This is a genomic window from Caulobacter sp. CCUG 60055 (assembly GCF_022750545.1).
Lineage (GTDB): Bacteria > Pseudomonadota > Alphaproteobacteria > Caulobacterales > Caulobacteraceae > PUIC01.
The window spans coordinates 56958-169171 of record NZ_PUIC01000016.1; the positions used below are offsets into that span (position 1 = coordinate 56958).

A 112214-nucleotide genomic window follows, 5' to 3' on the forward strand; every position below is an offset into this window, starting at 1 on the left:
AGCCTCACCGCCGCCTACGTCAAGGCCGTCGAGGGGACCCGCGCGCGCATCGTCGACACCCGCAAGACCACGCCGGGCCTGCGGGCCCTGGAGAAGTACGCCGTGCGCTGCGGCGGCGGCGTCAACCACCGCTTCGGCCTGGACGACGCCATCCTCATCAAGGACAACCACGTCGCCGCCTGCGGCGGCGTCGCCGAGGCGGTTCGCCGGGCCAAGGCCGCGGCCGGACACCTGATGAAGGTCGAGGTCGAGGTCGACAGCCTCGCCCAACTGGACGAGGCCCTGCCCTACGCGCCCGACGTGGTGATGCTGGACAATTTCAGCCTGGACGACCTGCGCGAGGCCGTGCGTCGCGTCGGCGGGGCGGTGACGCTGGAGGCGTCAGGCGGCGTCAATCTTCAGACCGTGCGGGCCATCGCCGAGACCGGGGTCGACGTCATCAGCGTCGGCGCGCTCACGCACTCGGCGCCGGCTCTGGACGTGGGGCTCGACGCGCTCTGATCTGGGACTGCAGCCAGGCCTGCACCGGCTGGTCCGCATAGCGGTCGAAGGCGTAGGCCACGGCCAGGGCCAGGGGGAAGCCGGTCGCCCACATCACCCACTGCACGCCCAGAGGGATGGGCGTGACGGTGATCAGGTGGTGCAGGGCGCCGTAGAGAATGGCCCCCGTCAGCGCGTGGGTGAGGAACAGCGAGAACGACAGCTTGGCCCCCCACTCCATGGTCGCCGACGGCCGGGCGACGGGGCGGCTGCCGCAGGCCAGGATGATCGCGGCGATCGCGAAGATGCTGGCGGTGTCGAAACGGCCGAGGATCTGGAGACCGACCAGCAGCGCGCCGGCGCTCCAGCCCAGGACCTTGGCGGCCTTGGCGCTCAGGGGCGAGGCGGTGGTCACCCTGGCGAGCGCCATGCCGACCACGAACAGCGGCACGGCGCGCAGGACGCCCTGGTGGAAGGGGATGTCGTACAGCGGCCGCGCCAGGATCTGGCGATAGAGCTGGTCGGCGCCGACCAGCAGCGCCAGGGCCACGCCCAGCACCAGCCAGGCGCTGCGCACCTTGGCCTGGCCGCGCCAGACCAGCGGGAAGACGGCGTAGCACACCGCCAGGGCCGACAGCGACCAGGTCGGCATGTTCCAGCCGTCGCCGCCCTCGAAACCCCAGGCCGAGATCAACGGAGCCTGCATCAGGAAGGCGGTCCAGCGGTACTGCTCGGGATGGATCGAGGGCAGATCGACCGCCTCGGCCAGCAGCACGAAGACGGCGAAACAGCCGAGCATCATCAGGTGGCCAGGCCAGATCCGCGTCAGCCGGCGGCGCAGGAACTCCGGGCCCGACACCGTCCCGGCGGCGACGCCGCGCCCGTAGGCCCGGCCCAGCACATAGCCCGACAGCATCAGGAAAAAGTCGGTGGCCAGGTATCCGCGCGCGAACACCGGATGGAACAGCCACAGGCGGACCGGCGCCTCGGCGCCGAAGTGATAGAGCACGATCAGGAACGACGCCAGGAAACGCAGGGCGTCCAGGGCCCCGCCGCGAACCATCGCGGACGGGCGGGCGCCCTTGAGCGCGGAACTCGCGGGCGCGGGATAGGAACTCACCACTTCCATCGGGTCTCAGCCGTTGCAGCGACTCTCATAACGTGACTGCTCCTGACCGGTTTCCAAGACGATGCGTCGGCGCAGGCGAGGCTTCTCCTGCGACCAAATCGCGGCGAGGTGATGTCCGGGTCTTCGCCGGCTTGAAACGCCCGCCGGGCGATCCGGCGCCCGCGAGCGGGTTCGACGCTGGGGTCCGGCGATGGGACCGGCTCGGCATATCCATGGGAATCCCCGGAATCAAGACCGGCGACGCGAAGACGTCTCGCCTCCATATACGGCGGAGCGGCGGTCTTCCGGCGCTCCGCCGCGGCGAAAAGTCCGACCGGCCTTGCGATCCGAAGCCCGCGATCTATCTGTAACTACAACTGACACCATTCCTGGTACCGCCGATGCCCGCCAGCCGCATGCCCGCCCTCTTCCTTGGCCACGGTTCGCCGATGAACGCCATCGAGGACAACCCATTTCGTCGCGGCTGGGCGCAGGCGGCGGCTGAACTGCCGCGCCCGCGGGCGATCCTGTGCGTCTCCGCCCACTGGGAGACGCGGGGCCTGGGGGTGACCGGGTCCGAGCAGCCCCCGACCATCCACGACTTCTACGGCTTCCCCCAGGCGCTGTTCGACGTGCGCTACCCAGCGCCGGGAGCGCCCTGGCTGGCCGAACGGGCGGCGGCCCTGCTCGCCCCGCGCGCCGTGGCGGTCGATCCCGAACGCGGCCTCGACCACGGCGCCTGGGCCGTGCTGCGCGCCATGTATCCCAAGGCCGACGTGCCGATCGTGCAGCTGAGCCTCGACCGCAACCGCTCGGCGGCGGAGCACTACGCCCTCGGCCGGGCCCTGCGCCCCCTGCGCGACGAGGGCGTGCTGATCGTCGGGTCGGGCGACATCGTCCACAATCTGCGGGCGGCCGATTTCCGCAAGCCGGACGCGCCCGACTGGGCCGTGCGGTTCAACGACGAGGCCAAGCGCCTGATCGCCGCCCACGACCACCAGCCGCTGATCGACTACGCCACGCTCGGCGACGACGCCCTGTGGTCGATCAACAGCGCCGAGCACTATCTGCCCCTGCTCTACGTGCTGGCCCAGCAGGACGCGGGCGACGCGGTCAGCCTGTTCAACGACGCCGTCGTCGCCGCCATCTCGATGACCTCGATCCGGATCGGCTGAACCGGCGGGGCCCCGGGGCTGGAGGTCCTTCAGCCGTCGGCCCCCGCCCGCAGCGCCGCCGCCGCCGCCATCACCGCCTCCCGGCGCGGCGCGATCATCTTGGCCGTGTGCGCCTCGACCGCCGCCAGGATCTGGGGCGGCGCGGTCTCCGGCCGGCCGGCGTCGAACGGCGGTTCGGGCGAATACTCGAAGCCGAGCTGGAGGGCCTGGGCGACGTCGGGACCGGCGATCTCAGCCGCCAGGGTCAAGGCGAAGTCCAGTCCCGCCGTCACCCCGCCCCCGGTCAGCACGTGGCCGTCGCGCACCACCCGCGCGGCGTCGGGCGTGGCGCCGAACGGGACGAGCAGGTCGCGCCACGCCCAGTGGCAGGCGGCCCGCCGCCCCCGCAGCAGCCCCGCCGCGCCCAGGATCAGCGAACCCGTGCAGACCGAGGTGACGTAACGCGCGCCGAGGCCCAGGCGCCGCACCTCGCCGATGAAGGCCGCATCAAGCATGGCCTCGGCGCAGCCGAACCCCCCGGGCACGCACAGCACGTCGCAGGCCTCGACCTCGGCCAGCCGTTGGGTGGGAAAGGTCAGGCCGTCCTCGGCCGTCACCACGCCGCCGTCGGCCGAGGCGCGGATGACCCGCGCGCCCGGCAGGCGGCTGAGGATCTGATGCGGGCCGGTGAAATCCAGCTGGGTGATCTGCTGGTACAGCGGAAAGACGATGGTCAGGCTCTGTCGGGTCATGGCGCTCTCTCCGGCGTGGGATTGACCCGCCCAGCTTGCCGGCCCTAGGGTCTGGCTGAAATGACATTATTCCCACTTTTTCAGCCATGCCCCTCACGATCGGCGTCCTGATCTTCCCGCAGTTCCAACTGCTCGACGCCGCCGGACCGCTGGCGGCGTTCGAGATGCCGGCGCGCGGCGTCCAGCCCTCTCCCTACGTCCTCAAAGTGCTGTCGGCCGAGGGCGGCCTGACGGCCAGCTCCTGCGGCGCGGCGATGATGTCGGCGCCGCTGTCCGAGGCGCCGCGCCTGGACACCCTGATCGTCGCCGGCGGCGAGGGCACGCGCGCGCCGGCGCTCGATCCTCGCGTGACGGCTTATGTGCGGGCCCAGGCCGAAACCGCCCGCCGGGTGGCCAGCGTCTGCTCGGGGGCCTTCATCCTGGCGGCCGCCGGCCTTCTGGACGGCCGCCGGGCGACCACCCATTGGCGGCGAAGCGCCCAGCTGGCCCGCCGCTTTCCGCGCGTGACCGTCGAGCCCGACCGCATCTTCGTCCGCGACGGCAAGATCTGGACCTCGGCGGGGATCAGCGCCGGCGTCGACCTGGCCCTGGCCTTGATCGCCGAGGACCTCGGCGAGGCGGTCGCCCGCCGCACGGCCCAGGAGCTGGTGGTCTATCACCGCCGTCCCGGCGGACAGTCGCAGTTCTCGGCCCTCCTCGACCTCGACGGCCGAAGCGACCGTTTCGCCCCCCTGCTCGCCTGGGCGCGCGAACGCCTCGCCGAACCGTTGCCGGTCGAACGCCTGGCCTGCGAGGCGGGCATGAGCCCCCGGAATTTCGCCCGCGCCTTCGCCGCCGAGGTCGGCGTCACCCCGGCCAAGGCCGTCGAGCGGCTGCGGCTGGAGGTCGCCCGCGAGCGGGTCGAGGCCGGCGACGCTCCCATCGACGCCGTGGCGCAGGCCGCCGGCTTCGGCGACGCCGAGCGGATGCGGCGCGCCTTCATCCGGGCGTTCGGCCAATCGCCGCAGGCGTTGCGCCGGATCGCCCGGACCGCCGCCGCTTGACCGGCCGCCCCGGCTCGCCTCAGATGATCGTTGATAAGGCTGCAACAGACGGCCTGCCCCGGAGGACATCATGACGGCGACCCCACCCGCGACGGCGAACGGCCGCAAGACCCTGTTCGTCACTGGCGGCGCCAGCGGCATCGGCCTGGCCGCGGCCCGCCATTTCGCGGCGCGAGGCTGGTTCGTCGGCCTGGCCGACATCAACACGGCCGGGCTGCGCGACGCCCTCGCCGCCATCGGCCCCGACAACGGCGTGACCGTCCAGTTGGACGTGCGCGACCGCGCCGCCTGGGACGCGGCGCTGGAGACCTTCGCCACGGCGGCGGGCGACCGGCTCGACGTGCTGCTCAACAACGCCGGCATCGCCAGTTTCGGCTGGTTCGAGGAGGTGGCGGCCAGCGACGCCGACCGGATGATCGACGTCAACATCAAGGGGGTGGTCAACGGCGCCTACGCCGGCCTGCCCCTGCTGGCGCGCACCCCGGGCTCGCGGCTGGTCAACGTGGCTTCCTGCGCCGGCATCTACGGCGCGCCGAAGCTGGCGGTCTATTCAGCCACCAAGTTCGCGGTGCGCGGCCTGTCGGAAGCCCTGGACGTCGAGTTCGCCCGGCACGGCGTGGGGGTGCGCTGCGTCATGCCCTGGTTTGTCGACACTCCGATCCTGCAGGCCGGCTCGCAAGGCTCGAACGAGGTGATGCGCGACCGCATCCGGGAGGGCGGGCTGCCGGTCTACACCACCGACGAAGCGGCCCAGGTGATCTGGGACGCCGCGCATGGGGCGGAGCTGCACTACACGGTGGGCAAACGGGCCAAGCAGCTTCGCTTCGCGGCCCGCTTCTTCCCCGGCGCGGTCAGGAAGCAGATGAAGGCGTCGACTTCGGCGTTTTGACGGCGCCGGCCTCGGCCTTGCCAGCTTCGCCATGGGCGTCCTGGGAGGGCTTGGCCGACTTGGCGGCGTCGGGCGCGGCCTTGGCGGCCGGCTTGCCGTCCGCGGTCGCTTCCGGCGCGACGGGCTTGGCCGCCGGCCCGGAGGCTTCCGGCTTCAGCACCGCCGAGGCCAGGATGACCGGCGCGGCGGCCGGCTGGCGGTCCGGCTGCGGCGTCGCGGCCATCGGCGCGAAGCTGGCGTAGACCGGCTGCAGCGTCCGGTCGGCCTCGATGGACCGCTCGGGGGTGCGCAGGAAGTTGTCCGGCGCGCCGGCGCGGCCGCCGAAGCGATAAAAGACGTGCAGCCCGACCTGGGCCACGCGCATCATGCCGCCCCAGCCTGGCGCGACGCCGACCACATGGAAGTGCGTGGCGTTGCCGACCTCGGAAGCCACCGCCCCGCCGAGGGCGCGGGCGGCGACCTGCTCGGCCCGACGCCAGGCCACCGTCTCGCGCTGGCGGCGCATCGAGCCGTCGCAGGCGAAGCTGAACTGGCAGGAGCCCGCATGGGCGCCTTGGAAGACCACGCCGCAGATGGTTTTCGGGAAGGCCGGATTACGCACCCGGTTCAGCACCACCTGGGCGACCGCGGCCTGGCCGGCCGAGGTCTCGCCCCGGGCCTCGTAATAGACGGCCTGGGCCAGGCATTCGAGGTCGCGCGTCGATTCCAGGGCGTTGACGCCCGGCGCGCTGAACGGCCTGGCCGAGACGGTGAACGGCGCATAGCCGCCGACGGGGGCGAAGTCGCCGGGGATCGCGCCGCGCAGGCCCGCGCGCACCACCAGCGGATCGTTCTGGCCCTTCTGGCGGGCCTTGGCTTCGAGCTGGGCCGCGAACACGGCGGCCTGACGGTCACGCTCGCCGCCGACGCCGAACGGATCGTGCCGCTGGGCCACGGCGAGGGCGCCCGGGTCCATCCCGGCCGCCTGCTGCTGAAGAGCGGTTTCGGAAAATCCCGCGGTCGCTCCCGACGCCAACCGCGTAATCTTTGCATGCGACGCGGCCTGACCGGCCATGCCGCTGCCTAAATAGGCGCCGCCTAGCGCCAGGCCGACCGCTGTTCCGACAGAAGCGGCCACGCCCAGCGCACGCGCATCCGCGCGGGCTTGCGTCTTTACTTTCAATGCTTTCGTGTCCTGTGTGGCGAGGGCGGACGCGCCCCCCAACATCGACGCCGAACTGAACCAGTTAGTCTTCTCAGGGTCCCGTACAGCGGAGGTTCGGCCGGTTCACGATTTGGCCGAGGTCCCTCGTTCTACGCCTTTGTATGGCAGGAATGTGACCGAGTCGCAAGGCCATGCCGCAACGCAACATTGTCAAGTCCGTTAACCTTGCCGATTGTGCGGCGCGCAATTCCCCCTTCCGCAGTTTACAATCATCGCGGCGATCCCAGGAAATCCAAGGCGATTCCGTTACATATCCGAGACCCCCGCCCACTCCCGCGTTAAGGGAGCGGCGCATCCTGGGATTGTGCCACCGAATTTACGCCGCATCGCAACATAGCCGTCCGGACGCGCCTTCGAGGAACCGGGATCGACCCGTCGCCGTTTCTCCGGTCAGGCGATTCTCCCGGAGACCACCATGCGACACCTGATCGGCGCCCTGGCCCTGGCGGCCCTGGCAGGAGCCCTGAGCGGCTGCGGCCACGACATGGAACAGCGCGCCGCCACAGGCGGCGTAGCCGGCGCGGCGGTGGGCGGACCGATCGGCGCGGTCGTCGGGGCCACGGCCGGAGCGGTGGTCGATACCGCCTCCAAGGGGTCGAGCGACCAGAAGACCCCGCCCAAATAAGGGCGCCGAATCCGGCGACGGTCGCCCGAGCCGTCGCCGTGCGCCCCGCACGATCCCATCTGGAGCCCGTATGAGCAAAGTCCTGAAACTCGCGGCGGCCGCCGCGCTGACGGCCGGTCTGGCCGCCTGCGGCCACAACATGGAGCAGCGGGCCGCCACCGGCGCCATCGCCGGCGCGGTCGTCGGCGGTCCCGTCGGCGCGGCGGTGGGGGCCGGCGTGGGCGTCGCCGTCAACGGCGTCTCCAAGTCCGGGCCGAAGTCCCGATAGGCCGCCCGGCCGGGACGTCTATTCCCCGGCCGGATTGCGCGGATCGAGCGGCAGCCCCTCGGCCTGCCGGCGCTTCAACAGCCTCAGCCAGCCATGCAGGGCCTCGCAGTCCAGGCCGTGCATCATCAGCCGGTAGCCGGCGCCGAAGGTGGACATCGGCACCAGCGGGTGGCCGTTCTTGATGAAGCTGAGGTGGTAGTCCGTCCCCAGGATCTTGGCGACGTAGATGGCGATCACCTCGTCGAGCTGCAGCGAATTGACCGCCCGCACGAAGTCGTGGCGCGGCAGCATCAAGGCGTAGAACGGCGTGTAGACCTCGACCGCCGTCTGCACGTCGGCGAAGTTCCACGGCCTGTCGGGGAACGGCTCGAAGTCGAACGGCCCGTCGGTGATCATCGAAAAGTCGGGCCGCGCGACCGGGGCGAGGTCCCGCCCCTGCGCCCGCAGCGACGCGTTCAGCTCGATGACGAAATTGAAGACGTTGAGGTCGTGCTGCAGGAAGACGTTGTCCTCCAGGTCCTTGAGCGAGCGCGGCCGCAGCGGACGGCTGTCGATGGTCACCGGGCCGGCGTTGGCCTTGATGAAGGCCAGCAGTTCGGTGCCGATATGGAAGTGCCGCAGGATCAGCAGGTTGGTCTGCGGCGTGGCGAAGGTCTTCAGGCCCCAGTGGATCAGCCGGTGCAGGGCGCCGTTGAAGTTCGGCCAGTGGACGAACACGCGCCGCAGCAGGTGCACGACCACGAAGAACACGAAGATCAGCGGGCGCAGGGCCGGCAGCAGGAAGCTGCGGGAATAGGAGGCGTTGCCGACGACCAGGGCCCGCTTGGCGTCCTCGTCCACGGGCAGGCTGTGGTCCAGCCACAGGGCGAGCCAGGGATCGGGATCGGCCGGATCGTGGGCGGCGGCGTCGAAGCGCTGACCGAGACGGGGTTTGCGAGCCATGGGACCAGTCCTCCTCAGCGCACGTCTTCGATCTGCATGGCGTAGAGCCGGCCGGTGACCTCGGCGCAGCGGACGATGCGCGCCTCGACCGCCGGATCGGGCAGGACCATGGCCAGCATCGCCTCGAACTCGGTCATGTGATCGCCGTCGTTGGCTCCGTGATAGACGAGGAACCGCACGGCCTCGTCGGACAGGGACAGCTGCCGGGCGATCGCCCGGCCCCACCCGGCCGCCTTGATCGAGCCCAGCCCCTCGATGATGAACATCGCGCCCAGCAGGCCGAAGGGGTTGGGCTTGGACGCCTCGGCGAACATCCAGGCCGACAGCGCCTCGGACCCGACGTTCTTGGCCCCGGAGCGGATGTCCTCGAGCCGCCCGCCGGCGGCGACGTAGTCGGCCTCGATCAGCCGATAGTCGCGGTGCTCGGTGGCGGCGTGGCGCATCAGGGTCGAGCGCAGCTCGAAATGCGCCTCGTCGACATTGGAGGCCGCCCGCGAGATCCAGCACGCGCCGTCGACCACCTGCTGGCGCAGGTTCATCAGCAGCGCGCGGTAGTCGTCGATGGTCAGCAGGCCCCGGTTCAGGCGCCGCACCAGGGGCGTCGAGTCCAGGCGCGCCTCGAAATCGGTCCACGCCACCGCCAGCTTGCGCAGGACCGGCGCCGTCGTCGCCCCGCCCTCCTTCGTCCGCGCGCTCATCGCCCTGCCCCTTCCACCGCCGTCAACATCATGAAGCCGACCGTCGCCCGGCCGCTCTCCGGCACGATGCACAGCACCCGCTCGCCCGCCTTCAGCCGGCCGGAGCGCAGGAAGGCGTCGAGCATGATCCAGATCGAGGCCGAGCCGGTGTTGCCGCAGGTCGCCAGGTTGGTGAACCAGCGCGCCTCCGGGATCATCGCCCCGGTCTGCTCCAGCAGGCGGACGATCTCCTCGCGCAGCGACCGCGCCGAATAGTGGCAGAGCAGGTGATCGACCCCGGCCGGGTCGATGCGGCCGGCGTCGACCTTGTCCAGATAGACGCCCACCCAGGCGCGGATCACCGCCTTGAGCTGGTCGAAGTCCTGCAACAGCGCCATCGCGCCCTGGGCGAAACCCGCCTCCGGCCCGGCGTGGGACCAGGCGCTCTTCATGTCGTGGCGGGCGGCCTTGGTCGAGCCGGCCCACATGCAGGCGTCGAAGCGCCCGGCCAGCGAGGTCATGTCGATCCAGTCGACGCGCAGGCCGAGCCCGCGCCCAGCCGGGCGTGGCTGCATCACCGCCGCACCGGCCCCGTCCGACAGGGTCCAGCGCAGGAAATCCGCCTCGATCGCCAGCCGCCCCTTGGCGTCGACCAGGGCCGTGCCTTCGTAGAAGTGCGGCCGGAACCAGCGCGACGAGAACTCGCCGGCGGTCGCCGCCGCCAGCTCGGCCTCCCCGGCCCGCACCGCCAGCCAGGCCGCCTTGGCCGCCATCAGCGACGAGGCGCAGACCGACTGGAAGCTGGCTGTCTCCAAGGGGCCGCAGCCCAGTTCGCCGTGCACGGCGGCGGCGTGGCCCGGCGCCAGATAGTCGCCCTGGGTGGTGGCCGCCGCCAGCAGGTCGAGGTCGTCGGCCGCATGGCCCGCCGCCTCCAGCGCGGTCCGCACGGCGGCGGCGCACATCGAGGCGTTGGAGTGCAGGGGCCGGCCCTCGGGGGTCAGGGCGTAGTGACGGGTGTCGATGCCGTTCCAGTGCAGGGCCCGCCGCCCCATCGCCGACCGGCGGCCGCAGACGAGGCCGAGATAGTCCTCCATCCGGTCCTGCCCCACCGGCTCGCCCGGCAGGAAAGCTCCCGTCCCGCTGATGAAGACGTCACGCAACATGGTCATGGCTAGGGCTCCGAGGTTGGAACGCCCCGACCCTAGCCGATCGCCGCAAACATGCAAGTGATTACTCACTTACATGTTCGACACCGCGCCGGACCGGCCTCCCGTCAGAATCTGTCAGCAGGGTGACGCAGAGCCGACGCGCTCCCCTAGCCAGCGGCGATGTTCGCCCCTAACTTCCGTTCATGCCCCGTTCCTCCTCCCCGACCGGCGTCGAGGACGCCTCCGCCCGGTTCATCCACGATGTCGCGGTGAGCGATCTGACCGGCGGCGCGGTCGCGACCGCCTGGGCGCCGCACCGGCCGGCGCGGCCCGACAAGGTCGAGGGCGGCCGGCGCTTCAAGCTGGTGTCGGAGTACCAGCCGGCCGGCGACCAGCCCACGGCCATCAGCGACCTGGTGAGCGGGCTGGAGGGCAAGGAGAACGACCAAGTCCTGCTCGGCGTCACCGGCTCGGGCAAGACCTTCACCATGGCCAAGGTGATCGAGGCCACCCAACGCCCGGCGCTGATCCTGGCCCCGAACAAGACCCTGGCCGCCCAGCTCTATTCCGAGTTCAAGAGCTTCTTCCCCGAGAATGCGGTCGAGTTCTTCGTCAGCTACTACGACTACTACCAGCCGGAAGCCTACGTCCCGCGCACCGACACCTATATCGAGAAGGACTCCTCGATAAACGAGCAGATCGACCGCATGCGCCACTCGGCGACCCGGGCGATCCTGGAGCGCGACGACGTCATCGTCGTGGCCTCGGTCAGCTGCATCTACGGCATCGGCTCGGTCGAGACCTACACGGCCATGACCTTCACCCTGGAGGTCGGCCAGACGGTCAACGAGCGCCAGATGCTCGCCGACCTGGTGGCCCAGCAGTACAAGCGCAACGACCAGGCCTTCGAGCGCGGCACGTTCCGCAAGCGCGGCGACGTGCTGGAGATCTTCCCCGCCCACTACGAGGACCGCGCCTGGCGGGTGTCGCTGTTCGGCGACGAGGTCGAGGCGATCATGGAGTTCGACCCGCTGACCGGCAAGAAGACCGCCGACCTGCCGTCGATCCGCATCTACGCCAACAGCCACTACGTCACGCCGCGCCCGACCCTGATCCAGGCGATCAGCTCCATCAAGGCCGAGCTGAAAGAGCGTCTCGACTGGCTGGTCGCCAACGGCAAGCTGCTGGAGGCCCAGCGCCTGGAGCAACGCACCAATTTCGACGTGGAGATGCTGGAGACCACCGGCTCCTGCGCCGGCATCGAGAACTACAGCCGCTACCTGACCGGCCGCAAGGCGGGCGAGCCGCCGCCGACCTTCTTCGAATACATCCCCGACAACGCCCTGCTGTTCACCGACGAGAGCCACCAGACGGTGCCGCAGATCGGGGCGATGTACCGGGGCGACTATCGCCGCAAGTTCACCCTGGCCGAATACGGCTTCCGCCTGCCCTCGGCCATGGACAACCGCCCGCTCAAGTTCGAGGAGTGGGACGCCATGCGGCCGCAGACGGTGCACGTCAGCGCCACCCCCGGCCCCTGGGAGATGGAACGCGCCGGCGGCGTCTTCGCCGAGCAGGTGATCCGCCCCACCGGCCTGATCGACCCGCCGGTGCATGTGCGCCCGGTGAGCAAGGACGGCTTCAGCCAGGTCGACGACGTCATCGCCGAAGCGCGCGACGTGGCCAAGCACGGCTATCGCACCCTGGTCACCGTGCTGACCAAGAAGATGGCCGAGGACCTGACCGAGTACATGCACGAGCAGGGCCTGCGCGTGCGCTACATGCACTCGGACGTCGACACCCTGGAGCGGATCGAGATCATCCGCGACCTGCGCCTGGGCGCGTTCGACATCCTGATCGGCATCAACCTGCTGCGCGAGGGCCTCGACATTCCGGAATGCGGGCTGGTCGCCATCCTCGACGCCGACAAGGAAGGCTTCCTGCGCTCGGAGACCTCGCTGATCCAGACCATCGGCCGGGCGGCGCGCAACGTCGACGGCAAGGTCATCCTCTACGCCGACCAGATCACCGGCTCGATGGAGCGGGCCATGGCGGAGACCAACCGCCGCCGCGAGAAGCAGGAGGCCTACAACCGCGAACACGGCATCACGCCCGAGAGCGTCAAGCGCGGCATCAAGGACATCCTCGACAGCCCCTACGAGAAGGACCGCGTCACCGTGCCGGCCGGACTGGCCGAGGACGGCGGCAAGCCCTTCGTCGGCGACAACTTCAAGGCCACGCTCAGGGACCTGGAGACCCGGATGCGCGAGGCCGCCTCCAACCTCGAGTTCGAGGAGGCCGCCCGCCTGCGCGACGAGGTCAAGCGGCTGAAGATGCTCGACCTGGAGTTCGCCAACGACGCCATCACCGCCGAAGGCGAGACGGCCGACAAGTCGGCCCCGGCGCGGCTCAGGAAAGAAGCGCGGGCGGAAGCAGCTGAGCGGTTCCGGAAAGGCCGGCGCTAGGGCGTTCGCGGCGCGCCGGCGCGTAGCCGCCGCCACACCCGCCAGCCGACGAACAGCAACACCGCCAGCAGCAGCGGCACGAGGACCGGCGCGATGAAGGCCAGCGCCGCCATGCCGGCCGAGGCCAGGTCCTCGAAGACCGACACGAACGGATTGGCGAGGCCGGCCGTCGTCGCCGTGCTGGCCACCCGGGTTCCGGTCTGGGCGGCGTGGAACGCCAGGGCGGTCGGCGCGCCGATGATCAGGCCGGCTATGGCCGCCACGGCCGGGTCGGCGTGGGTGAACACGGCCCCCGCGACCAGGATGGCGGCCAGGGGGCGCGTCACCGTGCCGACGGCGCTGAGCGCGTGGTCGACCAGCGGAATCTTGTCGGCGGCCAGTTCGACGACGGTGGCGACGCCGAGCGCGGCCAGGGCGGCGTTGGAGCCGAGCCAGGCGACGTGCGGGTTCAACCCGACGCCGAACCAGCCGAACCGGGCGACGACGGCCAGCATGAGCAGGGGCAGGAAGGTCCGCAGGCCGGTGGCGGCGGCGAGACCGAGGCCCAGGAGGGCCGGCAGAACCCAGGTTTGCATCCGAGGCCCTCGCGGGGTTGCGCCGGCCAGCAGACCACAACCGCACCGCGCCGGCCACCTGAAACCATCCGGGCGCCACATTGACTCGCCCCATGCGCGAAACCGGACTCGCGCAAAGCGAAAGCGATGCGGCGGCGCCACAGCTCGATCAAAGTTAAGTCGTGACGAACCTTGTTAGGAACTCGATTCCACGCCTTGCGTATCCTCTACAGAGCGCCGAGCGGCGCCGCCTCGGAAGCGGTCCGAGAGACGCCGGCGCGGCGGCTCGCGGGAGATAGAGACCATGGGCGCACGTCTGACGGTTGTACACGGCGTCAACGCCGTCGAAGAGTCGGCGGCGGTTCGTATCCAACGTTTGCAGCTTGAGGCGCACGCGCTGGCGCGTGAGCAGATCGAAGTGCTGGAGGCGGCGATCATCGACCTGGCGGCCCAGGCCGAGGCCGTGGCCTCGGGCGGGGACGCCTATCCGGTAGGCGCCCGCGAACTGGCTCGACGCCTGGCCCTCGAACTGCCGTCCAAAGCCGACACCCTCAAGATCATCCTGGCGCGCGACTGAGCGCCGGCCGCGCCTCTCCTTCCCGCCGTTCAGCGACGGCGGACGGACGAGATGCTGTGGCCAAGGCCGAGCCGGCGCAGGTCGCTGACCGAGGAGGTCACGAACACGCAGCGGCCGCGATAGTTCGCGTCCCGGCATAGCTCCCAGCGGCCGCCGCGGACATGGATCGACAGCGCCCGGTCGTTCATGGGCGTGGCCGCCAGATTGGGAATGCTGTGGGACACGCGCAGCGCCCGGCCGCGCCAACCGAGATCGCTATAGAGCGTCAGGCTGGCAGGACCATGCGGCGGCCGGTGGTGATGTCCCGGCGGATACGGCGGCGGCCGTGGCGCAGGGGGCCTGGGCGGCGGCGGTTTCGGACGCGGCGGTTGCGGCCGGGGCGGTTGAGGTCTCGGGGGCTGAGGCCTGGGCGGCTGAGGCTTGGGCGGCTGGATCTGCGGGCCGCCGGGGCCTTGCGGCGCGGGTTTGGTCTCAGGCGCCTGCGCCCCCGCTCCCGGCGCCCAAGCGGCGAGGACCGCCGCCAACGCCCACGCCGTCACAGAGCCGGCTCGCGCCATTCCGCGTGTCCTTCCCGTCATAGCAACGGCAGGATGCAAAGCCTCCAGGCTCGGCCCGTCAACTCAAAAAAACGCCGTTCTCCGATCAGGCCAGCACGTCGGCGTGCTCCGGATGCCGGCGCAGCCAGGCCGCCGCATAGGCGCACAGCGGGACGATGAACAGTCCCTCGGCGCGGGCGTGGGCGACCACGCCCGCCATCAGCCGCCCGGCCGAACCCTTGCCGCGCAGGGCCGGCGGAGCCTCGACGTGCGGGATGATCAGCCGATGCCCTTCGCGCCGATAGTCGGCGAAGGCGGTCTGCCCCTCCTCGACCAGCTCGTAGCGGCTATGTGCGACATTGTCGGCGACGGGATTGGACTCGGTCATGGAACCTCTTGCGGCGGCGGCCGCTTCCACAGCGCCCGCGTCAGGACTTAAGATGACACAACCAACGCCCGCAGGGAGGAGCGGTTTCATGCGTCCAGCGCTCATCGTCGGAATGGCCTCGATCGCCGCGCTCGCGGTCGCCGGCTGCAACAAGAAGGAGGACGCGCAGAAGCCGGCCGAGCCGCAGGCGGCTGGAGCCGCCTCGCCCGCCGCGACCGCCCCGGCCTCCGCCTCAGCCTCCATCACGCAGCCTATGCGCAAGCCGGGCCTGTGGACCCAGACCATCACCATCAGCGACGGCGGCCTGACCCAGACCAGCAAGCTGTGCCTCGACGAGGACTCCAGCGCCAAGCTGTCGATGTTCGGCCAGCAGATGAGCAAGGACGCCTGCGAGAAGAACGACCTGGCGCGAGGAGCGGACGGCTCGATCACCTTCTCGTCGGTGTGCGACATAGGCACGGGCGGCAAGACCACCACCACCGGCACGATGACCGGAGACTTCGCCAGCAAGTATCACGTGGTCGCCAAGACTTCGACCACCGGGGCCGAGGCGCCGCAGATGAACGGCTCGCGCACCCTCAACATCGACGCGGAATGGACCGGCCCCTGCCCGACCGGCTTCAAGCCCGGCGACATGGAGATCGCCAAGGGCGTCAAGATCAACGTCCTGGCGATGAGCGCCAAGGGGGCGGCGGCCAAAAGCGGGCGCTGACCGCGCCTTCACCTCAAGAGCCCCGCTCACGCCAAATCCCGGAAAGCCCCTGCGGGCTTCCGGGATGACCGTAGGCGATCCTTAGACCAGCTCCACCGCCATGGCGACGGCTTCGCCGCCGCCGATGCACAGCGCGCCGACGCCGCGCTTGCCGCCGCGCGCTTCCAACGCCGACAACAAGGTGGCCAGGATGCGCGCGCCCGAGGCGCCGATCGGGTGGCCGAGGGCGCAGGCGCCGCCGTTGACGTTGATCTTGTCGCGGGGAATGGCCAGTTCCTGCTGAGCGATCATCGCCACCACGGCGAAGGCCTCGTTGATCTCGAACAGATCGACGTCGTCGACGCTCCAGCCGGCCTTCTTCAAGGCCTTCTGGATGGCGGGCACCGGCGCGGTGGTGAACAGGGCCGGCTCATGCGCGTGGGCGGCGTGGCTGACCACCTTGGCGACCACGTTCAGGCCCAGCTTCTCGGCGACCGAGGCCCGGGTCATGACCAGGGCGGCGGCCCCGTCGCTGATCGAGGCGGCGTTGGCGGCGGTGATGCCGCCGTCGCGGGCGAAGGCCGGGTTCAGGGTCGGGATCTTGGCCGGATCGGCCTTGAGCGGCTGCTCGTCGCGAGAGACGGTCTCGACGCCCTTGCGGGTCTTGACCTCGACCGCCGTGATCTCACGGTCGAAGGCGCCGCTCTCCACCGCCTTCCTGGCGCGGTTCAGGGTCTCGATGGCGTAGGCGTCCATCGCCTCGCGCGTGAACTGATACTGCGCCGCCGACTCCTCGGCGAAGGCGCCCATCAGCTTGCCGGGAGTGTAGGCGTCCTCCAGACCGTCCAGGTACATGCTGTCGCTGACCGTGTCGTGGCCGATGCGGGCGCCGCCGCGATGCTTGGCCAGCAGGTACGGCGCGTTGGTCATGCTCTCCATGCCGCCGGCGACGATGACGTCGACGCTGCCGGCCGCCAGGGCGTCGTGCGCCATGATCGCCGCCTGCATGCCCGAGCCGCACATCTTGTTGACCGTGGTGGCCTCGACCGACTTGGGCAAGCCCGCGGCCAGCGCCGCCTGGCGCGCCGGCGCTTGGCCCAGGCCCGCCGGCAACACGCAGCCCATGACGATCTGCTCGACCTGGTCGCCGGAGACGCCGGCCCGTTCGAGGGCGGCCTTCACCGCCGCCGCGCCGAGGTCCGTCGCCTTGACGGGGGACAGCGCGCCCTGGAAGCCGCCCATCGGCGTGCGGGCGTAGGAAGCGATGACGACGGGATCGGCGGCGGACATGACAGGGACTCCTTGGAAAAGCGGGCGGACTAAACAGCAGGCCGTGCGGGTCTGGCAAGCAGCTTGCGCTGCTGGCGGGCCGTGGCCAGCAGACGGCCGTCGCGCGACCACAGCTCGGCGTCGTCGAGCGCCCAGCCCTCGGCCCCCAGGCGCCAGTCTCGGGTCCTGAACACGACCAGCGCGAAATCGTCGCGAGCCTCCAGCCGGTCGAGGGCGGCGGTGAAGTCGACGCGTAGGTCGACGCTGACATTGGGATGCGGCCGGTCGGCCGCCATGAAGAACGAAGGAAATATGCCGTCGAGCAGGAAGCAGGCCGCGCGGGCGTCCAGCGGCTGGCCCTTCACCCGCATCCAGCATTTAAGGACCGGCTCCGCATCGCCGCCGAACGGCGTGGCCCGCGACGCCCAGCGATAGTCGATGGCGCGGGTGAAGTGCGGCTTGAACCCGTCTGGCAATGGAACGTCGCCGCACGCCTCGGGCGGCGGGACGTCGGGCATGGCCTCCAGGAACCCGACCTCGGCGGAGGCCGCCCCGAAACTGGCCTGCCCGGCGATGCGCAGGCGCTCGCCCTGACGCCCCCTGAACGCGGCGAAGGCGGCCGATCGACCGGCGCGCAGCACCTCGACCGTCAAGGCCATGGGGGCGAAGGCCGGCGACGACAGGAACTGGATCGACAGGCCGCGCGGCGGCTGCGGCGCGCCCAGGACCTCGACGGAGGCGGCCAGGGCCAGCGCCGCCAGATAGCCGCCGTTCGGGCCGCCCGCTTCCGGCGCGGCGGCCGAGGCGGCGTTCGAAAGATGCGGCGGGAGGTCGACAAGGACCGTCCCGCCGCGCCCGATCGAAAGGGCCAGTTCACCGGAGCGCAACTGAAGCGCCGTGGCGAAGGACTCCGCCGTCGCGAAAGCCGCCGCATCGTCCATCGTCATAAATCCTCGACTCGTCAGTTGCGATTAGCAACTTACATGGACAGTTCTCAAAAGCAACCCTCTTGCGTTCCGTCGCGGAACCGCGCAGGCTGACCGGATGGGACGCACCGCGAACTATTCTGACCAGGCCTGCTCGGTGGCCGCGACGCTGGAGGTGATCGGCGATCCCTGGACCCTGCTGATCATCCGTGACGCCTTTCGCGGGCTGCGCCGCTTCGAGCAATGGCAAGAGAGCCTCGGCGTCGCCCGCAACGTGCTGGCCGCCCGCCTCAAGAGCCTGGTCGCCCAGGGGGTTCTGGAGGCCCGGCTCTATAACGAACGCCCGCCCCGCCGCGAATACGTCCTGACCGCCAAGGGCCGCGACCTGCAGCCGGTGCTGCTGGCCATGCTGGGCTGGGGCGACAAGCACGTCTACGGCCCCGAGCGCGCGCCGGTGCGGTTCGTCCACAAGGGCTGCGGCCAGCCGTTCGTCGCGCGCACCGCCTGCGCCCATTGCGGGGAAATCGTCGGGCCGCGCGACCTCGCCCCCCTGCCCGCCCCTGCCGACGCCATGACCGTCGGACAGGCCTTCGCGCTGAACGAGGCCGAGAAGGCGACGGCTTGAGCCGCTATCGCTTCCATGTCCACCGCCGTCGCCCGGCCTATCGGCTGGTCACGGCCGCGACCTTTCCGCCCGAGGGCCGGATACTATGCGCGCGGACTAATCTGGGCCGACTACCCCGCGACCTTTCCGCCCGAGGGCCGGATCGAGGACTGGAGCTTCACCCGCGAGCGCGACGCCGCCGACGTCAACGCCGACGTCCGCCGCATGGTCGACGAGACCGGCTACTGCCTGTTCAAGATCGGCTGCCGCTTCGACGAAATCGACGACGGCGCCGCCGGTTGACCGGCGTCAGGCCAGGGCCGCCGTCGTGCCGGCGATGAAGCCGCCGCCAAGCACGCGCTCGCCGTCGGCCGGGTCGTAGAGCACGCAGGCCTGGCCGGGCGAAACGCCCTCCTCCGGCCCGTCGAACGCCACCAGGGGGCCGTCCGCGCCGCCCGGGACCAACCGCGCCGGAGCCGGCTCGCGGGTCGAGCGCACCCGGGCCAGCACCGCCTGGCCGTCCGCCGCCGCCGCGTCGATCGTCGGCTGGTCGCCGAGCCAGTTGATTTCCTTCAGGCTCAGCGAGCGGGTCAGCAGCGCCTCGCGCGGGCCGACGATCACCTCGCGCCTGTCGGCGTCCAGCCGCACCACGAACAGCGGCTCGCCGACGGCGATGTTCAACCCCCGGCGCTGGCCGACCGTGTAGCGGGTCACGCCGTCGTGGCGGCCCAGCACGCGCCCGTCCAGGTGGACGATGTCGCCGGGGATCGCGCCCTGCGGACGCAGGCGGTCGATCAGAGTGACGTACTTGCCTTCCGGCACGAAACAGATGTCCTGGCTGTCGGGCTTGGTCGCGACATTGAGGCCGATTTCACCAGCGACGCGGCGCACTTCGGTCTTGGGCAGGCCGCCGAGCGGGAAGCGCACGAAATCGAGCTGTTCACGGGTGGTGGCGAACAGGAAATAGCTCTGGTCCCGCGTCGGATCGACGGCGCGATGCAACTGCGCCCCCGTCGGCGTGGCGATGCGCCGGACATAGTGCCCGGTCGCCATGGCCTGGGCGCCCAGGTCGCGGGCGGTGTCGAGCAGGTCGCGGAACTTGACGGTCTGATTGCAGCGCACGCAGGGGATCGGCGTCTCGCCGCGCAGGTAGCTGTCGGCGAAATCCTCGATCACCTCCTGGCGAAAGCGGCTTTCATAGTCGAGCACGTAGTGCGGCATGCCGATCATGTCGGCGGCCGTACGGGCGTCGTGGATGTCCTGGCCGGCGCAGCAGGCGCCCTTCTTCTGGATCGCCGCGCCGTGATCGTAGAGCTGCAGGGTCACGCCGACGACGTCGTAGCCCGCCTGTTTGAGCAGGGCCGCAGTGACGGTCGAATCGACGCCGCCCGACATGGCGACCACCACGCGGGTTCCCTTGGGCAGATTGACGGCCCGGTCCGCCGCCTCCACGGCGGCGTCCATCACGGCGATATCGAGCGACATAAGCGGTAACGTCCTGATCAAGGACGCTATTTAGAGCCTCGCCGTCGAAATTGCGAGATCGCCCCGCCCTTTCGGCTCAGCGCAGGAAGTTGAGCAGCGACGAGCCCTGCAGCATCGAGAACACCTGGGCCGAGGCCTGGACCTGGAGCTGGGCCTGCTGGAGCTTGGTGACGGCGTCGGCCATGTTCACGTCGGTGACGTCGCCGATCATGCCGGTCAGCATGGTCTGGCGGGCGACCTGAGTCTTCTGCGAACCGTCGGCGCGGTTCTGGATCAGGCCGTTCTGGGCGGCGGCGTTGGTGAGGCCGGAGCGGACCCCGTCGAACACCGCCAGCTGCCCCTGCAGGAAGGTGCGCTGCGCCGGGGTCAGCTGGCCGCTGAACGGGCCGCCCGGCCCTTGGGCGAAGCTCTGCACCGCCTTGAAGGCGTTGAACAGGTTCGTGCCCAGGCCGTCGGCCAGGAAGCCGGTCTGGATGGTGGTCGACTCGTCCAGCTGGCTGGTCGGCGTCAGGTTGTCGTTCTGGAACAGCGAGGCGACCGAAGGCGCCGCCGTCAGGTCCGACATCTGGGTCGCCGTCACCGGCTGGGTGTTCACCTGGCCGCCGGCGAACAGGTAGCGGCCCTGGAACTTGGAGTTCAAACCGCTGACCGCATTGTTGAACTGGGCCCCGAGGTCACCCATCACCGAGTCGCCCTTGTCGGCGGCCAGGGCGTTGGCGATGGCCTGCCGGGCGGCCTGGGCGGCGTCGGCGATGCTGTTGAGGGCCAGGTCCTGAGACTGAAGCTTGGCCGAGAGAATCTTGCCCTGGTCGATGAAGGTGTCGACCCGGCTCTTGACCGACTGGGCGGCCGCCAGGGTCTCGGCGTCGTTGGCGTAGCCCTTGAGGTCGCTGGCGACCTTGCCGCTCGAGACCTGATTGTTGGCCTGCGACTGATTGAACTGCGCCCGCATCAGATTGGCCAGGATGCTGGAATAGTTGGCGTTGGTGGCTACCCGGTTCATGGCGCTACCTCATCATGCCCAGAAGGGAATCGTAGAGATCCTTGGTGGCCTGGATCATCCGGGCCGAGGCGTTGAACGCCTGCTGGTAGGTCGTCAGCTGGACCAGCTCCTGGTCGAGGCTGACCCCTTCCGAGGACGAGCGGCGAGTGTCGGCCTCGCCCTTCACGGAATCGGCGGACGTCTTGTCGGCGTCGGCGGCCGCGGCCTTGCGCCCGATGCCGCCGCTGAACTCGGCCCCGTACTGCGAGACGGTCATGCTCACCGCGCCGATGGTCCCGGCGGCCGAGAACCGGGTCGCGAGGCCGCCCGAGGCGGCCATGAGGGCGGCGCCGCGGCCGTCGCCGATGGCCAGGGCCGGCTTGCCCGCCGCCGCCGAGGTCAGGTCGAACTTGGCCAGGGCCATCTTCATCGGATCGGCGGTGATGTCCGGACGGATGCTGAACTGCTGGGCCCGGGCGGCGCGGACCGGCGTGCTGATCCCGAACAGCGTGCTCAAGGTCGGGCCGCCAGGCCCGCGGGTGGTGCTGTCGTCGACCACCGAGACCTGCGAGCCGCTGCCGTTGGGCGCGAACGCGAGCTTGCCCTGGGCGTCCAGGTTGAACTGGCCGTAGAAGCCGACGCCGTTGGCGTTGGAGTTCAGCGAGTCCAGCAGGTCCTGCATGGTGCCGCCCACGGGCGGCGTGACGGTGACGTCCCGGACGCGGCCGCCGTCGGCGTCGGCGATGCGCAGGGTGATCGAGCCGCCGGTGAAGCCGTTGGGATCGGTCGCCTTCAGTCCGGTGTCGTAGGTGGCCGGGCCGGTGGACTTGATCAGATCGTTGAGGCCGAAGAAGTGGCTGAAGCCCTTGCCGGTCTTCGACGCCGGCGTGGTCGCGTCGTCCGTTATGGCCACGCCGGAGCCGCCGGCGGCCGACAGGCTCAGCGCGCCGTTGGTGAAGCTGGCCGAGCCGGCCGCGCCCAGGGCCGTGTTCAACGAGGCCAGGAACGTCCCCGGGGTGAAGGCGCTGGCCGGGCCGCCGTTGGTGCTCATCGTGCCGGCGTCGAAATCGATGTCGACGCGGGTCTGCAGATTGCCGCTGGCGTCGACGATGCCGATGGTGGTCTTGCCGGTGAAGCCGCTGACGGCGGTGGGCAGGTCGAGGCCGGTGTTGCGGCCGTTCAGGGTCGAAGGCGCCGGCACCGAGGACGAGGCGTTGTGCGCCCGGTTGATCTGGTCGACGGCCTTGGACACGAACTCGCCGAGCTGGTCCGACAGGCCGGGGATCTCCTTGTCCCGCAGATCGAGCAGCCCCTTGATCTCGCCGCTGGTCATGCGCATCCGCATCGACTGGCTGGTCGAGCCGGCGGGCGTGACCATGATGTCGCCGGTGGCGGTGTCCGACCGCTGGTACGACAGGGTGGCCGCGCCGTCGCCCGCCAACATGATGCCGTCGACGTTGCGGATGTTCACGCCGCCGGTGGCGCGCTGGCTGACCTGGACGTTCATCAGCGAGGCCAGCTGGTTGATCAGGTTGCTCTGGACGTTCTCCGAGCCGGTGGAGTCGGCGCCGACCACCTTGGCGCGGGTGATGTCGCCGTTCAGGGCGTTGATCTGGCTGAGCAGATTGTTGGCCTTGTCCACGTCGGCGGAGATGCGGCTGTCGGCTTCGCCGCTCATGTCCTGGAGCGAGGAGCCGATCCGCTTGGCCTCCGAGAGGAAGTCGGAGATCTGCCCGATGGCCCCGCCGCGGTTGATGGTGGAGGCGGTGTCGGAGCCGGCCTTGGTGAAGGCCGAATAGATCTGGTCCAGGCGGCTGAAGAAGCCGGTGTTGGTGCTGGGATCGCCGAACAGGGCCTGGGCGCGGTCCAGCATGTCGGCCTTGACCCCCGCCGAGCCCGAGTCCGAAGAGGCCGTCAGACTGGCGCGCTGCAGGTAGACGTCGATGGCCCGCGTGACGCTGGCCACGTCGACGCCGGCGCCCATGCCGTTGACCGCCAGGGCCTGCTGGTTGAGGACCTTGCGGACGTAGCCAGGCGTGTTGACGTTGGCGATGTTGTCCGACACCACCCGCAGACCGGTCTGCGAGACCATCAGGCCGGTGGTGGCGCTGGACATGATCGAGTTTAGCGACATGGCCTAGCCCTCTCGCACGGGGTTCAGATGGGCAAAGGTCGACCGCCTCCCGGGCGAAAACTGCCGGGCGCGGCCGCAAGCCGCCGAAAGCGATTCAACTAAGCCTCTGTTTTTCATAGCCTTCCAACTTGGGCGGCGTTTTAGTTCCTCCAACGCAGCGCAAGAGGCGGGCCAGAACGCCTGACGCCGCCTCGAACGCGTCGCGCGCCGCCACCCAGGCGCGGCGACGCTTGCCTAGCGCCCCCAGGCAAAAAACGCCGAGGGCCGCGCCGCGTCGCGCCGAACCCTATAAATTGCCTAATAAATTCAACATATTACTCAGCCACGTCAACTTGGCGCGGGGGTTGCTTACACCCTTCACGACCCGCGCGCGCCCTGCTCGCCCGACCTTGAGATTGTTGACCCGCCACATGACCGCCGCCTCCTCCGCCGCCGGCCCTCAGGCCGCCGCCAAGCCGCAAGGCCTGGCGGCGGTCATGGCCGCGCCCGGCGCGGGCGCGGCCGGCGGGGCGGATGCGCTGTTCGCGGCGCTGCTGTCGGTCCAGGCCGCCAACCTCGCCCAGGGCGAACAGGCCGCCCAGCCGGGAACGCCGGCCTCGCCCACGACGCCGCGCGGCCAGGCCGAACCCGACCAGCCGGCCGGCGACCAGCCCCAGCCGGGCGCCGACGCCGGCCTCGCCGTCGCCCAGGCCCTGGCCGCCGCGCTGGCGGCCCAGGCGCCCGGCGTCGCGCCCCAGCCCGCCGCCCCGACCGCGCCCGGCGATGGTTCGACCGCGACGCCCGCCGCGCCTTCGCGCACCGCCGCGACGATGACGACCGCGGCGATGCAGGCCTCGCCCTTCGCCCCTTCATCGCCATCGCCAGACGTCGGCGCGGCGGGGGTGACGATCGCCCCACCCCAAGCCCAAGCGCAGCCCTCGACGCCGACCGCTCCCGCATCGGCCGGCGGAGTCGCCGCAGCGGCCTGGGCGGCCCTCGCCGAAACGCCGGCGCCCCAGACTTCCGCGCAGCCGCCCTCCGCTCCGGCGACGCAGACGGCCGCGTCGGCCGCCACGCCGTCATCGCCTTCCCCCGCGACGCCCATCGGCGTTGGCGTCGCGCCAAGTCAGGCCGCGGCTGCGCCGGGGCCTGCGCCAGCCGTTGCGGCGCCGATCTCGAACCCCGCCCCAACCTTGGCTTCGAACGCGCCGCCGGCCGGCCCGGCGGCCTTCGGGACCGCGGCCTCAAGCCCCGCGAACGCGCGGGCGAACGGCGGCGAAGCTCCGACCGCAGCCGCGACAGGAACCGCCCCCGTGGTCGCCGGGATCACTGTGGCCGCGCCGAACACGCCCGCCGCGTCGAACACGGGCCCCGTCGCGCCTTCGACGACCGTGGCCGCCGCCTCGGCCCTCGCCGCCGGACAGGACGCCGCCGCCAGGGCGACGGCGCAAACCACTACGGCCGCGCCCGCCGTCGGCCAGGTCCCGGCAGGCCAGGCCATGGCGGGTCAGGCCGCGCCCGCTCAGGCTCCCGGCGCTCAGGCCGTTGTCGCCCAGGCCTCGGACGTCCAGGCGTCCGCCGATGACGGCGCCGTCGCCGAAACGGTCGATCCCGCGGCGGCCTTAGCGCCGAAGCCGGCGACGGCCCCCACGCCAAAGGCGGCCGCGAAGACCGCCGCCGCGTCCAACACGCCCGCCGCGCAGCAGCAGGCCGCGTCCGACCAGTCCTCCATCGCGCCGCAGCCGGCGACGATCGCCGCCAAGGCCGCGCCGGGTGCGGCGACGGATGGAACCGCCCCGTCGGCCGACGGGGCCTCTCCGCGCGCGGCCGACGAGGCGGCGGCCGACGCCGCCAAGCCCCGGCCGGCCGACGCGGACGCCGGCGCCCAGCCCCAGGCCGCAGCCGCCGGGGCCCAGCAACCTCAGGCCCCGGCCGGCGGCGCGCACGCCGGGCCGGAGACCGTCTCGCGTCTCGCCGCCCAGATCACCCGCAAGATCGAAGGCAAGGCGACCCGCTTCGACATCGCCCTCGACCCGGTCGGGCTGGGCCATGTCAACGTCAAGGTCGAAATCAGCGCGCGCGGCGAGCTGACCGCCTCGCTGGCCTTCGACAACCCGCAGGCCGCCGCCGAGCTGAAGAACCGCGCGGGCGAACTGCACCAGGCGCTGGAGCAGGCCGGTTTCGACCTGTCGAAGGGCGGCCTGTCCTTCGGCGCCGACGGCCAGGGCTCCGGCCGCGGCCTCGCCCAGCAACAGCAGCAGAACCAGGACCAGGGCTCCTGGCGCGGCCGCGCCTTCCAGACCGCCGCCGAAGCGGCGGACGACCGCCTCGCCGCCGCCGCCGAGAACGCGCTGCGCCAGCGCCGCAACGACGCCTCGGGCGTCGACATCCGCATCTAGGGACGAACGATGATCTACGATCCTTCCCAGGCCAGCCAGATCACCACCGTGAAGAATCAGGCCGCGGCCGATCCGACCTCGTCCTCGTCGACCTCCGGCACCATCAACGGCGGCGTCTCACGCCTGGCCGACAACGAGCAGACCTTCCTGAAGCTCTTGACCGTGCAGCTCAAGAACCAGGACCCGATGTCGCCGATGGACACCAACGCCTTCACCGCCCAGATCACCCAGATGACCGGGGTGGAGCAGCAGATCGTCTCCAACAAGCTGCTGACCCAGCTGCTCTCGCAGAACCAGAGCGGCCTCGCCTACAGCGCCCTGTCGATGATCGGCAAGAACGTCACGGCCGCCGGAACCGACCGCCCCCTGACCAACGGCCAGGCGACCTGGAAGATCAACCTGGCCTCCAACGCCTCGGCCGCCACGGTGCAGGTGGTGGATTCCGCCGGCAAGGTGGTGTGGAGCGGCAAGCCGACCTCGACCACGGCCGGCATGCAGTCGTTCACCTGGAACGGCAAGGACAACAACGGCGCCCAGCTTCCGGACGGCGGCACCTACACCCTCAAGGTCGCGGCGGCCGACGCCAAGGGCAAGGCGATCACCGCCAGCACCTACATCATGGGCGTGGTCGACGGCATCCAGCAGGTCAACGGCCAGACCGTGCTGACCCTGGGCAAGCAGCAAGTCTCGTTCAATTCGGTGATCGGGGTGACCAACACCTGATCCGCCGCTTTCAAGGGGCGCCCGAACGGCGCCGACGCGGCTTCGTCGCCGCACCCGCAAGATGCGCCTCCCAACCCGTTTTGAGTTTCTGAGAGGACAACGACCATGAGCATCAACAGCGCAATGCTCGCCGGCGTGTCGGGACTGGTGTCGAATTCGTCGGCGCTGGCCGCGATCTCCGACAACATCGCCAACGCCAACACCATCGGCTACAAGCGCAGCCAGGCCAACTTCCAGACGCTGGTGCCCAACCGCGGCGCCACCACGTCCTACACCGCCGGCGGCGTCACCGCCGTCACGCGGCAGTACGTCACCCAGCAGGGCCTGCCCCAGCGCACGACCTCGTCGACCGACCTGGCGATCGCCGGCAACGGCTTCTTCGTCACCACCGAGAAGGCCGAGAACGTCCAGGCGACCGACACGCGCTCGTTCACCCGCGCCGGCTCGTTCCACCTCGACGAACTGGGCTATCTGAAGAACGACGCCAACCTCTATCTGCAGGGCTGGCTGGTCGACAACAACGGCAACATCGCCACCGACCCGTCCGACATGAGCCGCCTGCAGTCGATCAACGTCGCCGCCGTCGGCGGGACGGCGCAGAAGACCACCCGCATCGGCATCAACGCCAACCTGCAGGCCAGCCAGACGCTGTCGCCGACCAGCACGCCGCTGACCAAGAACGGCGTGGTCGATTCCGCCGCCGCCACCCACAACTACAAGGTCGCCTATCACCCGACCGGCCCGGGCCAGTGGAACGTGACCGTCTCCGACGGGACGAACAACTTCACCGGCGCGGTCAATTTCGGCCCTCCCTACTCGACCACCCTGCCGGGCGACGGCTCGACCACCCTGCAGATCGCGCCAGGCGTCACCGTGCCCCTGGCCTCGCTGGGCCTGACCTCCACCACCGACTCCGCGCCGCTGTACAACCCGGCCAACAACTCGATGGCGGCGTACAACGCCTCGACGGGCACGGGTGTGAAGCCGGACTTCTCGATGCAGGTGCCGGTGTCGGACTCCAAGGGCGGCAAGCGCACCCTGCAGTACGACTTCCTGAAGAGCGACACGCCGAACCAGTGGTACGTCGAGGTTCACGCCATTCCGGCCAGCGACGTCCAGACCGGCCCGGGCCTGAACAACGGCCAGGTCAAGGTCGGCAAGATCGCCTTCACCCAGGACGGCCGCCTCGACTGGGCCGCCATGGCGGCCATGCCGGCCGGCCAGGCGCTGTTCAACGATCCGACCAACGTCACCATCAGCTTCGGCGACTCCTCCTCGCCGACCCCGACGGGCACCGGCGTGAAGTGGGCTTCGGGCCTCGGCGTGTCGGGCCAGGACATCCAGTTCGACATCGGCGGCGCCGGCGCCGGCGGCCTGACCCAGTTCGACAGCCAGTCGGTGGTCCAGTCGGTCACCACCAACGGCACCGCCTTCGGCAACCTGACCTCGATCGAGATCGACCAGAGCGGCTTCGTCACCGCCATCTTCGACAACGGCGTGGCCCGCAAGATCGCCCAGGTCGCCGTGGCCACCTTCCCCAATCCGGACGGCCTCAAGCCGGTGAACGGCAACGCCTACCGCGTCACCCTCGACAGCGGCACCTACAACCTCAAGCCCCCGGGCAACGGCGGCGCCGGCTTCCTGTCCCCCTCGACGCTGGAGGCTTCCACAGTAGACCTGTCGTCGGAGTTCACCGGCCTGATCACTACTCAGCGCGCATACTCGGCTTCTTCGAAGATCATTTCGACGGCCGACCAGATGTTGCAGGAACTCCTGGACGTTAAACGCTAGTAACGAACTTTAACTACTAAAAACACTCGTCGTTACTGTTAAAAGGGGATTTCATGTCGTTGGGGCGCAACATGGTTAGTTGTTTTTTTACTATCGCAATTAAGCCGATGTTATGCCCCGACCTCTATGGTCCCCATCAACAGTGATGGTGGGAAAGGCGCAAAGCCATGTTGCAGCAGCAACGCCTGAACAGCAAAGGCGAGAAGTACGTGATCGGACCGACCGGCGCGCCGCTGACTTTGTCGGATCTGCCTCCGGCCAACACCCAGCGCTGGGTGATCCGCCGCAAGGCTGAGGTCGTGGCGGCGGTGCGCGGCGGGCTGCTGTCGCTGGACGACGCCTGCATGCGGTATTCGCTGACCAACGAGGAGTTCCTCGCCTGGCAGAAGTCGATCGACCGCCACGGCATGGCCGGCCTGCGCACCACGCGCATCCAGCAATACCGCTGACGCCAGGCGATCCAAAAAACAGGAACACGGCCGCGCCCTTCCCGGGCGCGGCCGTTTTTCTTTGCGCCCGGCGTCAGGCCGCGGCGGCGGCGGTCGCGGCGACCTCGGCCTGGCCCTCGGCTTCGGGGAAGCGGTCGCGGCGCTCGGCCGGGATCGACTGGTAGATGTCGGGCGTGGCGATGTTCAGGCGCTTGCGGGCGCTTTCCAGCGGCTCGGCGAACAGCGCCTCGTAGTCCAGGGCCGGGAGCCAGGCCGAGCGGCGGCCGTTGCGCCACGCCTGCATCACCGCCCGCTGATAGGGCAGCCCCGTCCTGGCCTTTTCGAACTGGCGCGCGCCCATGGCGGCGATGAAGGCGAAGCCCAGGCTCTTGGTCTGGGCGTAGGAGAAGGCCACCACGCAGGCCTCGCCCAGGGCGTCGGTGCCGTAGCCGGTCAACACGTGCCAGACGTCGTGGACGTCGCGCATGCGCCGGCCGTACCAGGCGAAGGGATGTTCGAGGTCGATGTCCTCGCCGCCGCGCGCCTTGCGGCTCTCTTCGGCCAGGCCGTAGGCCGACAGCCCGCGCGGCGCGATGAAGTCGCGATAGGCGGCGCCGACGGTGCCCGGACCGAACTGGGCCACCCAGTCGCGGTCCTGCAGCTTGTCGGCGAACTCGTCGCGCAGATAGGCCTGCCGTCCGCCCTCGGCGGTGGCGAGCAGCCGGCGATAGCCCTTGGGCACCGCCTTGCCCGACAGGGCGCGCATGATGACGAACACCTGGACGGTGTCCTCCTTGTCCTTGAGCAGGCGGCGCATGGCGCGCCACGCCGTCAGGGGCTGGAGCCGATAGCTGGACAGGCGGGCGTCCACGTCGGAACGGTCGGTGTTGATCGAAGCCGTGGCGGCGGTCATGGTCGCACCTTTCTCAACGCTTCCCCATCAAAGATGACGCATGCGTCACTTTTTAGCAAGACCCTTGTTACCCGACCGAGGCTCGTCCGCCCATGTCCCTGCGCAAACGCTCCCTGCTGCTGTCGGGCCACGCCACCTCGCTGGCGCTCGAACCCGAGTTCTGGGCCGTGCTGGACGCCATGGCCGCGACCCGCGCCGTCAGCCTCGCCGGCCTGATCGGCCAGATCGACGAGACCCGCCAGGGCCGCCCGCTGGCCTCGGCCTGCCGGGTGGCGGCGCTGGCCTACGCCGGCGAGCGTTGACGCCCGCCTAGCCGGGCCGGCCGGGAAGCGGCGACGGCAGGGGCGCGGGTTGCGGCGCGGCTGGCGGCTCCGGCAGGGGCGCGGACAGGGCCAGACGAGCCGGATGCAGACCAAGGCCGCAAGTGGCCCAGACCGCCAGGATCGCCGCCGCCAAGGCCGCGCCGCACCCGAGGATGAGCCACGAGACCCAACCGCGCCGCGCCGGCCCGGCCGATTTTTCTTTCTTCGACATGGTCCGGAAACCGCCGAGCGCGACGACCGGTTCCGGCGCCCCTTAAGGCGGCCGCGGTTTGTGCTACATATGTTCTGAATCAGAAAGCGCTTTTCCGTGTCCGACCTGCCCTCCCCCCGCATCTCCGACCTCGCCCGGCCGCACGCGCCGGCCGCCTATCTCGACGGCCTCAATCCCGAGCAGCGCCAGGCGGTCGAGGCGACCGAGGGCCCTGTCCTGGTGCTGGCCGGCGCCGGCACCGGCAAGACGCGGGTGCTGACCACTCGCCTGGCGCACATCCTGGCCACCGGCCGGGCGCGGCCATGGGAGCTGCTGGCCGTCACCTTCACCAACAAGGCCGCGCGCGAGATGCGCGAGCGGATCACCCACATCATCGGCGCCCAGGCCGAGGGCCTGCGCTGGCTGGGGACCTTCCACTCGATCGCCGCCCAGATCCTGCGCCGCCACGCCGAGCTGGTCGGGCTGAAATCGAACTACACCATCCTCGACACCGACGATCAGGAACGCCTGATCAAGCAGCTGCTCGAGGCCGAGAACATCGACGTCAAACGCTGGACGCCCGGGGCCTTCGCCGGCCTCGTCGACCACTGGAAGAACCGCGGCTGGGCCCCCGCCAAGCTGCCGCCGGCCGAAGGGGCCGGTTTCGCCGACAATCGCGGCGCCAAGCTCTACGCCATGTACCAGGAGCGCCTGCGGGTGCTGAACGCCTGCGACTTCGGCGATCTGCTGTTGCACAACATCACCATCTTCACCCAGCACGCCGACGTGCTGGCCGACTATCACGGCCGCTTCAGATACATGTTGGTCGACGAGTACCAGGACACCAACGTCGCCCAGTACCTGTGGCTGCGGCTGCTGGCGCAGAAGAGCCAGAACGTCTGCTGCGTCGGCGACGACGACCAGTCGATCTACGGCTGGCGCGGGGCCGAGGTCGACAACATCCTGCGCTTCGAGCGCGACTTCCCCGGCGCGACGGTGATCCGCCTGGAGCGCAACTACCGCTCGACCGAGCATATCCTGGCCGCCGCCTCGGGCCTGATCGCCGCCAACAAGGGCCGGCTGGGCAAGACCCTGTGGACCGAGGCCGCCGGCGGCGAGAAGGTCCAGGTGCGGGGCGTCTGGGACGGCGAGGCCGAAAGCCGCCTGATCGCCGACGAGATCGAGCGGGCCAAGCGTTCGGGCCGCAAGTATCGCGACATGGCGATCCTGGTCCGCGCCTCCTTCCAGATGCGGGCCTTCGAAGAACGGTTCGTGCTGCTGCAGATCCCCTACAACGTTGTCGGCGGGCCGCGCTTCTTCGAGCGCGCCGAAATCCGCGACGCCCACGCCTATCTGCGGCTGGTGCAGTCCGAGGACGACGACCTCGCCTTCGAGCGCATCGTCAACACGCCCAAGCGCGGCATCGGCGAGACCAGCGTCTCCAAGCTTTTGCAGATCGCCCGCGCCAATGGCGTCTCGGCCAGCCTGGCCGCCAGGGGCCTGGTCAACACCGACGAACTGCCGGCCCGCACCCGCACGGCGCTGTCCAACTTCCTGCGCGACATGGACCGCTGGCGCCACCTGCGCCAGACCACCGACCACGCCCGCCTGCTGGAGACCATCCTCGAGGAGAGCGGCTACACCGACGCCCTGCGGCTGGACAAGAACCCCACCAGCCAGACCCGGCTGGAGAACCTGAAGGAACTGGTCCAGTCGATGTCGGCGTTCGACACGCTGGAATCCTATCTGGAGCACGTCTCCCTGGTCATGGACCTCGACCGCGGGCCGGACGACGACGCCGTGTGGATCATGACCCTGCACTCGGCCAAGGGACTGGAATTTCCGCTGGTGTTCCTGCCCGGCTGGGAGGAAGGCGTGTTTCCCTCCCAGCGCAGCATGGACGACAAGGGCGAGAAGGGCCTCGAAGAGGAACGCCGGCTGGCCTATGTCGGCATCACCCGCGCCCGCGAGCAGGCCCGCATCAGCTTCGTCGCCAACCGCCAAGTCTATGGCCGCTGGACCAGCCAGCTGCCGTCGCGCTTCGTCGACGAACTGCCCTTGGCCAATGTCGAGGCCGCCAGCGAAACCGGCTATTACGGCGGCGGCCCCGGCATGCAGGAGACCACCCGCAGCCGTTGGGACGAGGCCGCTTCGTTCGGCGGCAGCGGCTATTCCAGCCCTGGCTGGAAACGGGCCCAGGACCGCACCGTCGCGCGCGGCTTCTCCGGCGGCGGCTCCCGTCAGCCGGTCATCGAGGGCGACGGCCGCCTGGTCGCCGTGTCGATCCCGGCCAGCGCCGGCGCCGGCTACGCCCGGGGCGACCGCGTGTTCCACCAGAAGTTCGGCTACGGCTCGGTGCGCGGCGTCGAGGGCAACAAGCTGACGGTCAACTTCGACAAGGCCGGCGAGAAGAAGGTGATCGACACCTTCGTCGAGCGGGGCTGACGTGACGTCCGAGCTCAAGGGCCGACGCGAGGACGCGGACTACAACCGGGGCTGGGGCGCGGCCGCCCTGGGCGCGCGCCTGCGCCGGCTGTCCGAGCGCATCGACCGCGAGGCCGCCGCCGTCTACGCCCGCGACGGCGTCCGCTTCGAGCAGCGGTGGATGAGCGTCCTGCGTCTGCTGTCCGAACGCGACGGCCTGTCGGTCCGCGACATCGCCGAGGCGCTGGTCATCACCCATCCCTCGGTCAGCCAGACCCGCCGTTCGTTGCAGGACGCCGGCCTGGTCGCGGACGCGCCCGACCCCGCGGACGCCCGTCGGCGCATCCTGCGGCTGACCGAGGACGGCGCCGCCTTCGTCGCCCGCGTGCGGCCGGTCTGGCAGGCGCTGATGGAGGCCGCCATTGAACTCGACCACGAGGCCGGCGACGTCATCGGCCCGCTGAACCGCCTCGACGAAGCCCTGGCCCGCCGATCGCTCTACGACCGCGCCGTCGACAGGCTGGCGGGACCGGACGAGCCCTCGACCTGAACCGGAAGCGCGGCGTCTTACGGCGAAGTAATGCGTAGGCGCCTATTAAATTACCGGGATCGCGGCTATGCCGCTGGCCAGACGACGTCGATCGTCGACAGGGGATGGCCATGCTCATCAACAGACGCGCAATTCTCGCCGGCGCCGGCGCGGCGACGCTGACCTCGGCGGCCGTCTACGCGAGCCCGCGCCCCGGGCGCCGCCTGGTCATCAACGGCAACCTCGTGGTTCCGATCCCGACCGGTTCCGATCCGCCGCTCGACAAGGCGACCATCGCCGCCATACGCGCCTCCGGCCTGACCGCACTCAAGATGTCGATCGGCGGCGCCTCGGCCGATTTCGACGAGGCGAACACCGAATTGGACGCCATCGACCGGGGCGTCAGGCGATATCCCACGCTCTTCATGCCGGTGCGGACCCTGGCGGACCTCGCCAAGGCGCGCACGACGCGGCGGATAGGCCTGATCTCGTCGTTCGAGGCCTCGACCCCGCTCGGCCAGGACGTCGAGCGCATCGACCATTTTCATCGTCGCGGCGTGAAGGTCATGCAGCTCAGCTACAACACCCCCTCGCCGTTCGCCTCGGGCGTCCTGTCCAAGCAGCCGTCGGCCGGCCTGACCGATCTCGGCCGCCAGGCCATCGCCCGGATGAACGCGATCGGCGTCACGCTCGACCTCAGCCACGCCGACGAGGCCTCGACCCTGGCCGCGATCGAGGCTTCCAAGCGCCCCCCGCTGATCACCCATGCCGGCTGCGCGGCGATCCACGAGCATCCGCGCAACAAGACCGACAAGGTCATCAAGGCCCTGGCCGACAAGGACGGCGTGATGGGCGTCTACGAGCTGTGCTTCCTGACGGCGGGCCCGGCCCAGCCGAGCCTCGACGACTATCTGGCCCACATGCTCCACGCCCTGAACCTCGCCGGCGAGGACCATGTCGGGATCGGCAGCGACGCCTTCCTGACAGCGTTCGACACCTCGCCCGAGAACATGGCCGATTGGAACAAGCAGATCGAGGCGCGCAAGGCCATGGGCGTCGGCGCTCCCGGCGAGGGCCGTCCGCCCTATGTCAAGGGCCTGAACAGGCCAGACCGCTGCGCCGTCATCGCTTCGGCCCTCGCCAGGCGCGGCTGCAAGAGCCGCGTGATCGACAAGATCATGGGCGGAAACTTCCATCGCGTCTTCGCCGCCACCTGGGCGGCCTGAAACCGGTTCGCCACGCTTGACTCACTCATAGCCGGACGGTTATGAAAAATCATAGCTTCCGAGTTATGATTTTCATGCCCACAGACGCCGACACGGTCTTCTCCGCCCTGGCCGATCCGACCCGCCGGGCGATCTTCCAGCGCCTCTCGCGCGAAGGCGAGCAGACCGTCCACATCCTGACCGGCCACGCCGGCGTATCCCAGCCGGCGGTGTCCAAGCACCTGGCGACCCTCAAGCGCGCCGGCCTGGTGAGCGACCGCCGCGCCGGACGCGAGACCCACTATCGCGTCCGTGTCGAAGGGCTGGCCCCGCTGGTCGACTGGATGAGCCTCTACGGCGCGTTCTGGCGCGACCGGTTCGACGCGCTGGAAGACCTGCTGGCGAGGATGGACGGATGATCGACCCGATCGCGGAGACGCGCTCGCTGGTGGTCGAGCGGCTGATGCCGCATTCGCCCGAAAAGATCTGGCGCGCGCTCACCCAACCCTGGCTCATCGAGGAGTGGCTGATGCAGAACGACTTCTCGCCCGAGGTCGGCCATCGCTTCACCGTTCGGGCCAAGCCGCTGCCCGGCTGGTCCGGCGTCGCCCATTGCGAGGTCGTCGCGGTCGAGCCGCCTCGCCGCCTCGCCTATCGCTGGGGCGACGGAACCGAGTCCGACACCCACGTCCGCACCCTGGTCACCTGGACCCTGACGCCCGAGGCGGAGGGCGTGCTGGTGCGCATGGAGCAATCGGGCTTCCGCCCGCAGGACGTGCTGGCCCACGCCCGGATGGGCGCCGGCTGGCCGCGCGTCCTCCAACGCCTCGACCAGACCGCAGGAGCGCTTCAGTGAACGCGCCGAACGCCCGCATCGCCATCGTCTATCACAGCGGCTACGGCCACACCGAGCGGCAGGCCCAGGCCGTCAAGGCCGGCGTCGAGCAGGTGGCCGGCGCCGAAGTCCTGCTGCTCGACGTCGAGGCGGCCAAGACCCGCTGGGACGACCTGGCCAAGGCCGAGGCGATCATCTTCGGGGCGCCGACCTACGTGGCCAGCGCCTCGGCCTCGTTCAAGGCCTTCCAGGAGGCCAGCTCCAACGCCGTGATGGCGACCGGCTTCGGCTGGAAGGACAAGATCGCCGCCGGCTTCACCAATTCCGGCTCGCGGTCGGGCGACAAGCTGGCGACCCTGACCCAGATCGCCCTCTTCGCCGCGCAACACGGCATGCACTGGGTCAATCTCGGCCTGCCCCCCGCCAACAACGCCTCCACGGGCTCGGAAGACGAGCTGAACCGGCACGGCTACTGGCTGGGCGCCGGCGCCCAGTCCAATGTCGACCAGGGGCCCGACGTCGCGCCGCCGGAAGCCGACCTCGCCACCGCCCGCCACCTGGGCCGGCGCGTCGCCGAGACCACCCTCCAGTTCGTCCGCGGCCGCGCGGCCTGACGCCGCCTAGGACCGTACGCGCGGCACCGCGTCGAGCCAGCGGGCGTAGGCCGCCTCGCGGGCGCGGTCGGGCGCGGCGGGGCGCAGGAGGTCGGACGCCGGCCGTGCGGCGGCGGCGTCCTCGAGCGAGCCGAACAGCCCGACGCCGAGGCCGGCGAACAGCGCCGCGCCCAGCGCCGTGGTCTCCTGATACGACGCGCGGCGGACGGGCAGCCCGGTCAGGTCGGCCAGCCGCTGCGAGAACCACACGCTGTTCGACATGCCGCCGTCGATGCGCAGCTCGACCGAGGCCGCGTTCTCGCCCAGGCCGAACGCCTTGGGCGCGTCGCCGCGCATCGCCTCGATCAGGTCGCGGGTCTGCAGGGCGCAGGCGTCGAAGGTCGCCGCCGCGATCTCGGGCAGGCCGGCGTCGCGCGTCAGGCCGAAGATCGCGCCCCGCGCCTCGGCGTCCCACCAGGGCGCGCCCAGGCCGGTGAACGCCGGCACCACCACCACGCCATGGTCGGGCTTGGCCGAGCGCGCCAGGGCCTCGGCCGTTCGAGGGCCGCCGGTGACGCCCAGCCCCTCACCCAGCCACTGGATCGCGGCGCCGGCGACGAAGATCGACCCTTCCAGCGCGAAGGCCGGCCGACCGCCCAGGCGCGAGGCCACGGTGGTCAGCAGGCGCGAGCGCGAGCGCGGCGCCGTCTGGCCGGTGTGCAGCAGCATGAAGCAACCGGTGCCATAGGTCGCCTTCATCTCGCCGGGCCGGATGCAGCCCTGCCCCATCAGCGCGCCCTGCTGGTCGCCGACCACCGCGCGGATCGGCACGGCGCGGCCCAGCAGGTCGATCTCGGTCTCGCCGTAGTCGCCGGCGGTGTCGCTCACCTGCGGCAGCAGGACCGCCGGCACATCGAACAGCCGCAGCATCTCCGGCGACCAGTCCTGGGTCTCGAGGCCATAGAGCAGCGTGCGCGAGGCGTTGGTGGCGTCGGTGGCGTGCACGCGGCCGCCGGTCAGCCGCCAGACCACCCAGCTGTCGATGGTGCCGCAGAGCAGCTCGCCGGCCTCGGCCCGCGCCCGGGCCCCGGCGACGTTGTCGAGCAGCCAGGCGATCTTGGTCGCCGAGAAATAGGGATCGAGCAGCAGGCCGGTGACCTGGGTGACCGTCTCCTCGGCGCCGGCGGCGCGCAGACGGTCGCAGACGGCCGCCGTGCGGCGGTCCTGCCAGACGATGGCCGGATGGATCGGGCGGCCGGTGGCCCTGTCCCAGACCACCACAGTCTCGCGCTGGTTGGTGACGCCGATGGCGGCCAGGTCGGCGACCGCGCGGCCGGACCGCTCCACCGCCTCGCGCAGCACGGCCACGCAGGCGGCGAAGATCTCCTCGGCGTCGTGCTCGACCCAGCCGTCGGCGGGATAGGATTGCCGCAGCGGACGCGACGCCGTCGACAGGGCCGCCCCGGCCGCGTCGAACAGGATGGCGCGCGTGCTGGTGGTTCCCTGGTCCAGCGCCAGCAGCAAGGGCTCGCCCATGGTCAACCTCTCCCCCGACAGACTCGCCCCGTCGCCGGCGCGAGCTTAAGCTTGTTTTCACGCCGGCGCCGCAGGCTGCAGACTACAGACGATTCCCAGGATCGGGGGGACGCCTTGAGCATCGCCGAACAGGCGCATGAACTGATGGCCCTGGCCAAGAGCCGCGACGCCGCCGATCGCGAGCGGCTGATGCTGGCCCTCGTCGACCTGTGCGACGAGGACGAGGACGTCCGCTCGCCGGCCGTCCAGAGCCTCATCGAATCCATCTTCATGAACTTGGTGGTCGAGGCCGAGCGCGACATCCGCCGCCTGCTGGCCGAAAAGCTGGCCTCGGCGCCTTGGGCCCCGCCCGCCCTGGTCAACGTCCTGGCGCTCGACGAGATCGAGATCGCTCGACCGGTCATCGCCCTCAGTCCCGTCCTGGGCGACCAGGACCTGATCCGGCTGCTGGTCGAGGCCACCATCGAGCATCAGATCGAGGTCGCCCGGCGCCCCAGCCTGGGCCCGCCGGTGGTCGAGGCCATCCTCGGCCAGGACGAACCGGCCGTGCTGACCGCCCTGGCCGGCAACGACACCGCCGAAATCTCCATCGAGGGGATGGCCAAGCTGCTGGAGGCCTCGCGGCGCATCGCCGCCATGCGCTCGCCGCTGGTGCGCCACCCCAAGCTGACCTCGGAAATGGCCCAGAGGCTCTATCTGTGGGTCGGCCAGTCGCTGCGCGCCGCCATCGTCACCCGCTTCCGCGTCGATCCCGCCGCCCTCGACCAGGCCATGGCCGACGCCGTGCGCCACGCCCACGGCCAGGTGCAGCCGGCGGCCCGCGCGGCGGGCGCGGCCTTCGAGGCCGATCCCGACCATGAAGAGATGGAGCACCGGCTGATCGCCAAGCTGCACGCCGCCGGCCAGCTGAAGTCCAGCTATCTGCTGCGGGTGCTGCGCGAGCGCAAGCTGTCGCTGTTCCGTATCGCCTTGGCCACCCTCGGCGGCTATTCCATCGAGGACGTGCGCCGCGCCATGAACAGCGACCGTCCCGAACTGCTGGCCCTGGCCTGCGTCTCGGTCGGCATGGATCGCAGCGTGTTCCCGACCGTGCTGTCCCTGGTCCGCGACCTCAACGGCGGCCGCCCCACCGGCGGGGTGGAGGCCGGTCGCCGCGCCGCCCGGGCGTTCAGCGTCCGCGAACCCGGCCAGGCCTCGACTGCTTTCCGCCACGCGCTGACCGCCGTCGGCTGAGAGCGTTTGACATGGGTTCCAGCGCCGGGCTTGTCTCCACGCGATGATCAGCACCGCGCCCTTCGTCCGACGCCTGGCCTTCGCGGCCAGCGACCGCCCCGAAGCCCAGGAGGCCTGCGAGCGGCTGAACGCGCGCTATGGCGGCGTCTCCGAGGACGAGGCCCAGGTGGTCGTGGCCCTGGGCGGCGACGGCTTCATGCTGGAGACCCTGCATCGCAACCTCGCTTCGCAGAAGCCGATCTACGGCATGAACCGCGGCTCGGTCGGCTTCCTGATGAACGAGTACAGCGAGGACGAATTGCTGGAGCGGATCAACGCCGCCTCCCGCGCCGTCATCCATCCGCTGGTCATGGTGGCCATCGACGAGAAGCGCCGCCAGCATCGCGCCCTGGCGATCAACGAGGTCAGCCTGCTGCGCCAGACCCGGCAGACGGCCAAGCTGCGCATCTCGATCGACGGCAAGGTGCGCATGAGCGAACTGGTCTGCGACGGGGCCCTGGTCTCCACCCCCGCTGGGTCCACGGCGTATAATCTATCCGCACACGGACCGATCATCCCCATCGACGCCCGCGTCCTGGCCTTGACGCCGATCAGCGCCTTCCGGCCGCGCCGCTGGCGCGGGGCGCTGCTGGGGCACACCGCCCGCGTGACCTTCGAGGTGCTGGAGGCCGACAAGCGGCCGGTCAGCGCGGTGGCCGACAATTTCGAGGTCCGCCATGTAGTCGAGGTGCACGTCGCCGAAGACCGCGAGGTCAGCCTGTGCATGATGTTCGACGCCGGCCGCAGCCTGGAGGAGCGCATGCTGGCCGAGCAGTTCTCGGCCTGATCCGGAGGTTGCACGCCGGCGCAGCGTGCGCATAGGCTGTCCGCCCCAATCCCTCCGGTCGCGTCGCATGCCTTCATCCGTTTCCGAACTCAACGCCTTCGGCCAGCCCGTCGGCCCGCTGGTCGCCGGCTGGATCGCGCCCGAGCCGCCGGCCGACGCGCCGATGCCCGGACGCTTCTGCTCGGTCCGGCCGCTCGATCCCGCCGCCGATCGCGACGCCCTGTTCCAGGCCTTCGCCGAGGACGACGGCCGCATGTGGACCTACCTGCCGTTCGAGGCCGCCCGCGACCCCGACGAGCTGGAGCGCCTGCTCCGTTATTTCCAGAAGGAGTTCCAGCCCTTCGGCATCGTCGAGACGGCCAGCGGCGACCTGGTGGGCGCGGCGAGCTACATGCGCCGCAACGCCGCGGCCGGCTCGATCGAGGTGGGCGCGGTGATGTTCTCGCCCAGGCTCCAGCGGCGGCCGGCGGCCACCGAGGCGATGTTCCTGATGATGAAGCGCGCCTTCGAAGCCGGCTATCGCCGCTACGAATGGAAATGCCACGCCCTGAACGCCGCCTCCCGCGCCGCCGCCGAGCGCCTGGGCTTCACCTTCGAAGGCGTGTTCCGCCAGGACGCCATCTACAAGCAGCGTTCGCGTGACACCGCCTGGTATTCGATCATCGACAGCGAATGGCCCGCCGCCCGCGACGCCTTCGAGGCCTGGCTCGCGCCGGACAATTTCGACGGCGACGGCCGGCAGCGCCGCGCCCTGGCCGAGCTGCGTCGCCGAGCCGCCTGAGCGCCGCCCCCCGAGACGCCGGCTCCCGGACGCCGGCTCTGGGGCCTGGGCCCTGCACCAGTTGTTAAACTAAGCCCTCGATAGATAACGAAGGCGGCGCCGCGCCGCCCATGGAGGGGGCTTTGAGCGACGACGGGCAAGGACGGATCATCCAGGTCCCCAACACACTCAAGGTGAAGGTCGGCGGCCGGCTCAGCGGGCTCGACCCCGCCGCCGTCGCCAAGGCCGAGGCCGCCCTCAAGAGCCTGTCCGAGAATTTCGGGGCCTGGCTCCAGGACGAGATCGACAAGGTCGAGGCCGCCCGCACGCGGATCAAGGCCGAGGGCATGACCGCCGAGACGGCCGAGCACCTCTATCTTCGCGCCCACGACCTCAAGGGCCTGGGCAGCACCTACGAATTCCCGCTGATCACCCGCATCGCCGGATCGCTCTGCAAGCTGATCGACGACCCGGAGACCCGGGTCGGCGCCCCGTTGTTCCTGATCGACGCCCACATCGACGCCATCAAGGCCGCCGTGCGCGACAACATCCGCGACGCCGGCCACCCCATCGGCAAGGTGTTGATCGAGACGCTCGAGGAACAGGTCCGCAAGCACCTGGGCTGAGCCCGCTCAGCCGTCCAGCGCCGACAGCGGCTCCTCGACCGCGCCGTATCCGGCGTCGGCCGGAATGACCAGGGCCGGCCCTTCCGGCCGCTGGCGGACCTGGGGCTCGACCGTGACCAGCCGGCGCGCCCGCGCCCGGGCGATGGCGTCCCGCCCGTCGGCCGCCTCGGCCAGCAGTTGCAGGTTCATCCGGGTCGGAAAGATCACCTTGCGCTCGCCCGCCGCCGCCAGGCGCAGGGCTTCGCCGGGAGCGATCCATTCGGAATCCACCGTCTCCCAGCCGTCGCAGGCCGCCAGCTGGCCGGCCGGCGCCGACGCCACGTAGAACCACGTGTCGAACCGCTTGGGCATCAGGTCGGGCGTGATCCAGCGCGCGAAGACGCTCAACGCCTCGAGGTCGAGGCGCAGGTCCAGCGTCCGCGCCAGGTCCAGGAAGCTGCGCCGGTCATGGGCCACCTCGTCGCGCGCCGCGTTGGCCCGGTCGTCGCCGGCGAAGATCTCTCCCCGCCCGTCGCGCGCCAGCAGCACCCCGGTCTCCTCATAGGCTTCGCGGATGGCGGCGATGCGCAGCGCCCGCTCGGCCTCCGGCGCGGCGTCCCAGCCGGAGGCGTGCTCGCGCCACAGCGGGTCATGGTCGCCGGCGTGGGTCTTGCCGCCGGGAAACACCAGGGCCCCCGAGGCGAAGTCGATCTGGTGGTGGCGCTTGACCATCAGCACCTGGAACGCGGGCTCGTCGCGCACCAGGAGGATGGTCGCCGCCGGGCGGATGGCGGACGGGGCGTCGGACATGGCGTCTTCTCCGGGGACCGGGATCAGGCCGCTCCCGTTCGGGACATGCTGCCGCGCTGACGCGGGGGCAGGCAATCGCCAAGTCCGCCCCCGGAGAATATCCGCCGGAGCGCCCCGGAGCGGATCAGGCGACGCCGGCCTTCCTCGGCCGCGACTGCGGCGGCTTGGCCGGCTTGCGCGACAGGCGGTCCATCTTGTCGAGGAGGTAGTCGATGTCCTCGCGCATGGCCGGCTGCGGCTGGGTCAGGAACCGTTGCAGCATGTGCTCCTGGAAGCGGGCCTGATCGCGGGCGCCGCCGTCCTGCTCCAGCGAATGATAGGTGTCGACCCCGGCGCGGAAGGCCGGATAGAGCCGCGAGGGCAGCCCCGCCCGTTCGTAGATCGCCCGCAGGCCCAGCGGGCCGGCGTCGTGGATCATCAGCCAGGTGCGATGGTGCGGCACCCCGGCCAGCTCGGCCATGCCCCATTCGAAGAAGGCCATGTGGCCGTGCGCGAGGGCGCGCAGCAGCAGCGAGGCCGTCAGCCGGCCGTTGCGCCCGACATGGGCGACGAAGGCCTGGACGTCGGCCGTGCGGCCGGCCTGGTCGACGAGGTCGATGGTGGCCCGTTCGCGCGCGCCCATGGCGATCTGCAGCGCGGTCTCGGGCGTGAGGGCGTGGCGGCTGACCAGATGGTCGAGCACCTGATCGCTGACCATGTCCACCAGCCGCTCGCTCACCGACAGCGGCAGGACGTTGCGGTAGGCGACGGCCGCCAGCACCGCCTCGGACTTGGCGAAGCGTTCGATCACCCGTTGCAGCGCCCGTTCGCTGAAGACGGCGTTGTCGTTGGCGCAGGCGGCCTCGACGGCCTGCTCGACGCCGTGCTCGGCGACGGCGGCGGTGACTTTCTGCGAAAGCTGCGGGCGCTTGGCCACCGCCACCTGTCGCACCGCGCCGCCGATGCGCACGATTTCGGCGAGGTCGTCGTCGGTGAAGGCCGGCGAGAAGCTGAGGATCGGCAGGCTGACCGTCTCGACGTCGCGGGCCAGGGCCATGGCCACGTCGCGCGGCACCAGGGGCGAGGCGCGCAAGGTCACGGCCAGCGCCCGGCGCACCAGTTCGGCGGCGTCGGCGGCCATGATCCGCAGGATGCTCTGGGCCGCCTCGCGCTCCTCGGGGGTCAGGCCCTGCTGGTCGATGCGCCGGCACAGCTTGTGGGCGGCCAGGGCCCGCTCGTCGGCGGTCGCGCCCTTGAGCAGCATCTGGATATCGGTGTCGGTCAGGGCGGACCTGGTCACGGTCATGGAACGAACCCCCGGGGCGCGACGGGGCGACGGCCCCGACTCGGGCAGGATGCGCGTTCATGCTTAACGATGGCTTAGGACCGCCCCCGTCCATTAACCCCTTTCCCTAACCGTGCGGCAAGGCGCCGCGCCTTATGGTCGCCCTTCGATCGGAAGGCCCGGACCGTTGAGCGCACCCCCCTCTCACGACGACCACGCCCCCGCGCGCGCCGCCAAGGCCAGGGAACAGGCGATGGCGCTGCTGGCCCTCGACGCCCAGGCCGCCCTGCTGCCCTACGCCCTGCCGGTGTTCGGCGTCGGTCTCGCCCTGTTCACCTGGGTCGCCTCCCTGGTCGGACGGCCGCTACTGATGATGGCCACCTTCGCCATCTTCGCCATCAACTGCGCCATCGACTACGCCGCCATCCGCTGGCTGCGCAGCCGTCCCGAACGGCAGGCGGACGGACGGCTCCGGACGACCATTCACCTTGTCGGCGGCGTGATGTGGGCGGCGGCGGTGGGACAGGTCGCCGCCTTCGCCCTGCATTCCGGGCCGCTGGCCGCCCCGCTGCTGATGCTGGCCGTGGGCGGCGCGGCGGCCTGCCTGTTCTTCACCTCGCCGTTGCTCATCAGCCTGCTGGTGGTCGGGCCGGTCGCCGTGGCCGGGCCGCTGATCGTGCTCCGCCTCGACCCGATGCACCAGGACCTGACGACCATCGCCGTCAGCTTCCTGGCCCTGGCCTTCGCGCTGGCCCTGATCGTCAATCGCATCCTGCGCCGGCAGTTCGCCCTGGCCATCGAGCGCGAGCAACTGGCGGCGGAGCGGACCGCCTCGCTGCGGCGGGTCGAGCACCTCGCCGAATCCAAGTCGAACCTCATCGCCACGCTCTCACACGAGATTCGCGACGGCCTGACGGGCGTGACCCACGTCCTCGCCGCAGCGGCGGGCGGCGGCGGACGCGCCGCGCCGTCGCGCGAGCAGATGACGGCGGCGCTGGACGCGGCCCGCGCCCTGATCGACGTGCTCAACACCACTCTCGATTCCGAAACGGCCGAGGCCGGCCGCCTGGTGGTTTCGCCCCGTCTTTTCGACATCGCGCGGACGGCCGAGGATCTGGTGCTCGCCCATCGGCCCGCCGCCCAGGCCAAGGGGCTGGAGATCGCCCTGCATGTCGAGGACGAGGCGACGGCGGCCGGCGCCGCCCTGGCCGACCCCGCCCGGGCCCGGCAGATTCTCGCCGCCCTGATCGGCAACGCGGTCAAGTACACGGTGCGCGGGCGGATCGAGGTGCGGCTGCGCCGTCTCGACCGCGGCCGCCTGCGCCTGGAGGTGGCCGACACCGGCCCCGGCCTGTCGCATGACGAGCTGCGGCTGGCCTTCGCCCCCTTCGAACGCGTCGAACGCACCGCCGCCGGCCTGCCCGGCGCCGGCCTCGGCCTGTCGCTGGCCCGCCGGCTGGCCCAGCTGATGGACGGCGTCGTCGGGGCCCACAGCGCCGTCGGGGTGGGCAGCTGCTTCTGGTTCGATTGCCCCTTCGACCCGGAAGGACGCGCGGCGGCCGAACCGGGCGCCGCCGAGGAGGCCGCCCTAGCCGAACCACCCCAGGGCCTGCGGGTGCTGCTGGCCGACGACGACGCTCTCGACGCGGTGATGGTGCGGGCCGTTCTCGAACAGCTGGGCCATCAGGTGGTGCAAGCCCATGACGTGCGGCGCGCCCTGTCCCTGGCCGGCGTCTGCGACTTCGACCTCGTCGTGCTCGACGGCGGTCTGCCGAACCAGGGCGCGGCCGAGGCCATGCGGGCCATCCGGACCGGCGGCGGCGGCAACGCCGAGGCCCCGATCATCGCCATGATCGACGGCGACGCGGACGAGGCGCGGACCTGCCAGGACGCCGGCGCCGACGCCGTGTTGCGCAAGCCGATGACCGTGGCCAGCGTCGCCCGGGCGATCAGCGAGGCTGTCGCCGCCCGTCGCCCCGGCGCGCGCGAGGCCGCCTGAAGCCTTTCCCTCGTCATACAAGCGTTTAAGACTAGGCGATCAAGAAACAAGATCGCTTGGGAGGCGCCTGTGCTCGAAGGCTTGAAGATCGTCGAATTCGCCACCTACATCGCCGCCCCGGGGGCCGCCGGCGTGATGGCCGACTGGGGCGCCGAGGTGATCAAGATCGAGCCTCCCGGCGGCGATCCGATGCGGCGGTTCTTCGACACCATCGGCTCGGAACAGGGCGCCAACCCGGTGTTCGAACTCGACAATCGCGGCAAACGCTCGATCGTCCTCGACATCCGCACGCCCGAGGGGCGCGAGGCGGCGGTGAAGCTGGCCCGGGAGGCGGACGTCTTCCTGACCAATGTCCGCCCGGGGGCGCTCAAGCGCGCCCGACTGGACTGGGAAAGCCTGAGCGCCGAGAACCCGCGGCTGATCTATTGCAGCCTGACCGGCTACGGCCTCGAAGGCCCCGACGCCGACAAGCCGGGCATGGACGTCGCCTCGTTCTGGTCCCGCGCGGGGGTCGGCGCCATCACCGCGCCTAAGGGCGTCGATCCGTTCCCGATCCGCACCGGCATGGGCGACCATGTCTGCTCGCTGGCGACGATCTCGGCGGTGCTGGCGGCGGTGATCGAACGCGGCCGCACCGGGCGCGGCCGCCTAGTCGAGACCTCGCTGCTGCGCGCCGGGGTCTATGCGATCGGCTCGGACATGGCCATCCAGCTCCGGTTCGGCAAGCTGGCCTCCACCCGCCCCAGGGAAGGCGCGATCAACCCGCTCGCCAACTTCTTCAAGACCGCCGACGAGCGCTGGATCTGCCTCTTGCCCCGGCAGGGCGCGACCGACTGGCCGCAGATCGCCGCAGCCGCCGGCCGGCCCGACCTCGTCGACGACCCCCGCTTCGCCAGCCCCCGCCAGCGGCGCGAGAACGGCCCGGCGCTGGTGGCCGCGCTGGACGCCGCCTTCGCCGCCTTGCCCTACGCCAAGCTGGCCGAGCGGCTGGACGCCGGGGACCTTGTCTGGGCGCCCGTGCAGACCCCGCGCGAACTGGTCGACGACCCGCAGGCCGCCGCCGCCGGGTGCTTCGTGGCGACGCCGGACGGCCGGGGCGGAACCTTCGCCGCGCCCGCCTCGCCCGCCCGTTTCCCCGGCGCCGACGACGGGCCGAAGGGCCCGCCCCCGGCCCTCGGCGAACACACCTCCGAGGTGCTGGCGTCGCTGGGCTACAGCCCGTCCCAGGTCGAGGCGATGATCGCCGCCGGCGCGGCCGCCTGAGGCCCCGCCTCGGCCTTTGGCGCCTCAGCCCTTGCGGTCGCGGGCGTGCTGGGCGTCGGACAGGGCGCGGAGCATGGCCGACGAGAACATCGAGCTGGCCACGCCGCGCATGCCGCCGCCCAAGCCGCTTCCCAGCGCCGGATCGGCCTCCTGCGGGCCGCGCAGCACCAGATCGACCAGGGCCTGCTGCTGCTGGATCCGGTCGAGGCGGCGCGCCGAAGCGTATTGGATGAAATTCTGGTCCGGCTTCGCCTCGGCCGGCGCCGCCCCGCGCTCGGCCCCGCCGGTGCGGGTGAGGTTGGCGTAGAGCTCGGAAACAGAGGTCGACCGCCCCTCGCGGTAGAAAATGGTCGGATTGGCCGCCGCCGCGTCGGGGAACATCGCCGCCGCCGAAGCCGACGGCGTGGCCTGGACCGCGCCGATCAACCTGGCCGAGCCTTGCGGACCAAGAAAATGCGCGGCGTAGAGCTCGCCCGCCGTCGGATCGCGCCCGACCCGCCCGCGCAGATAGGAAGCGTGATCGGAGGCCAGTTCGCCCGCCATCAGCGAGGCGGCGTGCGGGTCCAGGCGCAGGTCCATCACCGCCTTGCGCGCGTCGCCGCCGCCGACGTGGAACTTGCCGTCCCCGCCGCGCTCGATCAAGTCGGCGTAGCGGGCGTAGCCATACTTGGCCCCGTGCTGCTTGAGGGTGCGCAGCCAGGTCTGTTCAGTGAACTGGAAAAGACCTGCCGCCGACGAGGAGCCGGCCTTGGCGGCCGGGTTGTAGCCGCTCTCGCGCTTGGCGGTCTTCATCAGGAATCCGAAATCGACCCCCGTCGCGTTTGACGCGCGCTGGATCGCCGCCTCCACGACTCCCCGGATCGATTGAACCGCCATGGGCGGGAAGGTGAAGTTTTACGGTTAAGCAAATCCTAATTCGACGAGGGGGCGATTTACGCATCTGACGCCGTAAATCAACGCAAGTTGAGAACGGCGTTATATACAACCATTCCCGACCATGTGACGCTGGGTCAACCTTAGGTCATGTTGGGAGGCATGAGCATGGTTGTACAAGGCTCGAACGGCGTCGGTCTGCATGGGTTCGACGCTCCTCACACAAAACGGCGCGGGCTGACGCGCGGCCAGGCGATCGCCATCGGCGCCTCGGTCCTGCTGCACGTCGTCGCCGGCGTCTACGTCTATAATCAGCACTTCCGACCCGTGCAGCCCGACGCCCTGCCGGCGGGGCCGGTCATGACCGCGCCGATCGTCGAGATCGATAACCGGCCCAAGTCGACGCCCAAGCCGATCCCGCATCAGGTCCCGGTCCACCGGACCCAGACGCCGCCGACCACGACGCCGGTCGCTCCCTTCGCGCCGAACCCCGACGCCGTGATCAGCAAGACGGACACGCCGCCGGTGCTGGCGCAGGAGCCGGTGAAGGCCGTCCCGGACGCCGGGCCGACGGTCGATCCGGCGCCGAAGGTCATCGCCAACCCCAACTGGCTCGCCAAGCCGACGGCCGACCAGATGGCCCGGCTCTATCCGCCGCGCGCCATCGATCGCAACCAGTCGGGCGGCGCGACCCTGCGCTGCGTGGTCAACGCCAACGGCTCGGTCGGCGCGTGCGCGGTGATCGACGAAGCCCCGGCCGGCGCCGGCTTCGGCGAAGCCGCCCTGAAGCTCGCCAAGTATTTTCGGATGAGCCCACGCACCGAAGACGGCCGCCCCGTCGACGGGGCCATGGTCCGCATCCCGATCCGCTTCAGCCTGGCGGACTAGGCGTCGTCAGAGGCCCCTCGCCGAACGGCGGGGGGCCGCTTGCGTCCGTCAGCGCCGGATCTGATGGCTGACGTGATTTTCCTCCTGGTTCAGCGCCCGCTGCTCGGCCTTGCTGATATGGCCGTGGTCCATGCGGGCGTAGGCGCGCTCCTGGCGCCGGATCGAATGGTCCTCGGCGTGCAGCCGATGCGCGCGGGCCGCGCTGATCTCATGCTCGCGCCGTTCGACGTGGATGCGGTGGGCCTGGTGGGCCAGCCGCGCGTTGACTTCCGCCCGGCGCGGGTGGTCGTGCCGCCAGCGGGTTTCCGCCGAAGCGCCGGTCGCCGCCATCACGGCGGTGATCAGGCCGACTGCGGCGATCGCCAAGGTCTTGCCAGCCATCTCGATATCTCCTGTTCGGCCGCGTGATTGCGACGATCAGGAGCCTAGGCCCGCCAGGCTGAACGCCCCTGACCGATCCGCGTTCAGCCGGCGTTCAACTGGCGAGGACCGGTTTCAATAGCTCTTGGGCAGGTGCAGCACGCGCTCGGCGATGAAGTTCAGGATCATCTCGCGGCTGACCGGCGCGATGCGGGCGATCATCGCCTCGCGGAAATAGCGCTCGACGTCGTACTCCTTGGCGTAGCCCATGCCGCCGTGGGCCAGGACCGAGCTTTCGCAGGCGCGGAAGCCCGCCTCGGCGCCCAGATACTTGGCCGCATTGGCCTCGGCCCCGCAGTCCTTGCCGGCGTCGTAGAGGGCGGCGGCCTTGAACGCCATCAGGTTGGCCGCCTCCAGCTCGGCCCAGGCCTTGGCCAGCGGATGCTGGATGCCCTGGTTCTGGCCGATCGGGCGTCCGAACACCACGCGCTCGTTGGCGTAGGTCGCCGCCTTGGCCAAGGCGGCGCGGCCCAGGCCCACCGCCTCGGCCCCGAACAGCACCCGCTCCGGGTTGAGGCCGTGCAGCAGGTACTGGAAACCCTTGCCCTCCTCGCCGACCAGATCGTCGTGCGGGACGTGCAGGTTGTCGATGAAGAGGGTGTTACACTCCACCGCCTTGCGGCCCATCTTCGGGATCGGCTTGGCCTCGATGTGGGCGCGGTCGAAGTCGGTATAGAACAGGCTCAGGCCCTGGGTCGGCTTGGCGCACTGATCCTTGGGCGTGGTGCGGGCGATGATCAGGATCTTGTTCGAGCGCTGGGCGCTGGTCGTCCAGATCTTGCGGCCGTTGATCAGATAACCGTCGTTGGTGCGCTCGGCCCGCGTCTCCAGGCTGGAGGTGTCCAGGCCCGAGTTCGGCTCGGTGACGGCGAAGCACATCTTGTCCTGGCCGGAGATCAGCCGCGGCAGGTGGCGGTCGCGCTGGTCCTGCGCGCCGAACTTCACGATCGGCATCGGGCCGAAGATGTTCAGGTGAATGGCCGAGGCGCCGGAGAAGCCCGCGCCAGACTGGGCCACGGTCTGCATCATGATCGCCGCTTCGGTCAGGCCCAGGCCCGCGCCGCCGACGCTTTCCGGCATGGCCACGCCCAGCCAGCCGCCCTCGGCGATGGCGGCGACGAAATCCTCGGGGAAATGGCCGGTTTCGTCGGTGCGCCGCCAGTAGTCGTCGTCAAACCCGGCGCAGACCTTGGCGACGCCGTCGCGGATCGCTTCCTGTTCCTCGGTCAGCCAAAATCCCGACATGCGCGCCTTCCCTTTGCGATGATCTTGTTATGGATCGAACCGGCCCGGCGCGAACGCCGCCGCGTGAGGCCCAGGCTCGTCCCCCGCGAGATACGCCGCGGCCATCCGCGCCACAAGCGGGGCGAGCAGCCAGCCGTTGCGCCGCGCGCCCGTCGCCAGCAGCAAACCCGGCGTCCGGCCGAAGCCGACCAGGGGCATGCCGTCCGGCGTCGCCGCCCGCACCCCGGCCTGGGCCTGGACCGAACCGCCGTTCAGCCCAGGATGCAGCCGCCGCGCCAGCGCCTCGAACCGGGCGGTCACCTCAGGGTCGGGCCGGCGGTCGTTCGCCCCCGCCTGCATGGTGGCCCCGGCCGCCACGCCGGCCGCTCCGGGGGCGACGTAGCCGTCCCTCGTTCTCGCCGTCGCTCCGCGCCGAGGCCCCTGCCCGGCCAGCCGGACGATCTGGCCCTTGATCGGCTCCAGAACGCCGAGCTCGGGCGCCAGGCCCTGGGCCCCGAAGCCCGCCGCGACCACCACGAAATCCGCTTGCGCCGAACGGCCGTCGCTCAGCCCAGCCACGCCCGGCCTCCATTCGACCAGGCCCGCCCGCGCCACCTCGCCGCCGGCCTCGACGAAGGCCGCCCGAAGTCGGTCCAGGGCCTCCAGCGGCTCGATCCGCCAGTCCTCGGGGGTGAACACCGCTCCGACCGGGACGGCGAGCCCCGCGAAAGCCCCAGCAGCGGCGGCGCTCAGGCGCTCGGCCCGCGCCCCGGCGGCGGCCAGTCCTCGTTCGATGTCGTCCTGGCGTTCGTTGTCGACCCACAGCGCGCCCGAGCGGTCGAGCGTCAGGCCCGCCGCCTCGGCGAGCGGCGTCCAGGCGTCCCGCGCCGCCGCCAGCAGTTCGAACCTGCCGTGGGTCGTCGGATCGAGCACCGCCTCGAAAGCCGGAGCCAGCATACCCGCCGCCACGCCGGAGGCGTTGTCGCCGACGGGCGTCGGATCGGCCAGGATCACGCGCGCGCCTTCCCGCGCCAGGATCAGGGACAGGACGGAGCCGATCGCGCCGGCGCCCGCCACCAGTACGCGCGCGCCAGTGAGCCGAGTCATGGAGGGCAAGCCACTCCCGCCCGGCGCAAAGGTCAAGCCCGTTCGGCGCCGATCAGGCCGTCCGCGCCGTCTTCAGGCCGCTCCTGGCCTGCGACCAGCCCGAGGTGAAGGCCTGGGCGGCCGTCCGCTCCTGGAAGGTGAGCACCTTGACGTCGACCTCACCGGCCGGATCGGTATGGATCATCAGATAGGGAACATCGGCGAAGCGGTCCGCCTCGACGCCGTGATTGGCCACGAACCGATTGAGATAGACGCCGAACAGCCGAGCCTCCTCGCCCGCCTCGACGTTCAACCTAACCACCACATCGACCATGGCGCCACCACTGCTCATCCGACCCGGACGGTCCGCCTTCCAGTAATCAGACTGCGCGCCGGGATGTTCCGCATGCAAGCATATTTTTGCAGCGCAGCAATCTCGACGCCCCTTGACGGCGGCGTCCGCCGGGCCAATCCAATGGCCATGACCGACGACCTGCTATCGCTGTTCCGAGCCGCCAAACCCTTGAGCGACAAGCCGTTCATCGTCTCGGCGGGCGGTCGCGTCCTGACCTATGGCGGCCTGGACGCCCTGTCGGCGCGGCAGGCCAACGTCCTGGTCGAGCTCGGCGTCGCGCCCGGCGACCGCGTTGCGGTGCAGGTGGAGAAAAGCGCCGAGGCCATCGCCCTCTACATCGCCTGCCTGCGCGCCGGCGCGGTCTATCTGCCGCTGAACACCGCCTATACCCTGGCCGAGCTGGACTATTTCATCGGCGACGCCGAGCCGAGGCTGGTGGTCTGCGCGCCGGAGCGGGCCGAGGGCGTGGCCGAACTGGCCGCCCGCCACGGCGCGGCGGCGCTGACCCTGGGCGTGGACGGCCTGACGGGAAGCCTCGCCACGCGCGCCGCCAAGGCCTCGGCCGCCTTCGCCGACGTCGCGCGCGGTCCGGGCGACCTGGCCGCCATCCTCTACACCTCGGGCACCACCGGCCGGTCCAAGGGCGCGATGCTCACCCAGCGCAACCTGGCCTCCAACGCCGTCGCCCTGCGTGACGCCTGGCGGTTCACCACCGACGACGTGCTGCTGCACGCCTTGCCGATCTTCCACACCCACGGCCTGTTCGTGGCCAGCAACGTCGTGCTAGCGGCCGGCGCGACCATGATCTTCCTGCCCAGGCTGGACCCGGACCAGGTGTTCCGCTTCCTGCCGCAGGCGACGGCGATGATGGGGGTGCCGACCTTCTACACCCGGCTGCTGCAGGACCCGCGCCTGAACCGCGAGGCGACCGCGCATGTCCGCCTGTTCGTGTCCGGATCGGCGCCGCTGCTGGCCGACACCCATCGCCAATGGTCCGAGCGCACCGGCCATGCCGTGCTCGAGCGCTACGGCATGACCGAGACCAACATCAACACCTCCAACCCCTATGACGGCGACCGCGTGCCGGGGTTGGTCGGACCGCCCTTGCCGGGGATCGAACTGCGCGTGACCGACCCTGAGACCGGCCGCCCGCTGGCGGCCGGCGAGATCGGCATGATCGAGGTGCGCGGGCCGAACGTCTTTCCCGGCTACTGGCGGATGCCCGACAAGACCGCCGCCGAATTCCGGGCCGACGGCTTCTTCATCACCGGCGACCTGGGGACCATCGACGCGCGCGGCTACGTCCAGATCGTCGGACGCGGCAAGGACCTCGTCATCAGCGGCGGCTACAACGTCTATCCCAAGGAGATCGAGACCGAGCTCGACGCCCTGCCCGGCGTGGTCGAGTCGGCCGTGATCGGCGTGCCGCACCCTGATTTCGGCGAAGGCGTCACCGCGGTCCTGACCGTCCGGCCCGGCGCCGAGGTGTCCGAAGCCGACGTGCTGGCCAGCCTCAAGCAGCGGCTCGCCAACTACAAGCTGCCCAAGCGGGTGCTGGTCGTCGACGAACTGCCCCGCAACGCCATGGGCAAGGTGCAGAAGAACCTGCTGCGCGACGCCTATCGCGACCTCTATACCGGCTGACCGTCGATCGCCTTCCAGACCTGGCGCCGGGCCGCCACCGCCCGCACCGCCCGCTCGATCGCCTCGCGGCGGCGCCAGGGACGGAACGAGTCCTTCGGGCTCAAGGGATCGCCGAGGTGGTACTTGGCGATGAAGCGGGCCAGCGGTCCCATAGGCTCGGGCAGGATCGGCCGCAGCCGACCGGCGGTGTTCAGCGCCTCGATGGCTCCGATCAGCCCGCCATGCCGGACGATCGCCTCGTCCATCTCGTCGGGAGACCGGCCCATATAGTGCCCGGCCAGCCGGTTGCGGAACCGCCGGATCGCCGCCCGCCCCTCCTCGTCGCGTTCGGCCAGCTCGACGCCCAGCTCGCATTCGGTGTCGAACCCGCCCGAGCGATTGTTCAGATTGGCCGACCCGACCCGGGCGATGCGGTCGTCGATGACGCTGGTCTTGGCGTGGACGATGACGGCGCGGCCCTGCGGCGTCTCCGGGCAATAGGCGCGAAACCGCCCGAACACGTCGGCCAGCTGCAGCCGCCGGATCAGCACCGAACGCGTGTGGTCCATGGTGGCGCGATCAAACCAGCTCGGGCTGTGCTCGGTCGAGATCAGCACCACCTCCGGCCCGTCCGGCTCCTCGAGCCGCGCCGCCAGGGTCTCGGCCGCCACCGGCGAGGTGAAGTACTGGTTCTCCAGATAGATGGTCTGGCGCGCCGCCGTGAAGCTGCGCAGGGCCAGCGCCCCGATCTCGAACACCTCCCGCGCGCCCTTCCAGCCGGGCTCGGTGCGGGCCACCGCCACGTCGACGTCGGTCAGGTCCGGGCGGACGAAGCCGGGCCAGAGGTCGAGGCCGACCTCTTCGGCCGGCGGCGCGGGCGGCGGCGGGCGCTTGGGCTCGGCCCTGGTCCAGCGCTCGCGGGCCAGCTCGCCCAGGGCCCGCGCCGCCGGACCGTCGACCATCATCATCACCTCGTGCCGGGGCGGATGGTATTCGTGGTCGGGCATGATCCGCCGCGGCTCGCTGTCGAGGTGGGCGGGCGTGTCCCAGCGATCCGGCATGAAGTCGCCGCCGCCGCAGAAGGCCAGCTGGTCGTCGATCACCAGCACCTTCTGGTGGTGGCAGCCGCCGAACGGCACCTTCGCGTCGAGCAGGAAGCGCACGCCGCTGCCCTTGAACCATTTGCGCGCCTGATGCGGGAAGAACACCTGGGTCGCCGAGATCGGCACGGCCGAGCGCCAGATCTGCACGCGGATGTCGAGGTCCGGCCGCGCGCGCGACAGCCGCAGCAGGACGTGGCCGATCTCGTCCGGATCGTCGGGCCCCTCGCGGCCGTCCGGCGCCAGCCGCGTGCGGGCGTCGAAACCCCAGCCGAGCAGCACGATCGAGCGGCGAGCGGCGCTCATGGCCGCCAGGGCGGCGTTGAAATAGGCCTGGGTGTCGACGAGGAAGGCGGCGCGGCGGGCCCGCTCGACCCGCCAACAGGTTTCACCCGGCTGCAACAGCCCCATCGCCCCTCCGCGCCCTAGCCTTTGCCGGACACGCCCGCCTGGTCGAAGGTGGCCATGCCGCCGTGGACCTCGCAGGCCAACCTGACCAGAGAAAGCGCCGCCGCCGCGCCGGTTCCCTCGCCCAGCCTCAGGCCGAGATCGAGCAGCGGCCGCTTGCCCAGCCGCTCCAGCAGGCGACGGTGGCCGGGTTCGGCCGAAACATGGCCGGCGATGCAGTGGTCCAGGGCCGACGGATCGATGGCGTGCAGCACGGCGGCGGCGGCCCCGATCACATAGCCGTCGAGAATGACCGGAATCTTCTGGGTGCGGGCGGCGGCGATGGCCCCGGCCACGGCGGCCAGTTCGCGCCCGCCGACCTGGCGCAGGACCTGCAGCGGATCGGAAGCGCCTTCGGCTTTGGCGCGGGCGACGGCGGCCGCCACGGCCTCGGTCTTGCGGGCCAGCCCGGCGTCGTCGACGCCGGTGCCGCGGCCGGTCCAGTCGGCCGCCTCGCCGCCGTACAGGCCATGGCAGACGGCCGCCGCGGCCGTGGTGTTGCCGATGCCCATTTCGCCCAGGATCAGCAGATCGGGCTGCTTGGCCAGCACCTCCATGCCGAAGGCCATGGTCGCGGCGCATTCGCGCTCGCTCATGGCGGCGCGCTCGACCATGTCGGCGGTGGGCCGGTCGACGGCCAGGTCGAACACCTCCAGCCCCGCGCCGTGGAACCGCGCCATCTGGTTGATCGCCGCGCCGCCGGCCGCGAAGGTCTCCAGCATCTGGCGGTTGACGTCGGCAGGGAAGGCCGACACGCCGCGCGCCGTCACCCCGTGCGCGCCGCCGAAGATGGCGATGATCGGCCGGTTGACCTGCGGCGGGGCCCGGCCGCTCCAGGCCGCCAGCCAGTCGCTGATCTCCTCCAGACGGCCGAGCGCGCCGGCCGGCTTGACCAGCCGCCCCTCGCGCTCGGCCGTCCTGGCGCGGGCCTCCGCGTCAGGGCCGGGAAAGCCGGCGATGAGGGCGCGGATGTCGTCGAAGGGCTGAGCGGTCATGGACGCGGCTTAGCGGGCGCGGCGGCGATTGGAAACCCGGCACGTGGTCCGGCCGGCGGTTTGCGGCTTTCAGGCCGGGCGGACGCGCTCTAGGGTCCGCGCGGGGATGGGCCGAGCCCGAACGGAGACCCTGGTTTGCGCCGCGCCATCGACGACCTGATCCTCTGCCTGATCTTCTTCACCCGCTTGCCGGCGCGTTGGCGCGGAGACCTGCCGCCGCAGCGGATCACCCAGGCGCTTCGCCTGTCGCCGATCGTCGGCGCGGCGGTCGGCGGGATGGTCGGCGGAATCTACGCCGTGCTGGAGCTGGCCGGCCTGGCGCCGATCGCCTGCGCCGCCGTCGCCGTGGCGGCGGGCCTGGCCCTGACCGGGGCCTTTCACGAGGACGGCCTGGCCGACACCTTCGACGGCCTGGGCGGAGGCGCGACGCCGGAGCGCAAGCTGGAGATCATGCGCGACAGCCGCGTCGGCTCCTATGGGGCCGCCGCCCTGATCATGGCCTTGCTGGTCAAGGTGGCGCTGATCGTCGACCTGGACGACCCGCGCACCACGCCGATCGTGCTGGCCGCCGCCGGCGCCATGGCCAAGGCGGTCAGCGTGGTGCTGATGCACGCCACGCCGCCGGCCCGCGCCGACGGCCGCTCGGCCGAGGCGGGTCGACCGGGATGGGCCGAAACCGCGACCGCCGCCGTTCTCGGACTGATCGCGACGGCCGGCGCGGCGATCGCGCTCGACGCCCCGTTCGCCATACTGACGGCTGTGGCCGCCGCCGCGGCCGCGGGACTGGGCGTCCGCGTCCTGGCCATGCGGCATGTCGGCGGCCAGACCGGCGACATCCTCGGAGCGACCCAGCAGGCCAGCGAACTGGCCACCATGCTGGCCTTCGCCCTGACCCTCAAGATTTCGCACTGACCCCTGAAACGGGTGACGCCCCGCCGGGGCAAGGCGGGGCGTCGGCCGACCACGACCCAGGGACTACAGGTCGTGATCGGAGCTCGTGATAAGGCCGAAGGGCCTTAGGATTTGTAGTTGGAGCAGGCGCCGTCGCGCTCGGCGATCAGCTTGGCCTTGGCGTCGGGGCCGGCCTTGCGGGCCTCGCGCTCGGCGTCGGCGCGGGCGCTCTCGCCCCGGTCGACGATGTAGCTGACCCGGCCGCGCGACTGATCCTTGATGAAGGCGTCGATCGAAGTCGTGTCTATTTCGCCGAGCGCCTTCGAACCGATCAGTCCCCGGCAACGCTCGGCCTGGAGGTAGGAAGCGTCGGTCAGACGCGGCGCGGCGGCCTGGGCGGCGGTCGCGGCGGCGGCGGCGAGAACGGCCGCCGTCATCGAGATGGTGAAGAATTTCATGGTCGCTCTCCCTCGCTGGAACAAGGATAGATTTGCTTCGAGCCAGGGAGATATTCAAATTAAATGCAATTTATATTTGATCATTACATTGAGTTCATGATTACAATTAAGTAATGTGCAGAAATCGCCCAATTCAAGCCGCATTCGCGCAAAACGTCGGACCCCTCCATGACAGATACGCTCAAGCTCGACGCCCAGGCCCTGAACGCCTTCCTGCTCCGCGCCTTCCCCGACGGAGATGAAGATCGTCGCTCGCGGGTGGTCGAAGCCGCGCCGGGGCGCGTGCGCATGGTCCTGCCCAGCAGCGGCTGCCTGCTGCGGCCCGGCGGCGTGGTTTCGGGACCGACGATGATGAGCCTGGCCGACGTGGCCGCCTACGCCCTGGTGCTGGCCCATGTCGGCGAGGAGCCGATGGCTGTGACCACATCGCTGACCATGCACTTCCTGCGCCCCGCCCGCCCCGGCGACCTGCACGCCGAGGCCAGCCTGCTGAAGCTCGGGCGCCGCATCGCCACCAGCGAGATCGCGCTGTGGACCGAAACGCCGGAACGGGCCGCCGCCCGCGCCATCGTCGCCTACGCCATTCCCTCCTGACGCTTGCATCCGCCGCGCGAGGCAGGTCTGATGACGTCATGAACGCGCCCGTTTCCTCCCCGCCCCGGCCGATCGTGACGCCGTGCGTCAAGGTCTGCGCCGTCGACGGCGAGAGCGGCTTTTGCCTGGGCTGCCAGCGAACCCTGCCCGAGATCGCTCGCTGGTCGGCGATGAGCGACGCCGAACGGGCGGCGGTGATGGCCGACCTGCCCGGTCGGCGCGCCCTGATCCGCCCGGAAAAGCTGGGACTCTAGGGGCCCGCCCGCCGGCGCCGGCGCCCGATCCGGACGTCGCCGTTGATTCACCGGTTAAAAACCCTTCTGCGCCATAGTGTTACCCAAGCAGGCTGAACAACGGCCGCGAATGCCAATTCATGGCGGGGTGTCTTCATGATCCGTTTGGCGGCGATAGGCGTGGTGAGCTTGCTGTCGGCGATTGGCGCGGTCCAGGCCGTCGGCGGTTTCGACCGCGCCCAACAGGAACCGGCGGCCAACGCCGCGGTCGCCCAGGCTTCGGACGCCTCGGGGCGGCCGATGGCTGCGGCGGCCGAGACCCAGGCGGCGGAGGTGGTGAAGGCCGCCGACGGCCACTACTGGGCCGAGGGCGACGTCAACGGCTCGCGCGTCAAGTTCCTTGTCGACACCGGCGCCTCGGCCGTCGCCCTGACGGCCGCCGACGCCCAGCGTCTGGGCTTTCAGACCGCGAGCCTCGACTACAATCGCAAGGTCATCACCGCCAACGGCGAGGCGCGCGCCGCCCAGGTCAAGCTGGCCAGCGTCTCTGTCGCCGGCGCGCGCGTGGCCGACGTCGACGCCCTGATCATCGACAAGGGGCTGGAGACCTCGCTGCTCGGCATGACCTATCTGGGCCGGCTGTCCAAGATCGAGGCGACGCGCTCGGCGATGATCCTGCGCCCCTGAGGCCCGTCCCCCTCAGGCGGTTTGCAGCAACGGCTCCCGCTGCGGCCGCACGGCCTCCAGAGCCCGCTCGATCACCTCGACGCCCGCGCCGGGCTTGACGCCCTCCACCGTCAAGATCCGCCGCCAGGCCCGCGCGCCGGGCACGCCGTGGAACAACCCGAGCATGTGGCGGGTCATGGCCGCCAGGTGCACGCCCTTGGCCAGCTGGGCGCGGACATAGGGCAGATAGGCCTCGACGGCCGCGTGGGGATCGACGTCGTCGACCGCCTCGCCGAACACCCGCCGGTCGACCTCCCCCAGCAAGCCCGCCTCGTGATAGGCGGCGCGGCCCAGCATCACCCCGTCGACGTGCCGCAGGTGCTCCAGGGCCGCATCGACCGACGGCACGCCGCCGTTGATGGCGATGGTCAATTCGGGCCGCTCGCGCTTGAGCCGGTAGACCAGCGGATAGTCGAGCGGCGGGACGTCGCGGTTCTCCTTCGGGCTCAGCCCCTTCAGCCAGGCCTTGCGGGCGTGCACGACGAAGGTCGACACCCCGGCCTCGGCGCACCGGTCGACCAGTTCGAACAGGCTCTGTTCGGGGTCCTGGTCGTCGACGCCGATACGGCACTTCACCGTGGCCGGAACCTCGACCGCGTCCAGGATCGCGGCCATGCAGTCGGCGACCAGCGCCGGCTCGCGCATCAGGCAGGCGCCGAACCGGCCGCTCTGCACCCGGTCCGACGGGCAGCCGACATTCAGGTTGATCTCGTCATAGCCATAGTCCTGGCCGATCCGCGCGGCGGCGGCCAGGTCGGCCGGCTCGGAGCCGCCCAACTGCAGCGCCACGGGATGCTCGCAAGGGTCATAACCCAGCAGCCGCTCCCGGTCGCCGTGCAGCACCGCGCCCGTCGTCACCATCTCGGTATAGAGCAGAGCCCGCCGGCTCAGCACCCGATGCAGGGCCCGACAATGCCTGTCGGTCCAGTCCATCATCGGGGCAATGGAAAATCTATAAGACTGATAGGTCAGGATTTTTCCCTTAATATCAATGTGTTGCGTCAGCTTCCAGCTACGCCGCAACACGACTTTATACGCAATTCTTCTCTATAACTCTCTACTGAACCGCACCGGATTTGCACGCATAAATGGCCTCGATCCGCAAGCAGAAGTCCGGCTCCTATCGAAATGGACATGTTCGCGGGCGTACAACTCTTCAAGGCGCTCCTTTACGAAGGCCTCGTGGTTGGAGAGCACGCAAGGCTCAGGAAAAATATAGGTCGTTTGCTTGGTTGCGATGTCATCAAGGTCATCAAGAATGAATGCAGTCAGATGATAGAGCCTTCTTGAGATCGCGACGGGCAAGACGCCAGTCCGGAACGGATCTCGGATTAGCTGGCGCCGCGGCCGACAGGCTCACTCGCACAGGCGCCACTCGCTCAGTAGAAGCCTCGCAGGATGCGGTCGACGTAGTTGCGGCTGCCGGTCCACTGATATTCCGGCATCCCAACGAGCAAGTGGGTGACGCCGATCAGGGCGCAGAACAGGGCTTCGCCGGCCAACCTAGGGTTCTCGGCTGCGTCGCTCTGGAGCGCTCCGATCAGCCTGGAGAAGCGCGCGAGCTCCGGCACAACGTCGTCGTCCTCGATGAACCAGCGATCCTCGTGTGTCTCCCGGCGGTCTTGGATCAGGAAGACGACCTTGTAGCGGGCAGGGAACCTCAGCCAGTAATCGACGAAAGTCTGGGCGACCTTGCGCAACTGCGCTTCGGGCTCGATTTCCGCGGCTTCCGCGGCGTCCAGTTCGACGAACAGCGGCGCGAAAGCTTCCGACCAGAGGGCGCGCACGATGGCGGTCTTGTGCGGAAAAAAGCGATAGAGGGTCATGGTCGGCATACCGGCCCGCTTGGCGATCAGCCGGATGCTCAGCCCCGCCACGCCATCGGCTTCGAAGAGTTCTCGCGCGGCGTCCAGAATCCGGGCTCGCCCTTCTGTCCGGCGACGTTCCCTCAAGCCCATCTCGCGTTCCGGTCCGCTCATCTCGTCCCCTAGGCGCGTGGCGTCAAACGAAGGCCGCTTGACGATGCGTACACGTACGCATATCCATTCGATTTGCGTACGCGTACGCGTACGCACCCAATAACCACTCGAGCTTCTCGGGTCCAGCTCAAGCGAGGCAGGCGGATGGGCGATCAAACAGGTTTCGGCGCGACGAGCCTGTCCCGTAGGACCGCCCTCACCTTCGGTGCGGGGGCCGCGGGGTTGGCCGCCATGCAAGGCTCCGCGACGGCGCAGACCCAGTCGCAAGCAGCAAGCCGCCCTGCGGATTCCAGCGCGTCGGTCGACGTGGTGGTCGTGGGCGCGGGCTTCGCAGGCCTGACCGCGGCGCGAGCGCTCCGCGCAGCTGGCCATAGCGTCGTCGTGCTTGAAGCCGATGATCGCGTGGGCGGGCGCACGAAGCCGGGCAAGATCGCCGGCGAGACGGTCGATCTCGGCGGCCAGTGGGTCGGCCCGGCGCAAGCGCGGCTACTGGCGCTCGCCAAAGAATACGGCGTCGCTGTCTATCCCCAGTTCACCGCTGGCAAGAACATCCTCGACGTGGCTGGTCGCCGCGTGACCTACGAAGGCGAGACGCCGGGGCTTAGCCCGATGGCTCTGGTCGAGCTCGCCCTGGTGATCGGCAAGTTCGAGGCGTTGGCTCGCAAGGTTCCCGCCTCGCGTCCGTGGGAAGCGCCCGACGCCGAGGCGAACGACGCTCAGACCATGGAGACCTGGGTCCTCGCCAACGCGAAGTCGCCTGCCGTGCGGACTGTGATGCGCCTCGCCGTCCGCACCCTCGCTTGCGCCGAGGCCAGCGAGATCTCGCTTCTCGCCATGCTGGCGGCGGCATCTTCGGCGGGCGGTCTCAACGAGATGATTTCCACGCGCGGCGGCGCACAGGATTCGATGCTGCGGGGCGGGGTCTGGCAACTCGCGGCGAGAATGGCCGAAGAGCTCGGCTCCGCCTTGGTGCTGAGCGCGCCTGTGACCGCCATCCGTCAGCATGAAAGCGGCGTCACCGTGCAGGCCGGCGAACGCCAATGGCGCGCGCGCTATGTGGTGGTCACCGCGCCGCCGTCCATGGCCGCGCGGATCGACTATCAACCGCCCTTGCCGGCGATGCGGGACGGCCTCACCCAGCGCATGCCGATGGGCTGCGTGATTAAGGTCCACATCGCTTATGAGCGTCCGTTCTGGCGGACGCAGGGCCTGACCGGGAACGTGCTGTCCGATCGAAGCGAGTTCGGACCGTGGTTCGATCATTCGCCCGAACACGGCTCAACGGGTGGCCTGGTGGGCTTCTTTGCCGGAAGGGCCGCCCAGCGCTGGGCGGAACGCTCGTCTGACGCCCGACGTGAACAGGTCCTCAAGGACGTCGCCGTCTATCTCGGCGACGAGGCACTGAAGCCGGTCGACTTTCTCGAGGAAGTCTGGACCGCGGCCAAATGGCATCGCGGAGGGTATGGCGCGACGCCCGGCCTTGGCGTGCTGACCGGGTTCGGCCCAGCTCTGCGGGAGCCAGTTGGTCGCATCTACTGGGCCGGGACAGAGACGGCTGAGGCTTTCGCCGGCTACATTGACGGGGCCATTCGTTCCGGCGAGCACAGCGCTCAGGAGGTCGCCCGACGTCTTTGAACCGAGCAGCGATTGGAAAGGCTTCACCTACATCCGAGAGCCCTGCTCTCCGCTCCCGCCGTCAGTCGGCGGCTTGAACCGCCCGCTAGATCGCAGCGTCGTCGATTGGCGTTTGGCTCAGTACGCGGCTTATCAGGGCCGGCTCGGTCGCTACGCCGACCTCCTCGCCGGCCTTCGAGGTCCGCCGTCCGCCGTAGACAGCGACCGCGCGGTCTGGGGCTGGCTTAACGACGCGCTGAAGGCGCTTCCCTTCTCCGGCTGAGACCCATAGTTGGCGCCGCTTCCCTCCGACCTGGGAAGCGGCGTCTGGCTAGGTCTAACGCAGGAGCGAAAGCGAGCGAGGACGGGAACGCGGGCCGGCGCCTCCGCAACCAGCTGATTGTAATACATAATTACCCGCCACCGAGACGGCCGAAAGCCCGTCAGGCAGGGATTGCGCCCTCCCTGGCGGGCCGCGCGGCAGGATGTCAGTTCCCCGCCGATCGCGCCTCCGGGCCGCCGAGATACTGCATGAAGTACTGCTGGGTGCGCTTGACGCCGTAGGGCAAGGCCCCGGCGATATGACCCGCATTGGGAACGATCAGCAGGTCGAAGGGCCTGTCGGCGGCGATGAAGGCGTCGCTGAGCTTCATCGCCTCCTGCAACGGCACGATCTCGTCGATCCCGCCGTAGATCAGCAGCAGCCTGCCCCGCAGACGCGCCGCGAGCCGGACGTTCCCCGAGGTCTGCTGATAGGACGCGCCGCCGCCGCCGGCGGGAAGTCCGAAATAGCGCTCCGTGCTGACGGCGTCGGTCATCGAGGTCCAGTCCGCCGGGCCGACGCCGGCGACGCCGACCTTGTAGAAATCCGGGAACAGCAGCATGGCGTGCACCGATCCATAGCCGCCGTAGGAGTGGCCGGTCACGCCGACCCGGTCGAGGTCGAGATAGGGGCGGGTCGTCGCCAGGTCGCGCAGGGCGGCCACGTGGTCGGCGGCCCCGAAGGCGTCCTCGGTCCCGAAGAAGGCCTCGCGGAAGGCCCGCGACCGGTAGGCGCTGCCGCGCCCGTCGATCACCAGCACGATGAAGCCGAGTTCGGCGGTGGCGAACGGCTCGACGACGCCGCTCGACGCGAAGAACTTCGGAAAGGTCACCGGCGCCGATCGCTGCTGCGGGCCGGGATAGGTCATCTCGATGACGGGATAGCGCTTGTTCGGGTCGAAGTCGGTGGGCTTGAACAACACGCCATAGAGATCGGTGGTCCCGTCGGCGGCCTTGGCGGTCACCAGTTCGGGGGCGCGCACGCCGAGCCGGTCGAAGACCTTGGGGTCGGCCTTGACCAGCTCCTTGACCAGCCGGCCGTCGCTGGTGCGGATCACCAGGCTGGAGGACGCCCCGGCGGTCGCGACGCTGTCCACCAGGTACCGGCCGCTCGGCGACATGCTGGAACCGGGCCAGGGGCCGCCGCTCCAGAACACATAGCCGTGGTTGAACTGGTGGTCGGCGTCCTCCGGCGTCAGCAGCACGGGCTCGCCGCCGTCGAGGCCGACCTTGTAGAGATGGCGATAGTCGGGGTGGCGCCCCGCCTCCTTGCCGGCGGCGGTGAAATAGATCGTCCGGGTCCGCTCATCCACCCGCACCAGGTCGGCCACCGTCCAGGCCCCCTTGGTCAGCTGGCGCTTCACCTTCCCCGAGGCGAGATCGTACAGATAGAGATGGCCGTAGCCGTCGCGCTCGGAATACCAGATGGCCTCGCCGCCCGACGACAGCACCTGCACGTTCGGCAGGGCGTAGTCGAAGGTGTTGAGACGCACGTTGAACTTGGCCGTCTCGGTGATCAGCGGCGTCACCGCCCCGGTGTTCAGGTCGGCCTTCAGCAGCTGGTAGCGCGAGCCGCCGCGATTGGCGCCGATCAGGAACGCCGCCCCGTGCTTGAAATCCCACCAGACCTTGCCGCCGGCGGCGTAATAGCCGAGGGCGAAATCGTTCAGGGCCTGCGGGTCGATGTCGATCCGGCGGACGGTCCCGGACTGGGTGTCGATCAGGGTCAAGGCGCTGTCGGGGCGCGAGGCGTCGCCCGAGACGGGAGCCCGGCGCTTGTAGATCACCGGCGGGCCGCCTTCCGGCGGAAGGTATTCCGTGACCAGCAGGCGCTCGGGAATGCGCCGCAGGTCCTGGCGCAGCCCCAGGACGTAGCGGCCGTCAGGCGACCAGACCACCCCGAACAGCGGGTCGGCCTCGCCCGCCCTGCGCCGGGCGACCTTCTCGTCGTCGATATAGGAATCGAAGTCGCCATAGGCGAAGTTCTCGACGCCGTCCTGGGTGAGGCGACGCTCCTCGCCGGTGGCGACCACCTTCAACCAGAGGTCGAAGCCCCGCCGGAACACCACCTTCGAGCCGTCGGGGGACGCCGCGCCGCCCGCGCCGCCGCGCGCCGCTTTGGGCTCGCAACGATGCGCCGCGGCGTCGCACTGGAACACCCCGCCGGTCGTCGTCACGACGGGGCGACGCGGATCGCTGAGATCGAGAGCCCCCACGCGCAGGCTCGTCTCGCTCGCCGGCCCGGCCGCGGTCGCCGGCTGGGCGGCGGCGAGCGCCTTGTGGTCGAAGGCGGGCCGGGTCTCGCCGGTGGCGGCGTCGACGACGACGTAACGCCGGCCCTCGCCGACCCGCTCGACCATCCAGAACCGGTCCGCCCCGTCCAGCCAGTGGATCTGCGGCATGGTCTCGCCCAGCTTCGCGCGCAGGACGGCGCTCATGAACGGCTGCGCCTTGGCCAGCCGGCTCTCGGCCGAAACCTCCGCCCGGGCGGCCGGCCCTCCCATCGCCAGCACGGCCGCGAGCGCGATCCACGGCGCCCAGGCGCCGCGCTTCGAAGCGCGCGTCCTCGCCTGGCTCCAAGCCCGACGGGCGGGCCTAGCCGGCGACGGATCGATCCTTCCGCTCCATCCGAGCGAGGGGGAAGACACAGTCATCTTGGCCTCCTGAACAGCATGTGAAACGGGCTTGTCGCCGCCGCGACGGGCGTCTAGACCGCGGGCGACGCGGCGGCGGCCTTGCGCAGCCGAATGTTCGCCGCCAGGGCCGCCCAGAGCGCGACGATGGCGACGCAGAGGGCGAGCGCGCCGACGGCCGCCATCGACAGGCCGACCCGCCCGGGATCGTGGAAGACGCCGTCGGTGAGCATGGCGACCATCGCCGGACCGACGCCCAGCCCCGCCATGGCGTAGGTGAAAGAGGTCGTGGCAGCGAACACCCCGTGCAGCCGGCGCGGCGCCATGTCCTGGGTCGCCGCGACGCTGGCGGTGCCGGCGATGTTGAACAGCAGCAGCCAGGCCCCGTAGCCGAAAAGGGCGAGGCCGGGCGTTCCGGCGATGGCGAACATCGACGCCGGCAACGCCAGGGTGGCGGCGATGGCCGCGGCGCGCTGGCGTCCTTCGACGACGCCGCCCCTGTAGGGCAGGTCGCTCAGCTTGCCGCCGATCAGGGCTCCGGCGGCCGAGGTGATCAGAATGACCGACCCCAGTTGCAGGCCGAGGCCGGCGGCGTCGAAACCAAACCGCCTGACGAAGAAGGCCGGCGCCCAGGCGCCGAGCGCGGCGTCGGTCAGCGAAACCAGGGCGATGGCCGCCACCAGCGGCAGGAGCACGGGCGTCAGCGGCCGGACGGCGGCCAGGGATTCGGCCATGGTCGGCGGCGGAAGGCGCGCCGCCCCCTCGCCCTCGACCGGCTCGTGCAGGGTCGCGACCAGCGCCAGGACCGGCAGGCCCGCGACGGCGACGATCGCCAGCACCTGCCGCCAGGGCTGCGGCGGGAACGGCCAGCCGAGAGCCGGCGCGTGCGGGCCCTGGAGCCAGGCCAGCAAACCCGCGCCGATCGCCACGGCCGCCCCGGCGCCGAGCGTCACGCCCGTCATCAGGACGCCTATGGCCATCCCCCTGCGGCTAGGCGAGAAGCAGGCGTTGATCAGCGAGAAGGCGGCCGGAAACAGGCACGCCTCGCCCAGACCGACCGCCAGGCGCGCGGCGAACAGCGCCGCGAAGCTGTTCGCGAAGGCGCAGGCCCCGGTCCCGAGGCACCAGGCCGTCAATCCGACCAGGATCAGGTTGCGGCGGTTGGTCCTGTCCGCCATCCAGCCCAAAGGCAGGCCCGCGCAGGCGTAGATGACCGCGAAGGCGGTGCCCTGGACCAAGCCCAGTTGCAGGTCGGTGAGCGACAGGTCGCCTCGTATCTCAGTGACGAGGACGTTGATGACGTAACGGTCCGTATAGGACAGGAACCCCGCGATGGTCAGCACCGCAAGCGTCCACGCCGCAGATCGCCGCATGTCTGTTCCCTCTCCCGGCGTTTCTATCACCACCGACTGGCGGCCCCTTTTCGGGGATTGACCGGATCGCGCCTGAAACCGGGCGGGCGATCCGTTCGCCGCCCCGCCATCGACGCGGTTCGTGATATTGACATGTCACAAAAGCGGTGATGACCTCAACAACAAAATGAACATGAACTCAATATTGAGAACGTGACCTTTCAACCCCGTCGCCGAGGGGCCGGCGACACCCGCGACCGCAATCCGGACCAGACCCGGACGCCGAAACCTCGCGCGTCGCGCGTCGACCTGAACCGCCGACCAAAAAAGAGAGGAAGAGGGAATGAAACGCCGAACCGACACCAGACGACTGATGGCCGGCATCGCCGCCGGCACCTTGCTGGCCGCGACGGGACTCGCCGCCAACGCCGCCGCTCCGGCGACGTCCGCGTCGACGGAGGCCGTCGATGAAATCGTGGTGACCGCGCAACGACGGGCCGAAACCATTCAGACCGTGCCGATGGCGATCACCGCCCTGACCAGCAAGGCCCTGGTCGCCGCCGGGATCGCCAATTTCCAGGACTACGCCGTCCGCATTCCCAACCTCGCCTTCGCCTATTCGGGCGACTCCATGGCCAGCAGCCAGACCATCGCCATTCGCGGCGTCTACGGCGTCGGCACCACGGGCATGTATCTCGACGACACGCCGCTGCCCGAAAGCGTCGACCCGCGCGTCCTCGACCTGGACCGCATCGAGGTGCTCAAGGGACCGCAGGGAACGCTCTACGGCGCGCGGTCGATGGGCGGCACGGTGAGGCTGATCAGCGCCCTGCCCGACGCCTCAGCAGGTCAGGGCTTCGTCCACATGGTCGGGTCGGCGACACGGGGCGGCGGGGTGAACGGCACGATCGACGGGGCGATCAACCACCCCCTCGTGCAGGACAGGCTGGCCCTGCGGGTCAGCGCGTTCGCGGACTACGAGTCCGGCGTGTTCGAACGGGCGCCTTCCTCCGACGCGCCCGCACGCTTCGACACCATCAAGAACGTGGCGGCGGCGCGACGGCAGGGCGGCTCGATCACGTTCGGCGCCAACCTGCTGGACGACAAGCTGACGATCGTCCCGCGCTTACTGTTCCAGGACATGGACGAGAACGGCCACCCCTACGCCGACGTGTCGCCGGGAAACTTCGTCCAGAAGCGGTGGTTCGCCCTGGCCGAGCCGGGCAGCGATTCCTGGCGGCTCTACAGCCTGACCGCCAAGTACAAGACACCCTTCGGCGACATCACCTCCGACACCTCGCGCTTCGTGCGCGACGCGGCCGACAGCGAGGACTCGTCCGAGGTGATCTCGCTCCTGCTCGGCACGCCGCCCGTGCCGGTTCTCTTCCACCACGACGAGCGCTATCGCGCCTTCACCCAGGAAGTCCGCTTCACCTCCCGGTTCGACGGGCCGCTCCAGATCAACGCCGGTGTCTTCTATCAGGACAGCAAGGACACCAGGACCAACCCGCCCGTCTCCGCCGGTCCCTATGTCGACAACATCTTCAGCGCCGAGTTGAACACCGAGGTCGAGGAGACCGCCGTCTTCGGGGAGGCGACCTACGACCTCACCAGCGAGCTGCGGCTGATCGCCGGGGCGCGATGGTTCGACAACCAGGTGCTGTTTCGGGCCGTCGAGGACGGCGTCGCCGGCACGCCGGGCGGCTTCGCCGGCAAGCAGCACGAGCGCGGCGTCAATCCGAAGTTCAGCCTGCAATACCGGTTCGCCGACGACCGCATGGTCTACGCGACCGCCGCCAAGGGCTTCCGGATCGGCGGCGTCAACGCCTTCCCCGCCGCGCTGTGCGCCGGGGGCCTGGCCGCCATCGCCCTGACGCCGGCCCAGGCCGAATCCTACAATTCGGACTCGGTCTGGAGCTACGAGGTCGGGGCCAAGACGAGTTGGCTCGAACGCCGCCTGACGGTGAACGGCTCGCTGTTCGACATCGAATGGTCGGACGTCCAGCAGGTCGCCGCCCTGCCGTCCTGCGGGTTCCAGGTGCACGTCAACGGCGGCGCGGCCCGCAGCCGGGGCGGCGAGATCGAGGCCCAGATCGCGGTCAGCCCGGCGTTGAAGCTGTCGCTCGGCGCGGGCTACGCCGACGCCCAGATCGTCGATCCCGGCCCCTATCGCATCCTGCCCGCGGGCTCGCCGATCCCGCAGATCCCGAAATGGACGCTGAACGTCGCCCTCGACTACCGGTTCGAGCTGCCGCACGCCCTGCCCGCCTTCGTCCATGCCGACTACGCCTATGTCGGCTCCAGCCTGAGCCAGAACAACAGCGTCGCCGATCCGATCTCCAGGCCCGCCTACGCCCTGGCCAACCTCCGGACCGGGATCGATTTCGACCATGTCACCCTGTCCCTGTTCGCCAACAACATCTTCGACGAGCACGCCAACCTGGCGGACGTGCAGCCCGAATCCGTCTCCCTGCCGGGCCGGCCGCGCATCGCGACCAACCGGCCGCTGACCATCGGCTTGGACGCGCGGGCGCGTTTTTGAGCCGGCGTCGCGAAGATTTCTCAGTCTCCCCAACTTCGCCGTCCGAGCATTCAGAGCCGCTCGGACGGCTCCTTTTTTCGCCCTGGGTTCGATCTTCGCCGGCCGCCGCGTCGCAGTCGACGCGCCTGCGGCCGCTTTGACATTCCACAATCGCCAGGGCCAGTGTAAAGCGCCCGCTTGGCCTGCGCCCGAGAACGAGATGCGCCGTTGAAATCGAAACCCAGTTCGAAAGCGCCGCCGCCGGCGCCGGCCAAGCGAAAGTCGCGAACCGCCGGGGCCGCGTCCCGGTCGCTCGCCGAGGCGGCCTATGAGGCGATCTGGCGCGACATCCTCACGCTGACGCTGCATCCGGGACAGAAAATGTCCGAAGCGATGCTGTCCGACCGCTTCGGGTTCGGCAAGGCGCCCATCCGCGCGGCGCTGGCGCGCCTGGTGCAGGAGGGACTGGTCGAGAACCACCTTCGCGGCGGCCATATGGTGGCGCCGATCACCCTGGCCGACATCCAGGGGCTGTACCACCTGCGGCGCATGACCCTGGGCGAAGCCGTCCGCATGGCCTGCGGCGCCGTCACCGACGAACTTCGCCGAGCCTACGAACGGGTCGCCAACCTCGAATTCGCCGGTGCGACCTCGGACGTCATCCTGGCGTTCTGCTTCAACAACCGGGACTTCACCGTCGCCTTGGGCCGGGCCGCCGGCAACCCGCTGCTGGCGACCTGGATCACCTCGCTCGAAGACCGGTTCCTCAGGCTCCTGTTCCTGGGCGTCCGCTCGAACCCGAGCGCGGACCTCTATCAGGCCGACTATCGCAGGATCTGGTCCGCGCTGGAGGCCGGGCGCGCCGAGGATGCCCGCAAGGCCATGCTCGAGGCTCTCGCGGTCAGCGAGAAGATCATCACGGACGCAGTGCTGGGCATGCCGGAGCTGCGCACGCTCAATCTCGGCGACCTGCTCGGCCCGGCCGCCGGCGAACGCGGCAAGACGCCCGCCAAGCCCTGAGGCTCGCAACCCGATCCTGGGCGCCGACCGGCGATAATTGAGGCTTGACTCACTTATCGCCGACGGCCAATCGTGTGACATGTCACAATGCGCCCATGAGAAGCCATCAACATGACGTCGCCTCACACTTCGAACGCCCACGCCCCCTCTGCGGACGAGGTGGCCGCGGCCTGCGCCGACGACTATTTCGAAGCGCGGGACAAGTTCCTCGCCGCGGCGCGGTCGGCCGGGGCCCAGGTCGAGACCCTGCCGTGCCCCGGCGTCGGGCCGGCTGGCGAGCCGCTCTCGATGGATACGGCCCGGCTCGGCGAGCCCGGCGCGGACAAGCTCCTGGTGGTGATCTCGGGCGTCCACGGGGTGGAGGGGTACGCCGGCTCGGCGATCCAGGTCGACGCCCTGCGCCGGCTGCGCCCGGCCCCTGGCCAGGCCGTGCTCTGCATCCACGCGGCCAACCCCTACGGCATGGCCTGGACCAGCGTCGAGACCGAGGGCGGCGTCGACCTGAACCGCAACTTCGTCGATTTCGACGGGCCGCTTCCCCACAACCCGCTCTATGACGAGCTGGACGACGTCTTCATGTGCCCGGAGGTTTCCGGCCCGTTGCGCGAGGCCGCCGAGCTCAAGGCCCGCCAGTACGTCGAGCGCCACGGCCTTTCCCAGTATCTGCACGCCGGCGCCGACGGCCAGTACCACCGCCCCGGACGGTTCAACTTCGCCGGCCGCGAGCCGGCCTGGTCGAACACCGCCGTGAGGGCGGTCATCGCCGAGGCGGCGCGCGGGGTGGCCGACCTCGCCCTAGTCGACGTCCACACCGGGTTCGGCGACCGCGGCGCGGGCGTCATGCTGGCGATCCGCCAGACGCCGGAGGCGAACGCCCGGGCCAGGGCCTGGTGGGGCGACACCATCCAGATTCCCTCCGCCGATTTTCCGTGGACTCCGCAGGGCACCCTGGTCGCCGCGGCCCCGCAGATGGCCCCCGAGGCCCGCGTGACCGCCGCCGCCCTGGAGTTCGGCACCGAACCCATCGAGCGTGTGGGCCAATCCATGGTCGACCGCTTCCGGCTGGCGACCTTCTCCAGCCTCGACGCCCCCGAGGCGGCCGGGACGCTGGCCGAGATCAAGGCCTGCCTCGCCCCCTCGGACACGCCCTGGCGTCGCGCCGTGCTGAACCGTGGCCGCCAGGTCCTCGACCAGGCGCTGGCGGGCCTGGCAGGAGCCTGACAGCCACGGCCAGCCTTCCGGCCTAGAACCGGTGCTTCAGTTCGACGCCATAGGCGCGCGGCGCTCGAGCAGCGTCGCCTTCAGGCCCGCCTCATAGTTCCATAGCGTCTCGGGACCGAAGCGACGCCGCTGCCGCCGCCGAGGCCGTCGGGGAAGCCGCCCCCAAATCGACCGGGCCGGATAGTCTTCTTGAGACAGCCGCCGCGAACCACCGCACCCTCCCTAGGACGCCCGCCGCTTGGTCGGCGGGTCTGCATTCCGATTTTCGTATCCATACCGCATATTCATAATTTCTGGCGAGGCTTCTGAATTGAGCCCGTCGCCCGGCTATGCTAGCCCGGTCGCATGACAGAGAGCATCGGTCTCGACGCCGTGATGGTCCCCGACCGACCCCAACCGAGCGCTCCCAAAACGGCGAAGGGGCGACAGACCCGCGAGGCGATCCTGGCCGCGCTTAAGCGGGTGCTTAACAGCCAAGGCTATCACGGGACCACCATCAGCCAGGTCGTCGCCGAGGCCGGCGTCCCCACGGGCTCGTTCTATCGCTACTTCGCCGGCAAGCCCGAAGCGACGGTGGAGCTGCTCGAACGGCTCCTCGACAACTATCTCGCCGCGATACCGGCGGCGCGCGACCTGCCGAGCTTCTGGGAGCGCGAGCTGGCGCTGCACCTGTCGCACGCCGGCCTCTATAAGTCCGACCGCGGCCTTCTGGGCTGCTACTTCACCTACGACACCAGCGTCCCGGCCTTCGCCAGCGCCTTCTGGGAGCACACCAAGGGCTTCCTGGACAGCCACATCCTGGCGCTCGCGGCCGTGCGCCCCGGCAGCGACCTGCCCGTCGCCCTGCTGCGCCCCGCCCTGCTGGCCCTGGTGTCGATGACTGAGAACGTGATCTTCCGGCGCTTCACCGGCAGGGACCCTGGACTGGGCCTGTCGGCGGAACAGTTGGTCTATGCGGTCCTGCGCCTGCGTCACCGCGCGCTGTTCCTGAGCGACCCTCCGCCCTCCACCGCTCCCGATCCGGACCCCGCCCCCGCGGGCGAAGGCCTCGCCGAGGCGGGCGCGCCCTTCGTCACCGATCCGACCGGACGCCGCAAGGATTCCCAGCTGACCCTGCAGAGGATGCGGCAGGCGACCCTGACCCTGCTCGACACCAGCGGCTACGAGGAGCTGCGGCTTTCCGACATCGAGGAGGCCAGCGGCCTGACCCGGGGCGCGATCTACCATCACTACAAGGACAAGCGCGAACTGGTGCTGTCGATCGTGTCCGAACGGCTGGCCGACATCACCCTGGCGCTGGAGCGGGTCGAGATCAGGCCCGGCGACGCCGCCTTCGCCTCCCTGCTCGCCCTGAACGCCGTCTTCGTCGACGCTTTCTCGGCCTCGCGAGCCCTGATGAAGACCCTCTATCACCTCGAAGAGGTCGACGCCGATTTCGGCGCCTACTACCAGCAGGTCCGCGGCGGCTGGGCGACGACGCTCGCCGAAAAGCTGGAAAGCCTCTGCGACGGCGCGATCCCCGCGCGCAAGGACATCGCCGCCTTCGCCTTCCTGGCCATGACCGACCGCTTCCTCTACGACATCTATTCGCTGCGCTACGACGAGTTCGAGGACCTGCGAGCCGCGCCGGACCAGGCCGCCCGCCTGCTGGCGCTGATCTGGCATCGCGCCCTGCTCGCCAGGAACCCATCCGTCCAGGTCTAAGCCTTCCGACGGGGCGACTCACCCCGCGACATGCCGCCCCCTTAGGCAGAACCGCTGTCGCCGACGCCCTGAACGGTGCTTGTCATGATCGTCATTTTATGAATATGAGGTATGACTATGAATTCTTGATCCGCGACGTTGGAGAACGCCTTGCTGCGCGAGCCCCCGCCCGAACTGCCCCGCATCGCCGACTATGCGGCCTGGCACGCCCGGCGCACGCCGGACGCCGAAGCCCTGGTGCTAGGGGAGCGCCGGGTCAGCTACGCCGGCCTCGACGCGGCGATCAACGACCTGGCCAAGGCCTTCATGGCGGCGGGCGTCGGCAAGGGCGACCGCGTCGCCACGCTTCAGACCCCGCACCCCGACTTTTTCGTCAGCTTCCTCGCCGCCACGACGATCGGGGCGATCTGGGTCGGCCTCAATCCACGCTACCGGCGACAGGAACTCGCCCACGTCCTGCGCGATTCCGCTCCGGCGCTGTTGCTGACCCGCACACGCATCGAGGATCGGGACTATAAGGACGACCTGCTCGAACTGAGCGCCGAAGGCGTCCTGCCGGCCCGCGTGGTGCTGTTCGCCGACGAACCCGCCCTGTCCGGCGCGGACAGCTTCGCGGCCTTCCTGGAGGCGGGCCGGGGGGTCAGCGACGCGGACCTGGCCGCCCGCCGCGACGCCTGCGGCGGCCGCGATCCGTGCCTGATCGTCTACACCTCTGGCAGCACCGGCAAGCCGAAGGGAGCCCTGCTCGATCAGGCCGCGATCATCGCCTTCAGCCTGGTTCAGAACCGCCTCTGGCCGGTGGAGCCGCTGCGCGTGCTCAACTTCCTGCCGATCAACCACATCGGCTGCGTGGTCGACCTGTCGACCCCCTGCCTGACGGCCGGCGGAACCATCGCCTTCATGGAGCAGTTCGATGCGGCCGCGTCGGTGCGCGCCATCGAGACGGAGCGACTGACCGCCGCCTTCTCGGTGCCCAGCGTCTTCGCCCTGCAGGCCGCCCTGCCCGAGTTCGACACGGTCGACCAGTCGAGCCTGCAACTGGCGGTCTGGGAAGGCGCGGCCATTCCCTCCGACACCCTGGAGCGGCTGGCGGCCGTCGCCCCCCGCCTGGCCACCAACTATTCGCTGACCGAAGCCCTGGCGATCACCATCGTCGAGCCGACCGTCGACCGCGACGTCCTGCTGCAGTCGGTGGGCTTTCCGTTCCCCGAGGTCGAGGTCCGGCTCATCGACGCCGACGGCCACGACGTCGCCGACGGCGAAGGGGGCGAGATCGTCGCCCGGTCGCCCTACCTGTTCTCGGGCTACTGGCGGCAGCCCGAAACGACGGCGGCGGCCTTCACGCCGGACGGCTTCTTCCGGACCGGCGACCTCGCCGTGCGCCGCCCCGACGGCCGCTACCGCATCGTCGGCAGGCTGAAGGAGATGTACAAGTCTGGCGGCTACAACGTGTATCCCCGCGAGGTCGAGGCCGCCATCGAGGAGCACCCCGCCGTGGCCCTCGCCGCCGTGGTCGCCGCGCCCGACCCCCTGTGGCAGGAGGTCGGCGTCGCCTATGTGACGCTGAACGCGGCGGCCGAGCCGGGCGACCTGGCCGAATGGTGCCGCGCCAGGCTGGCCAACTACAAGGTCCCCAAGAGGTTCTTCGTCGAGCCGGAGCTGCCGCTGCTGCCGATCGGCAAGGTCGACAAGGTCGCCCTGCGCGAGCGCGCCGCGCGCGCCGTCGAAGCCGACTGACGTCAGGAAGAAGCGCGCCGGCCCGCCGGCGACGCCCCGGAGCCTGTCCATGCGAACCGTGCTGGCAGCTGAAGGACGGTCTGGCGACCGTCACCCTGAACCGCCCCGAACGGCTGAACGGCGGCGTCAGGCGGCCAGGGGTGAGCGCCCCGCCGCCACAGCGCCGACCTTGAATCGGCCGACCAACTGCGCCAGCGTCCGGGCCTGTCCGGCCAGGGCGTGGCTGGCCGCGGTGGTCTGCTCGACCATGGCCGCGTTCTGCTGGGTGACCTGATCGACCTGGTTGATGGCGACGTTCACCTCGCTGAGGCCGGTCGACTGCTCGCGGGTCGAGGCCGAGATCTCGCGCATCAGCCCGTCGATGCTGCTGACCTCGCGGGCGATCTGGCGCAACACCTCCCCCGTGCGGCCGACAAGGTCGACGCCCTGCGCCACCTGGTCGGCCGAGGCCGAGATCAGCGACTTGATCTCCTTGGCGGCCTCGGCCGAACGCTGGGCCAGGGCCCGCACCTCGGAGGCGACCACCGCGAAGCCCTTGCCGGCGTCGCCGGCCCGCGCCGCCTCGACCCCGGCGTTGAGGGCCAGGAGATTGGTCTGGAAGGCGATCTCGTCGATCACCCCGATGATCTGATTGATCTGGGCCGAGCTGTCGGCGATCTGGGTCATCGCCGTCACGGTGCTGTTCACCACGGCGTTGGAAGCCTCCGCCTGGGCCTTGGAGGCGCTCACCACCTGCGCCGCCTCGCCCGCGCCCTGGGCGGTCTTGCGCACCGTCGCCGTCAGCTCGTCCACGGCGGCGGCCGTTTCCTCCAGGCTGGCCGCCTGGGTCTCCGTGCGCCGCGACAGGTCGTCGGCGGCGGCCGAGATCTCGCGCGCGCCGCTGTCGATGGCCGACACGTTGGCGGCGATGATCTGCACCGTCTCCTCCAGCTGGACGACGGCCGCATTGAAGTCGGCGCGCAGGCGCTCGTACTGCGACGCGAAGGCGTGCTCGATACGGCCGGTCAGGTCGCCGTCGGCCAGTCGCCGCAGCGCGCTGGCGAGGGAGTCGACCACCACCGACTGCTCGGCCGAAACCCTGGCCCGCTCGGCCTCGCTCTCCGCCCGCTCGGTCTCGGTTAGCTGCTGCCGGCGAGCGCTTTCGGCCTCCAGCTCAACCTTGGCTATGGACGCGGACTTGAAGGTCTCGACCCCGGCAGCGATCCGCCCGGTCTCGTTGCGGTCGGCGAGATGGGGCACGTTCACCGACAGGTCGCCGCCGGCGATCGCCTCCATCGCGCCCACGAGGTCCGAAATCCGCCCGGTCAGGGCGCGGGCGATGGTCCAGGCCATGAGCCCCGCCGCCAACAGGCACGCCGCCACGATCCCGAGATTGGCGGCCAGGGTTCGGATCAGATGCTCGATCCGCGCCTGCAGGAGGCGCAGCAACTCGCCGTCGGCCCGCGTCCAGGCCTCGCCCAACGCCGCCTGGGCCGTATCGCGCTTCACCGACAGGTCGCCGGCCGAGCCGCCCAGGGTCAGGCCGCCCTGGGCCTGGGCCTTCAGCTCGCCGACGGCCGTGTCCAGGGGCGCCAGCCAGGGTTTCAGCGCGCGGCGGGTGTCGCCGGCGGTGTTGTAGTCCATGGCCGAGGCGAGGTCGCTTTGGGCCCCGGCTTCGGCCGAGGTCATGCGGTCGATGGCGGCGGCGGCGCGGGCGATGCGCGCCGCCTCGTCCCCCTGCCCCGAGGCCGAGGACGCCACCTCGGACACCGCCCGCGCCATGGCCGGCAGGCGCGCGGTGACCGCGTCCATCACGTAGAAGCTGTCGAGGTCCGGATCGAGCGTCAGGTTGGAGGCGTCGGCGACCTTGTCGACCAGGGCCACGCCCGCCCGCAGGCGCTCCTGCGGCGTGGACGCCCCGGTCAGGGCCGCCGAGGCCTCGGCCGACTTGAAGACCGCGTCCTCGCGCGACGCCACCCCTTTGAACCGCTCCATCGCGGCGCCGTCGTCGCGGTCGTGGGCCGCGGCGTTGAGGACCGGCCAGAGGGCTTCGATGTAGCGCACGCCGGAGACCTCGCGCTCGGCGAAGGCGATGTCCTTCCAGCTTTGGTGGACGAACAAGCCGCTCAGCAAGGCGCAGGGCGCCGCGAACAGCAGGGCCAGCAGGGCCAGCCGCGCCCCGAACGACAGTCGCGAGTTGATGAATTTCATGGCGGCGTCCTCGATTGACGTCGCGACGCTGCCGGAGCCGAATTAACAAATTTCTATTTCATCAGTAATCATTCCGACGCGCTCAAGAACAGACAAGCAAATCGCTATCAAGATCCATTTCAGATTGCACCCGAGAGCTGTTTTTCTAGCGGCGATATGCTTAACCGGGCCGTCGCCGCTTTCAGCAGGGACGTTTTGTCGCAACGGCGAAAGCCGGCCTCGCTCGCCGCCGCCCCGGATGCCCGCGCGCGGTCGGGCGACGGCGCGCCTTCAATCCGCGGCCCCGGCGCGCTATGCAGGCGCCATGTCCAAGAGCACGCCCGCGACGGCCGCCCTGGCCAAGGCCGGGATCGCGTTCGAACTGCACACCTACGTCTACGACCCCACGGCCGACAGGGTCGGGCTGCAGGCGGCCGAGGCCCTGGGCTGCCCGCCGGGCCGGATGCTGAAGACGTTGATGGTCGAGATCGACGGCAAGCCGGCCTGCGTGGTGCTGCCCTCGGATCGCGAGGTCAGCATGAAGCGGCTGGCGGCGGCCGCCGGCGGCAAGGCGGCCCAGATGATGAAGCCCGCCGACGCCGAGCGCGTCACCGGCTACAAGGTCGGCGGCGTCAGCCCGTTCGGCCAGAAGCGTCGCGCGCCCGCCTTCGTCGAGGAGACGGCGCTCGACCTGGACTGGGTGTTCGTCAACGGCGGCCAACGCGGCCTGCAGATCCGCATCGCCCCCCGCGACCTCCTGACAGCGCTGGACGCCGTCGCGGCGGCGGTGATCGCCTAGCCCGCGGGCGTCAGCAGGCGCGCCAGGTCGTCGGCGTCCCAGTCCTGTTCAGGCCGCCGGGGCGCGGCGACCACCGGAACGCCGCCGCCGAACCCGCGAAACGCCGACACCGTCTCCTCGAACGGCGGGTTGTCGCCGGGGCTTTCGCTCACCACCATCGCGGCGACCGACAGCCCCCGCCCGCGCAGGGTCTCCAGCGCCGTCAGGCCGTGGCTGATCGCGCCCAGATAGGCGCCCGAGACCAGAAGGACCGGCGCGCCCAGCGCCTCCAGCAGGTCGAGCCCGGTGCGGCTGTCGTCGAGGGGCGACATCACCCCGCCAGCCATCTCGATCAGCAGCAGGCCCGAGGTCCCGGCGGCGCGCTCGCGGCAGCAGGCCAGCACGGCTTCGAACCGGAGGACGCGGCCTTCCAGCCATGCGGCCAAGGGCGGGGACAGCGGCGCGCGGTAACGGAACGGCGACATGCGCGCCAGGCTTTCGGGGGTCAGGGGCGCGCCGAGCGCCGCGATCAGGCGGGCCGGGTCGCTGCCTTGCGGCTGGTCGTCCTCGATGCCGCTGACCACCGGCTTCAGCGCCTCGACGGCGTGACCCCGGCGGCGCAAGGCGCGGATCAGGCCGGCGGCGACATAGGTCTTGCCGATGTCGGTGCCGGCCCCGGCGATCGCGATGACGGTCATGTCAGCCCGCCTCCCGCAACCGGACGACCTCGGCGGCCAGCCGCGCGATCTCGTCGTCCGGGTGGCCGGCGCTAAAGGCGATGCGCAACCGGGCGGTCCCGACGGGCACCGTCGGCGGCCGGATGGCCACCACCGAGAAGCCGGCCTCGGCCAGACGGCGGGACGCCGCGAGCGTCGCGTCGGCCTCCCCCAGGATCACGGGGACGACGGCGCTTTGCGCCTCGGGCAGACCGGCCAGGCGGGTGAACAGCCGGGCCTTGGCGATCGGCGCCGCGCAGAGGGCGGGGTCCGCTTCGATCAGGTCGAGAGCGGCCAGGGCCGAGGCCGCCACGGCCGGCGGCATGCCGGTGGAATAGACGAAGGTGCGGGCCCGCGTCTTGACCAGGTCCACCACCGCCTTGGAGGCGCAAAGATAGCCGCCGTAACCGCCGAGCGCCTTGGACAGGGTGCCGATCTGGAAGGGAATGCGCGCGGTAGGGAACAGAGCGGCGCTGCCCCGGCCGCCGCCGACCACGCCGACCCCGTGGGCGTCGTCGCTGAGCAACCAGGCGTCATGCGCGGCGCACAGGTCCGAGAGCTGGTCGAGCGGGGCGATGTCGCCGTCCATGGAGAATACGCCGTCGGTGGCCACCAGCACCTTCCCGGCGCCAGCCCGTCGCGTCGCCAGGAGGTCGGCCAGATGGGCGAGGTCGTTGTGGCGGAAGGCGGCCGCCTCGGCTCCCGACAGCTTGGCCCCCGCCCAGATGCAGGCGTGCGCCAGTTCGTCGACCAGCACCAGATCACCCGGCCCGACGAAAGTGGGGATGACCCCGGTATTGGCCAGGTAGCCCGAGCCGAACACGCACGCCGCCTTGGTGTTCTTGAACGCCGCCAGCCGCGCCTCCAGCCGCTCGACGACCGGATGGTCGCCGGTCACCAACCGAGAGGCCCCGGCCCCGGTCCCATGCGCCTCGACGGCGGCGACGGCGGCGGCCTTGAGCGCCGGGTGATGCGACAGGTTCAGATAGTCGTTGCAGGAGAAGGACAGCAGCCTGCGCCCGTCCCGCTCGATCCACAGCCCGTCCAGCCTCCGGGTCTCGACCAGGGTGCGCTTGAGGCTCTTGGCCTCCAGCGCGGCGAGCTTGGCTTCGGCGAAGGCTTGCAGGCTGTCCATGTCGGGAAAGGGTTCCGTTTGCGGAAGAAGCGCGCACCGCATAGCAAGACGCGGCGCGGGTGCAACGGAGGATTCCTGATGACGACCGAAACGCCGGACTGGCTGAGCGTCGGCGCACGTCACGTCTGGCGGCCCTATTGCCAGATGAAGACCGCCCCGGCGCCGCTGGCCGTCGCCCGCACCCAGGGCTGCCGGCTGATCCTGGAGGACGGTCGCGAACTGGTCGACGGGGTGGCCTCGTGGTGGACGGCCTGCCACGGCTACAATCATCCGCACATCGCCGCAGCCGTCCGCGAGCAGCTCGACCGCGCCCCGCACATGATGTTCGGCGGACTGGCGCACGAGCCGGCCTATCGCCTGGCCGCGCGGCTGGCCGCCCTGCTGCCCGGCGAGCTGGATCACGTCTTCTTCGCCGAGTCCGGTTCGGTCGCGGTCGAGATCGCCATGAAGATGGCCTTGCAATTCTGGATCAACAAAGGCGTCGGCGGCCGGAAGCGCTTCCTGTCGTTCCTCGGCGGCTATCACGGCGACACCCTGGCGACGATGAGCGTGTGCGACCCCGAGGAGGGCATGCACGCGCTGTTCAGCGGCGTGACGCCGGCGCAGCACGTCCGCCCCCTGCCCGTCGACGCGGCGAGCGAGGCGGCCCTCGACGACTTCCTGGCCGCCAGCGGCGGCGAAATCGCGGCCATGATCGTCGAGCCGCTGATCCAGGGGGCCGGCGGCATGCTTCTGCATACGCCCGAAACCCTGCGCCGGCTGCGCCGGCTCGCCGACCGGCACGACATCCTGCTCATCTTCGACGAGATCTTCACCGGCTTCGGGCGGACGGGAACCCTGTTCGCCATGGAGCAGGCCGGCGTCGAACCCGACATCGTCACCCTGTCCAAGGCGCTGACCGGCGGGACCTTGCCGCTGTCGGCGGCGGTCGCCAGCCGCAAGGTGTTCGAGGCGTTCTGGTCGGACGACGCCGGCGCCGCCCTGATGCACGGCCCCACCTACATGGGCAATCCGCTGGCCTGCGCCGCGGCGGCGGCCTCTCTCGACCTGTTCGAGCGCGGCGACTGGCGCGGACAGGTCGAGAAGCTGGCCCAGGCCTTGCGCGAAGGGCTGGAGCCGTGCCGCGCGCTGCCCGGCGTGCGCGATGTCAGGGTCCTGGGCGCGATGGGCGTCGTGGAGATGGACCGCCCCGTCGACGCGGCGCTGTCCGACAGGTTCGTGGCCGAAGGAGTCTGGATTCGCCCCTTCGGCCGCATCGTCTATCTGACCCCGGCGTTCGTCATCACCGACGAGGACCTGAAGGCCCTCGTCGGCGCGATCCGCAAGGTCCTGGCCGGCTGAGGATCAGCCGAAGCGGCCAGTGACGTAGTCCTGGGTGCGCTTGGCGCGCGGGGTGGTGAACACCTGCTCGGTGCGGCCGAACTCGACCAGCCGGCCTAGGTACATGAAGGCCGTATAGTCGCTGATCCGCGCCGCCTGGCCCATGTTGTGGGTGACGATGACGATGGTGTGGTCCTGCTTGAGCTGGGTGATGGTCTCTTCCAGCTTGGCGGTGGAGATCGGGTCCAGCGCCGAGGCCGGCTCGTCGAGCAGCAGGACCTCGGGGCGCACCGCGACGCCGCGGGCGACGCACAGCCGCTGTTGCTGGCCGCCCGACAGGCCGGTGCCGGGGCGCTTGAGCTTGTCCTTGACCTCGTCCCACAGGGCGGCGCGGCGCAGGGCCTCCTCGACGCGGTTGTCGAGTTCGGCCTTCGAGATGTTCTCGTACAGCCGGACCCCGAACGCCACGTTGTCGTAGATCGACATCGGGAACGGCGTCGGCTTCTGGAACACCATGCCGACCTTGGTGCGCAACCCGGCGATGTCGGCGCCGCGCGCCAGGATGTCCTTGCCGTCGAGGATGATCTGCCCCTCGGCCCGGTGCCCGGGATAGAGGTTGTAGATGCGGTTCAGCGCCCGCAGCAGGGTCGACTTGCCGCAGCCCGACGGCCCGATCAGGGCCGTGACCGCCTTGTCGGCGAACGGGATCGAGACCTCGTGCAGCGACTTGTGGTCGCCGTAGTAGAAGCTGAGGTCCTGGGTTTCGAGCTTGATGGTCTCGGCGGCGGGCGCCTCGACGATCAGGGCCTTTTCCACGGATTGGAGGGAGGTGGTCATTTGTCGCCCTCAGAAGAGATCGCGCGCACGAGCGTGTTGACGGCCAGGACGGCCACGGTGATCAGCAGGGCGCCGACCCAGGCCAGCCGCCGCCAGTCGTCATAGGGGGTCAGCGCATAGTTGAAGATCACGACCGGCAGATTGGACATCGGTTTGGTCATGTTCCAGTTGAAGAACTGGTTGTTCAGCGCCGTGAACAGCAGGGGCGCGGTCTCGCCGCTGATGCGGGCGAAGGCCAGCATCAGGCCGGTGAGCAGGCCGCCGCCGGCGGAGCGCCAGATGACCTTGCGGATCGTCACCCAGCGGGGCGCGCCGAGGGCGATGCCGGCCTCGCGCAGCGCCGTCGGCTGGAGATTGAGCACGTCTTCGGTGGCGCGGGTGACCACGGGCGCGGCGATCAGGGCCAGGGCGACGGCGCCCGCGAACCCGGAGAACCCGTGCAGCGGCCGCACCATCAGCTCGTAGACGAACAGACCGACCAGGATCGACGGGGCGGAGAGCAACACGTCGTTCATGAAGCGGACGACGCGGGCGTAGGGACTTTCCTTGCCGTACTCCGACAGCCAGGTGCCGGCCAGCACGCCGACCACCGCCGCCCCGAGCATGGCGAAGCCGCACAGCATCAGCGAGCCGAGGATGGCGTTGCGCAGGCCGCCGGTCGAGCCGGGCGCCGGGGTGTCCTTGGTGAAGACGTTGAGGTCGATGCCCTTGAAGCCCTGCCCGATCAGCGACCACAGGATCGCCGCCAGCGCGGCCAGGGCGATGAAGGTCACCAGGAAGCAGAAGCCGATGAAGACGGTGTTGGCCAGGGTGCGGCTGATGCGCTTGATATCCACGATCAGACCTCCTTGGCCGAGCCGAGCAGCGCGCGGGCGATGGCCAGCACGCTGAAGGTGATGAGGAACAGCACGAAGCCCAGGGCGACGAGGGCCGAGGTGTGCATGTCGCTGGTGGCCTCGGCGAACTCGTTGGCGATGGTCGAGGCGATGGTCGATCCGGAATCGAACAGCGACTTCGGGAAGCCGTGCGCGTTGCCGATGATGAAGGTCACCGCCATGGTCTCGCCCAGCGCGCGCCCCAGCCCCAGCATGACGGCGCCCACGGCGCTGCGGCGCACATGGGGAAGGGTCACCGACATGACGACCTCGAGCGGGGTCGCGCCAAGAGCGTAGGCGCTTTCACGCAAAGGCGGCGGCGTGTTGTGGAACAGCACCCTGAACATGGCCGCCATGTACGGCAAAATCATGATGGCCAGGATGATCGAGGCGCTGAGCACGCCCGAGCCGTTGGGAATGCCCGAGGTGAGGGTCTCCCAGATGCTGCCGGGCGGGGCCGCGGACATCAGCGGGATCTGCACCTTCTCGGCGAAGAACGGCGCGAAGACGAACAGGCCCCACATGCCGTAGACGATCGACGGCACGCCGGCCAGCAGCTCGACGGCGACGCCGATGGGCTTGCGCAGGATCGGCGGGCAGAACTCGGTGAGGAACACCGCCACGCCGAAGGCCACCGGCAGCGACATGGCCAGGGCCAGGATCGCCGAGACGATGGTCCCGACGATGGGGCCGGCGGCGCCGTAGACGTCCGTCACCGGGTTCCAGTGCGAGGTGGTGAAGAAGGCGAAACCGAACTTGTGGAAAGCGGGCCAGCCGCCGATGGCCAGCGACACCAGCACGCCGCCGAGGGCGACGAGCAGCAAGGTCGCGGCCGCCCCGCACAACAGCCGGAACGGCGTGTCGAGGGAGGTTCCCTTCGGAATTGCGCGTGACAGATCTGAGACGGCGTCGGTCATGAATCAGTTTAGGCGCGGAGACGTTTTACGTCCCCGCGCCCTCCCCTTATGCAAATTCGCTTAGCGCGAAGCGTAGACGGGCTTGCCGTCCGGACCCTTGACCTGGGCGGTCCAGGCCTTGCGGACGAGGCCTTTGACCGCGGCGGGCAGCGGCACGTAGTCGAGGTTGCCGGCCGCGCCGTCGCCATTCTTGTAAGCCCAGTCGAAGAAGCTCAGCACGCCCTTGCCGGTGGCGGCGTTCGCCTGTTGCTTATAGACCAGAATGAAGGTCGCGCCAGTGATCGGCCAGGACTTGGCGCCCGGCTGGTCGAGCAGCAGCAGGTAGAAGCCCGGAGCCTTGCTCCAGTCGCCGCCGGCGGCGGCGGCGGCGAAGTTCGCGGCCTGCGGGGCGACGAACTGGCCGTTCTTGTTCTGCAGCTGGGCGTAGGTCAGCTTGTTCTGCTTGGCGTAGGCGTATTCGACGTAGCCGATCGAGCCGGCGGTCTGCTTGACGAAGGCGGCGACGCCGTCGTTGCCCTTGCCGCCGATGCCGGTCGGCCATTCGACGGCGTCATTGGCGCCGACCTTCTGCTGCCAGGCCGGGCTCTTCATGGCCAGGTAGCTGGTGAACAGGAAGCTGGTGCCCGAGCCGTCCGAACGGTGAACGACGGTGATCGGCAGGTTGGGGAGCTTGACGCCCTTGTTCAGGTTGGCGATGCGCGGGTCGGCCCACTTCTTGATCTCGCCAAGGTAGATGTCGGCCAGCACGGCGCCGGTCAGCTTGACCTGGCCCGGCTGCACGCCCGGCAGGTTCATCACCGGCACGACGCCGCCGATGACGGTCGGGAATTGCATCAGGCCCGAGGCGTTGAGGTCGTCGGCCTTGAGCGGCTTGTCCGAAGCGCCGAAATCGACGGTCTTGGCCTTGATCTGCTTGATGCCGCCGCCCGAACCGATCGCCTGGTAGTTCAGGCCGACGCCGGTTTGCGCCTTATAGGTTTCCGCCCACTTGGCGTAGACGGGCGCGGGGAAGGTCGCGCCGGCGCCGGACAGGTCGGCGGCCTGCGCCGCGCCCCCGACAAGCAGGGCCGCGCCGAGGGCGACCGCGAGTTTCTTCAGCATGTGCTTAGGCTCCAATCAGCCGACGGCGGTTCCCCCCGTCGTAGAGGCCTCAGTAGGCAAGGACTGTAACAGGGATATGACACCCGAGTTCCTCGCCGCCCCGCCCCAGCGCCCCGACGCTCCGGCCACCTACACATTATAATAGGCGCCGAAGCGGCCGCGCGCTTTCGCCGCCTTGACTCTGAGCAAGGCCGCGCACCGCCGGCGGTCAAGACTGGGCCGACACTAAAACGTCATAAGACTGAGCCGATAGCGTCATCAATTCGAGGGCGCTCTGTCACAAATCTGGACTAACAGCCGCCTCAATCCCCATCCGCAGGAGATGGGGTCGAATCGAGGGGTTACCAATGAAGAACCAGATGACGCTGCTCGGCGGAGCGGCGCTCGGAGCGATGGTCGTCGCCTGCTTCGCAGCGCCGGCCGACGCCAAGACCGTCAAGCACAAGGCGCGCCCTCGCCCCGCCGCCAGCGCCCAGTCCGAAGAGATCCGCGAACTGCGCAAGCAGGTCCAGGCGTTGACCGACCGGCTGAACGCCCAGGAATCCGCCCAGCAGCAAACCCAGGCGCAGGCGCAGCAGGCCCAGGTCCAGGCCCAGGCCGCCGCCACCCAGGTTCAACAGGTTCAGGCTCAGGCCGACGCTTCGATCAAGACCATCCCGACCCAGGTCAGCAGCGCGGTCAGCGCCCTGCCCAAAGCCAAGCCGAGCTGGGCCGACAACACCAGCGTCAGCGGCCGGATGTTCTACAACCTCAGCAACGTCGAACAGAAGTCGGACGGCAAGAAGGTCGCGCCCAGCGGCTTCGGCCTCGACGTGAAGCGCTTCTATATCGGCGTTGATCACAAGTTCAACGACGTGTTCTCGGCCAACGTCACCACCGACTTCAACTACATCGCCGCCGACGGCGAGACCCAGCTGTTCATCAAGAAGGCCTATCTGCAGGCCAAGCTGTCCGACGCCCTGGTCGTAAGGGTCGGTTCGGCCGACCTGCCCTGGGTGCCGTTCGTCGAAGACCTCTACGGCTATCGCTACGTTGAAAACGTCCTGATCGACCGCACCAAGTTCGGCACCTCGGCCGACTGGGGCGTGCACGCCTCGGGCAAGTTCTTCGACGGCCACCTGAACTACGCCCTGTCGGTCGTGGACGGCGCCGGCTACAAGGCCCCGCTCCGCTCGAAGGGCATGGACGTCGAAGGCCGGGTCAACCTGAAGTTCGACAACGTCGTGCTGGCCGTCGGCGGCTACACCGGCAAGCTGGGCAAGGACACCCAGGGCGCGCTCACCTACCACACCGCCGAACGCTTCGACGCCCTGGCCGCCTACACGACCAACAAGTTCCGCGTCGGCGCCGAGTACTTCTCGGCCAGCGACTGGAACAACGTCACCACCGCCGCCGCCGACAAGTCGGAAGGCTATGGCGTGTTCGGCTCGTACAACTTCACCGATCAGATCGGCGTGTTCGGCCGCTATGACTGGGTGAAGCCGAAGAAGGATCAGGCGTCCTCGCTGAAGGACGACTATTTCAACATCGGCGCCAGCTACAGCCCCTACAAGAACGTCGACTTCTCGCTCGTCTACAAGCGTGACTCCGTCGACAACGGCACGGTCAGCACCTCGAACGGCGCGATCGGCGGCGTCAACAAGGGCACCTACGACGAAATCGGCGTGTTCGGTCAGCTCCGCTACTGATCGACGCCGTCCTCGCGACGCATGGAAGGGCCGCCCGCGAGGGCGGCCCTTCTTCGTTCAGGGGGGGGTCAGTGGACGGTCGACGAGGCGAGCCCGCGGAAATTCCAGGCCGGCGCCGCCTCCGCGCCGCGGCGGGTCTTCGGGAAGACGATCTCGAAGACCAGGCCGCCGTCGGCTTCCCGCACGTCGAAGCGGCCCTGCAGCTGGTCGGTCATCGCCGCGACGATCTGGCGGCCCAGGTCGTCCTGGAAGGCTCCGGCCATGTCGACCCGGCCGCTCGCCAGCACCAGCCGGTAGTCGTCGCCCTCGGCCGTCAGGGCGACGCGGACGCTGCCCTTGCCCGCCCGCGGCAGGCGCTGGAGCGCGCTGCGGAAACACTCGAACAGCAGCACCGCCAGAGAGGCGGCCTGATCCGACGGCAGCGCGACGCCGTGGTCCTCGACCAGAACCTCGACCGGCCGATGCTCGGCGGCCCCCAGGCAGCTTTCGAGAAGCTGCCTGGCGAACACGGCGAAGTCGGTGGCGCGGTCGCTTTCGCCGTACATGCTGCGATGGATGCGCGAGATCATCAGCGTCCGCTTGGACGCCTCGGTCAGGGCCTGGGAATAGCTGCGGTCGTAGACGTCGTTGGCCTGCCGCTGCAACAGGGCGGCGACGAGCTGCAGGTGGTTGGTGGCCCGCTCGTTGAACTCCCGGAACAGGTTGGCGTGTCCCTCGGCCAGCACCTCGGCGCGGGATCGCTCGCTGCGGAACTGCTGCAACGCCCGGGTCATGCCGGTGATAAAATAGATGTCGACCGCGCAGGTCACCGCGAAGAAACCCAGCGAGATCAGCGCCTGCGCCCCGACGATCAGCGAGAACGCCGGCGGCGCGAAAGCCCAGATCGCCAGCGCTCCCGAAAGGACGGCCGCCAGCGCCGCCGGCCGGGCGCCGGCGAAATAGGCGGTGATCACGATGACCGGATAGAAGGTCGAGAAGATGAAGCTGCCGGCGAACACCGGCGCCAGCGCCCAGCGCACGGCGAACGCCGCGCCGACCAACAGCAGGGCGGCGACATAGCGATGGTGGCCTTTCAGCCAGCCTTGGCCCGGCATGGCGCAGTCCTTTCACAAAACGCGGCGCGCCCCATCCCCGGACCGTCGCCGCGTGGCCTTATACGCTGCAAACCCCTCAAGCCGTCGCGGCGCGCGGCGATATTTCGCCCGCCGCGCCTTCGCGTTCGCGCAATTCCGCCTCGGCGGCCGCGATGTAGTCCCGCGTCAGCGGCGCGGCCGTGGGCCGCCGGGCGATCTGCAGCTGGAAGACGACGATGTCCTGATGCCGGAAGGCGGCCTCCGACAGCGCCAGATAGAACTCCCACATCCGGCAGAACCGCTCGTCGAACAAGGCCGACGCCTGCGCCCTCCGGGCCATGAAGGCCTCGCGCCAGGCCCGCAGCGTGTCGGCGTAGTGCAGCCGCAGGACCTCGACGTCGGTGATCGTCAGCCCGTTGCGCTCGACGGCGGAGACGATGTCGGAAAGCGACGGCAGGTGCCCGCCTGGGAAAATGTGCTTGGTCACCCACGGATTGGTCAGGCACGGCTCATCCGAGGTGCCGATGGTGTGCAGCAGCATCACCCCGTCGTCGGCCAGCAGTCGGCGGCAAGTCTTGAAGAAGGTCTCGTAGAAGGCCAGGCCGACATGCTCGAACATGCCCACCGAGACGATGCGGTCGAACCGCCCCTGCACCGCCCGATAGTCCTGGAGCTGGAACGACACCCGCCCGTCGAGCCCGCGCGCCGCCGTGCGTTCGCGGGCGGCGGCGATCTGTTCTTCCGACAGGGTGACGCCGACCACCTCGCCCGCCTGGGCCGTTTCGGCCAGATAACAGGCCATGCCGCCCCAGCCGCAGCCGATGTCGAGCACCCGGTCGCCGGGGCGCAGCGCCAGCTTGGCGGCGACATGGCGCTTCTTGGCCAGCTGGGCGTCGGCGAGGCTCTGGCCGGGATGCTCGAAATAGGCGCAGGAATATTGCCAGTCCGGATCCAGGAACAGCGCGTAGAGGTCGTCGCCCAGGTCGTAGTGGTGCGCGACGTTGCGGCGCGACCGGCCCGCCAGGTTACGCTGACGCCAGCGCGACAATCCCATGCGCCAGCGGTCCAGGAGCTTGATGAACCAGGGGTCCTCGGCGTCCAGGCTGTTCTGCAGGACGAGCGCCAGGAAGTCGTAGACCGTGCCCTGCTCGATGGTCAGGCGGCCGTCGGTGAACATCTCGCCGGTCTTGAGGTCCGGATCGAGCAGGACCGCCCATTGCGCCGCCGCGTCGTGGAAACGGGCCGTCGCCCTGGGCTCGGCGCCGTCGCCGAACTCCAGACGCTCGCCGTCGGCGGCGATGACGACCAGCGCGCCAGTCGTCACCATCGGGGTCAGGGCGCGCTGCAACAGACGCGACGCCAGCATGGCCGGGCTCCCTCGGCGGTTTTCGTCTTGTAGAGGGTAGCGCCAATGGAATCGCCGCCGCAACGGTTGCGGCGGCGACTCTTCGATCCCGCCCGGGATCAGCCGAGGTTCAGAGACTCGGCCACGGCGGCGTAAGTGACGCGGCCGCCCTGGATGTTGAGGCCGGCGGCGAAGCCGGGATCGTCGGCGAAGGCCTTCTCGACGCCCTTGTTGGCCAGGGCCGAGATATAGGGCGCCGTGGCCGCGCCCAGGGCGTAGGCCGAGGTCAGCGGTGCGGCGCCCGGCATGTTGGCCACGCAATAGTGGATGATGCCGTCGACGACATAGGTCGGGTCGGCGTGGGTGGTCGGCTTGCTGGTCTCGAAGCAGCCGCCCTGGTCGATGGCGACATCGACTAGCACCGCGCCCGGCTTCATGCGCGCGAGGTCGGCGCGGCTGACCAGCTTGGGCGCGGCGGCGCCGGGGATCAGCACGCAGCCGATGACCAGATCGGCGCCGTGGACCGCTTCGGTCACCGCGTCGGGCGTGGAATAGACCGTCTTCAGGCGGCCGCCGAACTGGTCGTCCAGCTCTTCCAGGCGCGGAGCGGAGATGTCGAACAGGGTGACGTCGGCGCGGTGGCCGATGGCCATTTCCGCCGCGTGCTTGCCGGCGACGCCGCCGCCCAGGATGACGACCTTGGCCGGCGGAACGCCCGGCGCGCCGCCCAGCAGCAGGCCGCGCCCGCCCGCCGGGCGCAGCAGCTGCACCGCGCCGACGTCGACGGCCATGCGGCCGGCCACCTGGCTCATCGGCGCCAGCAACGGCAGGCGGCCCTTGCGGTCGACGATGGTCTCATAGGCGATGGCCGTGCAGCCCGAGGCCATCAGGCCCTTGGTCTGCTCCAGGTCGGCCGCCAGGTGCAGGTAGGTGAACAGGATATGGTGCGGCTTCAGCCGCGCGATCTCGACCGCCTGCGGCTCCTTGACCTTGACGATCATCTCGGCGGCTTCGAACACGGCGTCAGCCGTCGGCAGCACCGTCGCGCCCGCCTCGACATAGGCCGCGTCGGATTGGCCGATGCCCGCGCCGGCGGCGGTCTCGACGAACACCTCATGGCCGTCGCGAACCAGCTGCCGGACGATGCCCGGCGTCGCCGCCACGCGGAACTCCAGCGTCTTGATCTCTTTGGGAACCCCGATGCGCATCCTCGCCTCCGCTTGTCGTTGCGTAAGCGGCAGGCTAGGCGGCCTGAGATTGCGATGTTCGCCTAAGAGCGATAAGAGCCAGAGGGATTTCGCAAGATTTCTGCGCGAATTTGGAATCCATGACGAAATCTGCGAGCAATTTCGACAGAACCGATCTGACGCTGCTGCGCAGCCTGCAGCGGGACGGCCGGGCCACCAACGCCGAACTGGCGAGGGACGCCAGCATGTCGGAGTCGGCCTGCCTGCGCCGCGTGCGGCTGCTGGAGGCCAACGGCGCCATCGAGCGCTATGCGGCGGTCATCAACCAGCAGGCGGTCGGCCTGCCGCTGAACGTCTTCATCACCATCACCCTGAACGGCCAGTCGGAGGCGGCGCTGCGCACCTTCGAAACCGAGATTGCCGCCGTGCCCGAGGTCATGGAGTGCTATCTGATGACCGGGTCCGCCGACTATCTCGTCCGGGTGGTCGCCCGCGACATCGACGACCTGGAGCGTATCCATTCCACCCGCCTGACCCGGCTGACCGGCGTGGCCCGCGTCACGTCCAGCATCGCCATGCGCCAGGTGATCAAGCGCGCGGAGCTTCCGATCCGTTGAGCGAGACCGGGCACGAGACTTGCGAAGCCGAACCCGATCCGTGCCAAAACGGATCGGACGACGGGACCTCGACCATGCCGCAGAACCTCAAGCAGCTGACCGCCTTGCGCTTCTTCGCCGCCGTCTGGGTGGTGGGCTATCACTACTGGCCGCATCTCGGCCTGGCGCGCCCGGCGGTTCTGGAGAAGGGCTATCTCGGCGTCGAGCTGTTCTTCGTCCTCTCCGGCTTCATCCTCAGCCACGTCTATCTGCAGGCGTTCGGCGAAAAGCAGCAGAGCTATCCGTCGTTCCTGTGGGCGCGGCTGGCCCGCATCTATCCGGTGCACATCGCCGTGCTCGGCGGCCTCGTCCTGCTGATGCTGGCCGCCGCCGTGCTCGGCCTAGACATCGGCGACCACGTGGCCATGTGGCGATCGCTGCCGGCCCAGGTCACCCTGACCCAGGCCTGGGGCCTGTCGCCCGACGGCGGCTGGAACCATCCCTCGTGGTCGATCTCGGCCGAATGGTTCGCCTATCTGACCTTCCCCGTCTTCGCCTGGGCGGCGTGGCGGCTGCGCGACCGGCCGCGCCTGGCGGTCGGCCTGGCCCTGGCCCTGGTGGTCGGCCTCTATGAAATCTACGGCGGCCTGACCGGCGAGTCGCTGACCCGCGCCACCATCACCTGGGGCGCGCTGCGCATCGTGCCGTGCTTCGCCTACGGCTGCGCGATCTACCTGCTGTGGCGCTCGGGCGTGTTCAAGCAGCGCGCGGCGTCGATCGCCTGCGCCGGCGCGGCGGCGGCGGCCGTGGTCGCGCTCACCCACTTCGGCGCGCCGGACTGGGCGACCACCGCGACCTTCGGCCTGCTGATCGCCAGCCTGGCCGGCATGGCCTCCAACGGCTCGCGTCTGCTGACCTCGAAGACCTGGGTCTATCTCGGCGAAGTCAGCTTCGCCCTCTACATGGTGTGCATCCCCTGGGAGCTGGTGTTCGGCGGCCTGGTCAACCGGGGCCTGCACCTCGACCCCGACAAGCTGCCCCTGGCCGCGTGGCTGGTCCTCTGCGCCGGCGCCCTGCCGGTGGCGATGGCGGCGCACCATCTGGTCGAGCGGCCCGCCCGCGAGATCATGCGCCGCTACGGGGTCCCCTTCTCGCGCGGCGGACGGGCGGCGGCGGCGGCCTGATCGGCCTCGACGGTCACGCCAAGGCTGGAACGCCCTTGCGTCTCAGCCGGTGTTGCGCAGCCCGGCCGCGATGCCGTTGACGGTCAGCTGCACCCCCAACCGCACGCCCTCGCTCTGGTCGCCGCCGCGCCGCCGCGCCAGCAGCTCGAGCTGGAGGTGATTGAGGGGATCGACATAGCGGGCGTTGAGCGCCACCGATTCCGCCAGCTCCGGCTGACCGTCGAGCAGTTGCGCGCCGCCGCGCAGGGACAACACGAGGGCGGCGGCCTCCTCCCATTCCTGGCGGATCGCGCCGAAGATGCGGCGGGCGGCGGCCTTGTCGGGCGCCAGCGCGGCGTAGCGTTCGGCGATGCCCATGTTGCTCTGGGCCAGGGCCAGCTCCATGTTCGACAGCAGGGAGGCGAAGAAGTCCCAGCCGCCGGCCATCTCTTGCAGCAACGCGCTCGACAGCCCGGCGCGCCGCACGCCCGAGGCGAAACCGTACCAGCCCGGCAGCATGAAGCGGGCCTGCGACCAGCTGAACACCCAGGGAATGGCGCGCAGGTCCTCGATCCGCCGGCTCGCCTTCCGCGAGGCCGGCCGACTGCCGATCTTGAGGTCGGCGATCTCGGCGATCGGCGTGGCCGCCCAGAAGAAATCCTCGAACGCCGGATCGTCATAAACCAGGGCGCGATAGGCCGCGAACGACTCCCGGGCGGCGGTCAGCATGGCGGCGTCGAAGCGCGGCTCCAGGGCGACAGCGTCGGCGGGCCGGTTGCTGGCCCAGAGCACCGCCGCCGCCAGGCTGTCGAGGTTGCGGCGAGCCGTCGGCTGGTCGCCGAACTTGCGGGCGATCATCTCGCCCTGCTCGGTCAGGCGTATGCGGCCGCCCACGGTGCCGGGCGGCTGGGCCTGCACGGCCTCGGCCGCCGGTCCGCCCCCGCGTCCGACCGACCCGCCGCGGCCATGGAAGAACTGCACGGCGACGCCGGCCTTGCGGCATTCGGCGGCGATCGCCGAGGCCCCCTCCATCACGCCGTGGCGGGACGCGGCGTAGCCGCCGTCCTTGTTGGAGTCGGAATAGCCCAGCATGACTTCCTGCAACGGCTCGGCGCCGAGCAGTTCGCGCGCCGTCGGCAGCGACAGCCAGCGCGCGATGATCTGCGGCGCCGCCTGAAGGTCCTCGATGGTTTCGAACAATGGCGAGACCCGCAGGGTCGAGGCCGGCTTGGCCCCGGCCATCAGCAAGCCGGCTTCCTTGAGCAGCAGGTAGGGCTCAAGGATGTCGGACACCGACGCCGATTTCGAGACCACATAGGCGCCCAGCGCCTGCGCCCCGAACAGCCGCACCGCCTCGGCCGCGGCGTCGACGACCGCCAGTTCCTTGCGCGTCTCGTCGGAATAGGCCGCGAAAGGCGAGCGCAACGGCCGCTCGTGCGCCAGCTCGCCGACCAGCAGCGCGATGCGGGCGTCCTCGTCCAGGGCCAGGTAATCGACGCCGGCGGAACGCCGGAACAGCTCGGCCACCACCCGTTCGTGCACGTCCGAATTCTGGCGCAGGTCGATGGTCAGCAGATGGAAGCCGCAGCCCCGGGCCATCTGGATCAGGCTCTTCAGGGTGGCGCCCACCAGGCGCGGGCCGCCATGCGCGACCAGCGAGGCGCGGATCGTCTCCAGGTCGGCGATGAAGGCCTCGGGCGAGGCGTAGGGCTCGAACGGACCGGCCGGCGCCGCGCCGGAGAGCCGCGCGCCCGTCGCCATCAGCCGCCGCTCGATGCCGACCACCGCCCGGCGGTAAGGCTCGTCGACGCGATGGACGGAATCGTCGCCCGACATCTCGGCCAGCCGCAGGACCCCGTCCGACACCGGCGCCAGGGTGCTGGAGATCGACAGGTCCGGCTGCAGCTTCTCCAGTTCCTGCCGGTAGAAGCCGAACAGCAGCCACGCCTGGCCGCGCAGGGCGTTGCGCAGCCGCTCGGCGTCGACATAGGGGTGGCCGTCGCGGTCCCCGCCGATCCAGGTGCCCATGCGCAGCAGGCTCGGGAAATCCTCGCCCTCGCCCAGCTCGGGCCCGATGGCGGCGGCCCAGTTCTGATAGAGCTCGACCATGGCCGGCAGGATCGACCGGCCGACGATCGACAGCATGTTGCGGATTTCGTCGTCGACCGTGATCCGTTCCGGCCGGTTCAGGCGAGTCTGCCACAGGATGGCGATCTCGCGGTACAGCTCGTTCTGCAACCGGGTGTCGATGTCGCGCGGCAGATGGTGCCGGCGCAGGGACAACAGGCGGGCGATCTCGTATTCGCGGTCGACCACGCTGCGGCGGCGCATCTCGGTCGGGTGCGCGGTCAATACCTCGACCAGGTTCATCCGCTCCAGGGCCTCGCGCAGCGCCCCCTTGCCCACGCCGTCGCGCAGCAGGGCGTCGACGGCCGCGCTCAGAGTCTGGGGCCGCACCGGGCGGGAATCCAGCTCGAACTCGGCATGGCGGCGGCGGCCGGCGACGTCCTCGCCGATCTGGGTCAGCAGGGCGTGGCAAGCGAAGGCGCGGGCCAGATAGACGGCCTGGTCGGTGGAAAGCCCGGTCAACAGCCGGTCGAGCGCCTGGCCGCCCTCGCTTTCGGACGCGACGGCGGCGTCCCGCACCCGGGCGATCAGTTCGACGCCGACGCGGCCGTCCAGGTCGCCCATGGCCTCGATCAGCAGGCTGTCGAGCAGACGGACATTCTTCTGGACGTGGCGATTGGTCGGGGTCTCCGACGCAGCGCCCCGCTCAACACCCAGGGACGCCGACATGAGACCGCCTCCATTCACCGCACGAGCCCGCCCCCTCTAAGGGAAGGACGGTTCCATGAACATAGTTCGATGCGCCGGAGGCCGGGAAAATCGCCCCTAGGCGCCGATCAGCTCGCGCCCGATCAGGAACCGGCGGATTTCGTTGGTGCCGGCGCCGATGTCATAGAGCTTGGCGTCGCGCAGCAGGCGCTCGACCGGATAGTCCTTGGTGTAGCCGGCGCCGCCGAGGGCCTGGATGGCCTCCAGCGACACCTTCACCGCGTTCTCCGAGGCCATCAGGATCGCGCCGGCGGCGTCGAAGCGCGTGGTGCGCCCCGCGTCGCAGGCCCGGGCCACCGAATAGACGTAGGCCCGCGCCGAATTGAGCGCGACATACATGTCGGCGATCTTGCCCTGCATCAGCTGGAAGCCGCCGATGGCCTTGCCGAACTGCTTGCGCTCGCGGACATAGGGCAGGACTACGTCGAGGCAGGCCTGCATGATGCCCAGCGGCCCGGCCGAGAGGACCGCGCGCTCGTAGTCGAGGCCGCTCATCAGCACGCCGGCCCCGCCGCCGACCGGACCCATGATGTTCTCTTCCGGCACCTCGACGTCCTCGAACACCAGTTCGCCGGTGTCGGAGCCGCGCATGCCGAGCTTGTCCAGCTTCTGGGCGCAGCGGAAGCCGGGCATGTCCTTCTCGATCAGGAAGGCGGTGACGCCCCGGCTGGCGCCGTCCGGATCGGTCTTGGCGTAGACCACGAGGGTGTCGGCGTGCGGCGCGTTGGTGATCCAGAACTTGGTGCCGTTGAGGACGTAGCGGTCGCCCTTCCTGTCGGCGCGCAACTTCATGGAGATGACGTCGGAGCCCGCGCCGGCCTCGGACATGGCCAGGGCGCCGACATGCTCGCCGCTGATCAGCTTGGGCAGGTAGCGACGCTTCTGCTCGGGCGTGCCCCAGCGACGGATCTGGTTGACGCACAGATTCGAGTGCGCGCCGTAGGACAGGCCGATCGAGGCCGAGGCTCTCGACACCTCCTCCATCGCCACCACGTGTTCGAGATAGCCCAGGCCAAGGCCCCCCCACTCTTCCTCGACGGTCACGCCGTGCAGGCCGAGGTCGCCCATTTCGGGCCAGAGTTCGCGCGGGAAGGCGTTGCTTTCGTCGATCGCCGCCGCCAGCGGGGCGATGCGGTCGGCCGAGAAACGGGCCGTGGTTTCACGGATGGCGTCGGCGGTTTCGCCGAGCGCGAAGTCGAGGGAAGGACCAGCGTTCGAGATCATGCGCGGGTGCTTATCACTTCGCGAAATGCAAGACGAGAGGGCGTCTGCGCCTTGTTTACGCCTAGTCTTCCCGGCCGCCCAACCGCTCCAGCAGGAAGTAAACGGCGCTCGCCAGGCAGACCACGCCGATGACCCCGGCGACCCATCCCACCGGCCGGGCGCTGACGGCGCCGGCCTCGGCGTGCGGTCCGAATCCCCAATAGACGCCGGCCACGGCCACCACCAGCCCGACCGCGCCCAGGCCGACGAAGGGCCAGACGCTGGCCGGACGGCCGCCGGCCCGGCTCCCCGACCTGCGGCGCGCGGGGAACATGCGTTTGCGCAGATCGGCGCCGGCGGCGAGAACCGGTTCGGCCGCGGCCTCCTCGCCTTCGGCCGGCGCGTTGGCCGGCTCGGGCGGTTTCGGCGTCGAGGCCGGCGGCGTCGCGAGGCGGAAGTTGAAGCCCAGGGCGGAGGGCCGGGAGGCGATCGGAGCGATCGCCGGCGCGGGCTCCGCATCGGCCGTCGCTTCTAGGGCCGCCTGTCGGGGAGCCGCAGGCGTCACATCCCGCTCGTCCGGCGCAAGGGCCTGGAGCCGCTCGACCACCGCCGCCGCGGCCTGCTGCACGGGAGAGTCGGGCTCGGCGACGTCCACTTCCGGCTTCACCGGGCGGACGGTCTCGGGGCCGATATCGCGGAAGGCCGCGACCGGCCCGTCCAGCGGGGCGACGATGGCGGCCGGCGTCAGGCGCGGCGCGGCGTCGGCCAGCAGATCCAGCCGGGGCCGCACCACCGGCGTCGGAGCCGGAACCCAGCCGCCCGGCGGCGTCAGGAACAAGGTCTTCTCGGCCGCCCGGCGACGGACCAGGGCGTCGACGACGATGCGCTCCCCGTCGAGTTCGGCCTCGCGCCACATCTCCAGGGCGCAGGCGGCCTGGATCAGCGCGCCTTCGTTGACCCGGCGCAACACCAGCGAGCGGCGGAAGTTCTCAAGGCCGATATTGAAGGCGAACGAGACCAGGGCGTCGAACTGGTTCTGGGTGAGCGGCGTGAAGGTCCAATCGTTGACGGCTCCCGTCACCTCCAGCAGGTCGTAGATCAGCAAGGCCTCGGCGTCGGCCGGCGAGACCTCGGCCCCCTCCCGGGCCGACCGCACGTGGCCGTAGCCGATGGTCCAGCCGCCGCCGGGGAGCGCGGCCGCGGTGCGGCGGCATCCCTCGAAGCGCTTGATCATGTCGATCGCGACACGGGAGACCTGATGACGCGGCTTCATCGCCCTCTTGACCCATATTGGCACATACGCCGAAGCGTTCGCCTTTCACGGGCAAGAGCGGCGCCGGAACGGCCGAAGAGACCACGACGCCACGTCGCCGGCTCACGCCGGCCCGCCGCATTCGATCAGGATTCAGGAGGGCCCGGCCGCCGGTCCGCGATAACCATCGCGGCCGCCGGTTCCGGATTTCACTGGTGCGGTCGAGAAGACTCGAACTTCCACGGGTTGCCCCACAGCGACCTCAACGCTGCGCGTCTACCAATTCCGCCACGACCGCTCGTGGTGAGGCGCGGGGGTTAGCAAACCCCGCGCGGTTTGTGAAGGCGCGTTTTAAAGTCCGGGCGCCCCGCCCGTCCCGCGCTGGGACGCGGGATCGCCGGTCACCCCCCGGCCATGAAGTCGTAGACGTTGGCCGCGCCGGTGACGCTGATGGCGATCTTGTCTTCGTTGATCTGAATCTCGCCGCGCGCGATGGGGTGGTTGTTGGCCAGGATCCAGACCTCGTCGTTGGCCTTGGCGTCCAGGGGAATCACCGCGCCGCGCCCCATGCGCAGCAGTTGCTGCATCGGCAGGGTCGCTCGCCCCAACAGCACCGAAATCTCGACATTGACGGCCTTGACCTGGCTCACGAGAACGCACACCCCACAAGGCGGGCGCCATTGCGTTCGCCCGCGTCGAGCCCAATCTGAGGCCACATGCTTGACCGGTCGTTAAACTCCGCCGCCGCCCCGCTCCTCGGCCGCCCCGACGGCGCCCCCGTCGAATGGGCGACCTCGACGGGGCGCACGCCCTATCCAGAGGCGGTCGCGGCCATGGAGGCGCGCGCCGCCGACATCGCGGAAGGCCGCGCGGCCGAGTTGGTCTGGCTGCTGGAACATCCGCCCCTCTACACCGCCGGCGTATCCGCCAAGGCGGCCGACCTGCTGGCTCCCGACCGCTTTCCGGTGTTCGAGAGCGAACGCGGGGGACAGTTCACCTATCACGGCCCGGGCCAACGGGTGGCCTATGTGATGCTGGATCTGCGCGAACGGGGACGCGACGTTCGCGCCTTCGTCGAGGCGTTGGAGACCTGGGTGATCGGCGCCCTCGCCGCTTTCAACGTCGAGGGGCATATCCGCCCCGGACGTGTCGGGGTCTGGGTCGAGCGCAAGGCCCCCGGCTTCGCCCGCGAGGACAAGATCGCCGCGGTCGGCGTCAAGCTGCGCAAGTGGGTCAGCTTCCACGGCGTCAGCCTGAACGTCGAGCCCGACCTCGGCCACTTCGCCGGCATCGTGCCCTGCGGCATCACCGAACATGGCGTGACCAGCCTGGTCGATCTCGGCCTGCCGGCGACGATGGACGACGCCGACGCGGCCTTGAAAGCCAGCTTCACGCGGGTGTTCGGCGCGGCCGTGGACGCGCCGGCGCCGCTGTGAAGCGGCCCGACATGACGCCGTTCAGGCCGCCGCCGGCTTGATCGGATTGGGGCCGAAGCGGTTCGCACCCTGCTCGCCGCCCATGACCGCCAGCTCCACCACCGCCCACAGCAGGACGATGGAGAACAGGAAGTCGAGGAAGCCGTCCGGCTTGGGCCACACCGCCGCCAGGGCGACCAGGATCAAGGCCGACCACCAGCCGGACCGGCCGCGGTCGTGCAGCCGCTTGGACAGCACGCAGGCGCCCGAGAACAACAGCGCCGGATAGACCACCCAACCCGTGAGCCAGTGCAAGGTCGTGCCGACGATGGCTTCGTACAGCGAGGCGACCGCGATCAGAACCGCGCAGGCGATCAGGAACGGCGCCCTCGCCAGCCGTCCGGTGGACGACCAGAAAAGCTCCACCCAATCGATTTGGCTGTTCATGACGATCTCCCGAGTCGCGGCCATAGCCCGCGCGCCGGGAATTTAGGATCGCCGGACCGAAAGCGGAAGGGTCACCAGCGACGGACCCGGCCGACGTCCACATGGACGAAGTCCGAGCTGGGATAGTAGCCCACCCCGCCCAGCGACAGGCCCAGTGCCGCGTCGCGCAGGGACGCCAGCCGCACGCCGGGAACGCGGATGTCGATGGCCTTGCCTTCCATGTGCAGGCTGTGGGTGGCCACGCCGCCGCTGCGTTCGTGCAACAGGGCGTTGGTGCGGGGCGAGCGATAGCCGGAGATGATCTGGTACGGCTGGGTCGTCTCGGTCCGCGACTGCAGCAGCGTCAACAGGTCGAGCAGCTTGGGCTCGATCGGATGGACGTCGCCCGTGCGGAAATCGCGAAGGACATGGTTCACCGAGGCCAGGGCGTCGGGAATGTATTCGCCCCCCTCCCAGTAGGTGACCTTGACCGCCTCGTCCGTATGGGTGTTGCGGAACGCGAGGGTCCGCGCCGGAATGGCGGCCAACGACCGCAGCCCATAGGCGGTGAAAAAGGAACCTGCGCCCACGGCGAGGCCACGGCGAAGTAGATCGCGACGACGAAGCGACATTGGACGCCCCCGATAACCCGACTGACCGAGCGGCCTTCGCATGTGATTGGGGCGAAAGCGCGACTACAGTCGATCTTTACAGTTAATAGATTCTTAAATTCAAGAACATCGTTCACATAATTGCGTTCAACTCGGCATCCCACCCGTATATATCATCGCGGAAATTGAGTTGACCGTCCGCGTCTACGTATGCGGTTCGGTATAGAATGAACACTGGAGCCGGTTGGTCAAGCTTGATCCACCGCGTCTTGCCGGCGTCGATAGCCTTGTCGATCTTGTCGTCGGTCCACGACTGGCCGGCCAACAGCTTTCCGGCGAGCGCCCGCGGCTGCTCAAGCCTGACGCAGCCATGGCTGAGCCCCCGCCGATCGCGGGCGAACAGGGCCCGCGCCGGGGTGTCGTGCAGATAGACGCCATAGGGGTTGGGGAAGTCGAACTTGATCCGCCCCAGGGCGTTGCGCGCGCCGGGGGCCTGGCGGATCTGGCCGTTCACGCGCCGATAGCCGTGGCGGGCGAGATAGCCACGGTCGCGCGCGGCCTTGGGCAGGATCTCCTTGGACGCGATCGAGGCCGGAACGTTCCAGGGCGGATTGAAGATCACGTACTGGACCTGCGAGCCCAGCATCGGCGTCTGATGCTTCGGATCGCCGACGACCACCTTCATGGTCAGAGTCGGGCCGCCGGCCTCGAACAGCACCGCCTCCGCCGACGGAATATCGACCTCGATCCGGTTCGGCGGCGGGACACGGGGGCCCCAGCGCAGGCGCTCCAGGTTGGCGGCGATCTGCGCGGCGCGATCCTCGGCCGTCACGTTCAGGGCGGCCAGCGTGCGCTCATCGACCCGCCCGGACGCGGCCAGGCCATGCCTGGCTTGGAAGGCCTTCAGAGCGTCGGCGAGCCCCGGGTCGAACCTGGCGGGCTTGGCCGCCGCGGGCGCGGCGTAGCCCTCTGCGGCGAGGCGTTGACGCAGCAAGACCACCGAGCCTTTGGCGCCGTTCTGCACGCCCGCCGGTACGACCGGCCAGCCGCCCGCGGAGGCCGCGTCCCGGTATCGGCGATACTGTTCCGCAAGCGCCTTGTATTCCCGGCCCTGCGGCTCCAGGTCCCCGAGCCAGGCCGCCAGCCGCCCCGCCTTGTGGGCCGCCAGCAGGTCGGCGGCCGCGTCATAGGCTGGCGCGGCGAGCCCCCAGGCCTCGTTGCGGCGCGCGGGGGGCGAGCCCCCGATTCTTTGGAACCGGGCGTAACGCGTCGCCGCCTCGACCAGGGTCTGGTCGGCCTGCTCGCGAGCCGCCGGGTCCTTGGCCTTGAGCCCCGCCGCCAGGGCGGCGACGTCGAACGCCGGCAGCCCCTGATCCTTGGCGGCGGTCAGCGCGCGAAGGATCGCCTGCTCGTCCTGACCGCTTAGTCGGGGCGGCGGCTCGACGGCGGCCGGCGGCGGCGTTCCAGGCGCCTGGGCCGCGACGGTCCCCGTCAGACAGGTCGCGAGCACGATCGCGAGGCCCCTCGCGAACGATCTCGCACCCTTGGCAAACGCCGTCATCGCCACCTTCCCGGCTCGACTTCAGGAGGGCTACGCAACAGCCGCTCTCATAAGGTGAAAGCGTTGCGGCCGCACTGGTTCCGCGGGCCTAACCCGCGCCGCGCATGACCTGGAAGAGGTCGGCCAGCCGCACGCTGCGGTCCCCCGCCGCGAAGCGGCCCGCTCCGACGCCGACTAAGAGGCCCAGACCGGGAGCTGGTGCAGGCCCTTGGGAAATACGCGCCGGTCAATTGGCGCAGGCCCTGACGGCGGCTTCCAGCTCCGCCTCACGCGCGATACGCAACAGCCGGCCGGCGAGCAGCAACTGAACGCCGGCGAAGACGTCCGCCGCCCCCGCGAGCGCCTGCTCGGTGTCCGGATAGGCGGGAGCCGGCGAAACGCCCGCAGGACAACGGACCACAACAGGGATGCTCGCCGATTTCACCACGACAGGGGGGACGCCCTGGTGCGCGCAGGCGGCGCATGAGACCGCGACGAGACACGCCCAAAACCTTCGCCTCACGACGGAGCCTCCTTCATGGCGGATCATCGGATCCGGATAAGCTTCAGCGCGGCGGCGCAATGGTCGGCTTCCGGCGGCGCCGCCAACACGGCGGCGGCGGCGTCCTGCGCCCGCCGCCGCGCGGCCGCCGCCTGCGCCTGGGCCTGCTCGGCCTGCGCTCTGCGGCGCTCGCCTTGTTCCTGAAGCGCCGCGACGGCGGCGTTCTGCTGATCGATGGCGCGCTCAAGACTGTCGGCTCCAACCCTGCACTCGCGCCACCCGCGCTCGAAGGCCGCCGCCTCCTCGCGCCAGCTCTGTTGGGTCCTCGGGTCGACCAGAGCCAGCCTGGCGGCGGCCAATTGCCCCTGCAGTTGGTGCAGTCGAAGCGTCTGCCCCCAGAGCAGGCCGCCTGCGGCGACGGCGGCCAGGCAGAACCACGCTTGCGGCCTCAACAGCAGGCGCGACAGATTCCAAAGAGACAGCAATCGCGCCTCCCTCGAAAAGAAAGTTGTCTGGAACGCGGAACCTTTTCCGCCGGCCGGAATTTTGGAGTGGTCCGGTTCGTCCCAAGGACGAAGCTGACACGACCGGCCCGGCCACGCCCCCCCGACGTTAACCGCCGGGTCGGTCACCTTCTCCCAACAATGATCCAGCCGTCAGGTCGAACCTGTCACCTTGGGTTCGGCGGGGTTCGTGCCCCAGATCAGGGCCATGACCGCGCCGCCAAGCGCGCCGTAGAACACCCCTGCGTCCGTCAACGACACCGCCTTCCCGGTCAACAGCATGACATAGGGCAAGGGCGCGCCGAGCAGGAACATCAGCATGGCCAGCCCCTTGCCGATCGCAAAGCTGTCGCCGTCCGGACCCGTGAAATAGTCGCGAAACACCTTGCGCAGCAGAGCCCCCCCGCTCACGGCCGGCCTCCGGCCCAAAGGTGGCCCAGCCAGGCCTTGACCACCACCATCAGCACCGCGCCCAGTATGGTCAGGGCGGCCACCATGCCCAGACCACGGTCGCGCAAGGACATCATGGCCCGAAGATCCGCGCGCAGCCCGCCGTCGCCGTCCCGGCCGACGACGATCTCGCTGAGACTTTCAAGCTTGGCCTCGATGCGGGCCAGCGCGGCCGTGACTTCGGCGCCGTCTGTCGATCGGAACGCCGAACGCTGTCCGCCCGAGCTCATGGCCGTTCCTCGCGCACGCGCCGACCGGGCGCCCGCGCAGCGGACGTCATACAGGTACGCTTCATCTGGCTAACCTCGTTGGATGGCGCGACGCCGTGTCGCAAGACGCGCAAAAGCGCGCGACGCAACCGTTCGCGCTGACGACCGTTATCCGTTGGTGGCGGTCGCGGTCCCCTCTCCCCGGCCGTCGCCAGAGTGAGAGGCCCGGCGATCCCTTCCCCGCCGGGCCTTTTCACGCCCAGGTCAGGCCAGGCGGCGACCGCCGGTGACCGCCCAGGTCAGGATGCCGGCCAACAAGGCGTCGTAACGCCGGGGCACAAGCGCACAGGTCGAAACGACCACACGGAAGATGATCCGAGGCGCAGTCAGCGCCCTTCGCCGCCAGGCCGGTCCCTTCCTGGGACGGTCTACGGGCGGAGCCTTTGGCGAGGCCATGTTGAACATCTGACGCCTCCTGGTCGAACCCCGGAATCGAACGCCCAAGCCTGGCGCGACGTTCCCACATCTTCGCGTCGGTGTGGAGCGACCTTAGGCGGTTCGTACGCCGACCCTCATCATTTCCGCGAGTCGCCGCGCCCGGGGGCCGACCTGGCGGGCCCAGAGGCTGGCGAGCATGCCCGCCGCCGCCGCCGCATAGTCGCCGGCGCGCATCTGGGAAAGCGTGGCGCGGAACTTGAGCAGTCCTGGAACGCCTAGATTAAAGCCCATATTGACCAGGACATCCTGCCGAGCCGGCGTCATTTCCCGCCACCAGGGCAGATTGCGGTCCAGCGCGCCCTCGACCACGCCCGCATCCTGTGCAAGGGCGGCCTCGGCCTGGGCGAGCGACCAGACCAGTCCCTTGCGGACCTCAGGCCCGGTATGGCCGTAGCCGATGGTCCATGGATCGCCTCCCGACAGCGGGTCCGGGTAGGCGATCAGCCTCAGGCCCTCATCCCGCCGCAGGTCCGCCAGTACGGCCGGCGTCGGCATCTCAGTTCGCCGCCAACGGCGCGGCGGCCGGCTCGGCCGCGCCATAGCGAACGTCCGGCGCAGGATCCTCCGAAGGATCGGGCCAGGGCCTTCCTTCTCCCGGCGCTTCGCCAAGTTCACGCAGCGCCGCCTGGCGCATCTTCAGGCCACGGCCGTCGATGGCCAGACTGTGCCAGCCGTTGGCCGCGCCAAAGCCCGCGCACTGCCCGAGCACGACCAACGCGGCCTGCCGGGCCGCGACGTCCGCGATCTCGGTTCGCCTCGCGTAAAGGAGTTCGGCCGTGTCGCAGATCGTGACGACCGGCGACATGGCCGCGAGGGTCCCTGCAAGCAGTTCCGCCACACCGTCGGGCAAGGCCGGACCGTGTTGAAGCGCGAAGGTCTGCACCGCGACGCGCATTTCGGGAATGCCGGTGATGGTCTCCATGGAGGCCTCCTATTGAATGCTGGCGTCGAGCGGCGCCGGCAGGGCCTGCACGGGCTGCGCGCTCGGCGTATTCAGATTGAAGAACGGGTCCACGCCCTTGCGAGCGATGATCTCGCTGCGGGTGGCGATCCCGGTGAGCGCGCTGGCGGCTGCCCGGTGCTGGGCGCCCTGGATGGTCCGCTCGACCATCACGAACCGTGCCCGCTCGATCGCCGAGACGAAATCGACCGGCGAATGGCTCATGAACACTTCCTGATAGCCGTCCGCCTGGATCTGAAACGCCCCGGTGTCGGCCTGCAGCGCCTTGCCGTCGTCGCCGACGAGCGAGCCGGTGAAGCGGAAAACCTCCTGACCGATCTGGCTGGCCTGATCGTCATGGATGGTGCGGACCTTCACCTTGTGGTCGCCCAGTTCGTAGACGCGATCCTCGGTATTGATGTCATGCCCAGCGGCGCGCAACGCGTCGGTGATGTCCACCGGCACGCTCTTTCCTTCGGCCATGCGGCCCTCCTATGGGATTTGCGACTGGTTGTGGGTGAACACGAAAGCGCCGGGCTTGACGCCGGCGGCATAGCTGCGGTTGCCGACCGTGATCTGGGCGATGGGCCTGACGCCAATGGGTTCGACGGCGACGATCTCGGCCCAGCCGAACACGCCGTCGACCAGATAGGCCGCCGCCGCGCCGAGGGCGTGCTGGGCGAAGATCGCCGAGCCATCCCGCTGCTCGATCGGGGTCTTGACCGTGCAACCGACCTGCGCCCCGTTGGCCAGGGTCAGCATCACGCAGGGCTGAGCGCCTGGCCGGTTGCTGTAGCAGACCTCCGGCTGATGGCCGGAGCCGTCGCGCTTCAGCACCGTTAGGGTCATGCCAGCTTGGACAGATCCAGCAGGAACGCCATTCGGCATGAGGGAGTTGGCGAGGACGCAGATTGCGCCGCCGCCTCCGCCCCCGCCCGGGGGGGCGGCTGGGGGATTAGGCGGCGGACCGCCGCCCTGGGCCTGCGTCGTTTGGACGCCCAGCGCGATGTAGCGATCAGGACTGGTCGATAGCGCCTGAGTGCCTGATGAGGCCGCCACGAACGTCGAGGCCTGCAGGTCCCAATAGACCGAATAGGCGATTCCGGGGGCCAGGCCGTTGATGGGAGCTGCGCCGACGCTGAGGCTGTAGTTCGGCAGATATAGGGTGAACGGAGCGACGTTGATGCGGTTCGGCGAATCCGTCGACAGGACATAGGTCGGATTGATCACCCAGCCATAGCTTGTCATGCCGTTGATCGGCAGGCCATTGGCGTTGATGACCCGACCGCTCTTGCTGTTGTAGGCCCCCAGCGACCCTGCGAACGGCGCCCAAGGCGCGATGTCCGTGGTCGACGGACTGACCTGACAGAGCATTGGGTGGGTGAACTGGGTCCAGGCGTTAACCTGATTGCCTGAGCGGATGAAGACATACATCTGGGCGGCGCCTGTCGGCGCCTGGCCGCGAACGACCTGTCGAACATAGTCGGTGTTCAGATCATTGCTCTTGCCAGTGTTGCCGCCGCCAGACCACGCCGAGTTGATGAAGCCTAGGGAGCCTCCCGTCGGATCGACCCAGGCGATCCAGATCGAGACATTTCGGCCGGCGGCGGAGCACGTATAGAGCGAGAACTCGTAGTAGTTTCCTGCCTGGCAGGGGTAGTAGGTCGTGAAGCCGCCGTTACCGTCGGGGCGCTTGTAGAGAAAGTCGACGATATCGGTGTTGGCGCCCGAGGCCCCCTGCTGAATGGTGTAGGTCGAGTCGTCGGCCAGCCCCCAATTGCCACCGTAGATCGTTTTGGCCTTGCCGATGAAGTAGGTGACGGATTGGGGATTATAGCCGACCTGCAGGAGCAGATCGGCGTTCAGCATATGCTCTGCCCCCCAAAGCATATTGTGGCCGATGCCGACTGAGAGGTCAGCCAGGCCCGCCTGGTTCTTGGTCGCGAGAGCGCCCTGTCCGGAGATCGACGCTGCCTGGTTGATGCTGGTCTGGTCGGCGTAGCGGTCGACCGTGCCCGGCAGGAAGGGCAATTTCACGCTCGTGTTCTGCCCTGGCGGCGCCTTGGCGAGCATCGGCTCAGCGACGAACACGTAGGGGTCGTTCACCGCAGCAGTCACATCCGCGTAGGTCAGCAGCACCGCAAATTTGGCGTTGGCGGGCGCGACGCCATATCCAAACACCTCGCCGAAATTCGCCGGATCGCCATTCGCGCCACTAGGCCCGCCAGCGTCACCGGACGCCAGAGCCGCCGGTATGCGACTATCTGAAATGAAACTGGCCGAGCCATCGAACCAGCGGATCAACAAGGACGCGGCGCACCTATGGTTTGACAGCAACGCACGAGCATAGACGAGGTCGTTGGGGACAACGTTGAGGCCGAAGCGCTTCACGCTGGTCAGACTAAACGGGTAGAGGCCCGCCATCACGGAGGGCGCGTAGAAGTACTTGCCCGCGGTGACCGCGCCGCCGATGTGTCGATACATGACGTTGCGCTGGCCGCTGTACCCAATTGGGTTCAGACCGCCCTCTCCCGCATTGCCGGTGTTGCCGCTATCGCCGGTGACCCAACCATAAGCGCCATTCGACCAGCCATCGTTGATCAGGGCGTTGGCCCCGACCGGGACGTTGCGGTTGTCGACCTGTGTCGTGGTCAGGGTCGAAGTGGCGAGCTGGCCCTGGCCGGCAATGGCTGCGGCGGTATTGGCGCTGGTCTGATCGGCGCTGTCGGTGATGCCGCGGAAGCTGACGGGGTCTGAAGCGCGGATGCCGATCGCGAACCAGTCGATCTCCCACTGGGTCGTCGAGTTGTTGGTCAGGTCGACCCGAATTTGGCGAACACTCTGATTGAGGTAGCGGGTATCGCCGCTGACATCCCATTCCAGGATGAACCACTGGCCGACGGTGAACTGCGGCTGGGGCACGCTAAGCGAACGAGTGCCGTCGATCGGGATGTAACTGGCGGTGCCCCAATAAACCGTGCCCGTCCAGTTGGCGACGGCGGTCAGCGGCCTTACCCGCATCCGGATGACGTAGACATCGGTCCCGTTGAAGATGAACGGCTGGGTCACCAGCCAGTTGGTCGGGGATGATGGATAGTAGACCATCGTCCCATTGCCGGTTGAGGTCAGCGTCGCTCCCGTCGCTGTGAACCCCTGAGCCGAGGTGTCGAAATCCCAGGTCTTGCGCGGAGCAAAGCCTCCCTGGGTGTTGTCCACCTGAGCCGGCGTCAGCGGCGAGGTCGCCAACGGCCCCTGGCCGACGATCCCGGCCGAGACGTGATTGCCGGTCACGTCGGCGCCGTCCTCGGGCTTGCCAGGGCCCAGGATGTTGGACCAGTGCAGCGGCGTCTCCGGCGCCGCATTCGGGTTCAGGGTGATGGTGTAGTCGGCGACGGCCGACAGGTCCTGCAAGGCTCGTCCGAAGACGTTGAGCGAGCGGAACTTCAGGTGCAGCGTCTGGCCGACCTGCCCCTTCTGATACGGGAACTTCCAGATGCCCTGGTCGAGCCGCACGAACACTGCGCCGGGCGCATGGCTGGCGACGCCGGTGCCGTACACCCCCCGCCGCAGATAGCCCAGGCTGTAATGGTGCGCCGACACCAGCGAGGCGTCCCGGTAGCTGATCAGCTCGCCATCGACCAGGCAGAGGGTCGCGAAGGCGTCCGCGTCCGCCTGCGAGGCCGCCAGAAGGACGCCGTTGCTTGGGGTCACGTCGACCGCCAGGGTGTCGATCACGTCCGGATCGGCGCGGGACGGCAAGGCGTTGCTGATCGTGCCGAAGCGGGCTGGTCCGTTGACCACCCCCTGCCGCTCGTAGTTGGTTCCGTCCAGGCTCGCCCACACCTCGCAACCGCCCCAGTTCGGCCCGCCGGCCACGGCCAGCCACGCCTCGTACAACGTCCCATTGAGGAGAGCGCCAGGCGGGTTGATCAGCACCACGTTCACCGCCGCGCCCGGGCTGATGTCGTAGTTGGGAGCGGGGCCGGCGGCGGATTGACGGCTGAATTGCGGGGCGCTGGCGGAGCCGACCAGCACCTCCTCGGCGGTGACCTGCAGCAGACCGTCGCCGGCTTCGGCGATCTCGGTGATGCGGACCAGCTGACGGTTCAGGTCGCCGCTCGTGATGGTGACGACATCGACCATCGGTTCGAGCAGGCAATAGTTGTCGGCGAGCTGAAAGGTGAAGGTCTGGCGGACGTAACAGCTGCGCTGCACCATGATCTGGGCGATCTGGGCGGCGATGCCGGGGTCGCATATCGAATGCAGCGTCGCGGGATTGGCCTTGCGCACGCCGTAGGCGTCGATGCTGGCCTGATCGATCCCCGGCACGACGTTGGTGTTGTATTGGTGGGACCGGTCCAGGAACTCGACCTGGACATAGTTGTAGCAATCGGCCGGCTCCTTGAGCGAGACCTTGACCGGATCCTCGCCGTCGCTCGACGGAACGAAATCGGCCTCGCTCAGGTCGTAGACGGGGGTGAGTCTTGGGCTCCAGACCACGCCGTTGCCGCTGACGGCCACGTCGCCATAAGGAACCACCTTGAAGACGCCGTCGCTCCATACCGCGTCGGAATTGGAGGCGGTCAGGATCTCGGTCAGGAAGTCCGAAGCCGAACGCTGGCTGTCCAGATAGGGCGAGACCAACAGATTCGCGGCCGTGCAATAGAGCGCATGATCGCCGAGGTCGCCGACCAGGCCCGCGGGCCAGAGCGGAACCTCCGACAGGAACTCGCCGATCACGGTGGACGGCAACGCGTCGTCGACCGTCACGCCGTTGATGACCGCCCGGCTCCCCATCTCGACTTCGAACGAATGGTTCGGCAGGCCGGCGCCGTTCGACAGCGCGTAATTGGCCGCATAGGCGTAGGCTAGGCCGCTGTAGCCGATGGCTTCGGCGGGGTGGCTGCCGCTGAGATAGCCCCACACCGGTTGACCGATCGAACCGTTCGCCAGGCTGAGTCCCGCCTGCGAAAGCGCCACGCCGCCGTCGCCCGAGAATACCGACTTGTCGCGATAGACCGTCCTGACGCCGGCCACCGGCCCGGCGCAGACGCCGAGGATGATCGAGGCCGTGTAGGTGTAGGTGGTGTTGGAGCTCTTGCCGCCGCCGCCCTTGCCGCCCGTGCTGGTCGTCGTGGTGTGCGGGATCGCCTGAAAGTCAGTATAGTACAACAGATTGCAGGACGCCCTGAACGTGCCCCAGCCACGCCCGACGGCGATGCCGTAGGCGGATGTCTGCACCTTGATCTGGTTGAGCTTCGGCTCGGACGTGCTGGTCGACTTACCGCCCATGCGCGGGATCCTTCTCGGGCCAGAGGGTGAAGCACCGCGCCGGGCGGGTCAGCAGTTCGCTGTGGCCGTCCATGTCGTCGAGCGTGACGCCGACGCCGATGTAGGCGTGGATGACCAGGGGCGGGTCGACGACGATGGCGCCGTGCGAGAACGTGCGTCCGAACCGCCAGACCACGAAATCGCCGGGCGCGAGCGCGTCCCGCTCGATCTCCGTCGCCAGACGGTTCAGCCAGCCGAGGTAGAGTTCTTCACCGTGATGGAGATGCCAGTCGCGGGCGTAGACGCCGACGTCGGTGGGCGGAATGGCGCCGGCCTCGGCGTAGACCGCGAGCGGAAAGCGGGCGCAGTCGGTTCCGATCCCCTTGAGACCGGCTCCGTGGTGATAGGGCGTGCGCAGCCAGCTCATCGCTTCGGCGACCACGGCCTCGCGCATGGCGGCGGACATCAGACCACCGACGTTTCCGGAGCCGGCACGTAGGGCTGGCCCCGGAAATGGACGAGGTTGTTGAATTTGGTCAGGCAGGTCGCCTGGGTCAGGTCGCAACCCGGATAGATCGTGAAGCCGTCGCCGGCGGCGGGCGGCGCCGGCAGGGACGGCAGCAGGGTCAGGTTGCCGGCGCCGTCCTGGGCCTTGATCGTGCGGCTGATCCCCGTATTGGCGCCGGAGGTGAACACGATCGTTCCGTGCACGTAATAGCCCGACGGCGCCGAGACGTTGGTGGGCACATTGACCGGATTGGCGCTCGACACCACGACGCCCGCCCGCGCGAAACTCGCCCGATTGACCTGGCATTTGGCGCCGTAGAGCGTGTTGAGGCACGACGACTGATAGACGTCCGCCGGCATGTTGACGTTCAACAGCTCCAGCCACGACGACGCCGTGATGGTCGCCTGCGAGCGGCCGATGTCGGTGGTCTTGCTGAACCGGCCGGAGAAACGGATGTAGGTCCCGGTGGGGCCGGCGTTCAGCAGGGTCGGCCAGTCGGGTGCGATGGCCCGCTCGATCTTGACCAGGGCCCCGTCCAGGCCGTTCCGACGCAGGAAGGTCAGCCACGGCACGCCGTTCACCGTCTGGCGGGCGTCGGCCCGCAGGGTGATCTCGATGGTGTCCACCTGAATCCCGCGCTGGGTCTTGATCCCGCCGTCTTCGATCAGCGGGCCGCAGCCGAACACGTATCCGTTGGCGGTGACGGGCTGGTCGGCGCCGGTGTAGCGAAGCACCGCCCCTCCGTTCAGGGTGAAGGTGTAGAGGTCGGCCTTGACGAAGGCCTGACCGCTCTCAAGCAGGTTGATCAGGGCGACGGGTGCGCTGCGCATGGACGCCTCAGGGTTTGATGGTGACGAAGTTGAGGCCGCCCTGGCTCCAGAGGTCCTTGAACATCTGGGTGGCGTCGAGCTGGTCCTCGTCGAAGCGGCAGAGGAACAGGAACTGGCCGGACCAGACGATCTGGGCGCCGGCGGCGGGCGCGGTGCTGAACTGGATCGCGCCGTAAGGCCCGATGGTGAAGGCGGTGGTCGCCGCGCCGCCGACCGTGACCGTCGGCTGGGTCCAGATCACCGCCACCGGCTCGACGAACGGCGACGGCGAATTGGCGCCGACGGTGCGGTTGAGCTGGAACCCGATCCGCAAGCCGTCGCCGACGCCGCCGCCGCCGCCCCGGCGGCCTCGTGGGCGATGCGCTTCAGCGTCGTCGCCGCCGACAGGGCGAGGCTCTTCAGCGAACCGGCCTCCTCCGCGGTCGTCCGCACGGCCACCCCGGTCGCCGTCGCCGCGGTCTTGGCCTGCTCCCCGAACAGCCAGGCGCGAACGCCGGACACCCATTTGCCCATCATCGACAGCAAGCCGCCCTGCTCCGCGGCGGCGCGTTGCTGCGCGCCCGCCACGGTCGCCGCGGTCTTGCCGGTCTCGACGCCGAGCCAACGGGCGAGCAGGCCGCGCCAGCCAGTGATGGTGACCGCCTCCGCGCCGGCTTCGACGCCCTTCCGCTTGGCCGCCTCGGCGCCGGCGGTGGCGGTCTGCAGCAACTCGCCGGCGATGAAGCTTTTGACGCGCTTTTCGATCACCTTGATGGTGTCGTTGAGGATCTGTTGTCCGATCTTCTGCAGCATGCCCTGCAGAGTCTCGGTGCCCTTGATCATGCCCTGGACGCCCTGGCTGACGGCGTCCACCCAGGGTCCGACAGCGGCCTCAGCGTTCGCCTGCTGCTGCTTTGCCGCAGCCTCCTGCTCCTTGGCCCGATCGATTCGTTCCTGGGCGAGTTTCTTCTCAACCTCGGCCGCACGCTTCAGCGCCTCTTCCCGGGCCCGGATTCCTTCCAGGTTTATCCGGCTGAGCTCGACCTCATGCGCCTTCTTCAGCTTTTGAATCTCACGATCGATGTCCTCGATCGCATTCTTGTCGCCGTTGTACAGGCGACGCTTTTCCAGAAGGATCGCCTCCTGCGCCGCGAGGTCGGCCTTGGCGTTCTTTTCGGACATCCGCCTTTCCCTTGCCACCGCCCTCCTTGGCGGGCTTGGCCTTGGCGGGCTTCAGCTTCGTCTCGACGATTATGTTCCGGACCTTGTTGCTGGTCTCCACGCCCTGGGCGATGCGGTCGCGGGCCTTGCCGACCGCGCCGCCGACCTCCCCGATCATGCTCTTGGCGCCGTCGACCACGTCCTTCTTGATCTGGGAAAGGCCGTTGCGGATGTCCCCGGCGATCGCCCCCCAGTTCAGGGTCAGCACGTCCTTGATCACCGTGCCCAGCATCTTGAAGTAGTCGAGGACGACCTGGATCTCGGTCTTCACGAACGTGAACGCCGTTCGGAACCCGCCGACGAACAGGTCGATGGCGGCCCGGACCATCTGGAACCGGATGATGATGCTGCCGACGAAGGCGGCGATGATCTCACGTACGATGTTGAAGGCGACGCCGAGGCCGTCCATCACCGTCTTCATCGCGCCGCTGTGCTTGTAGCCGTCGATAAGACCGCCGATCAGCTTGCCGATCCAGCCCATCAGCATGCCGACGACCTGTCCGACCACGCCGAAAACGGCCGCGAGGCCGTCGAACAGAGTGTGGACGAAACCGCCCTCCTTGCAGCTCTCGACGAAGCCCGCGACAAGCTTGCCGACCCACTCGACGATCTTGGTCATCGCCGGCGCCAGGGCGTCGGTCATCACGCCCTTCAGGCTCTTCATCGCCGCGTCGCTCTGCTCGAAGGCCTTGTTCAGCGCCGACCCCTTGCCCTGGCTTTCGGCCATCGACCTGCCGAAGTCCCAGATCGCCCCCGCCGCGCCGACCGCGCCCTGCAGCACCATTCCCCAGCCGGGGATCATGCCCGCAAGGGCGGTCGCGCCGCTGGCCGCCTTGCCGGCGATGCCGGCGAGGCCATGCGCGCTCTTGGCGGCCTTTTCGGCGACGCCCGCCAGCGCCTGCCCTCCGGCCGCGCCCGCTCGCGCTATGCCGGACAGCGGGCCGTGGCTGTTGGCGGCCTTTTCGGCGAAGGCCGTAAAGCTTCGTGCGCTGCCGGCGACCTTTTCGGCCAGGGAGCTGAAACTCTCAGCGCCCCTCTGCACATTGCCGGCGATCTCCGCGACCTCCTTGACCAGGGTCTGCGACTTGGTCGCCAGCTCGCCGATAGCGGCCGACGCCGCCTTGGCGTTCACGCCCGTCTCCTTCATCGACATGGCGTTTTCAAAGGCGGCCTTCAGGTCGGCGCCGGCGGCCTTCATCCCGTCAAAGTGCTGCTTGACCCCGGCCGCCGCGGTTCCAATCTCGGAAACGTCCGCGCCGATTTTGATCAGAACCTTGCTGTCGGCCATCACCCGCTCCACTAGAGAGCGCCCTGGCGAACCCCAGGGCGACGCTTCGATCAGAGTTTCAACGTGTTCCGGGGCGAGACCGGCCGGGACACGAGCGTGTCCAGGCCGGCCGCTTTCGTGAACGGCCTATCCCCAGCCCCCCGGGGCGACGGCCTGCATGTCGGCGATGAAGTCGCCGATCTCGGCCGGCGTTTCACGTTTGGGCTTGTTCAGGCCCAGATAGGCGGCGACGGCGATGTGGACCGGGGGACCGAACTCGCGCCAGTGGTCATGCATCGCATAGTAGCGA

At 69.7% G+C, this 112214-nt stretch carries 108 protein-coding genes and 1 tRNA gene (1 of these 109 only partly in view); 46 read left to right on the forward strand and 63 right to left on the reverse strand.

Annotation, left to right across the window (positions count from 1 at the left end; genetic code table 11):
• Window positions 1-501: the 3' portion of a carboxylating nicotinate-nucleotide diphosphorylase gene (nadC, locus tag C5708_RS17665; protein WP_242923137.1), read on the forward strand. 345 nt of this gene lie to the left of the window's left edge; 501 of the gene's 846 nt are visible here — the last part of the coding sequence; its start codon lies off the left edge, out of view; its stop codon occupies window positions 499-501.
• Here nadC and C5708_RS17670 read toward each other — a convergent pair.
• Complete coding sequence (locus C5708_RS17670) at window positions 455-1600, reverse strand: acyltransferase (protein WP_242923138.1); 1146 nt, start codon at window positions 1598-1600, stop codon at window positions 455-457. The genes nadC and C5708_RS17670 overlap by 47 nt on opposite strands.
• Before the next feature lie 404 nt (window positions 1601-2004).
• Between C5708_RS17670 and ygiD the strand changes: the two genes are divergently transcribed.
• Complete coding sequence (gene ygiD, locus C5708_RS17675; RefSeq protein ID WP_242923139.1) at window positions 2005-2763, forward strand: 4,5-DOPA dioxygenase extradiol; 759 nt, start codon at window positions 2005-2007, stop codon at window positions 2761-2763.
• Window positions 2764-2792: 29 nt separating this feature from the next.
• Here ygiD and C5708_RS17680 read toward each other — a convergent pair whose 3' ends face one another.
• Window positions 2793-3494 (reverse strand): DJ-1/PfpI family protein, encoded by a 702-nt coding sequence (locus tag C5708_RS17680; RefSeq protein ID WP_242923140.1) that lies wholly within the window; start codon window positions 3492-3494, stop codon window positions 2793-2795.
• 86 nt (window positions 3495-3580) lie between these two features.
• On the opposite strand from C5708_RS17680, the gene C5708_RS17685 reads away from it, so the two are divergent.
• Window positions 3581-4537 carry a GlxA family transcriptional regulator gene (locus C5708_RS17685; RefSeq protein ID WP_242923141.1) on the forward strand — a complete coding sequence of 319 codons (957 nt, stop codon included), beginning with the start codon at window positions 3581-3583 and terminating at the stop codon, window positions 4535-4537.
• Window positions 4538-4607: 70 nt separating this feature from the next.
• The gene (locus C5708_RS17690) at window positions 4608-5426 is read left to right on the forward strand and encodes an SDR family oxidoreductase (RefSeq protein WP_242923142.1); all 819 of its coding nucleotides are present in this window, start codon (window positions 4608-4610) and stop codon (window positions 5424-5426) included.
• Here the strand turns inward: C5708_RS17690 and C5708_RS17695 are convergent.
• A complete protein-coding gene (locus C5708_RS17695) occupies window positions 5389-6381 on the reverse strand; it encodes a cell wall hydrolase (RefSeq protein ID WP_242923143.1) in 993 nt (330 codons plus the stop codon). The genes C5708_RS17690 and C5708_RS17695 overlap by 38 nt on opposite strands.
• Before the next feature lie 664 nt (window positions 6382-7045).
• On the opposite strand from C5708_RS17695, the gene C5708_RS17700 reads away from it, so the two are divergent.
• Entirely contained in the window at window positions 7046-7255 is a 210-nt protein-coding gene (locus tag C5708_RS17700) for a hypothetical protein (RefSeq protein WP_242923145.1), read from the forward strand.
• A gap of 70 nt (window positions 7256-7325) precedes the next feature.
• Window positions 7326-7523 carry a hypothetical protein gene (locus C5708_RS17705; RefSeq protein ID WP_242923147.1) on the forward strand — a complete coding sequence of 66 codons (198 nt, stop codon included), beginning with the start codon at window positions 7326-7328 and terminating at the stop codon, window positions 7521-7523.
• Between the two features lie 18 nt (window positions 7524-7541).
• Here the strand turns inward: C5708_RS17705 and C5708_RS17710 are convergent, their stop codons facing one another.
• The 3 genes from C5708_RS17710 to C5708_RS17720 are packed head-to-tail and all read right to left on the reverse strand — an operon-like array spanning window position 7542 to window position 10311.
• Complete coding sequence (locus C5708_RS17710) at window positions 7542-8465, reverse strand: hypothetical protein (RefSeq protein WP_242923148.1); 924 nt, start codon at window positions 8463-8465, stop codon at window positions 7542-7544.
• Window positions 8466-8479: 14 nt separating this feature from the next.
• The gene (locus tag C5708_RS17715) at window positions 8480-9163 is read right to left on the reverse strand and encodes an iron-containing redox enzyme family protein (RefSeq protein ID WP_242923150.1); all 684 of its coding nucleotides are present in this window, start codon (window positions 9161-9163) and stop codon (window positions 8480-8482) included.
• Complete coding sequence (locus C5708_RS17720; RefSeq protein WP_242923152.1) at window positions 9160-10311, reverse strand: beta-ketoacyl-ACP synthase III; 1152 nt, start codon at window positions 10309-10311, stop codon at window positions 9160-9162. The genes C5708_RS17715 and C5708_RS17720 overlap by 4 nt, the downstream gene beginning before the upstream one ends.
• 182 nt (window positions 10312-10493) lie before the next feature.
• On the opposite strand from C5708_RS17720, the gene uvrB reads away from it, so the two are divergent.
• On the forward strand, window positions 10494-12755 hold the full coding sequence (gene uvrB / locus C5708_RS17725; RefSeq protein ID WP_242923154.1) for an excinuclease ABC subunit UvrB: 2262 nt from the start codon (window positions 10494-10496) through the stop codon (window positions 12753-12755).
• Here the strand turns inward: uvrB and C5708_RS17730 are convergent.
• Window positions 12752-13330 (reverse strand): DUF4126 domain-containing protein, encoded by a 579-nt coding sequence (locus tag C5708_RS17730; protein WP_242923156.1) that lies wholly within the window; start codon window positions 13328-13330, stop codon window positions 12752-12754. The two genes, uvrB and C5708_RS17730, sit on opposite strands and share 4 nt — an antisense overlap.
• Before the next feature lie 283 nt (window positions 13331-13613).
• Here C5708_RS17730 and C5708_RS17735 point away from each other — a divergent pair, with 283 nt between their 5' ends.
• Window positions 13614-13886, forward strand: coding sequence for a hypothetical protein (locus tag C5708_RS17735; RefSeq protein ID WP_242923157.1), 273 nt, complete (start codon window positions 13614-13616; stop codon window positions 13884-13886).
• 29 nt (window positions 13887-13915) lie between these two features.
• On the opposite strand, the gene C5708_RS19510 is transcribed toward C5708_RS17735, so the two are convergent.
• On the reverse strand, window positions 13916-14464 hold the full coding sequence (locus C5708_RS19510) for a beta/gamma crystallin-related protein (protein WP_347567027.1): 549 nt from the start codon (window positions 14462-14464) through the stop codon (window positions 13916-13918).
• A 64-nt stretch (window positions 14465-14528) separates the two neighbouring features.
• Entirely contained in the window at window positions 14529-14810 is a 282-nt protein-coding gene (locus C5708_RS17745; protein WP_242923161.1) for a GNAT family N-acetyltransferase, read from the reverse strand.
• 88 nt (window positions 14811-14898) lie between these two features.
• Between C5708_RS17745 and C5708_RS17750 the strand changes: the two genes are divergently transcribed.
• Window positions 14899-15522: a DUF3617 family protein gene (locus C5708_RS17750; RefSeq protein ID WP_242923163.1), complete on the forward strand. Its 624-nt coding sequence runs from the start codon at window positions 14899-14901 to the stop codon at window positions 15520-15522.
• 81 nt (window positions 15523-15603) lie between these two features.
• On the opposite strand, the gene C5708_RS17755 is transcribed toward C5708_RS17750, so the two are convergent.
• Together C5708_RS17755 and C5708_RS17760 are read right to left on the reverse strand one after the other, a co-directional pair.
• On the reverse strand, window positions 15604-16791 hold the full coding sequence (locus C5708_RS17755) for an acetyl-CoA C-acyltransferase (protein ID WP_242923164.1): 1188 nt from the start codon (window positions 16789-16791) through the stop codon (window positions 15604-15606).
• A 29-nt stretch (window positions 16792-16820) separates the two neighbouring features.
• Window positions 16821-17717: a thioesterase family protein gene (locus C5708_RS17760; protein ID WP_242923165.1), complete on the reverse strand. Its 897-nt coding sequence runs from the start codon at window positions 17715-17717 to the stop codon at window positions 16821-16823.
• 97 nt (window positions 17718-17814) lie between these two features.
• Here C5708_RS17760 and C5708_RS17765 point away from each other — a divergent pair, with 97 nt between their 5' ends.
• Both C5708_RS17765 and C5708_RS17770 read left to right on the forward strand, forming a co-directional pair.
• Window positions 17815-18321, forward strand: a complete 507-nt coding sequence (locus C5708_RS17765; RefSeq protein ID WP_242923166.1) for a helix-turn-helix domain-containing protein — start codon at window positions 17815-17817, stop codon at window positions 18319-18321.
• A 15-nt stretch (window positions 18322-18336) separates the two neighbouring features.
• Window positions 18337-18603: a hypothetical protein gene (locus tag C5708_RS17770; protein WP_242923167.1), complete on the forward strand. Its 267-nt coding sequence runs from the start codon at window positions 18337-18339 to the stop codon at window positions 18601-18603.
• 6 nt (window positions 18604-18609) lie between these two features.
• On the opposite strand, the gene mnmA is transcribed toward C5708_RS17770, so the two are convergent.
• The 4 genes from mnmA to C5708_RS17790 form a co-directional block, all read right to left on the reverse strand.
• Window positions 18610-19785 (reverse strand): tRNA 2-thiouridine(34) synthase MnmA, encoded by a 1176-nt coding sequence (gene mnmA, locus C5708_RS17775; RefSeq protein ID WP_242923168.1) that lies wholly within the window; start codon window positions 19783-19785, stop codon window positions 18610-18612.
• A 76-nt stretch (window positions 19786-19861) separates the two neighbouring features.
• Window positions 19862-20788, reverse strand: a complete 927-nt coding sequence (locus C5708_RS17780; RefSeq protein WP_242923169.1) for a flagellin — start codon at window positions 20786-20788, stop codon at window positions 19862-19864.
• Window positions 20789-20792: 4 nt separating this feature from the next.
• A complete protein-coding gene (gene flgK, locus C5708_RS17785; protein ID WP_242923170.1) occupies window positions 20793-22901 on the reverse strand; it encodes a flagellar hook-associated protein FlgK in 2109 nt (702 codons plus the stop codon).
• 439 nt (window positions 22902-23340) lie between these two features.
• On the reverse strand, window positions 23341-23955 hold the full coding sequence (locus C5708_RS17790) for a hypothetical protein (protein ID WP_242923172.1): 615 nt from the start codon (window positions 23953-23955) through the stop codon (window positions 23341-23343).
• Between the two features lie 238 nt (window positions 23956-24193).
• Here C5708_RS17790 and C5708_RS17795 point away from each other — a divergent pair, with 238 nt between their 5' ends.
• The 4 genes from C5708_RS17795 (at window position 24194) to C5708_RS17810 (ending at window position 28242) form a co-directional block, all read left to right on the forward strand.
• Window positions 24194-25279 carry a flagellar hook-length control protein FliK gene (locus tag C5708_RS17795; RefSeq protein ID WP_242923174.1) on the forward strand — a complete coding sequence of 362 codons (1086 nt, stop codon included), beginning with the start codon at window positions 24194-24196 and terminating at the stop codon, window positions 25277-25279.
• 9 nt (window positions 25280-25288) lie between these two features.
• Window positions 25289-26002 carry a flagellar hook assembly protein FlgD gene (locus C5708_RS17800; protein WP_242923176.1) on the forward strand — a complete coding sequence of 238 codons (714 nt, stop codon included), beginning with the start codon at window positions 25289-25291 and terminating at the stop codon, window positions 26000-26002.
• Between the two features lie 105 nt (window positions 26003-26107).
• Window positions 26108-27793, forward strand: coding sequence for a flagellar hook protein FlgE (gene flgE, locus C5708_RS17805; RefSeq protein WP_242923178.1), 1686 nt, complete (start codon window positions 26108-26110; stop codon window positions 27791-27793).
• A 167-nt stretch (window positions 27794-27960) separates the two neighbouring features.
• Entirely contained in the window at window positions 27961-28242 is a 282-nt protein-coding gene (locus C5708_RS17810) for a DUF1153 domain-containing protein (protein WP_242923180.1), read from the forward strand.
• Between the two features lie 73 nt (window positions 28243-28315).
• On the opposite strand, the gene C5708_RS17815 is transcribed toward C5708_RS17810, so the two are convergent.
• Complete coding sequence (locus C5708_RS17815; RefSeq protein ID WP_242923182.1) at window positions 28316-29134, reverse strand: Coq4 family protein; 819 nt, start codon at window positions 29132-29134, stop codon at window positions 28316-28318.
• Between the two features lie 92 nt (window positions 29135-29226).
• On the opposite strand from C5708_RS17815, the gene C5708_RS17820 reads away from it, so the two are divergent.
• The 7 genes from C5708_RS17820 (at window position 29227) to C5708_RS17850 (ending at window position 35254) form a co-directional block, all read left to right on the forward strand.
• Entirely contained in the window at window positions 29227-29436 is a 210-nt protein-coding gene (locus C5708_RS17820) for a ribbon-helix-helix domain-containing protein (RefSeq protein WP_242923184.1), read from the forward strand.
• A gap of 310 nt (window positions 29437-29746) precedes the next feature.
• Window positions 29747-32092, forward strand: coding sequence for a UvrD-helicase domain-containing protein (locus C5708_RS17825; RefSeq protein ID WP_242923404.1), 2346 nt, complete (start codon window positions 29747-29749; stop codon window positions 32090-32092).
• A gap of 1 nt (window position 32093) precedes the next feature.
• Window positions 32094-32621 (forward strand): MarR family transcriptional regulator, encoded by a 528-nt coding sequence (locus C5708_RS17830; protein WP_242923186.1) that lies wholly within the window; start codon window positions 32094-32096, stop codon window positions 32619-32621.
• Window positions 32622-32731: 110 nt separating this feature from the next.
• Window positions 32732-33826, forward strand: coding sequence for a membrane dipeptidase (locus C5708_RS17835; RefSeq protein WP_242923188.1), 1095 nt, complete (start codon window positions 32732-32734; stop codon window positions 33824-33826).
• 74 nt (window positions 33827-33900) lie between these two features.
• Window positions 33901-34224: a metalloregulator ArsR/SmtB family transcription factor gene (locus C5708_RS17840; protein WP_242923189.1), complete on the forward strand. Its 324-nt coding sequence runs from the start codon at window positions 33901-33903 to the stop codon at window positions 34222-34224.
• A complete protein-coding gene (locus C5708_RS17845; protein ID WP_242923190.1) occupies window positions 34221-34661 on the forward strand; it encodes an SRPBCC domain-containing protein in 441 nt (146 codons plus the stop codon). Before C5708_RS17840 ends, C5708_RS17845 begins: the two co-directional genes overlap by 4 nt.
• Window positions 34658-35254: a flavodoxin family protein gene (locus C5708_RS17850; protein WP_242923191.1), complete on the forward strand. Its 597-nt coding sequence runs from the start codon at window positions 34658-34660 to the stop codon at window positions 35252-35254. Before C5708_RS17845 ends, C5708_RS17850 begins: the two co-directional genes overlap by 4 nt.
• Before the next feature lie 6 nt (window positions 35255-35260).
• Here the strand turns inward: C5708_RS17850 and glpK are convergent, their stop codons facing one another.
• The gene (gene glpK / locus C5708_RS17855) at window positions 35261-36769 is read right to left on the reverse strand and encodes a glycerol kinase GlpK (RefSeq protein ID WP_242923192.1); all 1509 of its coding nucleotides are present in this window, start codon (window positions 36767-36769) and stop codon (window positions 35261-35263) included.
• A 114-nt stretch (window positions 36770-36883) separates the two neighbouring features.
• On the opposite strand from glpK, the gene C5708_RS17860 reads away from it, so the two are divergent.
• From C5708_RS17860 to C5708_RS17875, 4 genes are all read left to right on the forward strand, one after another.
• Window positions 36884-38002, forward strand: coding sequence for a DUF2336 domain-containing protein (locus C5708_RS17860; RefSeq protein ID WP_347567028.1), 1119 nt, complete (start codon window positions 36884-36886; stop codon window positions 38000-38002).
• 43 nt (window positions 38003-38045) lie between these two features.
• Window positions 38046-38828, forward strand: a complete 783-nt coding sequence (locus C5708_RS17865; RefSeq protein WP_242923193.1) for an NAD kinase — start codon at window positions 38046-38048, stop codon at window positions 38826-38828.
• Window positions 38829-38895: 67 nt separating this feature from the next.
• Complete coding sequence (locus tag C5708_RS17870; RefSeq protein WP_242923194.1) at window positions 38896-39609, forward strand: GNAT family protein; 714 nt, start codon at window positions 38896-38898, stop codon at window positions 39607-39609.
• A gap of 110 nt (window positions 39610-39719) precedes the next feature.
• Window positions 39720-40214 (forward strand): Hpt domain-containing protein, encoded by a 495-nt coding sequence (locus C5708_RS17875; protein WP_242923196.1) that lies wholly within the window; start codon window positions 39720-39722, stop codon window positions 40212-40214.
• 6 nt (window positions 40215-40220) lie between these two features.
• On the opposite strand, the gene C5708_RS17880 is transcribed toward C5708_RS17875, so the two are convergent.
• Together C5708_RS17880 and C5708_RS17885 are read right to left on the reverse strand one after the other, a co-directional pair.
• Entirely contained in the window at window positions 40221-41003 is a 783-nt protein-coding gene (locus C5708_RS17880; RefSeq protein WP_242923198.1) for an NUDIX domain-containing protein, read from the reverse strand.
• Window positions 41004-41127: 124 nt separating this feature from the next.
• Window positions 41128-42288, reverse strand: a complete 1161-nt coding sequence (locus tag C5708_RS17885) for a DUF2336 domain-containing protein (RefSeq protein WP_242923200.1) — start codon at window positions 42286-42288, stop codon at window positions 41128-41130.
• Between the two features lie 166 nt (window positions 42289-42454).
• Here C5708_RS17885 and C5708_RS17890 point away from each other — a divergent pair, with 166 nt between their 5' ends.
• Both C5708_RS17890 and C5708_RS17895 read left to right on the forward strand, forming a co-directional pair.
• Window positions 42455-44266 (forward strand): ATP-binding protein, encoded by a 1812-nt coding sequence (locus C5708_RS17890; RefSeq protein WP_347567029.1) that lies wholly within the window; start codon window positions 42455-42457, stop codon window positions 44264-44266.
• Window positions 44267-44335: 69 nt separating this feature from the next.
• Window positions 44336-45529: a CaiB/BaiF CoA-transferase family protein gene (locus C5708_RS17895; protein WP_242923202.1), complete on the forward strand. Its 1194-nt coding sequence runs from the start codon at window positions 44336-44338 to the stop codon at window positions 45527-45529.
• A gap of 24 nt (window positions 45530-45553) precedes the next feature.
• Here C5708_RS17895 and C5708_RS17900 read toward each other — a convergent pair whose 3' ends face one another.
• Complete coding sequence (locus tag C5708_RS17900) at window positions 45554-46405, reverse strand: transglycosylase SLT domain-containing protein (RefSeq protein ID WP_242923203.1); 852 nt, start codon at window positions 46403-46405, stop codon at window positions 45554-45556.
• Between the two features lie 159 nt (window positions 46406-46564).
• Here C5708_RS17900 and C5708_RS17905 point away from each other — a divergent pair, with 159 nt between their 5' ends.
• On the forward strand, window positions 46565-47290 hold the full coding sequence (locus tag C5708_RS17905; protein WP_242923204.1) for an energy transducer TonB: 726 nt from the start codon (window positions 46565-46567) through the stop codon (window positions 47288-47290).
• A 48-nt stretch (window positions 47291-47338) separates the two neighbouring features.
• Here C5708_RS17905 and C5708_RS17910 read toward each other — a convergent pair whose 3' ends face one another.
• The 4 genes from C5708_RS17910 to C5708_RS17925 form a co-directional block, all read right to left on the reverse strand.
• On the reverse strand, window positions 47339-47671 hold the full coding sequence (locus C5708_RS17910; RefSeq protein ID WP_242923205.1) for a hypothetical protein: 333 nt from the start codon (window positions 47669-47671) through the stop codon (window positions 47339-47341).
• Between the two features lie 114 nt (window positions 47672-47785).
• Window positions 47786-48955, reverse strand: a complete 1170-nt coding sequence (locus C5708_RS17915; protein ID WP_242923206.1) for an acyl-CoA dehydrogenase family protein — start codon at window positions 48953-48955, stop codon at window positions 47786-47788.
• A gap of 27 nt (window positions 48956-48982) precedes the next feature.
• Entirely contained in the window at window positions 48983-50041 is a 1059-nt protein-coding gene (locus tag C5708_RS17920) for an FAD-dependent oxidoreductase (protein WP_242923207.1), read from the reverse strand.
• Window positions 50042-50093: 52 nt separating this feature from the next.
• Entirely contained in the window at window positions 50094-50372 is a 279-nt protein-coding gene (locus C5708_RS17925) for a hypothetical protein (RefSeq protein WP_242923208.1), read from the reverse strand.
• Window positions 50373-50495: 123 nt separating this feature from the next.
• Between C5708_RS17925 and C5708_RS17930 the strand changes: the two genes are divergently transcribed.
• Entirely contained in the window at window positions 50496-52019 is a 1524-nt protein-coding gene (locus C5708_RS17930; protein ID WP_242923210.1) for a malonyl-CoA synthase, read from the forward strand.
• On the opposite strand, the gene C5708_RS17935 is transcribed toward C5708_RS17930, so the two are convergent.
• Both C5708_RS17935 and cobT read right to left on the reverse strand, forming a co-directional pair.
• Complete coding sequence (locus C5708_RS17935; RefSeq protein ID WP_242923212.1) at window positions 52007-53509, reverse strand: phospholipase D-like domain-containing protein; 1503 nt, start codon at window positions 53507-53509, stop codon at window positions 52007-52009. The genes C5708_RS17930 and C5708_RS17935 overlap by 13 nt on opposite strands.
• Before the next feature lie 14 nt (window positions 53510-53523).
• Window positions 53524-54540: a nicotinate-nucleotide--dimethylbenzimidazole phosphoribosyltransferase gene (gene cobT / locus C5708_RS17940; RefSeq protein WP_242923214.1), complete on the reverse strand. Its 1017-nt coding sequence runs from the start codon at window positions 54538-54540 to the stop codon at window positions 53524-53526.
• 135 nt (window positions 54541-54675) lie between these two features.
• On the opposite strand from cobT, the gene cobS reads away from it, so the two are divergent.
• Complete coding sequence (cobS, locus tag C5708_RS17945; RefSeq protein WP_242923216.1) at window positions 54676-55452, forward strand: adenosylcobinamide-GDP ribazoletransferase; 777 nt, start codon at window positions 54676-54678, stop codon at window positions 55450-55452.
• Window positions 55453-55556: 104 nt separating this feature from the next.
• Here cobS and C5708_RS17950 read toward each other — a convergent pair whose 3' ends face one another.
• Window positions 55557-55889, reverse strand: coding sequence for a hypothetical protein (locus tag C5708_RS17950; RefSeq protein WP_242923218.1), 333 nt, complete (start codon window positions 55887-55889; stop codon window positions 55557-55559).
• A 168-nt stretch (window positions 55890-56057) separates the two neighbouring features.
• On the opposite strand from C5708_RS17950, the gene C5708_RS17955 reads away from it, so the two are divergent.
• The 3 genes from C5708_RS17955 (at window position 56058) to C5708_RS17965 (ending at window position 57403) form a co-directional block, all read left to right on the forward strand.
• Window positions 56058-56483, forward strand: a complete 426-nt coding sequence (locus C5708_RS17955) for a PaaI family thioesterase (protein ID WP_242923219.1) — start codon at window positions 56058-56060, stop codon at window positions 56481-56483.
• Between the two features lie 38 nt (window positions 56484-56521).
• Window positions 56522-56737: a DUF1289 domain-containing protein gene (locus C5708_RS17960; RefSeq protein ID WP_242923221.1), complete on the forward strand. Its 216-nt coding sequence runs from the start codon at window positions 56522-56524 to the stop codon at window positions 56735-56737.
• Window positions 56738-56899: 162 nt separating this feature from the next.
• Window positions 56900-57403, forward strand: a complete 504-nt coding sequence (locus C5708_RS17965; RefSeq protein ID WP_347567033.1) for a TIGR02281 family clan AA aspartic protease — start codon at window positions 56900-56902, stop codon at window positions 57401-57403.
• A 12-nt stretch (window positions 57404-57415) separates the two neighbouring features.
• Here the strand turns inward: C5708_RS17965 and dusA are convergent, their stop codons facing one another.
• Together dusA and C5708_RS17975 are read right to left on the reverse strand one after the other, a co-directional pair.
• Window positions 57416-58429: a tRNA dihydrouridine(20/20a) synthase DusA gene (dusA, locus tag C5708_RS17970; RefSeq protein WP_347567034.1), complete on the reverse strand. Its 1014-nt coding sequence runs from the start codon at window positions 58427-58429 to the stop codon at window positions 57416-57418.
• 392 nt (window positions 58430-58821) lie between these two features.
• A complete protein-coding gene (locus C5708_RS17975; RefSeq protein WP_242923227.1) occupies window positions 58822-59421 on the reverse strand; it encodes a TetR/AcrR family transcriptional regulator in 600 nt (199 codons plus the stop codon).
• Window positions 59422-59565: 144 nt separating this feature from the next.
• On the opposite strand from C5708_RS17975, the gene C5708_RS17980 reads away from it, so the two are divergent.
• The gene (locus C5708_RS17980) at window positions 59566-61056 is read left to right on the forward strand and encodes an FAD-dependent oxidoreductase (protein WP_242923229.1); all 1491 of its coding nucleotides are present in this window, start codon (window positions 59566-59568) and stop codon (window positions 61054-61056) included.
• A 467-nt stretch (window positions 61057-61523) separates the two neighbouring features.
• Here the strand turns inward: C5708_RS17980 and C5708_RS17985 are convergent, their stop codons facing one another.
• Together C5708_RS17985 and C5708_RS17990 are read right to left on the reverse strand one after the other, a co-directional pair.
• Window positions 61524-63860, reverse strand: coding sequence for a DPP IV N-terminal domain-containing protein (locus C5708_RS17985; protein WP_242923409.1), 2337 nt, complete (start codon window positions 63858-63860; stop codon window positions 61524-61526).
• Window positions 63861-64063: 203 nt separating this feature from the next.
• The gene (locus C5708_RS17990; RefSeq protein WP_242923231.1) at window positions 64064-65362 is read right to left on the reverse strand and encodes an MFS transporter; all 1299 of its coding nucleotides are present in this window, start codon (window positions 65360-65362) and stop codon (window positions 64064-64066) included.
• A gap of 322 nt (window positions 65363-65684) precedes the next feature.
• On the opposite strand from C5708_RS17990, the gene C5708_RS17995 reads away from it, so the two are divergent.
• The 5 genes from C5708_RS17995 to C5708_RS18015 all read left to right on the forward strand — a co-directional run bounded on the left by C5708_RS17995 (window position 65685) and on the right by C5708_RS18015 (window position 73544).
• Entirely contained in the window at window positions 65685-67883 is a 2199-nt protein-coding gene (locus tag C5708_RS17995) for a TonB-dependent receptor (protein ID WP_242923233.1), read from the forward strand.
• 207 nt (window positions 67884-68090) lie between these two features.
• The gene (locus C5708_RS18000) at window positions 68091-68882 is read left to right on the forward strand and encodes a GntR family transcriptional regulator (protein ID WP_242923235.1); all 792 of its coding nucleotides are present in this window, start codon (window positions 68091-68093) and stop codon (window positions 68880-68882) included.
• Between the two features lie 111 nt (window positions 68883-68993).
• Window positions 68994-70103 carry a DUF2817 domain-containing protein gene (locus C5708_RS18005; protein WP_242923237.1) on the forward strand — a complete coding sequence of 370 codons (1110 nt, stop codon included), beginning with the start codon at window positions 68994-68996 and terminating at the stop codon, window positions 70101-70103.
• A gap of 345 nt (window positions 70104-70448) precedes the next feature.
• A complete protein-coding gene (locus tag C5708_RS18010) occupies window positions 70449-71807 on the forward strand; it encodes a TetR/AcrR family transcriptional regulator (RefSeq protein ID WP_242923239.1) in 1359 nt (452 codons plus the stop codon).
• A gap of 150 nt (window positions 71808-71957) precedes the next feature.
• A complete protein-coding gene (locus C5708_RS18015; protein WP_242923241.1) occupies window positions 71958-73544 on the forward strand; it encodes a class I adenylate-forming enzyme family protein in 1587 nt (528 codons plus the stop codon).
• Between the two features lie 126 nt (window positions 73545-73670).
• Here the strand turns inward: C5708_RS18015 and C5708_RS18020 are convergent, their stop codons facing one another.
• Window positions 73671-75734 carry a HAMP domain-containing methyl-accepting chemotaxis protein gene (locus C5708_RS18020; RefSeq protein ID WP_242923243.1) on the reverse strand — a complete coding sequence of 688 codons (2064 nt, stop codon included), beginning with the start codon at window positions 75732-75734 and terminating at the stop codon, window positions 73671-73673.
• 304 nt (window positions 75735-76038) lie between these two features.
• On the opposite strand from C5708_RS18020, the gene ybaK reads away from it, so the two are divergent.
• Entirely contained in the window at window positions 76039-76512 is a 474-nt protein-coding gene (gene ybaK, locus C5708_RS18025; RefSeq protein WP_242923245.1) for a Cys-tRNA(Pro) deacylase, read from the forward strand.
• Here ybaK and bioD read toward each other — a convergent pair.
• On the reverse strand, window positions 76509-77189 hold the full coding sequence (gene bioD / locus C5708_RS18030; RefSeq protein WP_242923247.1) for a dethiobiotin synthase: 681 nt from the start codon (window positions 77187-77189) through the stop codon (window positions 76509-76511). The genes ybaK and bioD overlap by 4 nt on opposite strands.
• 1 nt (window position 77190) lies before the next feature.
• The gene (locus C5708_RS18035) at window positions 77191-78342 is read right to left on the reverse strand and encodes an aminotransferase class I/II-fold pyridoxal phosphate-dependent enzyme (RefSeq protein ID WP_242923249.1); all 1152 of its coding nucleotides are present in this window, start codon (window positions 78340-78342) and stop codon (window positions 77191-77193) included.
• A 78-nt stretch (window positions 78343-78420) separates the two neighbouring features.
• Between C5708_RS18035 and C5708_RS18040 the strand changes: the two genes are divergently transcribed.
• Window positions 78421-79683, forward strand: a complete 1263-nt coding sequence (locus tag C5708_RS18040) for an adenosylmethionine--8-amino-7-oxononanoate transaminase (protein ID WP_242923251.1) — start codon at window positions 78421-78423, stop codon at window positions 79681-79683.
• 3 nt (window positions 79684-79686) lie between these two features.
• On the opposite strand, the gene pstB is transcribed toward C5708_RS18040, so the two are convergent.
• The 4 genes from pstB to pstS are packed head-to-tail and all read right to left on the reverse strand — an operon-like array spanning window position 79687 to window position 83392.
• Entirely contained in the window at window positions 79687-80499 is an 813-nt protein-coding gene (gene pstB / locus C5708_RS18045; protein ID WP_242923253.1) for a phosphate ABC transporter ATP-binding protein PstB, read from the reverse strand.
• Window positions 80496-81335, reverse strand: a complete 840-nt coding sequence (gene pstA, locus C5708_RS18050) for a phosphate ABC transporter permease PstA (RefSeq protein ID WP_242923255.1) — start codon at window positions 81333-81335, stop codon at window positions 80496-80498. Before pstA ends, pstB begins: the two co-directional genes overlap by 4 nt.
• A gap of 2 nt (window positions 81336-81337) precedes the next feature.
• The gene (pstC, locus tag C5708_RS18055; RefSeq protein WP_242923257.1) at window positions 81338-82291 is read right to left on the reverse strand and encodes a phosphate ABC transporter permease subunit PstC; all 954 of its coding nucleotides are present in this window, start codon (window positions 82289-82291) and stop codon (window positions 81338-81340) included.
• Window positions 82292-82351: 60 nt separating this feature from the next.
• Window positions 82352-83392 (reverse strand): phosphate ABC transporter substrate-binding protein PstS, encoded by a 1041-nt coding sequence (gene pstS, locus C5708_RS18060; RefSeq protein ID WP_242923259.1) that lies wholly within the window; start codon window positions 83390-83392, stop codon window positions 82352-82354.
• A gap of 347 nt (window positions 83393-83739) precedes the next feature.
• On the opposite strand from pstS, the gene C5708_RS18065 reads away from it, so the two are divergent.
• On the forward strand, window positions 83740-85080 hold the full coding sequence (locus C5708_RS18065) for a porin (RefSeq protein WP_242923262.1): 1341 nt from the start codon (window positions 83740-83742) through the stop codon (window positions 85078-85080).
• Between the two features lie 68 nt (window positions 85081-85148).
• Here C5708_RS18065 and C5708_RS18070 read toward each other — a convergent pair whose 3' ends face one another.
• The 3 genes from C5708_RS18070 to ald all read right to left on the reverse strand — a co-directional run bounded on the left by C5708_RS18070 (window position 85149) and on the right by ald (window position 88706).
• Entirely contained in the window at window positions 85149-86174 is a 1026-nt protein-coding gene (locus C5708_RS18070; RefSeq protein ID WP_242923264.1) for a DUF4118 domain-containing protein, read from the reverse strand.
• 76 nt (window positions 86175-86250) lie between these two features.
• A complete protein-coding gene (locus tag C5708_RS18075; RefSeq protein ID WP_242923266.1) occupies window positions 86251-87519 on the reverse strand; it encodes a cyclopropane-fatty-acyl-phospholipid synthase family protein in 1269 nt (422 codons plus the stop codon).
• A 98-nt stretch (window positions 87520-87617) separates the two neighbouring features.
• A complete protein-coding gene (gene ald, locus C5708_RS18080) occupies window positions 87618-88706 on the reverse strand; it encodes an alanine dehydrogenase (RefSeq protein WP_242923267.1) in 1089 nt (362 codons plus the stop codon).
• A 119-nt stretch (window positions 88707-88825) separates the two neighbouring features.
• Between ald and C5708_RS18085 the strand changes: the two genes are divergently transcribed.
• Window positions 88826-89302 (forward strand): Lrp/AsnC family transcriptional regulator, encoded by a 477-nt coding sequence (locus C5708_RS18085; protein WP_242923268.1) that lies wholly within the window; start codon window positions 88826-88828, stop codon window positions 89300-89302.
• Window positions 89299-90465, forward strand: coding sequence for an acyltransferase (locus C5708_RS18090; RefSeq protein WP_347567030.1), 1167 nt, complete (start codon window positions 89299-89301; stop codon window positions 90463-90465). Before C5708_RS18085 ends, C5708_RS18090 begins: the two co-directional genes overlap by 4 nt.
• A gap of 42 nt (window positions 90466-90507) precedes the next feature.
• On the opposite strand, the gene ppc is transcribed toward C5708_RS18090, so the two are convergent.
• The 5 genes from ppc to C5708_RS18115 form a co-directional block, all read right to left on the reverse strand.
• Window positions 90508-93240 carry a phosphoenolpyruvate carboxylase gene (ppc, locus tag C5708_RS18095; RefSeq protein ID WP_242923269.1) on the reverse strand — a complete coding sequence of 911 codons (2733 nt, stop codon included), beginning with the start codon at window positions 93238-93240 and terminating at the stop codon, window positions 90508-90510.
• Between the two features lie 96 nt (window positions 93241-93336).
• Entirely contained in the window at window positions 93337-94503 is a 1167-nt protein-coding gene (locus C5708_RS18100) for an isovaleryl-CoA dehydrogenase (protein WP_242923270.1), read from the reverse strand.
• Window positions 94504-94564: 61 nt separating this feature from the next.
• Entirely contained in the window at window positions 94565-95755 is a 1191-nt protein-coding gene (locus C5708_RS18105) for a lysozyme (protein ID WP_242923271.1), read from the reverse strand.
• Window positions 95756-95947: 192 nt separating this feature from the next.
• Window positions 95948-96032, reverse strand: a tRNA-Leu gene (locus tag C5708_RS18110).
• Window positions 96033-96135: 103 nt separating this feature from the next.
• A complete protein-coding gene (locus tag C5708_RS18115; protein WP_242923272.1) occupies window positions 96136-96384 on the reverse strand; it encodes a FliM/FliN family flagellar motor switch protein in 249 nt (82 codons plus the stop codon).
• A 66-nt stretch (window positions 96385-96450) separates the two neighbouring features.
• On the opposite strand from C5708_RS18115, the gene lipB reads away from it, so the two are divergent.
• Entirely contained in the window at window positions 96451-97170 is a 720-nt protein-coding gene (gene lipB / locus C5708_RS18120; RefSeq protein WP_242923274.1) for a lipoyl(octanoyl) transferase LipB, read from the forward strand.
• 21 nt (window positions 97171-97191) lie between these two features.
• Here the strand turns inward: lipB and C5708_RS18125 are convergent, their stop codons facing one another.
• The 17 genes from C5708_RS18125 to C5708_RS18205 form a co-directional block, all read right to left on the reverse strand.
• Window positions 97192-97596 carry a DUF805 domain-containing protein gene (locus tag C5708_RS18125; protein WP_242923276.1) on the reverse strand — a complete coding sequence of 135 codons (405 nt, stop codon included), beginning with the start codon at window positions 97594-97596 and terminating at the stop codon, window positions 97192-97194.
• 71 nt (window positions 97597-97667) lie between these two features.
• Window positions 97668-98123, reverse strand: a complete 456-nt coding sequence (locus C5708_RS18130; RefSeq protein WP_242923278.1) for a DUF882 domain-containing protein — start codon at window positions 98121-98123, stop codon at window positions 97668-97670.
• Between the two features lie 196 nt (window positions 98124-98319).
• Window positions 98320-99696: a L,D-transpeptidase family protein gene (locus tag C5708_RS18135; RefSeq protein ID WP_242923280.1), complete on the reverse strand. Its 1377-nt coding sequence runs from the start codon at window positions 99694-99696 to the stop codon at window positions 98320-98322.
• A 277-nt stretch (window positions 99697-99973) separates the two neighbouring features.
• Window positions 99974-100174, reverse strand: a complete 201-nt coding sequence (locus C5708_RS18140; RefSeq protein ID WP_242923282.1) for a hypothetical protein — start codon at window positions 100172-100174, stop codon at window positions 99974-99976.
• A 98-nt stretch (window positions 100175-100272) separates the two neighbouring features.
• Window positions 100273-100713, reverse strand: a complete 441-nt coding sequence (locus C5708_RS18145) for a hypothetical protein (RefSeq protein WP_242923284.1) — start codon at window positions 100711-100713, stop codon at window positions 100273-100275.
• 171 nt (window positions 100714-100884) lie between these two features.
• Complete coding sequence (locus C5708_RS18150) at window positions 100885-101142, reverse strand: hypothetical protein (protein ID WP_242923286.1); 258 nt, start codon at window positions 101140-101142, stop codon at window positions 100885-100887.
• The gene (locus tag C5708_RS18155) at window positions 101139-101411 is read right to left on the reverse strand and encodes a hypothetical protein (protein WP_242923288.1); all 273 of its coding nucleotides are present in this window, start codon (window positions 101409-101411) and stop codon (window positions 101139-101141) included. Before C5708_RS18155 ends, C5708_RS18150 begins: the two co-directional genes overlap by 4 nt.
• A gap of 528 nt (window positions 101412-101939) precedes the next feature.
• The gene (locus C5708_RS18160; protein ID WP_242923290.1) at window positions 101940-102383 is read right to left on the reverse strand and encodes a glycoside hydrolase family protein; all 444 of its coding nucleotides are present in this window, start codon (window positions 102381-102383) and stop codon (window positions 101940-101942) included.
• 1 nt (window position 102384) lies between these two features.
• Window positions 102385-102810, reverse strand: coding sequence for a hypothetical protein (locus C5708_RS18165; RefSeq protein WP_242923292.1), 426 nt, complete (start codon window positions 102808-102810; stop codon window positions 102385-102387).
• Between the two features lie 9 nt (window positions 102811-102819).
• Window positions 102820-103311, reverse strand: a complete 492-nt coding sequence (locus tag C5708_RS18170; protein WP_242923293.1) for a hypothetical protein — start codon at window positions 103309-103311, stop codon at window positions 102820-102822.
• 9 nt (window positions 103312-103320) lie between these two features.
• Entirely contained in the window at window positions 103321-108120 is a 4800-nt protein-coding gene (locus C5708_RS18175) for a phage tail protein (protein ID WP_242923294.1), read from the reverse strand.
• A complete protein-coding gene (locus tag C5708_RS18180) occupies window positions 108110-108565 on the reverse strand; it encodes an NlpC/P60 family protein (protein WP_242923295.1) in 456 nt (151 codons plus the stop codon). The genes C5708_RS18175 and C5708_RS18180 overlap by 11 nt, the downstream gene beginning before the upstream one ends.
• The gene (locus C5708_RS18185; RefSeq protein WP_242923296.1) at window positions 108565-109437 is read right to left on the reverse strand and encodes a DUF2163 domain-containing protein; all 873 of its coding nucleotides are present in this window, start codon (window positions 109435-109437) and stop codon (window positions 108565-108567) included. The genes C5708_RS18180 and C5708_RS18185 overlap by 1 nt, the downstream gene beginning before the upstream one ends.
• A gap of 7 nt (window positions 109438-109444) precedes the next feature.
• Window positions 109445-109750: a DUF2460 domain-containing protein gene (locus C5708_RS18190; RefSeq protein ID WP_242923297.1), complete on the reverse strand. Its 306-nt coding sequence runs from the start codon at window positions 109748-109750 to the stop codon at window positions 109445-109447.
• Window positions 109675-110598 carry a hypothetical protein gene (locus tag C5708_RS18195; protein ID WP_242923298.1) on the reverse strand — a complete coding sequence of 308 codons (924 nt, stop codon included), beginning with the start codon at window positions 110596-110598 and terminating at the stop codon, window positions 109675-109677. The genes C5708_RS18190 and C5708_RS18195 overlap by 76 nt, the downstream gene beginning before the upstream one ends.
• Window positions 110489-111925 (reverse strand): hypothetical protein, encoded by a 1437-nt coding sequence (locus C5708_RS18200; protein WP_242923299.1) that lies wholly within the window; start codon window positions 111923-111925, stop codon window positions 110489-110491. The genes C5708_RS18195 and C5708_RS18200 overlap by 110 nt, the downstream gene beginning before the upstream one ends.
• Before the next feature lie 126 nt (window positions 111926-112051).
• Complete coding sequence (locus C5708_RS18205; RefSeq protein WP_242923301.1) at window positions 112052-112201, reverse strand: hypothetical protein; 150 nt, start codon at window positions 112199-112201, stop codon at window positions 112052-112054.
• Between the last annotated feature and the right edge of the window lie 13 nt (window positions 112202-112214).

What these genes read in the sequence shown, in the direction of transcription:
- C5708_RS17920 (WP_242923207.1), bottom strand. Translation starts at nt 50,041, where the DNA reads ATGACTCGGCTCACTGGCGCGCGCGTACTGGTGGCGGGCGCCGGCGCG.
- flgE (WP_242923178.1), top strand. Translation starts at nt 26,108, where the DNA reads ATGAGCATCAACAGCGCAATGCTCGCCGGCGTGTCGGGACTGGTGTCG.
- C5708_RS17935 (WP_242923212.1), bottom strand. Translation starts at nt 53,509, where the DNA reads ATGGGGCTGTTGCAGCCGGGTGAAACCTGTTGGCGGGTCGAGCGGGCC.
- pstC (WP_242923257.1), bottom strand. Translation starts at nt 82,291, where the DNA reads ATGACCGACGCCGTCTCAGATCTGTCACGCGCAATTCCGAAGGGAACC.
- C5708_RS17755 (WP_242923164.1), bottom strand. Translation starts at nt 16,791, where the DNA reads ATGTCCGCCGCCGATCCCGTCGTCATCGCTTCCTACGCCCGCACGCCG.
- C5708_RS17760 (WP_242923165.1), bottom strand. Translation starts at nt 17,717, where the DNA reads ATGACGATGGACGATGCGGCGGCTTTCGCGACGGCGGAGTCCTTCGCC.
- C5708_RS18155 (WP_242923288.1), bottom strand. Translation starts at nt 101,411, where the DNA reads ATGAGCTCGGGCGGACAGCGTTCGGCGTTCCGATCGACAGACGGCGCC.
- uvrB (WP_242923154.1), top strand. Translation starts at nt 10,494, where the DNA reads ATGCCCCGTTCCTCCTCCCCGACCGGCGTCGAGGACGCCTCCGCCCGG.
- C5708_RS17800 (WP_242923176.1), top strand. Translation starts at nt 25,289, where the DNA reads ATGATCTACGATCCTTCCCAGGCCAGCCAGATCACCACCGTGAAGAAT.
- C5708_RS17835 (WP_242923188.1), top strand. Translation starts at nt 32,732, where the DNA reads ATGCTCATCAACAGACGCGCAATTCTCGCCGGCGCCGGCGCGGCGACG.
- ald (WP_242923267.1), bottom strand. Translation starts at nt 88,706, where the DNA reads ATGCGCATCGGGGTTCCCAAAGAGATCAAGACGCTGGAGTTCCGCGTG.
- C5708_RS17745 (WP_242923161.1), bottom strand. Translation starts at nt 14,810, where the DNA reads ATGACCGAGTCCAATCCCGTCGCCGACAATGTCGCACATAGCCGCTAC.
- C5708_RS18070 (WP_242923264.1), bottom strand. Translation starts at nt 86,174, where the DNA reads ATGCCGGGCCAAGGCTGGCTGAAAGGCCACCATCGCTATGTCGCCGCC.
- C5708_RS17980 (WP_242923229.1), top strand. Translation starts at nt 59,566, where the DNA reads ATGGGCGATCAAACAGGTTTCGGCGCGACGAGCCTGTCCCGTAGGACC.
- C5708_RS18165 (WP_242923292.1), bottom strand. Translation starts at nt 102,810, where the DNA reads ATGGAGACCATCACCGGCATTCCCGAAATGCGCGTCGCGGTGCAGACC.
- C5708_RS18020 (WP_242923243.1), bottom strand. Translation starts at nt 75,734, where the DNA reads ATGAAATTCATCAACTCGCGACTGTCGTTCGGGGCGCGGCTGGCCCTG.
- ybaK (WP_242923245.1), top strand. Translation starts at nt 76,039, where the DNA reads ATGTCCAAGAGCACGCCCGCGACGGCCGCCCTGGCCAAGGCCGGGATC.
- C5708_RS17780 (WP_242923169.1), bottom strand. Translation starts at nt 20,788, where the DNA reads ATGAACCGGGTAGCCACCAACGCCAACTATTCCAGCATCCTGGCCAAT.
- C5708_RS17685 (WP_242923141.1), top strand. Translation starts at nt 3,581, where the DNA reads ATGCCCCTCACGATCGGCGTCCTGATCTTCCCGCAGTTCCAACTGCTC.
- C5708_RS17750 (WP_242923163.1), top strand. Translation starts at nt 14,899, where the DNA reads ATGCGTCCAGCGCTCATCGTCGGAATGGCCTCGATCGCCGCGCTCGCG.
- C5708_RS17735 (WP_242923157.1), top strand. Translation starts at nt 13,614, where the DNA reads ATGGGCGCACGTCTGACGGTTGTACACGGCGTCAACGCCGTCGAAGAG.
- C5708_RS17990 (WP_242923231.1), bottom strand. Translation starts at nt 65,362, where the DNA reads ATGCGGCGATCTGCGGCGTGGACGCTTGCGGTGCTGACCATCGCGGGG.
- cobT (WP_242923214.1), bottom strand. Translation starts at nt 54,540, where the DNA reads ATGACCGCTCAGCCCTTCGACGACATCCGCGCCCTCATCGCCGGCTTT.
- mnmA (WP_242923168.1), bottom strand. Translation starts at nt 19,785, where the DNA reads ATGTCGCTCGATATCGCCGTGATGGACGCCGCCGTGGAGGCGGCGGAC.
- ppc (WP_242923269.1), bottom strand. Translation starts at nt 93,240, where the DNA reads ATGTCGGCGTCCCTGGGTGTTGAGCGGGGCGCTGCGTCGGAGACCCCG.
- C5708_RS17690 (WP_242923142.1), top strand. Translation starts at nt 4,608, where the DNA reads ATGACGGCGACCCCACCCGCGACGGCGAACGGCCGCAAGACCCTGTTC.
- C5708_RS17950 (WP_242923218.1), bottom strand. Translation starts at nt 55,889, where the DNA reads ATGAAATTCTTCACCATCTCGATGACGGCGGCCGTTCTCGCCGCCGCC.
- C5708_RS17915 (WP_242923206.1), bottom strand. Translation starts at nt 48,955, where the DNA reads ATGTCGGGATTTTGGCTGACCGAGGAACAGGAAGCGATCCGCGACGGC.
- C5708_RS18175 (WP_242923294.1), bottom strand. Translation starts at nt 108,120, where the DNA reads ATGGGCGGTAAGTCGACCAGCACGTCCGAGCCGAAGCTCAACCAGATC.
- bioD (WP_242923247.1), bottom strand. Translation starts at nt 77,189, where the DNA reads ATGACCGTCATCGCGATCGCCGGGGCCGGCACCGACATCGGCAAGACC.
- C5708_RS18105 (WP_242923271.1), bottom strand. Translation starts at nt 95,755, where the DNA reads ATGAAGCCGCGTCATCAGGTCTCCCGTGTCGCGATCGACATGATCAAG.
- C5708_RS17910 (WP_242923205.1), bottom strand. Translation starts at nt 47,671, where the DNA reads ATGGCTGGCAAGACCTTGGCGATCGCCGCAGTCGGCCTGATCACCGCC.
- C5708_RS17705 (WP_242923147.1), top strand. Translation starts at nt 7,326, where the DNA reads ATGAGCAAAGTCCTGAAACTCGCGGCGGCCGCCGCGCTGACGGCCGGT.
- C5708_RS18200 (WP_242923299.1), bottom strand. Translation starts at nt 111,925, where the DNA reads ATGGCCGACAGCAAGGTTCTGATCAAAATCGGCGCGGACGTTTCCGAG.
- C5708_RS18100 (WP_242923270.1), bottom strand. Translation starts at nt 94,503, where the DNA reads ATGATCTCGAACGCTGGTCCTTCCCTCGACTTCGCGCTCGGCGAAACC.
- C5708_RS18195 (WP_242923298.1), bottom strand. Translation starts at nt 110,598, where the DNA reads ATGTCCGAAAAGAACGCCAAGGCCGACCTCGCGGCGCAGGAGGCGATC.
- C5708_RS17900 (WP_242923203.1), bottom strand. Translation starts at nt 46,405, where the DNA reads ATGGCGGTTCAATCGATCCGGGGAGTCGTGGAGGCGGCGATCCAGCGC.
- C5708_RS17845 (WP_242923190.1), top strand. Translation starts at nt 34,221, where the DNA reads ATGATCGACCCGATCGCGGAGACGCGCTCGCTGGTGGTCGAGCGGCTG.
- C5708_RS17815 (WP_242923182.1), bottom strand. Translation starts at nt 29,134, where the DNA reads ATGACCGCCGCCACGGCTTCGATCAACACCGACCGTTCCGACGTGGAC.
- glpK (WP_242923192.1), bottom strand. Translation starts at nt 36,769, where the DNA reads ATGGGCGAGCCCTTGCTGCTGGCGCTGGACCAGGGAACCACCAGCACG.
- C5708_RS18065 (WP_242923262.1), top strand. Translation starts at nt 83,740, where the DNA reads ATGAAGAACCAGATGACGCTGCTCGGCGGAGCGGCGCTCGGAGCGATG.
- C5708_RS17720 (WP_242923152.1), bottom strand. Translation starts at nt 10,311, where the DNA reads ATGACCATGTTGCGTGACGTCTTCATCAGCGGGACGGGAGCTTTCCTG.
- C5708_RS17880 (WP_242923198.1), bottom strand. Translation starts at nt 41,003, where the DNA reads ATGTCCGACGCCCCGTCCGCCATCCGCCCGGCGGCGACCATCCTCCTG.
- C5708_RS17840 (WP_242923189.1), top strand. Translation starts at nt 33,901, where the DNA reads ATGCCCACAGACGCCGACACGGTCTTCTCCGCCCTGGCCGATCCGACC.
- C5708_RS18085 (WP_242923268.1), top strand. Translation starts at nt 88,826, where the DNA reads ATGACGAAATCTGCGAGCAATTTCGACAGAACCGATCTGACGCTGCTG.
- C5708_RS17820 (WP_242923184.1), top strand. Translation starts at nt 29,227, where the DNA reads ATGTCCCTGCGCAAACGCTCCCTGCTGCTGTCGGGCCACGCCACCTCG.
- C5708_RS17730 (WP_242923156.1), bottom strand. Translation starts at nt 13,330, where the DNA reads ATGCAAACCTGGGTTCTGCCGGCCCTCCTGGGCCTCGGTCTCGCCGCC.
- C5708_RS18040 (WP_242923251.1), top strand. Translation starts at nt 78,421, where the DNA reads ATGACGACCGAAACGCCGGACTGGCTGAGCGTCGGCGCACGTCACGTC.
- C5708_RS17770 (WP_242923167.1), top strand. Translation starts at nt 18,337, where the DNA reads ATGTCCACCGCCGTCGCCCGGCCTATCGGCTGGTCACGGCCGCGACCT.
- C5708_RS18170 (WP_242923293.1), bottom strand. Translation starts at nt 103,311, where the DNA reads ATGGCCGAAGGAAAGAGCGTGCCGGTGGACATCACCGACGCGTTGCGC.
- ygiD (WP_242923139.1), top strand. Translation starts at nt 2,005, where the DNA reads ATGCCCGCCCTCTTCCTTGGCCACGGTTCGCCGATGAACGCCATCGAG.
- C5708_RS18180 (WP_242923295.1), bottom strand. Translation starts at nt 108,565, where the DNA reads ATGTCCGCCGCCATGCGCGAGGCCGTGGTCGCCGAAGCGATGAGCTGG.
- C5708_RS17765 (WP_242923166.1), top strand. Translation starts at nt 17,815, where the DNA reads ATGGGACGCACCGCGAACTATTCTGACCAGGCCTGCTCGGTGGCCGCG.
- C5708_RS18005 (WP_242923237.1), top strand. Translation starts at nt 68,994, where the DNA reads ATGACGTCGCCTCACACTTCGAACGCCCACGCCCCCTCTGCGGACGAG.
- C5708_RS17960 (WP_242923221.1), top strand. Translation starts at nt 56,522, where the DNA reads ATGAACGCGCCCGTTTCCTCCCCGCCCCGGCCGATCGTGACGCCGTGC.
- C5708_RS17985 (WP_242923409.1), bottom strand. Translation starts at nt 63,860, where the DNA reads ATGGGAGGGCCGGCCGCCCGGGCGGAGGTTTCGGCCGAGAGCCGGCTG.
- C5708_RS19510 (WP_347567027.1), bottom strand. Translation starts at nt 14,464, where the DNA reads ATGACGGGAAGGACACGCGGAATGGCGCGAGCCGGCTCTGTGACGGCG.
- C5708_RS17695 (WP_242923143.1), bottom strand. Translation starts at nt 6,381, where the DNA reads ATGGACCCGGGCGCCCTCGCCGTGGCCCAGCGGCACGATCCGTTCGGC.
- C5708_RS17715 (WP_242923150.1), bottom strand. Translation starts at nt 9,163, where the DNA reads ATGAGCGCGCGGACGAAGGAGGGCGGGGCGACGACGGCGCCGGTCCTG.
- C5708_RS17930 (WP_242923210.1), top strand. Translation starts at nt 50,496, where the DNA reads ATGGCCATGACCGACGACCTGCTATCGCTGTTCCGAGCCGCCAAACCC.
- C5708_RS18185 (WP_242923296.1), bottom strand. Translation starts at nt 109,437, where the DNA reads ATGCGCAGCGCACCCGTCGCCCTGATCAACCTGCTTGAGAGCGGTCAG.
- lipB (WP_242923274.1), top strand. Translation starts at nt 96,451, where the DNA reads ATGCTTGACCGGTCGTTAAACTCCGCCGCCGCCCCGCTCCTCGGCCGC.
- flgK (WP_242923170.1), bottom strand. Translation starts at nt 22,901, where the DNA reads ATGTCGCTAAACTCGATCATGTCCAGCGCCACCACCGGCCTGATGGTC.
- C5708_RS18125 (WP_242923276.1), bottom strand. Translation starts at nt 97,596, where the DNA reads ATGAACAGCCAAATCGATTGGGTGGAGCTTTTCTGGTCGTCCACCGGA.
- C5708_RS17885 (WP_242923200.1), bottom strand. Translation starts at nt 42,288, where the DNA reads ATGACCGTGACCAGGTCCGCCCTGACCGACACCGATATCCAGATGCTG.
- C5708_RS17710 (WP_242923148.1), bottom strand. Translation starts at nt 8,465, where the DNA reads ATGGCTCGCAAACCCCGTCTCGGTCAGCGCTTCGACGCCGCCGCCCAC.
- pstB (WP_242923253.1), bottom strand. Translation starts at nt 80,499, where the DNA reads ATGACCACCTCCCTCCAATCCGTGGAAAAGGCCCTGATCGTCGAGGCG.
- C5708_RS17955 (WP_242923219.1), top strand. Translation starts at nt 56,058, where the DNA reads ATGACAGATACGCTCAAGCTCGACGCCCAGGCCCTGAACGCCTTCCTG.
- C5708_RS17905 (WP_242923204.1), top strand. Translation starts at nt 46,565, where the DNA reads ATGAGCATGGTTGTACAAGGCTCGAACGGCGTCGGTCTGCATGGGTTC.
- C5708_RS17870 (WP_242923194.1), top strand. Translation starts at nt 38,896, where the DNA reads ATGCCTTCATCCGTTTCCGAACTCAACGCCTTCGGCCAGCCCGTCGGC.
- pstS (WP_242923259.1), bottom strand. Translation starts at nt 83,392, where the DNA reads ATGCTGAAGAAACTCGCGGTCGCCCTCGGCGCGGCCCTGCTTGTCGGG.
- C5708_RS17680 (WP_242923140.1), bottom strand. Translation starts at nt 3,494, where the DNA reads ATGACCCGACAGAGCCTGACCATCGTCTTTCCGCTGTACCAGCAGATC.
- C5708_RS17700 (WP_242923145.1), top strand. Translation starts at nt 7,046, where the DNA reads ATGCGACACCTGATCGGCGCCCTGGCCCTGGCGGCCCTGGCAGGAGCC.
- C5708_RS17810 (WP_242923180.1), top strand. Translation starts at nt 27,961, where the DNA reads ATGTTGCAGCAGCAACGCCTGAACAGCAAAGGCGAGAAGTACGTGATC.
- C5708_RS17865 (WP_242923193.1), top strand. Translation starts at nt 38,046, where the DNA reads ATGATCAGCACCGCGCCCTTCGTCCGACGCCTGGCCTTCGCGGCCAGC.
- C5708_RS17995 (WP_242923233.1), top strand. Translation starts at nt 65,685, where the DNA reads ATGAAACGCCGAACCGACACCAGACGACTGATGGCCGGCATCGCCGCC.
- C5708_RS18075 (WP_242923266.1), bottom strand. Translation starts at nt 87,519, where the DNA reads ATGCTGGCGTCGCGTCTGTTGCAGCGCGCCCTGACCCCGATGGTGACG.
- C5708_RS18160 (WP_242923290.1), bottom strand. Translation starts at nt 102,383, where the DNA reads ATGCCGACGCCGGCCGTACTGGCGGACCTGCGGCGGGATGAGGGCCTG.
- C5708_RS18035 (WP_242923249.1), bottom strand. Translation starts at nt 78,342, where the DNA reads ATGGACAGCCTGCAAGCCTTCGCCGAAGCCAAGCTCGCCGCGCTGGAG.
- C5708_RS18205 (WP_242923301.1), bottom strand. Translation starts at nt 112,201, where the DNA reads ATGCATGACCACTGGCGCGAGTTCGGTCCCCCGGTCCACATCGCCGTC.
- C5708_RS18010 (WP_242923239.1), top strand. Translation starts at nt 70,449, where the DNA reads ATGACAGAGAGCATCGGTCTCGACGCCGTGATGGTCCCCGACCGACCC.
- C5708_RS17975 (WP_242923227.1), bottom strand. Translation starts at nt 59,421, where the DNA reads ATGAGCGGACCGGAACGCGAGATGGGCTTGAGGGAACGTCGCCGGACA.
- C5708_RS17925 (WP_242923208.1), bottom strand. Translation starts at nt 50,372, where the DNA reads ATGAGCAGTGGTGGCGCCATGGTCGATGTGGTGGTTAGGTTGAACGTC.
- C5708_RS17875 (WP_242923196.1), top strand. Translation starts at nt 39,720, where the DNA reads ATGGAGGGGGCTTTGAGCGACGACGGGCAAGGACGGATCATCCAGGTC.